Annotated in this window: 117 protein-coding genes, 1 tRNA gene, 1 other RNA gene and 3 pseudogenes (1 of these 122 only partly in view); 71 read left to right on the forward strand and 51 right to left on the reverse strand. The window is 68.7% G+C overall.

Going from position 1 to position 111,696, the window contains the following annotated elements; genetic code table 11:
* On the forward strand, positions 1-224 hold a 224-nt coding region (locus ACIA5H_RS23365; protein ID WP_397077339.1), incomplete at its 5' end, for a hypothetical protein.
* Positions 225-398: 174 nt separating this feature from the next.
* On the opposite strand, the gene ACIA5H_RS23370 is transcribed toward ACIA5H_RS23365, so the two are convergent.
* From ACIA5H_RS23370 to ACIA5H_RS23400, 7 genes and pseudogenes are all read right to left on the reverse strand, one after another.
* Positions 399-471: transfer RNA gene (locus ACIA5H_RS23370), tRNA-Ala, on the reverse strand.
* 650 nt (positions 472-1,121) lie between these two features.
* Positions 1,122-1,823 (reverse strand): DsbA family protein, encoded by a 702-nt coding sequence (locus tag ACIA5H_RS23375; RefSeq protein WP_379253383.1) that lies wholly within the window; start codon positions 1,821-1,823, stop codon positions 1,122-1,124.
* Between the two features lie 929 nt (positions 1,824-2,752).
* Positions 2,753-3,932 (reverse strand): annotated as a pseudogene (locus tag ACIA5H_RS23380) (MFS transporter); the annotation flags it as partial.
* Complete coding sequence (gene pgm, locus ACIA5H_RS23385) at positions 3,922-5,565, reverse strand: phosphoglucomutase (alpha-D-glucose-1,6-bisphosphate-dependent) (RefSeq protein ID WP_397077340.1); 1,644 nt, start codon at positions 5,563-5,565, stop codon at positions 3,922-3,924. The pseudogene ACIA5H_RS23380 and the gene pgm, both read right to left, overlap by 11 nt.
* Before the next feature lie 47 nt (positions 5,566-5,612).
* Complete coding sequence (locus ACIA5H_RS23390) at positions 5,613-5,912, reverse strand: hypothetical protein (protein ID WP_364431692.1); 300 nt, start codon at positions 5,910-5,912, stop codon at positions 5,613-5,615.
* Positions 5,909-6,271, reverse strand: a complete 363-nt coding sequence (locus ACIA5H_RS23395) for a DUF190 domain-containing protein (RefSeq protein WP_355077832.1) — start codon at positions 6,269-6,271, stop codon at positions 5,909-5,911. Before ACIA5H_RS23395 ends, ACIA5H_RS23390 begins: the two co-directional genes overlap by 4 nt.
* 740 nt (positions 6,272-7,011) lie before the next feature.
* Positions 7,012-8,511 carry an MFS transporter gene (locus tag ACIA5H_RS23400; protein WP_379253245.1) on the reverse strand — a complete coding sequence of 500 codons (1,500 nt, stop codon included), beginning with the start codon at positions 8,509-8,511 and terminating at the stop codon, positions 7,012-7,014.
* Between the two features lie 117 nt (positions 8,512-8,628).
* Here ACIA5H_RS23400 and ACIA5H_RS23405 point away from each other — a divergent pair, with 117 nt between their 5' ends.
* Both ACIA5H_RS23405 and ACIA5H_RS23410 read left to right on the forward strand, forming a co-directional pair.
* Complete coding sequence (locus tag ACIA5H_RS23405; RefSeq protein ID WP_355077834.1) at positions 8,629-9,309, forward strand: TetR/AcrR family transcriptional regulator; 681 nt, start codon at positions 8,629-8,631, stop codon at positions 9,307-9,309.
* A 54-nt stretch (positions 9,310-9,363) separates the two neighbouring features.
* Complete coding sequence (locus tag ACIA5H_RS23410) at positions 9,364-10,662, forward strand: D-arabinono-1,4-lactone oxidase (RefSeq protein WP_397077341.1); 1,299 nt, start codon at positions 9,364-9,366, stop codon at positions 10,660-10,662.
* A 19-nt stretch (positions 10,663-10,681) separates the two neighbouring features.
* Here ACIA5H_RS23410 and ACIA5H_RS23415 read toward each other — a convergent pair whose 3' ends face one another.
* A complete protein-coding gene (locus ACIA5H_RS23415) occupies positions 10,682-11,437 on the reverse strand; it encodes an SIR2 family NAD-dependent protein deacylase (protein ID WP_397077342.1) in 756 nt (251 codons plus the stop codon).
* Between the two features lie 107 nt (positions 11,438-11,544).
* Between ACIA5H_RS23415 and ACIA5H_RS23420 the strand changes: the two genes are divergently transcribed.
* From ACIA5H_RS23420 to ACIA5H_RS23430, 3 genes are all read left to right on the forward strand, one after another.
* Positions 11,545-12,456 carry an oxygenase MpaB family protein gene (locus ACIA5H_RS23420; RefSeq protein ID WP_379253243.1) on the forward strand — a complete coding sequence of 304 codons (912 nt, stop codon included), beginning with the start codon at positions 11,545-11,547 and terminating at the stop codon, positions 12,454-12,456.
* Positions 12,457-13,054: 598 nt separating this feature from the next.
* Positions 13,055-13,468 carry an arsenate reductase ArsC gene (locus tag ACIA5H_RS23425; protein WP_355077838.1) on the forward strand — a complete coding sequence of 138 codons (414 nt, stop codon included), beginning with the start codon at positions 13,055-13,057 and terminating at the stop codon, positions 13,466-13,468.
* 54 nt (positions 13,469-13,522) lie between these two features.
* Positions 13,523-13,912 carry a VOC family protein gene (locus ACIA5H_RS23430; RefSeq protein WP_379253242.1) on the forward strand — a complete coding sequence of 130 codons (390 nt, stop codon included), beginning with the start codon at positions 13,523-13,525 and terminating at the stop codon, positions 13,910-13,912.
* Here ACIA5H_RS23430 and ACIA5H_RS23435 read toward each other — a convergent pair.
* Entirely contained in the window at positions 13,909-14,613 is a 705-nt protein-coding gene (locus ACIA5H_RS23435; protein ID WP_397077343.1) for a helix-turn-helix domain-containing protein, read from the reverse strand. The two genes, ACIA5H_RS23430 and ACIA5H_RS23435, sit on opposite strands and share 4 nt — an antisense overlap.
* A 73-nt stretch (positions 14,614-14,686) precedes the next feature.
* Positions 14,687-15,388, reverse strand: coding sequence for a TetR family transcriptional regulator (locus ACIA5H_RS23440; RefSeq protein ID WP_397077344.1), 702 nt, complete (start codon positions 15,386-15,388; stop codon positions 14,687-14,689).
* An 85-nt stretch (positions 15,389-15,473) separates the two neighbouring features.
* On the opposite strand from ACIA5H_RS23440, the gene ACIA5H_RS23445 reads away from it, so the two are divergent.
* A complete protein-coding gene (locus ACIA5H_RS23445) occupies positions 15,474-16,643 on the forward strand; it encodes an FAD-dependent monooxygenase (protein ID WP_379253237.1) in 1,170 nt (389 codons plus the stop codon).
* 25 nt (positions 16,644-16,668) lie between these two features.
* Here the strand turns inward: ACIA5H_RS23445 and ACIA5H_RS23450 are convergent, their stop codons facing one another.
* Entirely contained in the window at positions 16,669-17,163 is a 495-nt protein-coding gene (locus ACIA5H_RS23450) for a hypothetical protein (RefSeq protein WP_397077345.1), read from the reverse strand.
* A 708-nt stretch (positions 17,164-17,871) separates the two neighbouring features.
* Between ACIA5H_RS23450 and ACIA5H_RS23455 the strand changes: the two genes are divergently transcribed.
* The 3 genes from ACIA5H_RS23455 to ACIA5H_RS23465 all read left to right on the forward strand — a co-directional run bounded on the left by ACIA5H_RS23455 (position 17,872) and on the right by ACIA5H_RS23465 (position 20,882).
* Positions 17,872-19,266: a phosphatidylglycerol lysyltransferase domain-containing protein gene (locus ACIA5H_RS23455; RefSeq protein ID WP_355077844.1), complete on the forward strand. Its 1,395-nt coding sequence runs from the start codon at positions 17,872-17,874 to the stop codon at positions 19,264-19,266.
* Positions 19,267-19,289: 23 nt separating this feature from the next.
* Positions 19,290-20,228 carry a threonine/serine dehydratase gene (locus ACIA5H_RS23460; protein WP_397077346.1) on the forward strand — a complete coding sequence of 313 codons (939 nt, stop codon included), beginning with the start codon at positions 19,290-19,292 and terminating at the stop codon, positions 20,226-20,228.
* A 105-nt stretch (positions 20,229-20,333) separates the two neighbouring features.
* On the forward strand, positions 20,334-20,882 hold the full coding sequence (locus ACIA5H_RS23465) for a thioredoxin family protein (RefSeq protein WP_355077846.1): 549 nt from the start codon (positions 20,334-20,336) through the stop codon (positions 20,880-20,882).
* 147 nt (positions 20,883-21,029) lie between these two features.
* Here the strand turns inward: ACIA5H_RS23465 and ACIA5H_RS23470 are convergent.
* A pseudogene (locus ACIA5H_RS23470) lies at positions 21,030-21,326 on the reverse strand (DJ-1/PfpI family protein); the annotation flags it as partial.
* 40 nt (positions 21,327-21,366) lie between these two features.
* On the opposite strand from ACIA5H_RS23470, the gene ACIA5H_RS23475 reads away from it, so the two are divergent.
* Positions 21,367-21,882, forward strand: coding sequence for an ester cyclase (locus ACIA5H_RS23475; protein ID WP_397077347.1), 516 nt, complete (start codon positions 21,367-21,369; stop codon positions 21,880-21,882).
* Positions 21,883-21,952: 70 nt separating this feature from the next.
* Positions 21,953-22,879 (forward strand): hypothetical protein, encoded by a 927-nt coding sequence (locus ACIA5H_RS23480; RefSeq protein WP_379253233.1) that lies wholly within the window; start codon positions 21,953-21,955, stop codon positions 22,877-22,879.
* 93 nt (positions 22,880-22,972) lie between these two features.
* On the opposite strand, the gene ACIA5H_RS23485 is transcribed toward ACIA5H_RS23480, so the two are convergent.
* Positions 22,973-23,587 (reverse strand): dihydrofolate reductase family protein, encoded by a 615-nt coding sequence (locus ACIA5H_RS23485; RefSeq protein ID WP_379253232.1) that lies wholly within the window; start codon positions 23,585-23,587, stop codon positions 22,973-22,975.
* 66 nt (positions 23,588-23,653) lie between these two features.
* Positions 23,654-24,601, reverse strand: a complete 948-nt coding sequence (locus tag ACIA5H_RS23490; protein WP_379253231.1) for a GlxA family transcriptional regulator — start codon at positions 24,599-24,601, stop codon at positions 23,654-23,656.
* A 153-nt stretch (positions 24,602-24,754) separates the two neighbouring features.
* On the opposite strand from ACIA5H_RS23490, the gene ACIA5H_RS23495 reads away from it, so the two are divergent.
* Positions 24,755-25,210: a hypothetical protein gene (locus ACIA5H_RS23495; protein WP_397077348.1), complete on the forward strand. Its 456-nt coding sequence runs from the start codon at positions 24,755-24,757 to the stop codon at positions 25,208-25,210.
* A 3-nt stretch (positions 25,211-25,213) separates the two neighbouring features.
* Here the strand turns inward: ACIA5H_RS23495 and ACIA5H_RS23500 are convergent, their stop codons facing one another.
* Together ACIA5H_RS23500 and ACIA5H_RS23505 are read right to left on the reverse strand one after the other, a co-directional pair.
* A complete protein-coding gene (locus ACIA5H_RS23500; protein WP_397077349.1) occupies positions 25,214-26,119 on the reverse strand; it encodes a universal stress protein in 906 nt (301 codons plus the stop codon).
* Positions 26,120-26,192: 73 nt separating this feature from the next.
* Complete coding sequence (locus ACIA5H_RS23505; RefSeq protein WP_355077854.1) at positions 26,193-26,591, reverse strand: hypothetical protein; 399 nt, start codon at positions 26,589-26,591, stop codon at positions 26,193-26,195.
* 207 nt (positions 26,592-26,798) lie between these two features.
* On the opposite strand from ACIA5H_RS23505, the gene ACIA5H_RS23510 reads away from it, so the two are divergent.
* Positions 26,799-27,704: an EamA family transporter gene (locus ACIA5H_RS23510; RefSeq protein ID WP_364431646.1), complete on the forward strand. Its 906-nt coding sequence runs from the start codon at positions 26,799-26,801 to the stop codon at positions 27,702-27,704.
* A 13-nt stretch (positions 27,705-27,717) separates the two neighbouring features.
* Here the strand turns inward: ACIA5H_RS23510 and ACIA5H_RS23515 are convergent, their stop codons facing one another.
* Positions 27,718-28,605, reverse strand: coding sequence for a helix-turn-helix transcriptional regulator (locus ACIA5H_RS23515; protein ID WP_397077350.1), 888 nt, complete (start codon positions 28,603-28,605; stop codon positions 27,718-27,720).
* A gap of 101 nt (positions 28,606-28,706) precedes the next feature.
* Here ACIA5H_RS23515 and ACIA5H_RS23520 point away from each other — a divergent pair, with 101 nt between their 5' ends.
* Complete coding sequence (locus ACIA5H_RS23520; RefSeq protein ID WP_397077351.1) at positions 28,707-29,459, forward strand: SDR family oxidoreductase; 753 nt, start codon at positions 28,707-28,709, stop codon at positions 29,457-29,459.
* Between the two features lie 43 nt (positions 29,460-29,502).
* Positions 29,503-29,850, forward strand: a complete 348-nt coding sequence (locus ACIA5H_RS23525; protein WP_397077352.1) for a hypothetical protein — start codon at positions 29,503-29,505, stop codon at positions 29,848-29,850.
* Here the strand turns inward: ACIA5H_RS23525 and ACIA5H_RS23530 are convergent.
* Entirely contained in the window at positions 29,847-30,731 is an 885-nt protein-coding gene (locus ACIA5H_RS23530) for a phosphotransferase (protein ID WP_397077353.1), read from the reverse strand. The genes ACIA5H_RS23525 and ACIA5H_RS23530 overlap by 4 nt on opposite strands.
* Before the next feature lie 382 nt (positions 30,732-31,113).
* Here ACIA5H_RS23530 and ACIA5H_RS23535 point away from each other — a divergent pair, with 382 nt between their 5' ends.
* The 4 genes from ACIA5H_RS23535 (at position 31,114) to ACIA5H_RS23550 (ending at position 32,484) form a co-directional block, all read left to right on the forward strand.
* Positions 31,114-31,356 carry a hypothetical protein gene (locus ACIA5H_RS23535; RefSeq protein ID WP_397077449.1) on the forward strand — a complete coding sequence of 81 codons (243 nt, stop codon included), beginning with the start codon at positions 31,114-31,116 and terminating at the stop codon, positions 31,354-31,356.
* The gene (locus tag ACIA5H_RS23540) at positions 31,293-31,496 is read left to right on the forward strand and encodes a hypothetical protein (protein WP_397077439.1); all 204 of its coding nucleotides are present in this window, start codon (positions 31,293-31,295) and stop codon (positions 31,494-31,496) included. Before ACIA5H_RS23535 ends, ACIA5H_RS23540 begins: the two co-directional genes overlap by 64 nt.
* Positions 31,493-31,834: a helix-turn-helix domain-containing protein gene (locus tag ACIA5H_RS23545; RefSeq protein ID WP_379253226.1), complete on the forward strand. Its 342-nt coding sequence runs from the start codon at positions 31,493-31,495 to the stop codon at positions 31,832-31,834. The genes ACIA5H_RS23540 and ACIA5H_RS23545 overlap by 4 nt, the downstream gene beginning before the upstream one ends.
* Before the next feature lie 485 nt (positions 31,835-32,319).
* Positions 32,320-32,484, forward strand: a complete 165-nt coding sequence (locus tag ACIA5H_RS23550) for a tyrosine-type recombinase/integrase (protein ID WP_379253225.1) — start codon at positions 32,320-32,322, stop codon at positions 32,482-32,484.
* Positions 32,485-32,602: 118 nt separating this feature from the next.
* Here the strand turns inward: ACIA5H_RS23550 and ssrA are convergent.
* Positions 32,603-32,973, reverse strand: a transfer-messenger RNA (tmRNA) gene (gene ssrA, locus ACIA5H_RS23555).
* A gap of 331 nt (positions 32,974-33,304) precedes the next feature.
* Here ssrA and ACIA5H_RS23560 point away from each other — a divergent pair.
* Positions 33,305-34,618, forward strand: coding sequence for an ABC transporter substrate-binding protein (locus tag ACIA5H_RS23560; RefSeq protein WP_379253224.1), 1,314 nt, complete (start codon positions 33,305-33,307; stop codon positions 34,616-34,618).
* A 51-nt stretch (positions 34,619-34,669) separates the two neighbouring features.
* Complete coding sequence (locus ACIA5H_RS23565; RefSeq protein WP_397077354.1) at positions 34,670-35,929, forward strand: ABC transporter substrate-binding protein; 1,260 nt, start codon at positions 34,670-34,672, stop codon at positions 35,927-35,929.
* A gap of 142 nt (positions 35,930-36,071) precedes the next feature.
* Here ACIA5H_RS23565 and ACIA5H_RS23570 read toward each other — a convergent pair whose 3' ends face one another.
* The 5 genes from ACIA5H_RS23570 to recQ all read right to left on the reverse strand — a co-directional run bounded on the left by ACIA5H_RS23570 (position 36,072) and on the right by recQ (position 40,802).
* Positions 36,072-36,935: an EamA family transporter gene (locus tag ACIA5H_RS23570; protein ID WP_397077355.1), complete on the reverse strand. Its 864-nt coding sequence runs from the start codon at positions 36,933-36,935 to the stop codon at positions 36,072-36,074.
* Entirely contained in the window at positions 36,932-37,405 is a 474-nt protein-coding gene (gene smpB, locus ACIA5H_RS23575) for an SsrA-binding protein SmpB (RefSeq protein ID WP_174186417.1), read from the reverse strand. The genes ACIA5H_RS23570 and smpB overlap by 4 nt, the downstream gene beginning before the upstream one ends.
* Before the next feature lie 56 nt (positions 37,406-37,461).
* On the reverse strand, positions 37,462-37,704 hold the full coding sequence (locus ACIA5H_RS23580; protein ID WP_356960909.1) for a hypothetical protein: 243 nt from the start codon (positions 37,702-37,704) through the stop codon (positions 37,462-37,464).
* Between the two features lie 67 nt (positions 37,705-37,771).
* Entirely contained in the window at positions 37,772-38,851 is a 1,080-nt protein-coding gene (locus ACIA5H_RS23585; RefSeq protein WP_397077356.1) for a metallophosphoesterase, read from the reverse strand.
* Between the two features lie 76 nt (positions 38,852-38,927).
* The gene (recQ, locus tag ACIA5H_RS23590; RefSeq protein WP_397077357.1) at positions 38,928-40,802 is read right to left on the reverse strand and encodes a DNA helicase RecQ; all 1,875 of its coding nucleotides are present in this window, start codon (positions 40,800-40,802) and stop codon (positions 38,928-38,930) included.
* 196 nt (positions 40,803-40,998) lie between these two features.
* Here recQ and ACIA5H_RS23595 point away from each other — a divergent pair, with 196 nt between their 5' ends.
* Complete coding sequence (locus ACIA5H_RS23595; protein ID WP_397077358.1) at positions 40,999-41,970, forward strand: hypothetical protein; 972 nt, start codon at positions 40,999-41,001, stop codon at positions 41,968-41,970.
* Positions 41,971-41,991: 21 nt separating this feature from the next.
* Here ACIA5H_RS23595 and hisN read toward each other — a convergent pair whose 3' ends face one another.
* Both hisN and ACIA5H_RS23605 read right to left on the reverse strand, forming a co-directional pair.
* Positions 41,992-42,777: a histidinol-phosphatase gene (gene hisN / locus ACIA5H_RS23600; protein ID WP_379253219.1), complete on the reverse strand. Its 786-nt coding sequence runs from the start codon at positions 42,775-42,777 to the stop codon at positions 41,992-41,994.
* A gap of 25 nt (positions 42,778-42,802) precedes the next feature.
* The gene (locus tag ACIA5H_RS23605) at positions 42,803-43,399 is read right to left on the reverse strand and encodes an NADPH-dependent FMN reductase (protein WP_397077359.1); all 597 of its coding nucleotides are present in this window, start codon (positions 43,397-43,399) and stop codon (positions 42,803-42,805) included.
* Positions 43,400-43,541: 142 nt separating this feature from the next.
* Here ACIA5H_RS23605 and ACIA5H_RS23610 point away from each other — a divergent pair, with 142 nt between their 5' ends.
* The 6 genes from ACIA5H_RS23610 (at position 43,542) to ftsX (ending at position 48,927) form a co-directional block, all read left to right on the forward strand.
* Positions 43,542-44,402: a helix-turn-helix transcriptional regulator gene (locus ACIA5H_RS23610; RefSeq protein WP_379253217.1), complete on the forward strand. Its 861-nt coding sequence runs from the start codon at positions 43,542-43,544 to the stop codon at positions 44,400-44,402.
* A 727-nt stretch (positions 44,403-45,129) separates the two neighbouring features.
* Positions 45,130-46,245 (forward strand): peptide chain release factor 2, encoded by a 1,116-nt coding sequence (gene prfB, locus ACIA5H_RS23615; protein ID WP_355077869.1) that lies wholly within the window; start codon positions 45,130-45,132, stop codon positions 46,243-46,245.
* On the forward strand, positions 46,246-47,106 hold the full coding sequence (locus ACIA5H_RS23620; RefSeq protein WP_355077870.1) for a mechanosensitive ion channel family protein: 861 nt from the start codon (positions 46,246-46,248) through the stop codon (positions 47,104-47,106).
* A 16-nt stretch (positions 47,107-47,122) separates the two neighbouring features.
* Entirely contained in the window at positions 47,123-47,248 is a 126-nt protein-coding gene (locus ACIA5H_RS23625) for a hypothetical protein (RefSeq protein WP_355077871.1), read from the forward strand.
* Between the two features lie 84 nt (positions 47,249-47,332).
* Positions 47,333-48,022 (forward strand): cell division ATP-binding protein FtsE, encoded by a 690-nt coding sequence (ftsE, locus tag ACIA5H_RS23630; RefSeq protein ID WP_039800068.1) that lies wholly within the window; start codon positions 47,333-47,335, stop codon positions 48,020-48,022.
* Positions 48,022-48,927 carry a permease-like cell division protein FtsX gene (gene ftsX / locus ACIA5H_RS23635; RefSeq protein ID WP_355077872.1) on the forward strand — a complete coding sequence of 302 codons (906 nt, stop codon included), beginning with the start codon at positions 48,022-48,024 and terminating at the stop codon, positions 48,925-48,927. The genes ftsE and ftsX overlap by 1 nt, the downstream gene beginning before the upstream one ends.
* Positions 48,928-49,021: 94 nt before the next feature.
* Here ftsX and ACIA5H_RS23640 read toward each other — a convergent pair whose 3' ends face one another.
* Complete coding sequence (locus ACIA5H_RS23640) at positions 49,022-49,354, reverse strand: Uma2 family endonuclease (RefSeq protein WP_397077360.1); 333 nt, start codon at positions 49,352-49,354, stop codon at positions 49,022-49,024.
* A complete protein-coding gene (locus ACIA5H_RS23645; RefSeq protein ID WP_397077451.1) occupies positions 49,261-49,617 on the reverse strand; it encodes a hypothetical protein in 357 nt (118 codons plus the stop codon). The genes ACIA5H_RS23640 and ACIA5H_RS23645 overlap by 94 nt, the downstream gene beginning before the upstream one ends.
* Between ACIA5H_RS23645 and ACIA5H_RS23650 the strand changes: the two genes are divergently transcribed.
* From ACIA5H_RS23650 to ACIA5H_RS23660, 3 genes are all read left to right on the forward strand, one after another.
* Positions 49,553-50,014 (forward strand): hypothetical protein, encoded by a 462-nt coding sequence (locus tag ACIA5H_RS23650; protein WP_397077361.1) that lies wholly within the window; start codon positions 49,553-49,555, stop codon positions 50,012-50,014. The genes ACIA5H_RS23645 and ACIA5H_RS23650 overlap by 65 nt on opposite strands.
* A gap of 62 nt (positions 50,015-50,076) precedes the next feature.
* Positions 50,077-51,471: an acyl-CoA dehydrogenase family protein gene (locus tag ACIA5H_RS23655; protein WP_379253215.1), complete on the forward strand. Its 1,395-nt coding sequence runs from the start codon at positions 50,077-50,079 to the stop codon at positions 51,469-51,471.
* Between the two features lie 34 nt (positions 51,472-51,505).
* Complete coding sequence (locus ACIA5H_RS23660; protein ID WP_355077874.1) at positions 51,506-52,735, forward strand: acyl-CoA dehydrogenase family protein; 1,230 nt, start codon at positions 51,506-51,508, stop codon at positions 52,733-52,735.
* A gap of 298 nt (positions 52,736-53,033) precedes the next feature.
* Here the strand turns inward: ACIA5H_RS23660 and ACIA5H_RS23665 are convergent, their stop codons facing one another.
* On the reverse strand, positions 53,034-53,936 hold the full coding sequence (locus tag ACIA5H_RS23665; protein ID WP_379253214.1) for a phosphatidylinositol mannoside acyltransferase: 903 nt from the start codon (positions 53,934-53,936) through the stop codon (positions 53,034-53,036).
* A 595-nt stretch (positions 53,937-54,531) separates the two neighbouring features.
* Between ACIA5H_RS23665 and ACIA5H_RS23670 the strand changes: the two genes are divergently transcribed.
* Together ACIA5H_RS23670 and ACIA5H_RS23675 are read left to right on the forward strand one after the other, a co-directional pair.
* Entirely contained in the window at positions 54,532-55,164 is a 633-nt protein-coding gene (locus tag ACIA5H_RS23670; RefSeq protein ID WP_397077362.1) for a hypothetical protein, read from the forward strand.
* Positions 55,165-55,248: 84 nt separating this feature from the next.
* Positions 55,249-55,749 (forward strand): winged helix-turn-helix domain-containing protein, encoded by a 501-nt coding sequence (locus tag ACIA5H_RS23675; protein ID WP_355077877.1) that lies wholly within the window; start codon positions 55,249-55,251, stop codon positions 55,747-55,749.
* On the opposite strand, the gene ACIA5H_RS23680 is transcribed toward ACIA5H_RS23675, so the two are convergent.
* The gene (locus ACIA5H_RS23680; RefSeq protein ID WP_379253212.1) at positions 55,717-56,319 is read right to left on the reverse strand and encodes a carboxymuconolactone decarboxylase family protein; all 603 of its coding nucleotides are present in this window, start codon (positions 56,317-56,319) and stop codon (positions 55,717-55,719) included. The genes ACIA5H_RS23675 and ACIA5H_RS23680 overlap by 33 nt on opposite strands.
* Before the next feature lie 250 nt (positions 56,320-56,569).
* Between ACIA5H_RS23680 and ACIA5H_RS23685 the strand changes: the two genes are divergently transcribed.
* The 5 genes from ACIA5H_RS23685 (at position 56,570) to ACIA5H_RS23705 (ending at position 63,333) form a co-directional block, all read left to right on the forward strand.
* Positions 56,570-58,195 carry an acyl-CoA synthetase gene (locus ACIA5H_RS23685; RefSeq protein ID WP_355077879.1) on the forward strand — a complete coding sequence of 542 codons (1,626 nt, stop codon included), beginning with the start codon at positions 56,570-56,572 and terminating at the stop codon, positions 58,193-58,195.
* Between the two features lie 176 nt (positions 58,196-58,371).
* Positions 58,372-60,030 (forward strand): acyl-CoA synthetase, encoded by a 1,659-nt coding sequence (locus ACIA5H_RS23690; protein WP_355077880.1) that lies wholly within the window; start codon positions 58,372-58,374, stop codon positions 60,028-60,030.
* 118 nt (positions 60,031-60,148) lie between these two features.
* Complete coding sequence (locus tag ACIA5H_RS23695) at positions 60,149-60,712, forward strand: hypothetical protein (protein ID WP_379253209.1); 564 nt, start codon at positions 60,149-60,151, stop codon at positions 60,710-60,712.
* A 301-nt stretch (positions 60,713-61,013) separates the two neighbouring features.
* A complete protein-coding gene (locus tag ACIA5H_RS23700; protein WP_379253208.1) occupies positions 61,014-62,483 on the forward strand; it encodes a PepSY-associated TM helix domain-containing protein in 1,470 nt (489 codons plus the stop codon).
* 100 nt (positions 62,484-62,583) lie between these two features.
* Positions 62,584-63,333, forward strand: coding sequence for a hypothetical protein (locus ACIA5H_RS23705; RefSeq protein WP_397077363.1), 750 nt, complete (start codon positions 62,584-62,586; stop codon positions 63,331-63,333).
* 25 nt (positions 63,334-63,358) lie between these two features.
* Here the strand turns inward: ACIA5H_RS23705 and ACIA5H_RS23710 are convergent, their stop codons facing one another.
* The 4 genes from ACIA5H_RS23710 to ACIA5H_RS23725 all read right to left on the reverse strand — a co-directional run bounded on the left by ACIA5H_RS23710 (position 63,359) and on the right by ACIA5H_RS23725 (position 65,496).
* A complete protein-coding gene (locus ACIA5H_RS23710; RefSeq protein WP_379253205.1) occupies positions 63,359-63,793 on the reverse strand; it encodes an arsenate reductase ArsC in 435 nt (144 codons plus the stop codon).
* Positions 63,794-63,802: 9 nt separating this feature from the next.
* Complete coding sequence (locus ACIA5H_RS23715) at positions 63,803-64,531, reverse strand: aquaporin (RefSeq protein WP_397077364.1); 729 nt, start codon at positions 64,529-64,531, stop codon at positions 63,803-63,805.
* Positions 64,528-64,902: an ArsR/SmtB family transcription factor gene (locus ACIA5H_RS23720; protein WP_397077365.1), complete on the reverse strand. Its 375-nt coding sequence runs from the start codon at positions 64,900-64,902 to the stop codon at positions 64,528-64,530. The genes ACIA5H_RS23715 and ACIA5H_RS23720 overlap by 4 nt, the downstream gene beginning before the upstream one ends.
* Before the next feature lie 63 nt (positions 64,903-64,965).
* On the reverse strand, positions 64,966-65,496 hold the full coding sequence (locus tag ACIA5H_RS23725; protein ID WP_397077366.1) for an ArsI/CadI family heavy metal resistance metalloenzyme: 531 nt from the start codon (positions 65,494-65,496) through the stop codon (positions 64,966-64,968).
* Positions 65,497-65,594: 98 nt separating this feature from the next.
* Between ACIA5H_RS23725 and ACIA5H_RS23730 the strand changes: the two genes are divergently transcribed.
* Entirely contained in the window at positions 65,595-65,954 is a 360-nt protein-coding gene (locus ACIA5H_RS23730; RefSeq protein ID WP_039800120.1) for an Rv2640c family ArsR-like transcriptional regulator, read from the forward strand.
* Between the two features lie 87 nt (positions 65,955-66,041).
* Here ACIA5H_RS23730 and ACIA5H_RS23735 read toward each other — a convergent pair whose 3' ends face one another.
* Positions 66,042-66,716, reverse strand: coding sequence for a hypothetical protein (locus tag ACIA5H_RS23735; protein WP_379253201.1), 675 nt, complete (start codon positions 66,714-66,716; stop codon positions 66,042-66,044).
* A 247-nt stretch (positions 66,717-66,963) separates the two neighbouring features.
* Between ACIA5H_RS23735 and ACIA5H_RS23740 the strand changes: the two genes are divergently transcribed.
* Both ACIA5H_RS23740 and ACIA5H_RS23745 read left to right on the forward strand, forming a co-directional pair.
* The gene (locus tag ACIA5H_RS23740; RefSeq protein ID WP_397077367.1) at positions 66,964-67,368 is read left to right on the forward strand and encodes a hypothetical protein; all 405 of its coding nucleotides are present in this window, start codon (positions 66,964-66,966) and stop codon (positions 67,366-67,368) included.
* Between the two features lie 180 nt (positions 67,369-67,548).
* Positions 67,549-68,004 (forward strand): annotated as a pseudogene (locus ACIA5H_RS23745) (SRPBCC family protein); the annotation flags it as partial.
* 226 nt (positions 68,005-68,230) lie between these two features.
* On the opposite strand, the gene ACIA5H_RS23750 reads toward ACIA5H_RS23745, so the two are convergent.
* The 3 genes from ACIA5H_RS23750 to galK form a co-directional block, all read right to left on the reverse strand.
* A complete protein-coding gene (locus tag ACIA5H_RS23750) occupies positions 68,231-68,482 on the reverse strand; it encodes a hypothetical protein (RefSeq protein ID WP_364431513.1) in 252 nt (83 codons plus the stop codon).
* Between the two features lie 12 nt (positions 68,483-68,494).
* Entirely contained in the window at positions 68,495-70,213 is a 1,719-nt protein-coding gene (locus ACIA5H_RS23755) for a sodium:solute symporter family protein (protein WP_355077926.1), read from the reverse strand.
* A 228-nt stretch (positions 70,214-70,441) separates the two neighbouring features.
* On the reverse strand, positions 70,442-71,563 hold the full coding sequence (gene galK, locus ACIA5H_RS23760) for a galactokinase (protein ID WP_397077368.1): 1,122 nt from the start codon (positions 71,561-71,563) through the stop codon (positions 70,442-70,444).
* 163 nt (positions 71,564-71,726) lie between these two features.
* On the opposite strand from galK, the gene ACIA5H_RS23765 reads away from it, so the two are divergent.
* From ACIA5H_RS23765 to ACIA5H_RS23775, 3 genes are read left to right on the forward strand one after another with little or no spacing between them, the layout of a single operon-like run.
* Positions 71,727-72,296, forward strand: a complete 570-nt coding sequence (locus ACIA5H_RS23765) for a pyruvoyl-dependent arginine decarboxylase (protein WP_397077369.1) — start codon at positions 71,727-71,729, stop codon at positions 72,294-72,296.
* On the forward strand, positions 72,293-72,859 hold the full coding sequence (locus ACIA5H_RS23770) for a hypothetical protein (protein ID WP_379253196.1): 567 nt from the start codon (positions 72,293-72,295) through the stop codon (positions 72,857-72,859). The genes ACIA5H_RS23765 and ACIA5H_RS23770 overlap by 4 nt, the downstream gene beginning before the upstream one ends.
* On the forward strand, positions 72,859-74,391 hold the full coding sequence (locus tag ACIA5H_RS23775; RefSeq protein WP_397077370.1) for a diguanylate cyclase domain-containing protein: 1,533 nt from the start codon (positions 72,859-72,861) through the stop codon (positions 74,389-74,391). Before ACIA5H_RS23770 ends, ACIA5H_RS23775 begins: the two co-directional genes overlap by 1 nt.
* A gap of 1 nt (position 74,392) precedes the next feature.
* On the opposite strand, the gene ACIA5H_RS23780 is transcribed toward ACIA5H_RS23775, so the two are convergent.
* Complete coding sequence (locus ACIA5H_RS23780; protein ID WP_379253194.1) at positions 74,393-75,142, reverse strand: DUF6319 family protein; 750 nt, start codon at positions 75,140-75,142, stop codon at positions 74,393-74,395.
* A 305-nt stretch (positions 75,143-75,447) separates the two neighbouring features.
* Positions 75,448-76,068, reverse strand: coding sequence for a TetR/AcrR family transcriptional regulator (locus ACIA5H_RS23785; protein ID WP_379253192.1), 621 nt, complete (start codon positions 76,066-76,068; stop codon positions 75,448-75,450).
* Between the two features lie 212 nt (positions 76,069-76,280).
* Between ACIA5H_RS23785 and ACIA5H_RS23790 the strand changes: the two genes are divergently transcribed.
* From ACIA5H_RS23790 to ACIA5H_RS23815, 6 genes are all read left to right on the forward strand, one after another.
* Complete coding sequence (locus ACIA5H_RS23790; RefSeq protein WP_364431499.1) at positions 76,281-77,648, forward strand: NAD(P)-binding domain-containing protein; 1,368 nt, start codon at positions 76,281-76,283, stop codon at positions 77,646-77,648.
* A 7-nt stretch (positions 77,649-77,655) separates the two neighbouring features.
* Positions 77,656-78,813: a serine hydrolase domain-containing protein gene (locus ACIA5H_RS23795; protein WP_397077371.1), complete on the forward strand. Its 1,158-nt coding sequence runs from the start codon at positions 77,656-77,658 to the stop codon at positions 78,811-78,813.
* Positions 78,813-79,859, forward strand: a complete 1,047-nt coding sequence (locus ACIA5H_RS23800) for an NAD(P)-dependent alcohol dehydrogenase (protein ID WP_379253379.1) — start codon at positions 78,813-78,815, stop codon at positions 79,857-79,859. Before ACIA5H_RS23795 ends, ACIA5H_RS23800 begins: the two co-directional genes overlap by 1 nt.
* 38 nt (positions 79,860-79,897) lie before the next feature.
* Positions 79,898-81,547, forward strand: a complete 1,650-nt coding sequence (locus ACIA5H_RS23805; RefSeq protein WP_397077372.1) for a class I adenylate-forming enzyme family protein — start codon at positions 79,898-79,900, stop codon at positions 81,545-81,547.
* Between the two features lie 4 nt (positions 81,548-81,551).
* Positions 81,552-83,303, forward strand: coding sequence for an amidohydrolase family protein (locus ACIA5H_RS23810; protein ID WP_397077373.1), 1,752 nt, complete (start codon positions 81,552-81,554; stop codon positions 83,301-83,303).
* Positions 83,304-83,388: 85 nt separating this feature from the next.
* The gene (locus ACIA5H_RS23815; RefSeq protein WP_379253186.1) at positions 83,389-84,243 is read left to right on the forward strand and encodes an alpha/beta fold hydrolase; all 855 of its coding nucleotides are present in this window, start codon (positions 83,389-83,391) and stop codon (positions 84,241-84,243) included.
* A 7-nt stretch (positions 84,244-84,250) separates the two neighbouring features.
* Here ACIA5H_RS23815 and ACIA5H_RS23820 read toward each other — a convergent pair whose 3' ends face one another.
* Positions 84,251-84,535, reverse strand: a complete 285-nt coding sequence (locus ACIA5H_RS23820) for a hypothetical protein (protein WP_397077374.1) — start codon at positions 84,533-84,535, stop codon at positions 84,251-84,253.
* 192 nt (positions 84,536-84,727) lie between these two features.
* On the opposite strand from ACIA5H_RS23820, the gene ACIA5H_RS23825 reads away from it, so the two are divergent.
* On the forward strand, positions 84,728-85,759 hold the full coding sequence (locus ACIA5H_RS23825) for a DoxX family membrane protein (RefSeq protein ID WP_379253184.1): 1,032 nt from the start codon (positions 84,728-84,730) through the stop codon (positions 85,757-85,759).
* 94 nt (positions 85,760-85,853) lie between these two features.
* Here ACIA5H_RS23825 and ACIA5H_RS23830 read toward each other — a convergent pair whose 3' ends face one another.
* On the reverse strand, positions 85,854-86,183 hold the full coding sequence (locus ACIA5H_RS23830; RefSeq protein ID WP_397077375.1) for a hypothetical protein: 330 nt from the start codon (positions 86,181-86,183) through the stop codon (positions 85,854-85,856).
* Between the two features lie 42 nt (positions 86,184-86,225).
* Positions 86,226-87,056, reverse strand: a complete 831-nt coding sequence (locus tag ACIA5H_RS23835) for a mycofactocin-coupled SDR family oxidoreductase (RefSeq protein WP_397077376.1) — start codon at positions 87,054-87,056, stop codon at positions 86,226-86,228.
* Between the two features lie 459 nt (positions 87,057-87,515).
* Here ACIA5H_RS23835 and ACIA5H_RS23840 point away from each other — a divergent pair, with 459 nt between their 5' ends.
* From ACIA5H_RS23840 to ACIA5H_RS23850, 3 genes are all read left to right on the forward strand, one after another.
* A complete protein-coding gene (locus ACIA5H_RS23840) occupies positions 87,516-87,719 on the forward strand; it encodes a hypothetical protein (protein ID WP_355077905.1) in 204 nt (67 codons plus the stop codon).
* 108 nt (positions 87,720-87,827) lie between these two features.
* Positions 87,828-88,487, forward strand: coding sequence for a class I SAM-dependent methyltransferase (locus ACIA5H_RS23845; RefSeq protein WP_379253182.1), 660 nt, complete (start codon positions 87,828-87,830; stop codon positions 88,485-88,487).
* Positions 88,488-88,687: 200 nt separating this feature from the next.
* Positions 88,688-89,554: a BTAD domain-containing putative transcriptional regulator gene (locus ACIA5H_RS23850; RefSeq protein WP_379253181.1), complete on the forward strand. Its 867-nt coding sequence runs from the start codon at positions 88,688-88,690 to the stop codon at positions 89,552-89,554.
* 50 nt (positions 89,555-89,604) lie between these two features.
* On the opposite strand, the gene ACIA5H_RS23855 is transcribed toward ACIA5H_RS23850, so the two are convergent.
* Complete coding sequence (locus tag ACIA5H_RS23855; RefSeq protein WP_397077377.1) at positions 89,605-90,954, reverse strand: acetyl/propionyl/methylcrotonyl-CoA carboxylase subunit alpha; 1,350 nt, start codon at positions 90,952-90,954, stop codon at positions 89,605-89,607.
* 10 nt (positions 90,955-90,964) lie between these two features.
* Entirely contained in the window at positions 90,965-92,653 is a 1,689-nt protein-coding gene (gene accA / locus ACIA5H_RS23860; RefSeq protein WP_397077441.1) for an acetyl-CoA carboxylase carboxyl transferase subunit alpha, read from the reverse strand.
* Positions 92,654-92,851: 198 nt separating this feature from the next.
* Here accA and ACIA5H_RS23865 point away from each other — a divergent pair, with 198 nt between their 5' ends.
* From ACIA5H_RS23865 to ACIA5H_RS23895, 7 genes are read left to right on the forward strand one after another with little or no spacing between them, the layout of a single operon-like run.
* A complete protein-coding gene (locus ACIA5H_RS23865; RefSeq protein WP_379253179.1) occupies positions 92,852-94,120 on the forward strand; it encodes a beta-ketoacyl-[acyl-carrier-protein] synthase family protein in 1,269 nt (422 codons plus the stop codon).
* Entirely contained in the window at positions 94,117-95,355 is a 1,239-nt protein-coding gene (locus ACIA5H_RS23870; RefSeq protein WP_379253178.1) for a ketosynthase chain-length factor, read from the forward strand. Before ACIA5H_RS23865 ends, ACIA5H_RS23870 begins: the two co-directional genes overlap by 4 nt.
* Positions 95,352-95,606 (forward strand): phosphopantetheine-binding protein, encoded by a 255-nt coding sequence (locus ACIA5H_RS23875; protein WP_355077911.1) that lies wholly within the window; start codon positions 95,352-95,354, stop codon positions 95,604-95,606. Before ACIA5H_RS23870 ends, ACIA5H_RS23875 begins: the two co-directional genes overlap by 4 nt.
* The gene (locus ACIA5H_RS23880) at positions 95,603-96,541 is read left to right on the forward strand and encodes an aromatase/cyclase (RefSeq protein ID WP_397077378.1); all 939 of its coding nucleotides are present in this window, start codon (positions 95,603-95,605) and stop codon (positions 96,539-96,541) included. Before ACIA5H_RS23875 ends, ACIA5H_RS23880 begins: the two co-directional genes overlap by 4 nt.
* The gene (locus ACIA5H_RS23885) at positions 96,538-97,464 is read left to right on the forward strand and encodes an MBL fold metallo-hydrolase (RefSeq protein ID WP_397077379.1); all 927 of its coding nucleotides are present in this window, start codon (positions 96,538-96,540) and stop codon (positions 97,462-97,464) included. The genes ACIA5H_RS23880 and ACIA5H_RS23885 overlap by 4 nt, the downstream gene beginning before the upstream one ends.
* The gene (locus tag ACIA5H_RS23890) at positions 97,452-98,705 is read left to right on the forward strand and encodes an FAD-dependent oxidoreductase (protein WP_397077380.1); all 1,254 of its coding nucleotides are present in this window, start codon (positions 97,452-97,454) and stop codon (positions 98,703-98,705) included. The genes ACIA5H_RS23885 and ACIA5H_RS23890 overlap by 13 nt, the downstream gene beginning before the upstream one ends.
* 2 nt (positions 98,706-98,707) lie before the next feature.
* On the forward strand, positions 98,708-99,469 hold the full coding sequence (locus tag ACIA5H_RS23895; RefSeq protein WP_379253174.1) for an alpha/beta fold hydrolase: 762 nt from the start codon (positions 98,708-98,710) through the stop codon (positions 99,467-99,469).
* Positions 99,470-99,560: 91 nt separating this feature from the next.
* Here the strand turns inward: ACIA5H_RS23895 and ACIA5H_RS23900 are convergent, their stop codons facing one another.
* The gene (locus ACIA5H_RS23900) at positions 99,561-99,926 is read right to left on the reverse strand and encodes a winged helix-turn-helix transcriptional regulator (protein WP_379253173.1); all 366 of its coding nucleotides are present in this window, start codon (positions 99,924-99,926) and stop codon (positions 99,561-99,563) included.
* 103 nt (positions 99,927-100,029) lie between these two features.
* On the opposite strand from ACIA5H_RS23900, the gene ACIA5H_RS23905 reads away from it, so the two are divergent.
* Both ACIA5H_RS23905 and ACIA5H_RS23910 read left to right on the forward strand, forming a co-directional pair.
* A complete protein-coding gene (locus ACIA5H_RS23905) occupies positions 100,030-100,524 on the forward strand; it encodes a luciferase family protein (protein ID WP_397077381.1) in 495 nt (164 codons plus the stop codon).
* Between the two features lie 29 nt (positions 100,525-100,553).
* Entirely contained in the window at positions 100,554-100,988 is a 435-nt protein-coding gene (locus ACIA5H_RS23910; protein ID WP_379253170.1) for a lipocalin-like domain-containing protein, read from the forward strand.
* Here the strand turns inward: ACIA5H_RS23910 and ACIA5H_RS23915 are convergent.
* Positions 100,949-101,416 (reverse strand): acetyl-CoA carboxylase biotin carboxyl carrier protein, encoded by a 468-nt coding sequence (locus ACIA5H_RS23915; RefSeq protein WP_379253169.1) that lies wholly within the window; start codon positions 101,414-101,416, stop codon positions 100,949-100,951. The two genes, ACIA5H_RS23910 and ACIA5H_RS23915, sit on opposite strands and share 40 nt — an antisense overlap.
* A gap of 15 nt (positions 101,417-101,431) precedes the next feature.
* Positions 101,432-102,214 (reverse strand): SDR family NAD(P)-dependent oxidoreductase, encoded by a 783-nt coding sequence (locus ACIA5H_RS23920; protein WP_355077920.1) that lies wholly within the window; start codon positions 102,212-102,214, stop codon positions 101,432-101,434.
* Positions 102,215-102,387: 173 nt separating this feature from the next.
* Between ACIA5H_RS23920 and ACIA5H_RS23925 the strand changes: the two genes are divergently transcribed.
* From ACIA5H_RS23925 to ACIA5H_RS23945, 5 genes are all read left to right on the forward strand, one after another.
* A complete protein-coding gene (locus ACIA5H_RS23925; RefSeq protein WP_355077921.1) occupies positions 102,388-102,807 on the forward strand; it encodes a nuclear transport factor 2 family protein in 420 nt (139 codons plus the stop codon).
* A 26-nt stretch (positions 102,808-102,833) separates the two neighbouring features.
* Complete coding sequence (locus ACIA5H_RS23930; RefSeq protein WP_355077922.1) at positions 102,834-103,442, forward strand: malonic semialdehyde reductase; 609 nt, start codon at positions 102,834-102,836, stop codon at positions 103,440-103,442.
* Between the two features lie 123 nt (positions 103,443-103,565).
* Positions 103,566-105,728: an ArnT family glycosyltransferase gene (locus tag ACIA5H_RS23935; RefSeq protein ID WP_397077382.1), complete on the forward strand. Its 2,163-nt coding sequence runs from the start codon at positions 103,566-103,568 to the stop codon at positions 105,726-105,728.
* 142 nt (positions 105,729-105,870) lie between these two features.
* The gene (locus ACIA5H_RS23940; protein WP_397077383.1) at positions 105,871-106,587 is read left to right on the forward strand and encodes a response regulator transcription factor; all 717 of its coding nucleotides are present in this window, start codon (positions 105,871-105,873) and stop codon (positions 106,585-106,587) included.
* Entirely contained in the window at positions 106,584-108,122 is a 1,539-nt protein-coding gene (locus ACIA5H_RS23945; RefSeq protein WP_397077384.1) for a sensor histidine kinase, read from the forward strand. Before ACIA5H_RS23940 ends, ACIA5H_RS23945 begins: the two co-directional genes overlap by 4 nt.
* A 297-nt stretch (positions 108,123-108,419) precedes the next feature.
* Here the strand turns inward: ACIA5H_RS23945 and ACIA5H_RS23950 are convergent, their stop codons facing one another.
* From ACIA5H_RS23950 to ACIA5H_RS23960, 3 genes are all read right to left on the reverse strand, one after another.
* Positions 108,420-109,220: a PIG-L deacetylase family protein gene (locus ACIA5H_RS23950; protein ID WP_379253165.1), complete on the reverse strand. Its 801-nt coding sequence runs from the start codon at positions 109,218-109,220 to the stop codon at positions 108,420-108,422.
* A 22-nt stretch (positions 109,221-109,242) separates the two neighbouring features.
* Positions 109,243-109,638: a hypothetical protein gene (locus ACIA5H_RS23955; protein ID WP_379253164.1), complete on the reverse strand. Its 396-nt coding sequence runs from the start codon at positions 109,636-109,638 to the stop codon at positions 109,243-109,245.
* A gap of 79 nt (positions 109,639-109,717) precedes the next feature.
* On the reverse strand, positions 109,718-109,921 hold the full coding sequence (locus ACIA5H_RS23960; RefSeq protein ID WP_379253377.1) for a hypothetical protein: 204 nt from the start codon (positions 109,919-109,921) through the stop codon (positions 109,718-109,720).
* 277 nt (positions 109,922-110,198) lie between these two features.
* Between ACIA5H_RS23960 and galE the strand changes: the two genes are divergently transcribed.
* Entirely contained in the window at positions 110,199-111,176 is a 978-nt protein-coding gene (galE, locus tag ACIA5H_RS23965; RefSeq protein ID WP_397077385.1) for a UDP-glucose 4-epimerase GalE, read from the forward strand.
* Between the two features lie 374 nt (positions 111,177-111,550).
* Positions 111,551-111,696 carry the 5' portion of a hypothetical protein gene (locus ACIA5H_RS23970; protein ID WP_379253162.1) on the forward strand. 415 nt of this gene lie beyond the right edge of the window, so 146 of the gene's 561 nt are visible here — the first part of the coding sequence; its start codon is at positions 111,551-111,553; its stop codon lies off the right edge, out of view.

Genomic DNA, 111,696 nt, shown 5'->3' on the forward strand with positions numbered 1-111,696 from the left:
AGGACCCGGATCGATGGCCGGTCGCGGTGTACTCCCGCATGAACCACGAGTGGTCGGTGTATCCGTGCGGAATGGCCGAGTTCCTGCTGAAACTCGTGCGCAATGAGTGGCATCCAGGACCGATCAGCGACACCTCGCTCGAGGGCGTAGTGGACCCGCGTTTCCTGCACGACAAGGACGAGGCAGCCGCATACGAGGCGGGGCTCGATCCCTGGGAGTACTGATCCGCACGACCTGCTCAATCCCGCTCGCAGAACTTCGTGTGGTAGCGATGAATGGCGACAGGGCGGTCCGCAGGTGGCACCCATCAAACACAACCAAAACGGGGGTTTAAGGGGGCCAGGACCAGAAAAACGGGTCAGGCCCGGTCTCAGACCGGGCCTGACCTGCTATTTCTGTGGAGCTAAGGGGACTCGAACCCCTGACCCCCACACTGCCAGTGTGGTGCGCTACCAGCTGCGCCATAGCCCCTGGTTGTTGCGCTCCGGGTGTCCCCGCCGCGCTTGAATGAAGTTACACCAACGGTGTGTCGGCGACCAAATCGCCTCGATTCGGGGGTGACAGGAGGCGGCGGTTGAGGTTAGTATCGAACATGTGTTCGAAGTGATTTCGATCGTGAGGGGTGTGGGGAGGTAGGCGGTTGGACGCTCGGGTTGGGCAGAGCAGATGGGGTTGCTGGTTTGTTCGTTCCCGAGTGTCCAGCGGTCGTCCGGTGCGAGTCGGATGTGCGTGAGGGTGTGGGCGGTTGCAGTGCCGGACAGGGATGTGCCGATCGGTCGGCACGTTCGCGGGTCGGGACGAATGCCGAAACAGCCAGCGGTACAGCCGGTCTCGTAAATGGACATGAAGACATCTCGAGGCGCGGTCCAGGACAGGGGGCCGGATCGCGCTGTCGAGTGCGCGGGCCGGGTGGCGGCAGGTGGAGCCGTTGCCCGGCCCCAGGCCAACTGAAAGCTCGGCGATGGCGATCTCGGGGGCTGGGGATGTCGGGTCGCGCCGTCGAGTGGGCCGGGGCGTCGATTTGGTGGAGTCGGCGTTCCGGCCCTTCCGTTCGCCGCGAGACCGCATCGCCTTGCCGAGTCCGTGGCGGATCGGCGCGGAACAGCGCAGGCGTCTGCTGCTCAACGGGTGAGCGAGACCACCCAGTTCTCGTCGTTGGTGTCGACCTTGGTCGTACCGTCGAAGACCGCGGGTGTGGCCGCGGAGCCACCCAGTGCCGCGCCGAGCGCCGCCGTCTGTGCCATGGCGCTGCTGCGGGCGGACTCGACCTTGGCGCCGGTGGCGATGCATTGCCGCACGGACTCGGCGGCCCCGGCGTCGCCCGCTATAGCGGCGAGTTCCTCGTTGCTCAGGTCGGCGCCGCCTTCGCTGGGGCGCTTGGTAGTGAACAGTTCGGTGTGGAACTTGGAGTAGACCGGGCCCGAACCCGCCTCGGCCACACACTGGTTCGCCGCGACGGCGCGGGTGGAGTAGTCCTTGCTCCGCGAGCGGGCATCGAGGAAGTTCACCAGGCGATAACGGACCGCCAGCGCGCCCTCATCGATCTGCTGCGCGATCTCTTGACCGTAGATGCGCTCCAAGCTGCCGCAGCCGGGGCACAGCGGGTCCTCGAAAATGTCGATGGTCTTCTTCGCGTCCGGGCGGCCGAGCAGGATCGAACCGTTCTGCTCGAGCACCGAGTGCACCGCCTCGTTCCGCACCGAACCGTAGCCGTCGTTGCGGACGGCCGCGTCGTCCCGCCCCCAGCGAATCGCCGCGATGACGATCACCACGATCAACACGAGAGCGACCGCACCGAGCGCATAGGTGGTCGCACTGGACATCGGCCGGGGTGTGTACTTCGAACGCGATTCGCTCACATTGACACTTTGCCGCAACGAACCGTCATCCCCGCCGCCGGGCCACCGATCAGACCTCCGCTGACCACCCGTGCGCGCCGGACCTGGCCAGCGGCAAACGGCACCGCCACGCGTTCGGTTCTGTCCTCGCATGGGCTTCGCACTTCGATCGCTCGACAGCGGATGGAATGCGACCGCCGTCGCCGACCTTGTACCGGCTCGGCAGCGATGGTTCCGGCGGCCGGGCTTCGGTGCTCAGCGGCGCGGCACTCGTCGCGACCCTGCGAGCTTCGTCTACGTCCCGACCGTGGCGGGTTCGCCGATGACATCGGCCGCTGCGTGGGTGAGAGCTGGGCGACCTGCGCGCGACTGCGCTGGTGACCGCATGTCACCGACCGGACGCTCGCCTCCCAGCGCCTGGCGACGCGACGCGGTCCCGCCTCGACAGGCGCTGTGCCGCAGGTGGCGGCTTCAGCGCCTGCGGCGGGTTCGCCGCACCGGCCGCGGACGTTTGCCACGGGACATCGGTCGCCCCAGGGTGCTCGGGTACGGGGCTCCGTCCGAGTCGACGACCGCCGTACCCGGCGCGGTCCGCGACGGTCCGGTATCGGCCGCCGTACCACGACGATCACCGCTCACCACCGACGGAGGGCTCCCCGTTCCATCGGATTCAGCAGCCGTCCCGACGCCATTCGCCGTCGATCGGCGACGACCAGCCACCGCACGGACGTCTTCGACGCCCGCTGCGCGATCACCCGGAAGCTCGGCAGACTCGGCCACCGCCGGCACCGGGCTGTCGGCGACCGGCGCGCCGGACACCTCGTTCAGCGCACGCTCGATACGAGCAGCGCGCCGCTCGGTGTCGTCCGCTCCGCCGGAACGTTCGGACGGGATCTCCGAGGGAACCGAACTTCCCCGCCGCAACGGCTCGGGCACCACAGCCCAGACGAGCGCGGCGACAGCGAGCAAAGCGCCGGTCACACCGAGCGCGAGTTCGTAGGACACCTGCTGCGCCAGGGCGCCCACGGCGACCGGGCCGATGACGGTGCCGAGGTCGGCGGCCATCTGGAAACCGGCGAGCACCGGGCCGCCGCGCGCCTTGGGCCCGATGATGTCGGCGACGGCCGCCTGCTGGGTCGGCGTGAACATGCCGGACCCGAGCCCGGCCAGGAACGAGGTGGCGAGCAGCCACGGGAGGTCGGTCGCCAGGCCGAGCCCCGCCGTTCCCGCTGCACACACCAGCGAGCCGACGATCACGAACGGTTTGCGCCCCCACCGGTCGGACAGCCGCCCCGAGGCGAACAGCACCGTGACGTTCCCCGCGGCGAACACCGTCAACGCGACACCGGCCATACCCGGCGCCTGGTGCAGGACCTCGACGACGAGCAGCGGCACCAACGCCATCCGGACACCGAACACGGCGGCCCCGTTGGCGAAATTCGACAGCAACACCGCCCGGTACTCCGGCCGCGCCAACCCCTCCCGGAAGGACATCATGCGAACACCGCCGACGGGCTCCGGCGCGGCCAGTTCCGAATGCCGCAAGCTCAGGTACACCACCACGCTCACGGCGAGCAACGCGATGGCGTAGATGACGAACGGCCAGCGCAGCCCGAGTCCGGACAACCCGCCACCGACCAGCGGCCCGCTCACCGAGCCGACCAGGAAGCTGGTGGACCACAACCCGGAGACCCGGCCGCGCTGCTCGGGCGGGGAGATGCGGATGACGAGCGCCAGCGACGACACGGTGAACATGGTCGATCCGATGCCGCCGAGCGACCGCAACAGCATGAGCTGCCAATAGCTCTGCGCCAACGCGCTGGCGCCGGTGGACACAGCGACGATCAGCAGCCCGCCGAGATAGACCGAGCGCTCCCCCAGCCGCTGCACCAGCCGTCCGCTGAGCGGCGCGAACAGCAACCGCATCAGCGCGAACGCGGACACGATCGCCGAGGCGGCCGCCACGCCGACGCCGAAGCCGCGCGCGAACTGCGGCAGCACCGGGGCGACCAGACCGAACCCGATGGCGATGACGAACGCGCCACCGACCAGCACCCAGATCTCGGTGGGCAGGGGCTTGGATCTAACGGTCACCGGACAGCGCCTGCCCCACCAATTCCTCCGCGGCCGTCTGCACCTCGGCGAGGTGCTCCGGACCGTGGAACGATTCCGCGTAGATCTTGTACTTGTCCTCGGTGCCGGACGGGCGAGCGGCGAACCACGCGTTCTCGGTGGTCACCTTGAGACCGCCCAGCGGCGCTCCGTTGCCCCGCGCCCTGGTGAGCACGGCGGTGACCGGCTCCCCGGCGACCTCCTTCGTGGTGATCATGTCCGGAGTCAACTTCGCGAGCAGCTCTTTCTGTTCCGCAGTGGCCGGTGCGTCGATCCGCGCGTAGGCGGGGCTGCCGTAGCGGCGTTCGAGTTCGACGTAGCGCGCCGACGGGCTCTGCCCGGTGACCGCGGCGATCTCGCCCGCGAGCAGGGCGAGCAGGATGCCGTCCTTGTCGGTGGTCCAGACCGTGCCGTCCATCCGCAGGAACGACGCTCCCGCGCTCTCCTCGCCGCCGAAGGCCAGGCTGCCGCTGAACAATCCGGGAACGAAGAACTTGAACCCCACGGGCACCTCGTGCACGTCGCGCCCGAGCACGGAGACCACCCGGTCGATCATCGACGACGTCACCGCGGTCTTGCCGATCTTGGTCAGCGCGTCCCACCCCATCCGGTTGGCGACCAGGTATTCGATGGCCACCGCGAGGAAGTGGTTCGGATTCATCAAACCGCCGTCGGGCGTGACGATGCCGTGGCGGTCGGCGTCGGCGTCGTTGCCGGTGGAGATGTCGTAGTCGTCCTTGATCGCGATCAGCGAGGCCATCGCGTAACGGGAGGACGGGTCCATCCGGATCTTGCCGTCGCTGTCGAGCGTCATGAACCGCCAGGTGGGGTCCACGAAGGGATTGACCACTTCGAGCTCGAGGTCGTAGCGCTGGCCGATCTCCTCCCAATAGTCGACGCTGGCGCCGCCCATCGGGTCGGCGCCGAGGCGGATGCCCGCGCCGCGGACCGCGTCCAGGTTCAGCACGTTGGGCAGGTCGTCGATGTAGTGGTCGAGGTAGTCGTAGCGTTCCACGCCGGTGGCCAGCGCGCGCTCCAGCGTGGTGCGCTTGACCCCGGTGAGCCCGTCGCGCAGCAGTTCGTTCGCGCGTGCGGCGATGGCGTCGGTGGCCGTGTTGTCGGCCGGGCCGCCGTGCGGCGGGTTGTATTTGAAGCCGCCGTCGCGGGGCGGGTTGTGCGACGGGGTGACCACGATGCCGTCGGCCTGATGCTTGGCGCCGCCCCGATTGTGGCGCAGCACAGCGTGACTCAGCGCCGGCGTGGGGGTGTAGCGGTCGCGCGCGTCGATCACCGCGGTGACGTCGTTGGCGGCGAGCACCTCCAGCGCTGTGGTCCAGGCGGGCTCGGACAGCGCGTGCGTGTCCCTGGCCAGGTAGACCGGCCCGGTGATGCCGCGGGTGGCGCGATACTCCACGATCGACTGGGTGATCGCGAGGATGTGCGCCTCGTTGAAGGCGCCGTCCAGGCTGGAGCCGCGATGTCCCGATGTGCCGAACGTCACCCGCTGGGCCGGATCGTCCGTATCCGGAACACGGCTGTAGTACGCCGTCACCAGGTGTGCGATGTCTTCCAGATCGGTGGGACGTGCGGCACGCCCGGCTCGATCGTGGGCCATGCTCGGGTCTCCCTTCCGTATCGGCTGCGCCCGGCTCGTCATCAGGATCATGTCCACGACCGCCCGGTCACCGCCGACCCCACGGCCACGTCGTTCATGTCGGCCGCCGGCCGGAACGACTCGCAGCCCTCCATGCTGAACGTGGTCGGCACGGTGCGGAAGCCCGCTTCCGCGGCGGCGAGCGGTCGGTCACCCGCCGGCGCGCCGCTCAGATCGCCGAGCCGCGCCGAACCGACAATGGTAACGGCCGAGGTGCCCGGCGGCATCGGCGAGGCGAAATCCGCTGGTGCCGCGAGGGCTACGGGAGAACCGGCCGGGGCATCGGGCTTGCCGCGGGGTCTGGTCATCGCTCACCTTCCTGCCACTGGTCCACCGGTGCCAATGTGACGTTGACCGAGGTGAACAGTTCGGCGTTCCGCTCGACGAAGGCGCGCAGGCGTTCGAAATCGTCGACCAGCACCAGCATCAGCGGAAGGTGGTCGGCGATATCCAGGATCCGGGTGGTGTGCACATGCGAGGACGCGCCGTATCCCTCGATGCCGCGCCACACGCTGGCGCCCGCCAGGCCGCTGTCCCTGGCCCGGCGCACGATCTCGTGATACAGGGGCGTGTGCCGCCATTTGTCGTCCTCGTCGAGCAGCACGGTGAGCCGTGCCGCGGGCCGCCACCGTCCCGCCGCGGCGGCATCCGCTTGCGAACCACTCATGCCTGCCCCCTTCCGTCGTGCCGTTCCCGTCGATCGCCGAGCCGAACCAGGTACTCACCGTGCCATGCCCGCGCCGGGCTCCGACGCCCCGGCTACGCCACCGCCACCCCCGAGGCGGACGAGCGCGGGAAGTGCCGCGCCCGGTCCGAGGAGTCTACGAACCTCGCGGGTGGGGTGGAGAAGGTGGTGCGACCGCCGGGTGCGCTGATACCGAGAAGGGTGCACAGCAGCCCCTTGGCTACCCACACCGAAGCGGTCGAAATCATCGGGTTTCCGATTGCAAAGCATCCCATGACATCTACCGCGTACGCCGGGTAGAGGACCGCCCACCTCTGCACGAGACCGGATCGAGCACAATGCCGATGGCGTTCAGCAAAGCCCGCCACATCTACTTACCTCGTATTTTGCACGAATAATGGTGATTCGGGAGCGCTTTGCCGTGTGCGGCGGACGAGCACCGCGTGTCGTGCGCGATGCTCGGCGACGCGCTCCGCGATCCGGATCATTGCCGCGGCCCATGGCGGAAGATTCGTCCCCACACCGGAGTAGACCGCCAGGAGTGGCCGATCGGGCAATCGCCGAGCACAGTCCCGCCTCCCCTCCTCGCGATGGCACCGCCGCGCTCGCTGACGAACCCGATCGCCCGGCTCGGACAGCGACGACGGCCGCCGTCCCCGCGACGGAATCGCGGGGACGGCGGCCGCTGTGCCGGAAACCGGATCGGCGGTGCCGCACTCGGTTCAGTGGGCGAGCACCGGCTCTCCCTCGGCGGGCACCGGCGCCGTGCTCGGCATGAGCACCGCGGTGAGGATGCCGCCCACCACGAAGATCGCCGTGGCCCACCAGAAACTGGTGGTGTAGCTCTCGATCGCGGACTGGGCGATGGTGAGCGGGTCCGGGGTGCGGGCGGACAGGTAGTCCGTGGCCGCGGACGCCGCGATGGTGCTCAGCAGCGCGGTGCCGATCGATCCACCGACCTGCTGGCTGGTGTTGATCATGGCCGAGGCCACGCCGGCGTCCTCGTGCTGTACGCCCGAGGTGGCGCCCTGGAAGGCGGTCGACATCGAAGCGCCGAGGCCGAGCCCGAGCAGGATCAGGGCGGGCAGGATGTGGGTGGCGTAGCCGGTGTCCAAACCGATCCGGGTCAGCCACGCCATGCCCGCCGCCGCGATCAGGAAGCCGCCGCTGACCACGACTTTCGGGCCGAGTTTCGGCAGCAACAGCGACGGGCCGGTGGTCGAGGAGGCCACCATGGCGGCGACCATCGGCAGGAACGCCACGCCGGTCATGATCGGCGAGTAGCCCAGGGTCAGCTGCATGTAGTAGGTGAGGAACAGGAAGATCGCGAACATCCCGATGCCCATCACGAAGACCGTCAGGTAGGAGGTGCCGCGCATCGGGTCGAGCACGATCCGCACCGGAAGCAGCGGGTGCGCGACCCGGGTCTCCAACCAGGCGAACACCGCGATCAGCGCCGCACCGCCGAGCAGGAACGCCAGGGTGACGCCGTTGGTCCACCCGTCCGATTCCGCGTGCGAGAACCCGTAGACGATGCCGAACAGGCCCGCGGTGACCACCACCGTGCCGGGGATGTCGAGCTTGGGCCGCTCGGTGCTCGTGTGCTTGGCCAGCAGCAGCACGGCCCCCACCAGGGCGACGGCGGCGAAGGCGAGGTTCACGAACATCACCCAGCGCCACGAGGCCCATTCGGTCAGTGCGCCGCCGAGCAGCAGCCCGATCGCGCCGCCGGTGCCAGCGACGGCGCCGAAGATGCCGAACGCCTTCGCCCGCTCGGACGGTTCGGTGAAGGTCACAGTGAGCAGCGAGAGCGCGGCGGGCGCCAGCAGTGCGCCGAAGACACCCTGTCCGACACGAGCCGCGACGAGCATCTCGAAACTGGCGGCCGCGCCACCGACGGCGGAGGCGACCGCGAAGCCGACCAGACCGATGATGAAGGTGGTGCGCCTGCCGAACAGGTCGCTGAGGCGTCCGCCGAGCAGCAGTAGGCTGCCGAACGCCAGTGCGTAGCCGGTGACCACCCAGGAGCGGTCGCCGTCACTGAAGCCGAGGTCCTGCTGGGCAGCGGGCAGGGCGATGTTCACCACGGTCGCGTCCAGCACCACCATGAGCTGAGCGACGCCGAGGACGGCCAGCACCCACCAGCGCAGGGCGTGCGAGCCGCGCCGCCCACTTCCCGTTCGCTCCGGGGCCGGGGCCCCGCGGTCGATCGCGGTAGTCATGTGTACCCTTTGTCTCGAGCATTGATACGGAGGATGCTCCTCCGCTTACTCGAAGAAGCTATCACGATAACGGAGACAACACCTCCGGTTAATCCCCGATGTTGATAGAATGGCGGTGTGAATCACGCCACGGTCGCCTCTCCACCCCGGCGCCTGCGGGCCGATGCCGCGCGCAATCAGCAGCGGATCATCGCCGCGGCGCGGGAACTGTTCGCCGATCACGGACTCGAGATCACTCTCGATGACGTGGCCGAGCGCGCCGGTGTGGGTGTCGGCACGGTGTACCGCCGCTTCGCGAACAAGAAGGAACTGATCGTCGAAGTCTTCGACCAGAACCTGAACGATTTCGCCGACGCGGCCGACGCCGCCTACCGGCATCCCGATCCCTGGTTCGGACTCGTCGAGTTCTTCGAATACGCGTGTCGGCACATGGCCACGAATCGCGGATTCAGCGAAGTCATGCTGGAACTCGAAGACGACGAGACCGACCGATTCGCGGTCGTACGCGATCGCATCAAGCCGAAGGTGCACGCCATCTGCGCACGCGCCCGCGACGCGGGCGTGCTCGCCGACGGCATCGAGCCCTCGGATTTCTTCGCGCTGGTGCACATGGTCGACGGTCTCGCCGAGTTCGCCAGGCCGGTCAACCCCGATGTCTGGCAGCGGTATATGGCCATCATGTTGAACGGCGTGCGCGGCGACAAGACGCCGCGTCAGCATCTCGTCGTCCCCCCGCTGAGCGACGACGAGGTCGAGCACGCCAAGCAACAGCTGACCTGCAGCTGGCGCAAGAGGTAGCGAAAACGAACCGTAAGTAGCGCGGGTCACACATACTCCCGTAGAGTTGGACACATGACCAATTCGTGGGTGAACTGGGCCGGCGATCAACGCTGCGCACCCGCACTCCTCGCCACGCCGCGCTCCGTCGACGAACTGGCCGGCCTGCTCGCCGACGCCGAAGCCGACGACCGGACCGTGCGCGTCGCGGGCAGCGGGCATTCGTTCACCGACGCCGTCCTGACCGACGGCACCTTGCTGAGCCTGGCGAACCTGAACCGCGTGCTCGACGTCGACCGGGCGAGCGGCCTGGTCCGGGTGGAGGCGGGCATCAGCCTGAACGCCGCAAGCACCGCCCTGCACGAGCACGGCCTCGCCTTCCCGAATCTGGGCGACGTCGACGTGCAGACCGTCGCGGGCGCCATCGCCACCGCTACCCACGGCACCGGCGCGACTTTGCAGAACCTCTCCGCCGCGGTGCATTCGGTGGAACTGATGCAGGCCGACGGAACCCTGGCGGAACTGAACGAGCAGACCGATCCCGACGGTTGGCGCGCGGCGCGCGTCGGCATCGGCGCACTGGGCGTCGTCACCGCTCTGACGCTGCGGATGGCGCCGTCCTTCGTGCTGGAGGGCATCGAGCGACCGATCCCGGTGGAGGACGTGCTCGCCGACCTGGATTCGTTCGTCGACGGCAACGAGCATTTCGAGTTCTACATGTTCGCGCACAGCCCGCTGGCCATGACCAAGCGCAACAACCGCGTGCTCCTGCCCGAACAGCCGCGCCCCAGAGCGGTGGACTGGTTCACCGACATCTTGTTGTCCAACTACCTGTTCGACGCGCTGTGCGGCCTGAGCCGCAGGCAGCCGCGCCTGCTCCCGTTGATCCAGCGCAGCGCCGCCTACGCGGGCAGCTACCGGCGTCAGGTGGACCGCTCCTACCGGGTGTTCGCGTCGCCGCGCCTGATCCGCTTCACCGAGATGGAGTACGCGATCCCGCGCGAGCACTCCGTCGACGCGATCCGCGAGATCAAGGAACTGTCCACTCGATTCGACACCCCGATGCCCATCGAGGTGCGGTGGGTCGCGCCCGACGACGCGTTCCTGTCCCCGGCGGCAGGCCGCGACACCTGCTACATCGCGGTACACCAGTACCGGGGCATGGACTTCGAGCCATACTTCCGCGCCTGCGAAGCGGTTTTCGACCGCTTCCACGGCCGCCCGCACTGGGGTAAACGCCACTTCCAGACCGCCGCGACGCTGCGCGGCCGCTATCCCGACTGGGATCGGTTCGCCGAGGTGCGCCGCCGCTTCGACCCGAAAGGGCGTTTCGCCAATCCCTACCTCGACCGGGTACTCGGCCCGGTCGGCTGAACCCGGCGCACCGCAGGCTTCACTCCGGTCGATCGGCGAGGAGCTCCGCGACCAGACGGGGCACGGCCGTGCCGATGGGCTCGCGGATGATCTCGGTGGCCATGGCGTCGTACGGCGTCGGCTCGGCGTTCACGATCACCAGGTCCGCGCCGCTGCGCACGGCGATGGAGCACATCGACGCGGCGGGCTCGACCTGCAACGACGATCCGATGGCCAGGAAGATGTCGCTCGTCTCCGCGGTGAGCGCGGCCTTGGTCATGGTGCGGCGGTCCATCTGCTGGCCGAACATCACGGTGGCGGACTTGAGGATGCCACCGCAGTCCGGACACGGCGGGTCGGATTCTCCCGCGGCCACTCGCTCCAAGGTGGCGGACATCGAGGTCTGGTAATCGCATTCGATGCAGACCACCTCGAACATGTTGCCGTGGATCTCGATCACCCGATCCGGCGATGACCCCGCCCGCTGATGGAGGCGATCGATGTTCTGGGTGATGATGGTGACCGCTCGCCCGGCCCGCTCCAAGTCGGCGAGCGCGTTGTGCGCGGCGTTCGGGACGGCCTGCCAAGCCGGATTGTCCCGCCGCGCGAGCCAGGCGCGTTCCCGCAAGCCTCCGTCGGCCACGTAGTTCTGATAGGTCGACAGCAATTCGGCGATCGGATCCTTCGTCCACACCCCGCGCGGGCCGCGGAAATCGGGGATGCCGGAATCGGTGGAGATGCCCGCGCCCGTGAGTACTCCGATCCGGCCGGTACGACTGCGCCACTCGGTCGTCATATCTGCACAGCCTAGGGGCAGCGACAAGATCGGACACGGATAGACGATGAGAGAATGTTAGGGTTATCATCTCATTGTATGAGTTCGGCCGATCAAGGGAGATCACGATGACCGCGTCCGTCGCACGCGAATCCACCGGCGCGCGCACGCTGCCGCCCCGCCGCCCGATCGAACCGGGAACCCGCATGTGGGAACAGACCGGTCTGATCACGTTCTCCCTCACCGCGGGCTCGGCCTTCCTGTTGCAAACGATGGAACCGACCATCTCCGCGGTGGTGGACGAGTACTCCACCTTCCGCACCGATCCGATGGGACGTGCCACGCGCAGCCTGGCTTCGGTGATGATGTGGGTCTACGGCGGCGACGAGGCGCTCGCCGAGGCCGACCGCCTGCGGGAGCTGCACGCGTCACTGAACACCACCGACGCCAACGGCGTGCGCCACACCGCGCTGTCCAGCGCCCCGTGGGCCTGGGTGCTGCACACCGGGACGTTCGCCTTCACCGAAAGCGCCAAGTACTTCGCCAAGCGCCCGCTCACCGCGGCGGACAAGGAAGCGTACTTCCAGGAGACGCTGCAGCTGTTGCGCAATTTCTCGGTGGCGCCCAAGGAGATCCCGGCGAACTACACCGAATTCGAGAAGTTCTTCGACGACACCGTCGCGAACCATCTGGTCGCCACCGACACCGCGCGCGATTACCTGCGGGTGATCCGCTCCGTCGCGCCGCCGAAGCAACTGCCGCGCGTGCTGCGTCCGGCCTGGAAAGCGGCGGTCGCGCCGATCGGCTGGCTGCAGTACTTCGTGACGGTCGGCACCACGCCCGAGGTGGCGCGCCAGAAACTCGGCCTGACCTGGACCGCGGCCGACGAGCGCAAGCTCCGGGTGCTCGGCCGGCTGATCGCGCGACTGGTGCCACTGCTGCCGGAGCGGTTGCGTTACTTCCCGATCGCCTATGAAGCCCGCCGCCTCGAGCGCGATCGTCAGCGGCTGCGCAAGATGATCGACCTGCGTCCGATCTGATCCGCCTTCGGGAATAATCCCTTCCGGTGGACATGGGCGGCGGGCGAGACGATTCGATCCCGCCGCCATGACATTCCGCTGATTCGCGCGTGTACCCCGGTCGACCTCGCATCGACCGGGGTACACGTATCGGCGGTGCAAGAGACCGAAGCGCGTTCGGCGATATGATATCGCGCGTTGCGTAGTGATCCGCATGACAGCGGCTACCGGGTGATGCCCGCACGTCCTGAGCCTGTGCGCTTGCCGGATCGAAACGCGTGTCGTCCCGCGCTGCCGAAACCCTGCGAACCGCAACGTCTCTGGATGCCGCGGCCTTCCTCGTGCCTTCCGGTGCGCCCCTTCGGGCGAACACTCCCGCGTTACCGTCCAGTCCCCTCCGGCATGCGAGTACCGCGGCGGGGGCGCGATCTCGGATTCGGGCTCTGACCTGCGATCGCCGTACGCGCGCGCACGCGAAGGCACGGCGCGCCGTAACGATTCACGGCTCGCTGGTATACGTATCTCATACGCTCCGAAAGCGTTTCGGCTGACCCAGCCGGGCGGCCGGTCCGCCAGCCAGCACACTTATGCTCCACCTTGCACATCGAAAGGCGTTCCCATGTCCCACAAGCCCAGTGTGCTGTTCGTCTGCGAACACAACGCGGGCCGTTCGCAAATGGCCGCCGGGTTCCTCACCGCCCTCGCGGGCGACCGGTTCGATGTGCGGTCGGCGGGCAGCGCACCGGCCGACACCCTGAACGCCACGGTGGTGGACGCCATGGCCGAGATCGGCATCGATATCTCAGGACACACCCCGAAGCCGCTCACGATGGACGCGATCGGCATCTCCGACGTGGTGGTCACCATGGGCGCGGGCGACGCCTGCCCGTTCTTCCCCGGCATCAGCTACCGCGACTGGATGCTGCCGGATCCCGCCGACCAGACCATCGATGTGGTGCGCACGATCCGCGACCACATTCGCATCCTGGTGGAGAATCTCATCGCCGAACTGGTCCCCGCACCGGCGCGGTAGGCGCTGTCCGATTCGTTCAAGACGCGCCCCCGCGGCACTGCCTACGCTGCCTGCATGACACCACAACTGGACGTGATCGGCATCGTCGTCCGCGATATGGCCGCCGCGGTGACCTTCTACCGCCGCCTCGGTCTCGACTTCCCGGACGGCTCGGAACACGAAGGGCATGCCGAGGCGGCTCTGCCCAACGGTCTGCGGCTCACGCTGGACACCGAAACCGTCATCCGCTCCTTCCATGCCGACTGGACGCCGTCGACCGGAGCGGGCCGTCTCGGAATCGCCTTTCGCTGCGCCGATCCCGCTGAAGTCGACGCCGTCTACGCCGAACTCGTGGACGCCGGATACCACGGCGAACTGAAGCCGTGGGACGCCTTCTGGGGGCAGCGCTACGCGGTGGTGCAGGACCCGGACGGCAACGGCGTCGACCTGTACGCCGCTCTCTAGGACTGGGCGAGGAGCCTTCCCAGCGGGATCCCGGCCAGCGCGCGCACCTCGCGCGACAGGTGCGCCTGGTCGGCGAAACCGGCCCGCGTCGCGGTTTCGGCGAGCGGTACGCCCTGGCGTGCCGTGCCCAGCGCACGTTGCAAGCGCAGCACCCGCGCAAGGGTTTTCGGGCCGTAGCCGAAGGCATCCAGGCAGCGGCGGCGCAGAGTCCGCTCGCCGAGCCCGGCCGCGTCGGCGACCGCCGCGACCGGCCACCCGGCGTCGAGCGCGCCGACCAGCTTCCGCAGGAGCGGATCTGCCGGTTCGACCTCGGCCGCGCGCCAGCGCACGATGTGTTCCAGCGCTGCCGCCTGATCTCCGGCACCCGCGATCCGGTCGACCAGCGGCCGGACCATCGCCGACGGCCACAGCTGAGCCAGATCGACTCGCCGGTCACGCAACTCGCACGCCGGGACGCCGAGCAACGCGGGCGCGGTTCCCGGGAAGAACCGGACGCCGACATACCGATCGCCGGACGTTCCACCGGGAGGGTGGGCACGGGTGTCCGGTCCCGCGACGACCAATCGGCCGTTCATCCAGATCAGATCCATGCAGCCGTCGGGCAGCACCGGCAGCGCGGAGCCACTGCCGTCGACGGTCTTGGTCCACAACACGGCGCCCGCGTACCGCGACGGCCGCTCGCGGTAGGCGGCATCGTCCATGCCGCCGACGCTACTCCGGGCCTCCGACGAACACGAGCGACTTGTCTCGAAAATATCGTCTCAATAAGACTCGTTATTTGAGATATCGGTACAGCGTCGCCCGGGAGACACCCAACTCCCGGGCGATGTCCGGGACGCTGCGGCGCTCCGTGTCACGCATCCGCCGGGCGAGTTCGATCCGCTCCTCGGTCATCGCCGCCGGCCTTCCCCTGGACGCCGACGCGGGCGGCGTCCGGTCCGCGGGCGCCAACAGCAGGCGCACTCCTTCCAGCACCTCAGCACGCAACTGTTCGACCGGAGCCTCGGCGTACAGCACCACCGGGTCACTGAGCCCCGCCACCGCCTGGGTGGCCCGAACGCGCTGCGCGAACGTGGCGTCCGGGCCCGCCACCAGGATGTTCGCCTGCATCATGGTCTTGCTGAACCGCTCGAAAATGGTTCCCGGAGCGGCCAATGCCAGGTCTCGGACATTGAGCCGGAGCAGGTAGCGATGCGTGAGGAACACGTCGAGCAACCCTTCGATCACGCGACGTTGCGCCTCGCACGGATCGGGATCGGCCGCCTCGGCGACGACCCGTTCCATGGTGACGAGCAACGGTTCGGCCAAACCGGCGAGGATGTCGTACTTGCTCGGGTAGTGGTACAGCACGCCCGCCTTGGAGATGCCCAGCTGCTCGGCGATCGCGCGCACCGAAGTGCGGTGGTAACCATGCGTTCCGAACAGGTCCATGGCCACCTCGAGGATGCGCGCGCGGGTGGTCGTCTCGTCGCTCACGGTGCAGATCCTACCCGTTGACTGACCGATGGTCAGTGTCCTACATTCATGACTGACCAACGGTCAGTCGATGAAGGAGGCACTCATGGCCCACGAACCCCGCATTCTCATCTCCGGCGCGAGCATCGCCGGACCGACGCTCGCGTACTGGCTGGTGCGCAACGGCTTCCGGCCCACGGTGGTCGAGCGCAGCCCCGCACTGCGCCCGGGCGGCAACGGCGTCGACATCCGCGCCAATTCGGTGCGGATCGCGGAGCGCATGGGCGTGCTGCCGCGGCTGCGCGAACGAGCCACCGACATCCGCGAGCTGACCTTCGTCGACGCCGCCGACCGCCGCGTCGCGGGCATGAGCACCAGCACCTTCAACGGGGACGGCGACCTCGAGATCATGCGCGGCGACCTGGCCCAGGTGCTGCACGACGCGACCGCCGACGACGTCGAGTTCACCTTCGGCGATTCGATCGCCGCGATCGACCAGCACGAAGGCGGCGTCGAGGTGACCTTCGACAGCGGCAAGCAGGCCGAATTCGACTTGGTTCTCGGCGCCGACGGATTGCATTCGCGGACAAGGAATCTCGCCGTGACACCCGAGGCGGACGCGCTGCACCACCTCGGTGTGTACTTCGCCACCGCGCGTATCGACACCGAGCTCGGACGTCCGCACTCGGTGACGCTCTACAACACGCCGGGGAAGGTGGCCGGCGTCTACCGCTCGGGGGCCCACGACACCGCGACGGCGTTCTTCGCCTTCCGCGAGCACCGCGTGCTCGAGGTCGACCACCGCGACCAGGATGCCCAGAAAGCCCTGCTGCGCGAGTATTTCGACGACCAGGCCTGGCAGGTGCCCACCCTGCTCGACCAGGCCGCCGCCGACGACGGCTTCTATTTCGACGCGGTGAGCCAGGTCCGCATACCGGCCTGGTCGAAGGGGCGGGTCGCGCTGGTCGGCGACGCCGGTTACTGCGCGACGCTGCTGTCGGGCGCGGGCGCGGCGCTGGCCATCGAGGGCGCGCACCTGCTCGCGACCGAGCTGGCCGCAGCGGGCGGTGACCATCGAATCGCCTTCCGCCGCTATGAGCAAGCCCTGCGTCCGACCGTGCTGCGGGCACAGCGTTCGGTGCGGGCGAGCAGTTCCATGCTGATTCCGGCCACCGGCGGCCGCATCTGGTTGCGCAACCAACTGACTCGCCTGATGGTGTTGCAGTCCCTCGCGTCTCGCGTCTACCGGCCGGTCGAGGTGCGCGCCGCCGCCTGAACAGCCGGGCACCGCGCCGGTGGGATCAGCGCTGCGGCGGCGCGATCGGGACGATCTCGCGCGGCACGACGCGCAGATACGGATCACGATGAGCGGCAGCGATCTTCGACTCCGCGTCCCGGCAACCCACGGTGACGTCGCTGTTCGGGGCGGAGGAGAACGTCCACACCGTCACCCATTCCGTCCCGCCGAACGTCTCGGTCTTCTTCGCGTCCGACGAGCGCAGATCTTCATTCCGGCCGGAACTATCGGTGACTGTGCAGCGAATACCGCCGACGGCTTGCCCCCAAGCGGCGGGAGCCCGAATATCGAGCACCGCATCGGCGGGCACCGGAACTTTCTTTACTTCACCCAGCAATATCCGGAGCCCGCCGTCCGCCGCCTCGTCGTCGCGCGCTCCGGCCGTCGTGGCCGGAGCGCTCGAGGCGGCACCGACGGTGGTCGAGGTCGCCGCCGCCCCCTCCGAAGGATCGTCGGAACACCCGGACGCAGCAGCGACTACCAGCGCGGCAATCGCCATCCAGCTCAGTTTCACAGTCGGACCTCTCGTCGCGCCCACTCCTCAGGCGGTTGGTTCGGATCAGCCAGGCACTGAGCATGACAACGGGACAGCGGAAAATCGCGGATACACGCCGAGGAATCGGCAACTGGACCGCAATCGCCCGAATCAGTCCTAAGGGGAAAGAAATAGGGTTGAATTGTCGATTTGCTTCGATCTTGCTCCGCGCACATTCGGGCAATCGGTCTGCAGCCGAGGGTTCTCCCATGTCGTCGCGCGGGCCGCACATCGCCCGGCCGGCATCGCACCGGTTGTCCGCCGAAATCCGACCTCGGAGCCCCGATGATTTCGCCCGTGACGTCGGCGGCGACCTTCGGCGATCGGATCGCGGCCCGCCCGGACAGCCCGCGCCACCACGCGGCGGGCATCACGGCGGAACTGCTGGTCGCTCGCGCCGATCAGGACGGGTCCATGCCACCCGATCAGATGCGCGACTGGAAGCGGCCCTGGCGAAGGAATAAAACGGGATTCATCCGATGTTTGCCCCTGGGGCGGCACGTGCCCTGCGTCCGGCCCGGTTCGTGCCTCCGGGCTACCCGACGGTTTCGGAAAGGCATTTCCCCTGGAGTGTCGGGTGCGCATAGTGTGTTCGGTAGGCGATCATCTGGAGGGCCACCATGGCGAAACTGTCGTGGGTAGCGAAGCGCGCGGGCAGAGCGGAGCCCGCTCGTGCCTGACGGTCAGGGAACCTCCAGCTCGCGCACACTGCGCGCCACCACCCTCAGCGGCTACCGGGAAGCCGCTTTCACCACCACGCCCGCCGCGCGCGCCACGCTGATCACCCTGGCGCTGCTGATCGCGGTGATCCTGGCCTACGAGGCCAACGCCACCTCGAACGAGACCGTCGACCACGGCTGGTTCGTCGCACTCGCGCTGTCCGGCGTCTTCGTCGCGCGAGGGCTGCACCTGCGCAGGCCGATCACGCTTCCACACCTCACCGCCGCGGTGCTGGTGCTGGCCGTCGCGCATCTGGCCTACCGCGCCGAGCATCCCGGCGCCGGGTTCGTGCTGCTGGCCGCCACCGGCTTCGTTCTGGTGCTGCCGATAGCCAGCAAACCGCAGCCCGACCAGCTGTACCGGGTGGCCGAACTGGTCGGCCGCACCGAGGGCGATGCGCTGGCGCCGTTCGCCTTGCACTCGTCGAAGACCTACTTCTTCAACGCGTCGTCGACCGCCGCGATCGGCTATCGCGCTCGCTTCGGCATCGCCGCCGTGGCGGGCGACCCGATCGGTGATCGCGCGGCCTTCCCCGAACTGGTCGCCGCGTTCTCCGACTTCGCGGTCAACCAGGGCTGGCGCGTCGCCGTGCTGGGCGCGAGCCCGGAACTAGCGGACCTGTGGCAGGTGTGGGCGCTGGAGCATCGCGGGCTGCACGCGGTACCGATCGGCCGCGACGTGGTGCTCGATGTGGACGAGTTCGACCTCGTCGGCCGCAAGTTCCGCAACCTGCGCCAAGCCGTGAGCCGGACCAAGAATTTCGGCGTCACCACCGAGGTGGTGTACGAGTCGGCCCTCACCGAACAACGACGCGAGGAACTGCTGGCCATCGTCGACGAATGGCGGCGCGGCAGGCAGACCCGTGGCTTCTCGATGATCCTGGACCACCTGCTCGACGGACGGAATCCCAACATGCTGGTGGTCATCGCCAGCGACGCCGACGGCAATCCCGTTGGCTTCCAGCGCTACGGCATCTCGGACCGGGGCAGGGAACTGAGCCTCGACGTGCCGTGGCGGCGCAAGGACGCACCCAACGGCCTGGACGAACGCATGATCGTCGATCTGGTCGACTACGCCGCCGCGCACGATATCCACCGTATCTCGCTGGCTTTCGCCCCCTTCCCGGAACTGTTCGCCGAGAAGGACAAATCGCGCACGGCCACGCTGCTCTACGTGCTGGTGCACCTCGCCGATCCACTGATCCGGCTGGAATCGCTCTACCGCTTCCTGCGGAAATTCCACGCGCTGTCGGATCAGCGCTACGCCTTGATCCGCTGGCGCGAAGTGGTCATCGCCGCCGCCGCCCTGCTCACCCTGGAGTTCGCCCCGCACCGCCGCGAGTACTGAGCGGCACGGTACCGAGGAGTTCGATGGAACTGACCCACAGCGACGTGAAGGCCGCTGCCGAACGGGTGGCCGGGCTGGTCAGACCGGTGGCCGTGGCGCAGGCCGACCACTCGGGCGAGCTGTGGTTCGCATTGGAGTTCCTGCAGCACACCGGCAGCTTCAAAGCCCGGGGTGCGCTGAACTTCTTGCTCACGCATCGCGAGAACGGGACGCTACCCCGGGTAGGCGTGACGATCGCCTCGGGCGGCAACGCCGGACTCGCGTGCGCGTGGGCAGCGCGCAGCCAGGGGATTCCCGCCACGGTGTTCCTGCCGACCACCGCGCCGCGGGTCAAAGTGGACCGGTTGACCTCCTATGGCGCCGACGTCCGCCTGGTGGGGACGCAATACGCGCACGCGCTCGCGGCCAGTCGCGAATTCGCCGACGCCACCGGCGCCCTGCTCTCCCACGCCTACGACAACCCGCTGATCGCCGCGGGTGCGGGCACGCTCATGACCGAGATCCACGAGCGTATCCCCGATCTCGGCGCCGTCGTGGTCGCGGTCGGCGGCGGCGGGCTGTTCGCGGGTGTGGCCACCGCCGCCGATCACTACGGCGCCCGGACCGTCGCCGTCGAACCGGTTCATTGCCGCGCGCTGCACGCCGCGATCGAGGCCGAGCAGGTCGTGGACGTGGAGGTCGACTCGATCGCCGCCGACTCGCTCGGCGCCCCGCGCGCCTCGCAGCTGGCGCTGACGGCCGCACAGCGCTACGACGTGGCCTCGGTGCTGGTCGACGACGACGCGATCGTGGCCGCGCGCCGCGAGCTGTGGGCGCAGCGCCGCCTCGCCGTCGAGCACGCCGCGGCGACCGCCCTGGCGGCGATACGCGGCGCGGAGCCGGCGTTCCGGCCCAGGCCCGGCGAGCGGGTGTGCGTGGTGCTGTGCGGAGCGAACACCGATCCGGCCGATCTGACCTGCTGAGAAGCCCGCCACGCCGACTGACCGTTCATCGGCGTATTTCCGACGAATCGGACGACACGGGGTTAGGCTCCCGCTGTCCTCTGCGATCCCGACGGAAGGCACACCATGGCGCATACCTCACACATGGTTCCCATCGGCACACCGCTACCCGACTTCGCTCTACCCGATCTCGACCAGCGGATCTACTCCCGCGACGACTTCGCGGACGGACCCGGTCTGCTGGTCGTCTTCGCGTGCAATCACTGCCCCTACGTCAAGCACATCGAGGCCGCGCTCGGCGAACTGGTCGACTCGCTGCCGTCCATGCCGACCGTGGCCATCTGTACCAACGACGCGACCGCCTACCCGGACGACGCCCCGCTGCGGCTGCGCGACCAAGCGATCCGCGCGGGCTGGACGTTTCCCTATCTCGTCGACGAGGAGCAGCACGTGGGGCGGGCCTTCCGCGCCGCATGCACTCCCGATTTCTTCCTCTACGACGCCGACCTCCGACTCGCCTACCGCGGCGCATTCGACGAATCGACGCCCGGGAACGGCAAACCGCTGACCGGGGACGACTTGCGCACGGCCGTCGAGGCCGTGCTCGCGGGCGAGCCCGCGCCCGAACCACACCGGCCGAGCATGGGTTGCTCGATCAAATGGCGGGACGCCTGAAGATTTTCCACTGGGCGGTGGCGGCCCGCCGCACGAGGCCTTGCCGACGTGACCGGCGTCGTACGGCGGCTGCGGGTCGTACTCGATGATCAACTTAGCGATCTGTGCCCGCTCCGCGCCGAAGACGTCCCCGACCAGCCACAGCGCCAGATCGACGCCTGCGGAGACTCCTGCGGCCGTGGCTGTCCTCCCGTCGCGCACCACCCGTTCCTCCGGGCGAACGTCCGCGCCGAGTGCGCGCAATGCCGACTGCGTCGTGGCAGGCCGTCCGTCCAGCAGTCCGGCCGCGGCCAGTACCAGCGAACCCGTGCACACCGAGGTCGCCCACCGGGTGCTCCGGTGCGCTCGCCGCAGCCAGGCCGGCAGCGCGTCGTCGACCGCGGCCGCCGTCGAACCGGGCCCGCCGGGGACGAGCAGGATGTCGGGCGTGGGGAGCGCGGTCATCCCCGAATAGGTCACTATCGCGATGACGAAAGGATTACCGTTGACGAACTCAGGCGACCCTGGCTCGGTGGCGCGTCGTTACGTCGAGGCCATCGGCGAGCAGGACTGGCAAACCGTCTCCGACTGCTGGCGGCCGGGTGCGATCGACGTGTTCGTCGGCGTCGCCGATCTGCGCGCTCCGGGCGAGGTCGTGGCCTTCTTCCGTGACGTGCACGCCGCGGTCCCCGACCTGACGGTGGAGATCCTCTCGGTCACGGCGCAAGACGAGCGTGCCGTGGTGCACTGGCGCATGCACGGCCGGTTCGACGGCACCGCGCCGCTGGTCGGGTTGGCCCCCAACGGAAGACACCTCGATCTGCTGGGCACCGACGTGTTCGTCGTGCGCGAGGGGCTGATCGAGTCGAACACGGCGATCGTCAACGGGCTGGAACTCGCCCGCCAACTCGCCGTCCTGCCCCCGCAGCACTCGATCGCCGAGCGGGTGCTGTTCGGACTCGCCAATTCGATTGCCCCACTGGGCAAAGCGATTCGCACACGCAACCGTTCCGGACGATGAGTCACGCTGCCGATCCCGCCTCCGATGAGGGACACTGTTCCCGACACCGGGGATCGAAAGGGGTGGGACGTTGGCGACGATCGTCCTCGTGCACGGCATCGCGCAGGAACAGGAATCGGCCGACACGCTGGAGGCGCGCTGGTTGCCCGGACTCGCCGGAGGCGTACGCAACTACGGCGCACCCGAATTGGCGGACCGATTGTGGCGCAACGGTACTCCCGGCGACTTGTCGACCCGCATGGCGTTCTACGGCAATCGGTTCCTGGTCGAGGGCGCCCAGGGCGCGGGGACCGAACTCGACGACGAGCGACTCGACCTGATGGAGCAACTCGCGGCCACGTGGCTCGCGACAGCCGTGGAGCACGCCGGTGACCAGCGCGATCGTGCGACGGCCCGCCGACTCGGCACTCCCCCGCCGCCGGACGCGGTGGCGCAGGGAGCGAACGCGAGGCTGCGGCCCGCTTTGAACGCGCTGATGCGCTTGCGCTGGTTCGCGCCGTTCGGATTCGGGCTGGCCCAGAAGTTCGTCATAGCGGCACTGTCCCAGGTCGCCCGGTACTTCACCGACGACGAGGTGCGGGAGTACGCCCAGCGGCAGGTGCTCGACCAGATCGGCCCCGAAACGCGCCTGGTGATCGCGCACTCGCTCGGCAGCGTGGTGGCCTACGAGGCGCTGCACCGCACCGACCACCCGGTGTCCCTGCTGACCATGGGCTCGCCACTGGGCCTGCGCACGGTCGTGTACGAGCGGCTGCGCCCGCAGCCGAGCACCGTGCCGATGGCGGTGACGAACTGGCACAACCTGGTGGACGAGGACGATCTCGTCGCGGCGCACCTCGATCTCACCTCGTTCTTTCCGCCGTATCCCGGCGGCACCGTCGCTCCGGTCACCGAGCCGCACTTCGACAACGGCGCGTCACCGCACGACTCCACGAGCTACCTCGTCAAATCGGTCACCGGCGGCATCGTCACGAAAGCGCTCGGACACTCCATATAGTTCGCACGGGAACTTGGCGCTGTCCGAGTTTCGAAATGGCTAGCGCTGGACCGAAACTCAGCGGCAACCCCCTGCGCGATCCGGAGCCGACGCTTACCGAACGCTCTGGGACAGGTGCACTTTCGCGTCTTCGTACGTTCCGGCGAGCGCGGCCTCGTCGCGGGTGTAGACCAGGTGCAGCACCCCGGTGTCGAAGGTCTCCGAGGACAGCAGGCGCAGCGGAACAGTGGTTGCGCCGTCCTGGAACAGGCGCTCGCCTTTGCCGACCGCGATCGGATGCACCAGCAGGTGCAGTTCGTCCAGCAGCCCGGCGGCCAGCAACTGACGGACGACCGAGACCGAGCCGCTCATGCCGATGTCCCCGCCCGGCTCGCCCTTCAATGCCGTCACCGCCTCGATCAGGTCGCCGTCGATCACTTCGGAGTTGCGCCAGGTGAATTCGAGGTTCTGCCGCGTCACCACGAGTTTGCGCGCATCGCCCAGTTTCTTCCCGAACGCCGCGTCCGGGCCGCCCGCCGCTTCGCGCTCCGGCCACGCGCCCGCGAAGCTCTCGTAGGTCTTGCGGCCGAGCAACAGGGTGTCGGCGGCGCCGAGCTGGGCGTCGACAGCCGCCCCCATGGCGTCGTCGAAATACGGGAAGTGCCAGTCCTGCGGATCTTCGATGACGCCGTCGAGGGCGATGAACAGGCCTGCGGTGATTTTCCTCATGCGCGTTGCTCCTGGATCGGTGTTGCGAACTCGGTCGCTTGATCCGACGGGGTGACGCGCGAGAACTCATCGGTCGGCGTGAAAGGCTGCCCGGTAGTTGTGCGGGCTCGTCCCGACCACTCGCTTGAAGCGGTCGCGGAACGCGGTAGGCGACCCGAAACCGACCTGGCCCGCGATCCGGTCCACCGGGTGACTGGTGACTTCGAGCAGATGCTGCGCCTGCCGGATGCGCGCACGCAACAGCCATTGCAGGGGCGTCGTTCCGGTGTGCTCGCGAAACCGCCGGTTGAGCGTGCGGGTGCTCATTCCGGCTTGTACGGCGATCTCGTCGAGGGAGAGGTCGCGCGCGGAGTTGTCCTGGATCCACCGCAGCACCGGCTCCAGCACCGAGCCGCGCGGCGTCGGTGGCTGGTCGTGCACGATGAACTGCGCCTGTCCCCCTTCCCGCTCCAGCGGCACGACGGATTTCCTGGCCGCGTCCGCCGCCACCGCCGAGCCGTAGTCGCGGCGGACCATGTGCAGGCACAGATCGATTCCGGCCGCGGCGCCCGCCGAGGTGAGCAACGAACCGTTGTCCACGTACAGCACGCCGGGGTCCACCTCTATCTCCGGGTAGCGGGCCGCTAGTTCCGCGGTGGCGAGCCAGTGCGTGGTCGCGCGATGGCCGTTCAGCAATCCGGTCGCCGCCAAGATGAAGGCGCCGGAACAGATCGACGCGATACGGGTACCCGCGGCGGCGGCCCGGCGTAGCGCGTCGATCACCTCGTCCGGCACCGGCAGGCCCGGATCGGCGCAACCGGGCAGCACGATCGTGTCGGCCTCGGCCAGCGCGTCGAGCCCTCGGGACGCACACAGCGTGAACACGCCCGCGTCGACCGTCGGCGCGGGCGCGCAGACCAGCACGCGATAGGCGGGGCGTCCGTCGGGCAGGCAGGTTCGCCCGAACACCTCCACGGGCGTGGCCAGATCGAACGAGATCACTCCGTCCAGCGCGAGTACGACCACGGTGTGCATGGCAATAGCGTAGTTATCCGGTCGATTTCAGCCAATGCCGATCTGGTGCGCCCTGGGAGGAGTGGGCAGTTCAAGGCTATTGGCGAGAATCAATCGCTATATGGCACTTTCGCCAATTTCTCGTACGCGCCGCGCTTACTAGTGTCGACCGCCGTGACGAAGTTCCTGCTCTCGGTCCACGTGCTCGCCGTGATCATCGCCGTCGGACCCGTGACGGTGGCTGCCAGCATGTTTCCCGCCACCACCCGCCGCGCCCTCGCCCCATCCGGAGCCGAGTACAGCCCCGCCGTCCTCGGCACGTGGCATCGCATCTGCCGGGTCTACGCACTGCTCGGCCTGCTCGTCCCGGCCTTCGGTCTGCTCACCGCGCTGAGTCTCGGCGTGCTCAGCGACGCATGGCTGATGGTGTCGATCGGGTTGACGGCCGCCGCGGCGGGTGTGCTCGCACTGCTCGTGCTGCCGGGACAGCACAAGATCCTGGCCGACCTCACCGGGACGACACCGACGCTGATCCGCCGTCTCGCCATGGACACCGGGGTGTTCAACCTGCTGTGGGCGGCGGTCACCGTTCTGATGATCGTCCGGCCGGGTTCGACGACCGGAGCGTAACGCTCAGTCGGGCAGGTGGCGGACCACCATCGACAGGTCGCGGACGATCATGATCGGGCACGCCACCGACAGCAGCAGCGCCTGACTGGTCGAGCCGAGCAGCATGCCTGCGAACCCACCTCGGCCCCGGCTGCCGACCACGAGCAACTGGGCTCGCTCGGAGCGTTCGAGCAGACAGCGCTCGGGCCGATCGGTCACGATCTCGCGGCGGATCTCGACGTCCGGAAAGCGCTCCTGCCATCCGGCGAGGCTCTCCGCGAGCACGATCTGCTTTTCGGTGTCACCCGCGAGCTCCGCCCTCGCCGACGGCAATTCGACGCCGGTCCACACGTGCAGTGCCAGCAGCGGCACATCCCGCGCCGAGGCCTCGTGCAGTGCCGCTTCGATGGCGGGTTCACTGACCTCCGTACCGTCCACCCCGACCACGATCAGCTGCTTCCTGGCCTCCGGGCTGAGCGGCGCGCCCTCCCGGACCACGATCAGCGGGCAGCGCGCCCGGCGGGCCAGCGCCGCGCTCACCGAGCCGAGCAGAGCGCGCCGGACGGTCCCGCGTTCCCGGGTTCCGACCACCATCATCCGCGCTCCGCGGGTACGATCCAGCAGCGCCGGACCGACCGGCTCGTACACCAACTCGGTGGTGATCTCGATGTCGTGCAACGCCCGGACCGCGATGAGCGCCTCCTCGGTCGCGGTGTCCAGCACCCAGCGACCGTGCCCCTCCAATCGGGCGTAGTCGGTGCTGGTGAGCGGTTCGGTGACGCCGGGCCCGTAGTCGGCGACCGGATCCAGCACGTGCACCAGACACAGTGGCGCCCGATGCTGCGCGGCCGACTGCGCTCCCCACGCGACCGCCGCCGCCGATCCGGCGGACCCGTCCACACCGACCACGATCGGCCCGTTGCTTCGCATGCTCACTTCCTTTCCCGACGAAAAGATCGAGCTCAGCACCGCCGATTTCGACACTACCGGCGCGGCGGACCCGTCAACCGCCGAGGACGACGCACGCGTACCCCAGGTGGACGCCTTCACCGACCCGCAGGTCGATTCCCGCCACATACGGTGCGTACGGCTCTTGTACCGCGCTGACGGTGTGCGGCCCCGGTGTCGCGGGCACCCAGTCGATCAGTGCGACGCCGCCCGACGGGCGGACCACGCCGAACGGGATGCCGTTGTCGTAGAACGTCACCGGTGTGACGATGTCGGTCACCGTCGCTCGCGCGGTGTAGGTGCAGCCTGTTCCGTAGTTCGTCGCCAAGCCGAAATTGATGCCGGGATACATCCCCACCTGGGTCACCGTGGCTCCGGCCAGGGGTGGGCAAGCCAGCGCGACTGCCGCGCCGGTTCCGATCGCCGCCGCTATCGCGGCAACTCCTTTTCGCATGCGGAGTGGTCCTATCGGTCGTGAGTCGCTCTTCGTCGAACGGACGCCGGCCGCGCACCGGCGCGATAACTAGATACTCACTCCCCCACGGCTTCGACGGGGGGCAAACCGCGGAATCTCGGTGGGGCCCGCACCGCCTGACGGTCGTGTCGCCCCGGCGTGGTTGGGTGTCCGGAGGTCTTCCCGAGACAACGGAGGTGCGGCGTGGTGGCGATCGACTTCGAGCGGAGGGCGCGCGGGGCGAGGACGGTCTCGGTCCGGCGTTCGGTCGCCGCTCAGGGGCTCGGTGGCGTACCGCCGACGGCGCTGGTGCTGGCGGGCATCGTCAGCGTGCAAGTGGGCGCGGCGGTGGCGAAGCAATTGTTCGCGGCGACCGGAGCGGCCGGTGCGGTCACGCTGCGGCTGGTCTTCGCCGGGATCGTCCTGCTGGTGATCTGGCGCTCGTCGCTGCGGGTGGCACGCGGCGCGCTGCCGGTCGTCCTCGGCTACGGCGCGGTGCTCGCGCTGATGAACCTCTCGTTCTACGAAGCGATCGATAGGATTCCGCTCGGCATGGCGGTGACCATCGAGTTCCTCGGACCGCTGAGCGTCGCGCTGGCCGGATCGCGGCGCTGGATCGACCCGCTGTGGGCGATGCTCGCCGGGGCGGGAGTGCTGCTGCTGACCCGGGCCGACGGCGACGTGAACTGGGCCGGAGTGCTGTTCGCGCTGGCCGCGGCGGCGTGCTGGGCAGGCTACATCCTGCTGAGCGCCGCACTCGGCGAACAGACCAGCGGCGGCGGCGGTCTGGCACTGGCCATGGCGTTCGGCGGCCTGGTCATGCTGCCGGTCGGCGTGATCGACGCGGGCGCCGCGCTGTTGCAGCCCGGCGTGCTCGCCGCCGGATTCGCGGTGGCGTTGCTGTCGTCGGTGCTTCCGTATTCGGTGGAGCTGGAAGCGCTGCGGCGGATCCCGCCCCGCGTCTTCGGTGTGCTGATGAGTCTGGAGCCAGCGGTCGCGGCGATCGCGGGTTTGGTCGTCCTCGGTCAGATCATGAATCTCGGACAGTGGGCGGGCGTCGCGTGTGTGGTGGCTGCGTCGGCGGGGGCGACGCGGACCGAAGCGAAGGATTGACGGCTCCGACCGCTCAGCGCGCTTGCCGCGTCACGTCCGGCCGACCGGCGGGACGCTGCGCATCATCTGCCGCCCCCGGGTTGTCGGCGATCAAACTGCCGAGCAGTGCCAGAGATCGCTCCGAGGGCGATCCCGGCTCCGCGTGGTAGGCGATGAGTATCTGGCCCGGCGCGCCGTTCACGCTGAACGTCTCGTAGGACAAGGTCAGGTCCCCGACCATGGGGTTGCGAAACTCCTTGACGCCCCCGGTCTTCGCCCGGACGTCATGGCGGGCCCACAGCCGCCGGAACTCCTCGCTCTTCAGCGACAACTCGCCGACCAGCTCGGTCAATCGCGGGTCGTCCAGGTCCGCGCCCGCGGTCGCCCGCAGGCTGGCGACGGTGTCGGCCGCGATGGTCGGCCAATCCAGGTAGACGTCGCGCGCCTCCGGATCGAGGAAGACCATGCGCACCTGATTCACTCCCGGAACCGAACACGAGTTGACGGCCGCGGCCAAGGGATTTGCCGCCAGGACGTCCAGGTACCTGCCCAGCACCAGCGCCGGCGTGTGCGGCCACGCGTTCATCAGGCGCAGCAAGCCGGGCGCCACACGTTCGGGCCGCCGCGGGGCTCTTGGACGTCTGGCCGTCGGCCTGGCCAGTTCCCGCAGGTGCGCCGTGCCCTCCTCGTCCAGCGCGAACACCCGCGCGAGCGACGCGATGACCTGTTCGGAAGGATGCCGGTCGCGCCCTTGCTCCAGTCGCACGTAATAGTCGGCGCTCACCCCGGCGAGCAGCGCGATCTCCTCCCGGCGCAGACCGGCGACCCGCCGCTGGCCGCCGCCCGGCAACCCGAAATCCTCCGGTCGCACCAATTCGCGGCGCGCGCGCAGGAAGGCGCCCAGTCGATTGTCGGAGTCCATGACCCGAGCGTAGGTCAGGGGCGCCGCTCCTGGGTGGCCCCGCGACTACCAGGAAGTCCGCAGCCTGTCAGGCGCACGCGAGGGGCCGGAAAGTAGTGGACATGACAAACGACAACCTCACCGGCCGCGTCGCGGTCGTCACCGGAGCATCGAGTGGAATCGGCGCCGCCACCGCACGGCGGCTCGCGCGGAGCGGCGCCAAGGTCGCCCTGCTGGGCAGGCGCAAGGATCGCATCGAAGAACTCGCCGCCGAACTCGGCGCGGACGCCCTCGCGGTCGTCGCCGACGTCGGCGATCAGCAGTCCGTGCGCGACGCCGCCGCCGCGGTGCGTGCGGCGTTCGGGCCCGTGGACCTCGTCGTCGCGAACGCGGGCGTCATGCTCGCCGCGCCGTTCGAGTCCGCGCTCACCGACGAGTGGGACCAGATGGTCGGCACCAACGTCACCGGGCTGCTCTACACCGGACGGGCGTTCATCGATGACCTGCTCGCGGCCGCGACCGACGGAAAGCGCGCCGATCTGGTGCTGGTCGGCTCGATCGGCGGGCACACGGTCTTCCCCAACTACGCCGTCTACACCGCCACCAAGGCGGCGGTCGCACACCTGACCCGCAACCTGCGCGCCGAGTTCGGGCCGCGCGGCGTCCGGATCAAGAACATCGAACCTGGCTTCGTCGGCACCGAACTCGGCGACGGGATGCAGGACGAGCAACAGCGCTCCGGCCTGGCGCAGTGGCGCACGGCGATCGAGATCCTGGAACCCGCCGATATCGCGGACGCGATCGCCTACGCCGTCGACGTACCCCGGCACGTCAACATCGCCGAGATTGTCGTCGTCCCGACCCAGCAAGGCTGATCGCCGACGCGTTCGCCGCTACCGCCCTGGCGGATGACCGACAGTGCCCCGGCGCCGCGCCAGGCCCGAGGACGCCTCGGCGGGCGCCGAGATGGGATACCTCGGCTGGCGCGACGCGTATCGGAACGTCCCCGACATCCCGGCCGTGCGTCCGCGCGACTCGTTCGAGTCCGCGGCCGAGCGCGTCGGCGACACCCGCGCCGGCCGCCTTCCCTACGAACCAGGGCTGCTGGACCGGCGAAGGCGTCTTCACCCACGCGGCTCCTGGCGCCACCGATCCGGTCCTGGTTCCCGCCCACCGCTATACGAAGCAGCCCTGACCGCTCTCGCGATTGCTGCGGACGACGCGCTGTCGTACCGGCAGGCGCACCGGAATGTCGCGGCAGACTAGTCGGCGTCCGCCCACTCGGGCCACGGTCGCATGCCCTCGTCACCGCGGATGTAAGCGAGGCGGCGCAGCGCCAACCGCTGCTGGCTCGGGTCGACGGCGGCGGCCCGCAACGACTGCAAGGCGATCCGGAACTCCTGGATGTCGCGCAGCAGGTAGAAGCCGTCCCACCGCATCACATCCCGGCCGTATCCGGTACAGAACTCGGCGTACTCCGAGGCGGTGATCTTTTTGGCGGTCCAGCACTCGATCGCCATGTGCACCAGGTCCCACTCCGGCGGGCCGATCACAGCCCGTTCCAATCCGACCAGGATCGCGTCGCCGTCGTCACCGACCACCACGCCGTCGCCCGAGCCCCGCACCACCGACCACGGCAGACCCCGCGGCAGCGCCTTCCAGCGGCCGCGCAACTCGTCCAGATGTTTGCACAACCAGCGCCGGTCGTCCTCGGTCACCGTCTGGGCGGCGGCGATGTCCTCCTCCACCCGAGCCAGGGGCGCCATCCGGCGCAGCTCGAAACCGGGCAGCGGCAGCCGATGCAACTCTCCCAGCGCCTTGCCGACCTCGCCGGGCGTGCCGGAGTGATGCGGCGGCAACTCCTGCCAGAAAGTCACCGGTCTGCCGTCGACCACGACCGGCTGCGGGATATCCGGGACGACCCGCGTCGCCGACACTCCACAGGTCTCCAGCCATCGAGACACGGCGACTTCCCGCGAAGTCGCCAGCTTCTGTTCCCGCCCGCCGATCCGCACGACGATTCCGTCGCGCAACCGATAGACCCCCTGCGCGCCCACGGGCTCGGCATCGCTCGCATCGATACCGACGCTCACACAGGCGGCACGCAGAATCGACCGCATGCCGTTGCCCGCGACATCCGCGGTCATGTCGACCCCCCGCAACCGCCCCGGGGGGAGTAGCACCGCATCTCGATCTCGAGCCTCATGGCAGCCATCCAGATACCGGGGGGCAAACACCCCATTTTCCCTGGTCAATGGACATTACCCGAGAGATTCCACCGCACTCAGCAACCAAACAGAATCCGACCGATTCGCCCGAATTACCCCGTTCGGCAGCTCCCACATCCCGCCCATGCACCGAAAACGGTCCCCGCGCCCCCGCAGCACGATGCCGCCGCCCAACGGCCGCGACTTACGCCAGAAGGTGAAGCGATGTGCGAGCACCGCGAAGTGGCGAAGGCGAGAACGCGTCCGTTCGAGCAGGCCAACACCTTGTCGCATGTCGTCAGCGACATATACAGTGTTCATCGTGGGCAAACTGTTCACTATCGAGATCGAACCCGAGGTGCGGGACTGGCTGCAGGCACTACCAGCCAGGCACTTCCTCAAGATCGACGAATACGTTGGCCTGCTCGCCGAGCAAGCAGAGTCGCTTGGCGAACCCTCGCGCGACACCTTGGCGACGGGGTCCGAGAACTGCGTCCGACGCTGGATGGAGCTGCAATCCGTATCACCTACTGGCTTGCTCCAGGGCGGCGAGCGATCCTACTGACTGTGTTCCGCAAGACCCGGATGCGAGAAGATACCGAGGTCAAACGCGCGAAGCTCGCCCAACAGACCTGCCACGCAGAACACGAACCCGCGCACCAAGAATTCATCCGCACAGTAGAGAGAGGAGAACTGGACCGATGAGCCACGCACGCTGGAAGACCCTCCGAGAACGCAAGCTCGCCGAGGGCCACACCGAACCCGCCGACGTCACCGACGCCCGCCGCGAAATCCGCCTCTCCATGGCACTGGCCAAAGCCGTCTATGACCGCCGGACTGAACTGGGGCTCACACAAGTCGACCTCGCCGAACGCGCAGGCCTCACCCAAGCAAAAATCTCCCGCATCGAGGGCTCCGACACCGTGCCAACCCTCCCCCTCCTCGCCAAACTCGCCGACGCCCTCGACGCCACCCTCAACATTGCCCTCGACGCCGACGACACCCGAGTCAACTTCACCAGCCACCACACCGACGCAGCCTGAACCCGGCTGCATCCGAGCTTCAGCGGCGCTGGATTGCTCCAGTCGTAAACCACTGAACGAGAGTCACAGCGAGCATGGATGCCATCTCGGCAGCCTCCGGCGTGATCGGAACCGCGCGTGTCACGCCTTCGTGCCGATCTGTGTGCCCTTCCCACAACAGCCGAATCATCGCGACTACTGCAGATGCCGGCACTGACACACCAGACCTGTCGTTGATGCCGATCCGATACAGATGCCCCTGCCGATCGAGCTGACCAAGTACATGCCCCAACGTCGCACCCGCCTGATGGGGCACGACCACCGGAATCGCGGCTGCCTCGACAGCAAGAACTGCTTCCCGGTATGCCGTAGATGGATCAGGATGAAGCCGGTGTGCAGCGTCCCACCCGACTTGCAAGTGAGCTGCGGCCGCGTTGCGATCGGCTGCGACAGCGATACCGCACGACGACGACGGCAACCCGACCGGCCCGGCGACGTTCCCCCGAGTGACTGCGCATCAGCTCAGGCACACCGCCGCGTCGCTGATGATCGCCAGCGGCGCGCACGTGAAGACGGTGCAACGGCAGCTCGGGCACAAGACAGCCACGATGACGCTCGACAGCACGGGCACCTGTTCGAGGACGATCTCGACGACGTGGCCGATCGGATGAGCGAAGGTCTACGCGCTGCCGCCCAGAAGTGTGGGCAAATTGTGGGCACGGCCCCGGAAGACACCAGCGTAGCGGCATGAAAAAGGCCCCTCACCTGCGGTGCAAGTGAGGGGCCTTATCGTGGAGCTGCCGGGAATCGAACCCGGGTCCTCCGCCGCGTCTTCAGGGCTTCTCCGTGTGCAGTTCGCTGTGTCTCTACTCGGATCTCCGGGTCCCGCGAACAAGCCCGGATGACGATCCCAGCCGCTGTTCGATGTCCCGCCCTACTCCGCGACCGAGTAGGACGGTTAGCCCTCTAGCTGATGCCGGCACCGGAGCCGAGGGCATGCCCCGGGCCGACAGAGACGCTCTGCTGATCAGGCAGCGAGAGCGTACTCGCGCTGATTGGAATCGGCGCTTAATTGGTTGCAACGACGCTTACGGTGGTCTCTTGCCTGCACCGACACGCTTCCCCTAAATCTACGTACGCAGTCGAAACCGTTCAGCCCCGTACGCCCCAGCACCTTGCCGGGCTGTTCATGTTAACACCGGGGAAAGCGCGGATCATCCCGATATCCGGCGGTGGCGGTCGCCACACCCGAAGGCGATCTACGGACGCGGCCCGGAGGTGGACGCCGACCCACGAGGGCGCGCCGCGAGCATATGCGCCGAGCGCCCCGCGACCGGATCTCGAGTCACCCGCTCCGGCGAGCACCTCGCCTCGCCCTTCCCGGATGCTGGTAGTCGATTCTCGAGGTCCGACGACGAACCCGACTTACACTGCACGAGCCGTACGATCGGCTCTGAGCAGCGGATCTCGATTTCAGACTAAGGAAACACTTTGGCAGTTCGCACCATTCGGGACAGGTTGCTGCGCCTGTCCGCCCTCACCGTCATCGCCGGGCTCGTCCTGACCGGATGTTCCGTCCTGCGTGGCGAGTCGACCGGAGCCATCGAACCCGGAGTCACCGCCGACCCGTGTCCGAACGCGGTCGACTCCCGCAAAGGGTGTATCTATCTCGGCGTGCTGTCCGACCTGACGAGTGGGCCGTTCGCCGCGCTGGGCAAGGACATCAACAACGGCCAGTTGGCGTTCTGGAAGGCGGTGAACGAAGCGGGCGGGATCGGCGGCAAGTACGAGGTGGACATCGCCACGTACACCGAGGATACGAACTACGATCTGCAGAAACATGCCGAGGCCTACCGGCGGATCGAGCCGCATGTCCTCGCGCTCTCGATGAGTTTGGGCACGGTGCAGACGCAGAAGGTACTTCCCGAGATGGACGCGGCGAACATGGTCGCCATTGCCGGAACCCTGTGGTCGGGTTGGCAATTCGAGAACAGCGACAAGGGTCTGCTGCTGGAGTCCGGCTACTCCTACTGCTCCGAGGCGATCATCGCCCTCGACTGGATCGCCGAGCACGAAGCCAAGCCGAGTTCGATCGCCACCGTCAGCTACCAGGGCGACTACGGCGGCGACTACGCCACCGGCGCCAAGAAATGGGCGTCGGCCAATCGGGTCGACCTGGTGGCGCAGATAGACACCGAGCCGAACACCCAGATCGGCAACCAAGACGCGGCGGTCGCGAAAATCCTCAATACCAGAGCGGATCTCGTGCTCCTGGCCACGGGGCCCGCGGAAGCGGGCGAGATCATGGGAAAGGCGGCACTGGCCGGTTTCCCTGGCAGGTTCCTCGGCTCCGGCCCGACGTGGAACGGCGGCCTGCTGAAAAGCCCTGCGGCCTCGGCGATCACCTCTCGCTACAACATGACCTCACCCCTGGACGGCTGGGACGGAACCAGCGCGGGCGCCAAGAAGGCCAGGGCCTCGGCGACCCGAGAACCCTCCACCTGGGGTTACAGCGCGGGCTGGATGTTCTCCTATCCGATGAAGGCGCTGCTCACCCGGGCGGTCAACGAAGGCAAGCTGACCCGCAAGGGTGTCCGTCAAGCCGTGCACGGCCTGCGCGTCGACTACGAGGGCGCGATCCCGGAACACACCTACGGCGCGGTCAAGCCGGACCTCACCCGGCAGCGCGCCGTGATCGAAGCGCCTGATCAGACCGCGCCGCTGGGCGCGAGGACCCTGGCGACCGACTATCACGGCCCGACTCAGGACCGCATCACCCTCAACGAGCCCTGCGTGCAGCCGTAAGCGAGCAAGAAAATGCCTTTTCCTCATACTTTTCGTCGGCTACTTCGTCTCGTGGCCGCTCCCCTCACGCTCGGGCTCGTCCTGACCGGCGGCTGTTCGGCCTCGTCGCCCGCCGCCGCACCCGGCGTCACCCGCGAAGCCTGCCCCCACGCGATCCAGCGTGACAACGGCTGTATCTATCTCGGCGTTCTGTCGGACCTGAACAACGGCCCCTTCGCTCCGCTCGGAAAGTCCTTGCAGGACGGGCAAGTCGCGTTCTGGAACGAGGTGAACAAGCAGGGCGGCATCGGCGGCTACGAGATCGACATCACCACCTACACGCGCGACACGGCCTACGATCCGCGCAGGCACGTCACGGAATTCGAGAACATTGCGCCGCATGTGCTGGCGCTCGCGATGAGTTTCGGGACCGCGCAGACGCTCGCCGTGCTGCACGAGATGGACGAGGCGGACCTGGTGACCGGGGCCGGCACACTCTGGTCGGGTTGGCAGTACCGCGACACCGACCGCGATCTGGTGCTCGACGACGGTTTCTCGTACTGCACGGAAGCCGTGCTCGGCCTGGATTGGTTCGCGCAGAACTTCTATCAGCCACGCACGCTCGGCGTGGTCGCCTACCGCGGCAACTACGGCGGCGACTACGCCAGCGGGGCGCTGAAGTGGGCATTGGACAACGGCGCGACGATCACCGAGCGGATCGACACCGGACCCAACACCGAAGTCGGCACACAGGACTACCCGGTCGCCGAACTGTTGGCCGACCCGCCGGATGTGGTCCTCTTGGCCACCGGCCCGGCCGAAACCGCCGAAATCGTCGGCAAGCTGGCGAAATCCGGTTACACGGGCCGATTCCTCGGGTCCACCCCGACCTGGAACAGCGCGCTGCTCAAGACACCGGCCGCACCCGCGCTCACGGCGCTGTACAACTACACCTCTCCGTTCGACGGCTGGGACGGCGCGAGCACCGGAGCCCAGCGCGCCAGGAACGCCGCGCCGAGCGAACCGACGAACTTCGGCTACAACCTGGGCTGGGCTATCTCATATCCGCTGAAGGCGCTGCTCACCAAGGCCGCCGAGACCGGCGGCATGAACCGGCCGACCCTGCGCAAGGCCCTCGCCGGGCTCACGGTCGACTCCGAGGGAATGGCGGCGCCGCAGACCTACGGGCGTGACGAACCCGATGTCGCGGCGCAGCGCGCGGTGGTCAACGTGCCCGACCCGTCCACGGCGCTCGGGTCGCGCACCGTGGTGGCCGACTATCGCAGTCCCACGCTGAAGCGGATATCGATCCACGAACCGTGCACGCGGTGATCCGCGCGATCGGCGTGCGTCGATGACACCCCGGCCCGGGTGCGCGCTCGGTTTGCGCACTCGGGCCGCGTCTTCGGCGCTCGGGCGGCGGACCCGTCACCGAGTGCCCGGCCCGCATCGCGTCCGAGCGGGCGCGTGACCTTCAGGCCGCGGCGATGAGCGCGACCGCGGCCAGCGCGAGGATCAAACCGATCAGCTGCTGCCGGTGCACCCGTTCGCCGAGCAGAACCATCGCCAGCAGCACGGTCACCGCCGGATACAGCGAGCCGATCACGCTCACCAGCGACAACAGCGATCCGTGGAAGGCGTACAGCAGCGCCGCGTTGCTGATCACGTCCAGCACGCTGATATAGCAGGCCAGCCGCAGCGGTTCGCCGCGTAACCGCCCGAAGTCCCTCGCGGCCAGCGCCGTCAGCCAGACCACCGCGGTGGCGGCGATCCGCTGCATGAGCAGGGGCCACAGTCCGGAGTCCGCGGAGGTCTCATGGAAGAACACGAAGGCAAGACCGTACGCGGCGCCGGACCCGATGGTCAGCGCGGCGACCTTGCGGGTGAACCGTAGTTCGCGGCCGCCGGTGATCTCCTCGGTCACGTCGTCCGGCGACTCCCGGCTCACCAAGAGCACGGCGACCAGGGCGAATATGATGCCGGCGAAGGCGAGCGGGCCTGGACGCTCGCCGGTCGCCAGACCGGCGAGTACCGGAATGCCCGCGACCAGCACCGCCGTCAGCGGTGACACAACCGCCATCGGACCGTCGGCCAGCGCGGCATAGAACCACCACACCGCGACGCCGCTCGCAAGGCCCGCCGCCGCGCCCCACCACAACGACGCCGCGTCCGGGCTCCCGGGCACGAACGGGAGCGCTACGAGGACCAGCAGCACCGAGAACGGATAGGAATAGATGACCACACGCAGCGCGGTCACCCGCCGCGACGCCACACCGCCGTAGAAATCGCTCACGCCGTAGCCCACCGCGGCCGCCAGCGCGAGCAGGACGGCGGTCACCTCATGCCTTTGACCCGCCGTCCGAGTTCACGGGTGACCTCTCGCTCGGCGGTGCGCCGGGCCAGGTCCTGCCGCTTGTCGTAGTCCTGCTTGCCCTTGGCCAGCGCCAGCTCGACCTTCACCTTGCCGTCGGAGAAATACATCGACAGCGGCACCAGCGTCTGGTTGCCCTCCCGCGACTTACCGACCAGCCGCTCGATCTCCCGCTTGTGCAGCAGCAGCTTGCGCACCCGGCGCGGCGCGTGGTTCGTCCAGGTGCCGTGGCTGAACTCGGGGATGTGCAGCCCACGCAGCCACACCTCGCCGTTGTCCACCGTCGCGAAGGCGTCCACCAGTGAAGCCTTGCCCTCACGCAGGCTCTTCACCTCGGTGCCGACCAGCGCGATCCCGGCCTCGTAGACGTCCAGGATCGTGTAGTTGTGCCGCGCCCGGCGGTTGGTCGCGATGACCTTGCGCCCCTTCTCCTTCATAACGGTCCACTTTAAGTGACCCGGCAACCGGATTATTCCCGCAGGTCGCGGACGCGCTAACCGCCCTGATGCAGCACCACGTAGAGCGTGAGCACGGCGAGGAACGCGACGAGCAGCGCCACCGTCGACATCCGCGGTACGCCAGGGCGCGGCGGCGGCGGACTGCGGCGCAACCATACGTTCTCGACCGCCGGATCGGTCCGGCCGCGCACATACGGCGGCGTGTCCGGCGTCTCACCCCCCACCGAGCTGATGGAAATGTCATCGCCCGCGTCACTGGAACCATCACCCGGTGCCATAGCCAGAACGGTAGCCGCCGAGCGAGCGGCGCGCCGCAATTCTCGCACGCCGCAACATAGTTGGAACTCAGGCCAGACGCCGCCGGAACACCTCGACGGACGCGCCGGTCGCCAGGTCGGCCGTGTGCACGCCCAGGTCGACTCCGCCCTCGGTGAGCTCGAGCACCATGAAGCCCAGCTCCTGGTAGTTCTCGTACAGCGCGCCGTGGCCCGCGCTCGCGGCGAGCCGCGGCTCCGCGCCGACCGTCTTCGCGGCCGCGCCGGAAACGACCTGCCTGGTTCCCTTCGACGCCACCGTGGGCTCGAGCACCTGTAGCGAGTGGTCGTGCCCGGACAGGATGAACTGACACCGTCCGATCACGTGGTCTTCGAAGAAGCGTTTCACGTGCACGCCGTTGATCGGCTCCAGCGACAGACCCTCGTAGCGGCCCGCGTCCCCGTGCGGGCCGTTGTTCAGATACGGGTGGTGGGTGCAGGCGATCTTCCACGTGGCGGGCGAGTCGGCGAGGGCGCGATCGAGCCAGTCGCGCTGCTCGTTCATGAACTGGCCGTCGACCGCCCAGTACGGCGAGAAGACCGGCGGCACGTAGGCCGCCAGCGGGTTGACGTCGAGGACGAAGAACTCGACGACGGGGTTGCGCTCCGGAATCCGCACCGAGTAGTAGCGGCTCGGCATCCACCAGCGCCGGGAGTTCGCGTGGTACTCCACCTCGGCGTTGCCGCGCAGCAGCCAGCCGCCGTCACCGCCGAGAACCGAGCTGTTGTCGTGGTTGCCCAGCACCATCAACCAGGGGAAATCCAGTCCGGCATTGGGATTTTCGAACTTGTCGGCGAACTGGACGTCGGCCGCACCGTCGGGCCCGTGCTCGTAGATGTTGTCGCCGAGACCCAATGCCAGCGAGACGGGTTCGCGGCCGTGCAGCGCCCGCATGGCGTCGGCGACCGCCCACTGAGCGCGGGTGCCGGTGCCCGCGTCGCCGGTCACCAGCACCCGCACCCGGCGCTCGTCCGGGAAGGGGAACTTGGTGACACCCTCGGCGACGGGTACCGCATGAGCCGGCGTGCGCCCGACCAACGTGGTCCCGGCCGCGAGGGTGGCCGCACCGGCCAGAAACGCCCTGCGCCCGATCGTCTCGCTCCGGCTCACGCTGTCCTCCATAGTTTTCGGCGGCCTTGCCCGGCAACCGTCCCCGCCCATCGGTGACCCGCGTGACGGTAGCGGTTCATCCGGTGGCCAGCACCTCGAGCACCTGTTCGCCGTATTTCGCCAGTTTGTTCTCGCCGACACCGCTGACGCCGCCGAGCTGGGCGAGGCTCGCGGGCTTGCGCGCCGCGATCTCGCGCAGCGTGGCGTCGTGGAAGACGACATAGGCGGGAACACCCTGTTCCTTCGCGGTGGCCGCGCGCCATTCGCGCAACTTCTCGAACAGCGACAGGTCGGTGGGCGTCAGGTCGACGGAGGCCGCCTTGGCGGCCTTCGCGGTCCGGGCGGGCTTGGCCTGGCGTTCGGGCTCGCGGCGCAGCGCTACCTGTCGTCCGTCGAACAGCACCTCACTGCTGGCCTCGGTGAGCGTCAGCACGCCGTAGTCGCCGTGAACGGCCAGCAGCCCGTGCGCGAGCAGTTGCCGCACCACGCCACGCCACTCCACGTCACGCAGGTCGGTGCCGACCCCGAAGACCTTCAACTCGTGGTGGTCGTATTGCAGGACTTTGGGACTCTTCTTACCGAGCAGGATGTCCACGATGTGCCCCGCGCCGAAGCTCTGGCCGCGTTCCCGCTTCAGCCGCAGCACGGTGGACAGCAACTTCTGCGCGGCCACGGTGCCGTCCCAGGATTGTGGTGGCGACAGGCAGGTGTCGCAGTTGCCGCAAGGCAGACCGGGCTCGCCGAAGTAGGCGAGCAGCTGCGTGCGCCGGCAGGCGACCGTCTCGCACAGCGCGAGCATCGCGTCCAGGTGCAATTGGAGCTGGCGCCGGTGGGCGGCGTCGCCCTCGGAGGAGTCGATCAATTTGCGCTGCTGCACCACGTCGCTGAGGCCGTAGACCATCCACGCGGTAGAAGGCAGCCCGTCGCGGCCCGCGCGCCCGGTCTCCTGGTAGTAGCCCTCGACCGACTTCGGCAGGTCGAGATGGGCGACGAAGCGCACGTCGGGCTTGTCGATGCCCATGCCGAAGGCGATGGTCGCCACGACGACCAACCCGTCTTCGCGCAGGAAACGCGCCTGGTTCTCCGCGCGGGTGCGATTGTCCAAGCCCGCGTGGTAGGGCACGGCGGTGACGCCGTTCTCGGTGAGGAACGCCGCGGTCTTCTCCACCGAGTTGCGCGACAGGCAGTAGACGATCCCCGCGTCCCCGGCATGCTCGGTGCGGATGAATTCCAGCAGCTGACGCTCGGGACGATTCTTCGGCTCGATCCGGTACTGGATATTGGGGCGGTCGAAGCTGGACACGAACCTGCGGGCGGCGCCGAGGTCGAGGCGCTGGATGATCTCGTCACGGGTCTTCTCGGTGGCGGTCGCGGTCAGCGCGATCCGCGGTACGTCCGGCCAGCGCTCGTGCAGCAGCGAAAGGCCCAGGTAGTCGGGCCGGAAGTCGTGACCCCACTGGGAGACGCAGTGCGCCTCGTCGATGGCGAACAGCGCGACCTTGCCGCGATCGAGCAGCTGCGCGGTGGAGTCGAGGCGCAACCGTTCCGGGGCCAGGTACAGCAGATCGAGTTCGCCGGCGACGAATTGCGCTTCGACAGCCCGGCGCTCGTCGGGGTACTGGGTGGAGTTGAGGAAGCCCGCGCGCACGCCGAGCGCACTGAGCGCGTCCACCTGGTCCTGCATGAGGGCGATCAGCGGGGAGATCACCACACCGACGCCGGGACGCACCAGCGCGGGGATCTGATAGCAGAGCGACTTGCCGCCGCCGGTCGGCATGAGCACGAGCGCGTCGCCGCCGTCGATCACGCGCTGCACGATCGTCTGCTGCTCACCGCGGAAGCTGTCGTAACCGAAGACTCGGCGTAGAACCTCTTGCGCCGCAAGGGATCCGGCGTCCGATCCGGACGCGGCTTCGGTCGCTACCGCAGCGAAATCATCGGGGGGAGTCACCCGGCCCATCCTACGAGCGCACGGGCGGGGCGGTACCCGCACCGTTCGGCGTTCGCCCTGTTGGGCCGCCGAGTTGTCCACATGTGGACAACCGAGACCCTCGCTGTCCGTCACAGCGCGCCGACCTCGCGTTTTCTCCACTCGAGCGAAGTTCGCCGGCCTGCTCGCGTGATCCGGCGCTGTTATGTTGTCGCTCATGGCAAAACGGATAGGGATTCGGGCGTGCGCCGCGGTGCTGAGCGCCGTCGCGGTGACTGCCGGAGTCACCGCGGCGATACCGACGGCGCGGGCGGAGACATTCCCCGCCAGGTGCTCGGACGGCTGGGACACCACGACGGTGGTCGAAGGGGTCGGCAATCTGGAGAATCTCGATTCCGACGGGCGGGGCGGCTTCTACGTCACCGGTCTGATGGATGGCTATTTGGCGCACGTCGACCGGGCCGGACGATTGGAGAAGCTGGTCACGGACCTGTACCGCCCGGCGGGCGTGCGCGTCGCCGGACGCTACGTCTACTTCCTCACCGGAGACGGGCTCAGCGAACCGCCGGGCACACTCCAGCGCTACGACACCGAGACCGGCGCCGTGCAGGTTCTGCTCACCGGGCTGAACGGGCCCAACGGCCTGCTGTTGCTGCCCGATGGCAGCCTGCTGTTCACCACGATCGGCCTCGGCGGGTCGAACGGAATCTCCCGCTACTGGCCGGCGACCAGCGAGTACGAACGGGATTGGTCGGTGCTGCCGCCCGCCAACGGCCTCGCGCTGGCCGCGGACGGCGAATCGGTCTACGTCGACACCATGACGTTGCAGATCCTCCGCGTCCGGCTGGACGATCCGGCTCATCCCACCACCGTCTCCGGTATCCCGGACCTGGTAGCTCTGCCCGACGATATGGAAGCCACCAAGGCGGGGGCGCTGTTCGTGGCCGATCACATACTCGGCGCCGTCTATCGGGTGGATACGGCGACCGGCGCAACGTGCGCGATCATCACGGGCCTGATCAAACCCGCTCCGGTGCGCAACCCACCGGACGGCGCCACGTCGGTGCGCATCGACCGTGACGGGGACTCCTGGGCGCTGTTCGTCACCAGCATGGACGGCACGCTGCGCCGCCTGCGTCCTCCGGCGGGGATCGACCTCACGCCGGCGACCCCGTGGCGGGCCGGCTAGCTCCGAACATCGCGAGTGCGGTCAGCCGCGCAGGCGGTCGAGGACCTCATCGTGCAGCAGGCCGTTGGTGGCGATGGCGTCGCCACCGTGCGGGCCGGGTGCACCGTTCAGCGAGGAGAAACGCCCGCCCGCTTCGCGGACGAGGATGTCCAGCGCGGCCAGGTCCCACAGGGAGACCTCCGGTTCGGTGGCGATGTCGACGGCGCCCTCGGCGAGCAGGCAGTAATTGAAGAAATCGCCGTAACCGCGCACACGCCACACATCGTCGGTCAGGGTGATGAACTGCTCGCGCAGGCCGCGGTCGCGCCAGCCGGACAGACTGGACAATGCCAGGCTGGCCGAACCCAGCTCACCCACGGCGGAAACCGAGATCGCTCGAGCCGCACGCCCTTCGAAACTCGACCATGCCCCCGATCCCGCCGCTGCCCACCAGCGCCGTGCCAGAGCGGGCGCGCTCACCACGCCCACGACCGGCTCACCGTTTTCCAGCAGAGCGATCAGCGTCGCCCAGATGGGCACTCCGCGCACGAAGTTCTTCGTGCCGTCGATCGGGTCGACCACCCATTGCCTCCCGCTGAATTCGGCGGCGCCACCGAATTCCTCACCCAGCACCGCGTCGTCCGGCCGCGCCTCGGACAACACCTGCCGGATCGCCTGCTCGACGGCCAGATCGGCATCCGACACCGGCGTCAGGTCCGGCTTCGCGTCGACCTTCAAATCGAGCGCACCGAAGCGAGCCCGCGTGATCTCGTCGGCGGTATCGGCCAGCCGCAGGGCGAGTTCGAGGTCGGAGGAGTACACAGCCACGCCCCGCACCCTATCGGCCCGGCGCTCACCCCACGGGTTCCAGGGATCGCGCCGCCGTCAACGCGCTCGCCCACCAGTGCAACTGATCCAGCATCGCCGTCGCGGCGGCCGCGGGCTCCCGCGGCTCCCTCGGCTTGCCCTCGTCGTCGAAGAGCAGGTAGTAGCGCGGGAACGACACGTAGTTGCGCACAGTGTGCGCGTTGAGCTCGTTGAAGATCTGCCGCAGGTGCTCGATGGCGAGGAGGCCGCCGGACGCCCCGCTGTAGCCGACGAAACCGATCGCTTTCGCGTTCCACTGGGTGAAGTGCCAGTCGATGACGGCCTTCAGGGACGCGGGGATGCTGCGGTTGTAGTCGGGCGTGACGATGACGAAGGCGTCGGCCGCCGTGAGCCTGCGCGTGAGGTCGGTCATCCCTTCGGGTCGCTGCGGGTCCGGATCCATCGCAGGCGGCACCGCGGGCAGTTCCCAGGGGATGTCCGCCTCGGCCAAGTCGATGACGTCCACGTCGAACGAACCGTGCCGCCGCGCCTGCTCGGTGAACCATGTCGCCACGACCGGCCCGAAACGTCCCTCGCGGACGCTGCCGATGATCACCGCGAGCTTCAGTGGGGCGTTGGACATGCTGTTTCCTCCTCGGATCACAGAACGGCCCGGCCGGGCCGCCCACTCAATCTGCTGCCGGGCGCGGGGAACAGGGAGACCGCCGTAAGAGTGGTAGTGGCAGGGACACCCTCCGAGCGTTTCGCCTTGTTAGGTTCGACAGGTGAGCGACAACGAGCTGGGGCTGTTCCTGCGCACCCGCCGCGAGGCGGTGACGCCCGCCCAAGTCGGCCTGCCCACCGGTGCGCGGCGGCGCACCCCTGGGTTGCGCCGCGCCGAACTGGCCACCTTGGCCGGTGTGAGCGTGGAGTACGTCACGCGCCTGGAGCAGGGGCGCGACCGGCGTCCCTCCCCTCCGGTGCTTTCCGCGTTGGCGGACGCGTTGCGTTTGAGCCCCGCCGAACGCGTGCACCTGCACCGGTTGACCAAGTCGGTGGACAGCGGCTTCACCTGCATGGGGGACGCGCAGCCGCTGCGCGAGGTGCGGCCGACGGTGCGCACGATCCTGGATCGGCTCGAGCCGACGCCCGCCGTGGTGGTCAACCGCCTCACCGAGGTTCTCGCCTACACCGACGCCTACCACCGGCTGATGGCGCCGACCGGACTCTTCGACGGGCCGCATACCCCACCCAACCTGGCACGTTTTGTCTTCTGCGTCCCCGGATCCCGCGATGTCTACGCGGACTGGGAGCACGTCGCCGACGAGACGGTCGCCATGTTGAAGCAGGGCCCGTTTCGCGCCGACTCGCACATCGCCGCGCTCGCCGACGAGCTCACCGTCACCGTGGGCCCGGCGTTCGCCGACCGGGTCGACACCGTGCCGAGCTTGGCCGCCGCCACCGGCATAACCCGTCTCGCCCACCCAGAAGCCGGGTCGCTGCGCCTGGCCTACGAGTTCCTGGAGCTCTCCGCCGACGACGACCAGCGGGTGATCGTCTATCTACCGGCCGACGACGCCACCGCCGCGGCCCTCGACGCACTCGCCGGACGCCGCCCGGGCGGACTGCGGGCCGTCTCGGGCTGAGCGGGCCACTCACGGCACAGCCGGATCGATCGCGGTAAATCGAGTACGCCCGCGCGCGGCCGGAGCCGACCAGGCATATTGATCGCTGACCCGGTGGGGTGAGGAAGCCGGAAGCGGCGCGGTGCTTCCGCAACCCTGCGCTCGCCGTCGGGGTCCCGGTGACCGCACCCCCGATATCGGCTGTGACCAGCCGGAACGTCGAAACGCTCTGCCGTGCCAAGTCCCCCGGGCGAACCCTCCTCGGCCACGGGGTTTCGGCTGCCGAGCACGCCGATCGCCGCTTCGGCCGGAATCGCCTCGGCCGGAATCGGCACGGCCGAATCGCTTGGCGAGAGTCGCCGAGCAGTTGCGTGAACTCCGAGCGGCGGCGATCCGCGGCCGCAGGAGTGGAGTTCGCCACACCGCTCCCCTCGCGCACGAACCGTCCGCCCGGCAGGACGACTGATCAGGCACGACCGGCATCCCGTCGCGTGGCCGGAGCAGCATCTCCGCCGCGAATTCCAAACACCAACTGCGCCAAGCGCGGTCGCCGTTTAGGGTAGAAACCCATGAGGCGTCCGTCACAGCTCACCCGTCCGGCGCGGGCTGTCGAGCCAGCGCGCGACGTCCCGGCGATCCGCCTGCTCGGCCCGCGCCGGGCGCGAGCCACCCGCGCAGTGGCCGTCCCCCGTCACACCGCGCGCACTCGTGTGCTGCGGCCGAAGAGGGGCAGCTAGGCTTGACGATCGTGCATCCTGACGTTTCCGCTGATCTCGCCGAACTCGACGCCACTCTCAAGACGGTCGAATCGGTCCTCGACATCGACGAGCTGCGTCGTCGTATCGACGAGCTCGAGCATCAGGCCGCCGACCCCGAGCTGTGGAACGACCAGGACCACGCCCAGCGGGTCACCAGTGAGCTGTCGCACGCCCAGGGCGAGTTGCGCCGGGTGGAGGAGCTGCGTCAGCGGCTCGACGATCTGCCGGTGCTCTACGAACTGGCCGAAGAGGAAGAGGGCGAGGCCAAGACCAACGCGCTCGCCGAGGCCGACGCCGAGCGCGCCGCGCTGCACAGCGACGTGGAGGCCATGGAGGTCCGCACGCTGTTGTCCGGCGAGTACGACAAGCGCGACGCGCTGGTGAACATCCGCTCCGGCGCCGGTGGCGTGGACGCCGCCGACTGGGCCGAGATGCTCATGCGCATGTACATCCGCTGGGCCGACCGGCACAAGTACGGGGTCGAGGTCTACGACACCTCGTATGCCGAAGAAGCGGGCATCAAGAGCGCCACCTTCGCGGTGAAGACGCCCTACGCCTACGGCACGCTCTCGGTCGAGATGGGCACGCACCGGCTGGTGCGGATCAGCCCGTTCGACAACCAGGGCCGCCGCCAGACCTCCTTCGCCGAGGTCGAGGTGCTTCCCGTGGTGGAGACCACCGACCACATCGAGGTGCCGGAGACGGAGATCCGCGTCGACGTGTACCGCTCGTCGGGCCCCGGCGGCCAGAGCGTCAACACCACCGACTCCGCGGTCCGGATCACCCACTTGCCCACCGGCATCGTGGTCACCTGTCAGAACGAGAAATCGCAGCTGCAGAACAAGATCTCGGCCATGCGGGTGCTGCAGGCCAAGCTGCTGGAACGCAAGCGGCAGGAAGAGCGCGCCGAGATGGACGCGCTGAAGACCAACGAGGGCGCGTCCTGGGGCAATCAGATGCGCTCCTACGTGCTGCACCCGTACCAGATGGTCAAGGACCTGCGGACGAACTACGAGGTGAACAACCCGTCGGCGGTGCTCGACGGCGACATCGACGGGTTCATCGAGTCGGGGATCCGCTGGCGGATGCGAGAGCAGGCGAGCTAGATGAATGTCGCGGGCATCCAGGCTATCGCTTCCACCGGTTTCACCACGTGGCTACGCGGTTCGGGCCTGGAGATCGTGCTGCTCATCCTCGGCGCCATCCTGTTCAGCCGGCTCGCCACCTACCTGCGGGACCGGGTCACCCGCAGGATCGACGCGGGATTCCGCAGCAGCGACGCGCTGGTGCGCACCGAGGCGGCCAAGCATCGGCACGCGCTCGCCCAGGTGATCACCTGGGTGGTGCTGACCATCGTGTACGTGCTGATCACCATGGAGGTGCTGCGGCGACTCGGCTTCGCCGTCACCGGGTTGGTCGCGCCCGCCGCGGTGCTCGGCGCCGCGCTGGGTTTCGGCGCGCAGCGCATCGTGCAGGACATCCTCGCCGGATTCTTCCTGATCACGGAGCGGCAGTACGGGTTCGGCGATGTGGTCCGCATCGCCGTGACCGGAGCCGCGGAGCAGGCCGAAGGTACGGTCGAGGACGTCACGCTGCGGATCACCACATTGCGCAACGCCGACGGTGAAGTGATCACCGTGCCCAACGGCCAGATCGTGAAGGTCACGAACCTGTCGAAGGATTGGGCGCGCGCCGCGATCGACGTTCCGGTGTCCGCCAGCGCCGACATCACCAGGGTCAACGAGATCCTGCACGAGGTGGGCGCGAAGGCGTACGAGGACGCTCGCCTGAAGCCGTTGCTGCTGGACGAGCCCACCGTCATGGGTGTGGAAGACCTGACCGTCGACCAGATGAACATCCGAATGGTTGCCCGGACGTTGCCGGGTAAACAGTTCGACGTCGGACGCGAGCTGCGGGTACGAGTCGCCGCGGCGCTGCGCCGGGAGGGAATCAGTGAGACCACGTAGATCCACGGCGATCCTGATGGCAACTTGGGTCGCCACGTTCGTGCTGTACGTATTCGTCAAACCCGAGGAGACCACCACCGCTCCGGCCACCCTGGTCAACGCTGTTCCGGCAGCGGTGTTCAACGAACAGCCGGGCCACTGAGCCGAGTGGGACCGACCGCCGCCGCACTGTCTCCCACGGTTGACAACGCAGGCCGCGAACGGTTGCTGGTTACACTGGCTCCCCGTGATCACCATGCGGAACGTGACCAAGTCGTACAAGACCTCGACGCGACCCGCGCTGGACAACATCACCGTCGATGTGGGCAAGGGCGAGTTCGTCTTCATCATCGGACCGTCCGGCTCGGGAAAGTCGACCTTCATGCGCTTGCTGTTGAAGGAGGAGACTCCGACGGCGGGCGAGATCAGAGTGGCCGATTTCCGGGTCGACCGCTTACCCGGCCGCAAGGTGCCCAAGTTGCGCCAGCGGATCGGGTGCGTCTTCCAGGATTTCCGGCTGCTGCAGCAGAAGACCGTGTACCAGAACGTCGCCTTCGCGCTGGAGGTCATCGGCAAGCGACGCCAGGTCATCGACCGCACGGTCCCCGAGGTGCTCGACATGGTCGGCCTCGGCGGCAAGGCCGACCGGCTGCCGACCGAGTTGTCCGGTGGTGAACAGCAGCGCGTCGCGATCGCGCGCGCCTTCGTGAACCGGCCGCTGGTGCTGCTGGCCGACGAACCGACCGGCAACCTCGATCCCGACACCAGCGCCGACATCATGATGCTGCTGGAGCGGATCAACCGCATCGGCACCACGGTGGTGATGGCCACCCATGACAACCACATCGTCGACGCGATGCGCAGGCGGGTGGTCGAACTCGACCACGGACGCCTGGTGCGGGACGAGGCGACGGGCGTGTACGGGGTGGGCCGGTAATGCGCGCGAGCTTCCTGTTCGGCGAGGTCTTCGCGGGCCTGCGCCGCAATGTCACGATGACCATCGCGATGATCCTGACCACCGCGGTCTCGCTCACCATGCTCGGTGGCGGTCTGCTGGCGGTGCGCATCGCGGACAAGACCGAGCAGTACTTCCTGGACCGGCTCGAGGTGCGGCTGTACCTGACCGAAGACGTGTCGGCCAACGACCCGGACTGCTCGCTGGACCCGTGCCGCTCGCTCATGGCGGATCTGAAGGCGACCAGCGGCGTGGAATCGGTCCAGTTCCTCAACCGGGAAGAGGCGGTCCGCGAGGCCAAGGAGAAGACGTTCAAGGACCAGCCCGAGCTGGCCAAGTACGTCAGCGAGACGCCGTTGCCCGCGTCGCTGCGAGTCAAGATGGACAACGCGGAGCTCTATCCGACGATCTACGAGAAGTTCTACGACCGCCCCGGCGTCGGCATGGTGCGCAACGACAAGGACATCGTGGACCGGCTGGTCAGCCTGTTCGACGGGTTGCGCAACGCGGCGTTCGGCCTGGCCGTGCTGCAAGCGCTGGCCGCGGTGATGCTGATCGCGAACATGGTGCAGATCGCCGCGTTCACCCGGCGCACCGAGGTCGGCATCATGCGATTGGTCGGCGCGACCCGCTGGTACACCCAGCTGCCCTTCCTGCTCGAAGCCGTGGTCGCCGCGCTGGCCGGCTCCCTGCTCGCCATGTTCGGCCTGCTCATCGCCCGCCCGCTGGTGATCGACCGCGCCCTCGGCGACCTGTTCGCCAGCAAGGTCTTCCCCCGCATCACCGGCGACGACATCGCGATGACCGCGCTCGTCATCGCCCCGGTCGGCATCGTCTTCGCGGGGATCACGGCCTACGCGACGCTGCGGTACTACGTGCGCGAGTGATCCTTCGGGCCGGTGGCCGCAGCGCCACCGGCCCGTTCGGACCGGGTACGAGTCGGCTCCGGCCCCGCTACAACACGAGATCGGCGCGCTGGTCTCAGTCGAGCTGGATGCGGATCGGCAGGTCGACGGCGAACGCGGTCTGCGGCTTCAACACGCGGGCGAGCCGGTAGTGACCGACGCTGTGGTCGAGGCCGTAGGTCTCGATCGCGGTCACCTCGGTGTCCGACACGCTGACCAGCCAGTACCACGGAATTCCGGCAGCGGCGTATTCGCCCATTTTCTCGAGTCGGTCCGTTTTGACATGGCTGGGCGAGATGATCTCGACGGCGATCTTCAGATGGCGTGCAGCATCGGTGGCACATCCGCTGGCACGCACTCGAAGAGTGCGATGTCGGGACGCCGAATCGTCGCCCGGGGCACCTCCCACAGCACCACATCGAAGTCATGGTTGGCGTCCAAGCATGCCGAAGGATCTTCGGCCATGTATTCACGAGCCGCCGATTCCAGCATCGCCAGGAGCCGGTGGACGGCTTTCTGATGTGCCCTACTCGGTGATTCGCAACGGACCGCGTCCCCGTTCACCACTTCGACCAAGCGGCAGAACTCTTCGGGAAGCTCGCGCCAGATGTCGACCGTGATCGGCTCCGGCTGCACATTGTCCGGCCGGGCCCAGTCGAAGATCGCTGACATGCGTCGGATTGTAATCACGGCACCACGGTCGACCGCCTACGTCGACCTCACCCGCCATTGGATGCGTTTCGCCGTTGCCGACCGCACCACCGCAAGGTTCGAGACAGCTCCGCCGATCGCTCCACTCGGCCCACATGTCACCTGTCGACGAAATAACGAGTCAGCATCGATCGCCGCTATGGCCTTGGATCGCGGCGAACCGGCGGCGGTCGATCCGGCTATCCGGCTCGGAGTGTGCGCGTGTGTTCCGAAGCCGCAGCTCATCGCGCTGCGCGGCCTAGCACGACGCGCGCAGGGGGCGACGGCCGACCCCGGGACGCAACTTCGGGCACTTGTCCAGCAAGGCGCGGATTCACCGCGTATGCTGCACCTCGACGCACTTCTTACTCAGCAGTAAGATAGCCTTACTCTGGAGTAAGATAGCTGGGAAAGACCGCACCAACCCATCCGAGAAAACAGGTGATGATGAGCACTCGAGACAGCGCAACGAAGCGACGTCCAGACACGTCCGCGGTCGGCCTGAACCATCCCAAGCGGGATTGGATGGGCGCGGCGATGCGGGTCATGACGAGCATTACCGGGTCGGAACTGGCCGAGAAATACAACCTGCGCAAGCCGATCGAGCGCGTCACCTACGAGGGCACCAAGACCGGCTTCCGCACGCTCGGCGCGGCGACCCGCGCCTTCGCCAAGGTCGCGGGCGGCGGTGCGCCGAAGCGCCTGGCCACCAACGAGGCGAAGAACAAGGACTTCTTCGACCTGACGCCCAGCGACGAGCAGCAGATGATCGTCGAGACGGTGCAGGAGTTCGCCGCCGAGATCCTGCGCCCGGCCGCCTACGAGGCCGACAACGCCGCCAAGGCGCCGCGCGACCTGCTCGAGCGCGCCGCCGAGCTCGGCATCACCCTGATCAACGTCCCCGAGGAACTCGAGGGTGCGGCCTCCGAGCGCGGCGCGGTGACCAACTCGCTGGTCGCCGAGGCGCTGGCGCACGGTGACATGGGCTTGGCCCTGCCGATCCTCGCTCCCAGCGGTGTCGCGGTCGCGCTCGCGCAGTGGGGCAGCGACGCGCAGCAGAAGACCTATCTGCCCTCCTTCACCGGCGAGAACGTGCCGCAGGCTTCGGTGGTGATCAGCGAGCCCCGCGCCCTGTTCGACCCGTTCGCCCTGGACACCAAGGCCGTGCGCTCGCCGAGCGGCTACCGCATCTCGGGCGTGAAGAGCCTGGTGCCCGCCGCGGCCGACGCCGAACTGTTCCTGATCGCCGCCGAGCTCGACGGCCGTCCCGCGCTGTTCATCGTCGAATCGGACGCGCCCGGTCTGGTGGTCGAGGCCGATCCGAGCATGGGTCTGCGCGCCGCGGGCCTGGGCCGTCTGATCCTGGACAACGTCGCGGTCGGCGCCGACGCCATCCTGGGTGACGGTGACGCCGCGACCCGCGCCGAGGAGTACGCCGACGCCGTGCGCCTGGCCCGCCTCGGCTGGGCTTCGCTCGCCGCGGGCACCGGCCGGGCCGTGCTGGACTACGTGATCCCGTACGTCAACGAGCGCGAAGCGTTCGGCGAGCCGATCTCGCACCGGCAGGCGGTCGCCTTCATGGTCGCCAACATCGCGATCGAACTCGACGGCCTGCGGCTGGTCACCCTGCGCGGCGCGTCCCGCGCGGAGCAGGGCCTGTCCTTCGGCCGCGAGGCGGCGCTGGCCCGCAAGCTCGCCACCGACAAGGGCATGCAGATCGGCCTCGACGGCGTGCAGCTGCTCGGCGGCCACGGCTTCACCAAGGAACACCCGGTCGAGCGCTGGTACCGCGATCTGCGTGCCATCGGCGTCGCCGAAGGTGTCGTGCTCATCTGACCGGCCCGTTCCGTTTTCCAGGAGACCTCACAACATGATCAACCTCGAACTCCCCAAGAAGCTGCGGGCCAGCGCGAACCAGGCGCACCAGGTCGCCCAGGAGATCTTCCGCCCGATCTCGCGCAAGTACGACCTCGCCGAGCACGACTACCCGGTCGAGCTGGACACCATGGCCGCCATGGTCGAGGGCTTGGCCGACTCTGGCACCCAGAAGATCGGCGGCGCCGCCGGTGGCCGCTCGGATGACAGCGAGGGCGACCGCCACGCCACCGAGCTGCTCGGTAACACCAACGGCGGCAACATGTCCGCGCTGTTGAACGCGCTGGAGACCTCGTGGGGCGACGTCGGCCTCATGCTGTCGATCCCCTACCAGGGCCTGGGCAACGCGGCCATCGCCGCCGTCGCCACCGACGAGCAGCTGAAGCGCTTCGGCAAGGTGTGGGCCTCGATGGCGATCACCGAGCCGTCCTTCGGCTCCGATTCCGCCGCCGTGTCCACCACCGCCGTACTCGACGGCGACGAGTGGGTGCTCAACGGCGAGAAGATCTTCGTCACCGCGGGTCAGCGCTCGACCCACATCGTGGTGTGGGCGACGGTGGACAAAAGCCTCGGCCGCGCGGCGATCAAGTCGTTCGTCGTGCCGCGCGACGCTCCCGGCCTGTCGGTGGCGCGGCTCGAGCACAAGCTCGGCATCAAGGCCTCCGACACCGCCGTGCTGCTGTTGCAGGACTGCCGGATCCCGAAGGACAACATCCTCGGCAGCCCGGAAGTCAACGTGGAGAAGGGTTTCGCCGGGGTCATGCAGACCTTCGACAACACCCGTCCGCTCGTCGCCGCGATGGCGATCGGCGTGGCCCGCGCCGCGCTGGAAGAACTGCGCTCGATCCTGACCGCGGCGGGTGTGGAGATCTCCTACGACACCCCCGCGAACAACCAGCACGCCGCAGCGGCCGAGTTCCTGCGGATGGAAGCCGATTACGAGTCCGCCTACCTGCTCGCCCTGCGCGCCGCGTGGATGGCCGACAACAAGAAGCCCAACTCGCTCGAGGCGTCCATGTCCAAGGCGAAGGCGGGCCGCACCGGCACCGACGTCACCCTCAAAGCCGTCGAACTGGCCGGCGCCATCGGCTACTCGCAGCGCACGCTGTTGGAGAAGTGGGGCCGCGACTCGAAGATCCTGGACATCTTCGAAGGCACCCAGCAGATCCAGCAGCTCATCGTCGCCCGCCGGGTGCTGGGCAAGACCAGCGCCGAGCTGAAGTGACGCCGCGCTAGACGGTCGACAACGAAATCCGGTGCGAGCTTCTCGGACTCGCACCGGATTTTTCGTTCTCTCCGCCGTCGGTAGGCGAATGACGTGTCCCCGAACACTTTCAGTGATGCGTAGCTATGGATTTCGCCCCGCGGGTTCCGTACTCTTCGCCCCCATGTGGAGCATCGTTCTCATTTCGATCGTCAGTTGTTTCGTGATAGCCGCTGGATTCGCGTGGGGGCTGCCCGGCGACTGAGACGCCCCCTCGTATCAGCGCGTTCGCTCGCCGACTTGGGCACCGCCGAGCGTTTCAGTCCGGGTTTCGGCGAGCGAGCCGGGCGGCGGTGACGTCGGCTGTCCAGAGGGGCTGGAGCATGTGCCAGTCGGCGGGGTGTGCGGTGATGCCCGCCGCGAATCGATCGGCCAGCGCCTGGGTGGTCTCACGCACTCCACGGCTGGTGTCGATAGGTGGATCCACGCGGAATCCCCAGCCATCGGGGGTGTACCAGCAGTGCACGGGGAGAAGTGGCGCGCCGGTGTCGATGGCCAGCCGAGCCGGACCGGCCGGCAGCCGAGCCTGCTCACCGAAGAAAGTGACCGGTACGCCCGTACCGGACAAGTCGCGTTCCCCGAGTAACCCGACTATCCGCCCCTGCCGGATCCGGGCGAGCAACTGCGGGAACGGCGGCGTCGCGGAGCCGGTGAGGGGGATGATCTCGAAGCCCAAGCGTTCACGGAAACGAACGAAGCGCCGGAACAACGATTCCGGCGCGAGCCGCTCCGCGACCACCGTCGGCGAGCCGACGCGCTGCACCAGCCAGACCCCCGCCAGGTCCCAATTACCGCTGTGCGGCAGGGCGAGCACGGCTCCGGTGCCGCGCTCGACCGCCCGGTGGATGTGTTCGAGTCCGGTCGCCGAGGATTCGATGGCGTCGGCCAGGCTCAGCGGGTCCATCGACGGCAGCCGGAAGGCTTCGCGCCAGTACCGGGCATAGGAGCGCAGGCTCGCCAGGACCAGCGGCTGCGGCACCTCCTCCGGCGCGGTGCCCAGGACCCGAGAAAGGTTCCGGCGCAATTGGTTCGGTCCGCCGTTCTGAGCCGCGCGTTCGGCTCCCACATCGAAGAGGCGGACGGCCAGTGGTTCCGGCATGGCACGCACCAAGCGCCAACCCGCGGCGTAACCGAGATCCCATGCCCTGGCCGCCGGATGCATCGGTCACCCGCCTGCGGCCTGCGTCGTTTCGTCGGTCGCCATGGCAGGAGTTGCGGCGATAGCGTCGCTGAATACGGGCAGATCGACCGCGCCCGGCATCGGCGCGCTGGTATCGACCGGCTCGCTCCGATGGCTGAACAGGTCAGATGAGGGTCGGTTACTTCGATACATTCCGGGGTTCTCCGCTCACTCGCGATCGATGGCACCCGACTGGGTGGCGTACCGCGAAGACACGATCGCCGCCGCCGCGAATTCGGCGGTCACCTCGAGAACTCCACACTACGCCTGCGCAGATCAAACGGAATGGTTTTATCGGAAGTGCGCCGAACCGCTCCTTGGAAGAGATCCGCGATAATGGCGACGACCGCGGCCGGTTCCCTTCGCGATGTCCGACGACGAGGACAACCACCGCGGCTGCTGTCGACGGGCAGGCCGCTGCATCGATGTGTCAATGACACGATCACGCCAATCCACGTTCATCCCTGGACAGACGCGCCCCGGCCGAGGCAGCCTATCGCCCTGAGTCGCTGGATCGACGAATCAGCGGACGTCTCTTCACTCGAGCAGTACCAGCAAACTTCAAGGAGAACTGGTTATGCAACGATTGAGTTTCACGCGTCGCCTCGCCACCGCTTTGGCCGCCTCGGCAGTGTTGGCAGCGCCCTTCGCCGGACACGCCGCCGCCCAACCCGCTACGGTCGATTGGTCCGCCGCCGCGCAGCAACTGCGGACCGCCGCGGCCGGTAATCCGGCGGCGGAGCAGGCGGTGGATCGGCTGATCGCCTCCGGACAGCTCGCGAAGGCAGGTCAGGTCGCCTTGCCCGCCCAGCCGTTCCAGGTTCCGGCGCAGTCGGATATCGGACGCGGTGAGGGGCCGGGCGTGTACGGATCGGGGATCGCCCTCGGGATGGACGGATTCCGCATCGGGTTCTTCGGCGGGCCCGGCACCATCTCGCCGAACCAGGGCGGCGCGAAGCTCGAGGCGCTGTGGATCAATCTCGCGAACGGACGCAGCGGCACCGAGTTGCTCTACGAACACAACGACGTTCCGGTGGACACCACCATCCGCAGCCGCGCCCTGGACACCGGCGCGGGCCCGGTGGTCGCCGCGGTGTACGGATCGCTGTGGCATCGTTGGTCGGTGCCCGTCAGCGACATGAACCCGGATGGGTACGCCTACCGGTTGGGCACCATCTCGGTCCCGTCGTTCGGCGCCGTCTACAACTGAGTACGAAAGCCCCGGCTCCCGCCGCCACGGGAGCCGGGGCCATCGGTTTGTCGGAAGTTATGGAATTCCGTAGCTTTTGGGTTCGTGAGCCTGGAAGACCGAGTCGCCGAGTTGGAACGGCGGCTCAGCGCGCTGGAAGAAAGAATTCGCCCCGAAGATCTCCCGCCGGGCGCCGAGCAGTGGGCGGTGGCTCGTCTGCGGGACGAGTTCGCCGCGGCCGACGAGCCCGACGGCGGCGTGGTCTTCGCCGGGTCGGTCCGTCTGCCCAACGACCAGCAGCGCGAGTGGCAGGCCCGGTTCACCACCGGCGACCTCATCGAGGACGACTGGGCCGAGACGGCGGAATGCCTTGCGGCGCTGGGCAGCCCGGTGCGGCTGCGGCTGCTGCGCGAGATCATGGGCGGGCGGCGAACCGCGGCCGAACTGGCCGGAGTCGACGGTGTCGGCGACTCCGGCCAGATCTATCAGCACTTGCGGCAACTGGCCGCCGTCGGCTGGCTGCACACCGCGGGGCGCGGGCGATTCGAGGTGCCCACCGCCCGGGTGGTGCCCTTACTCGTCGCCCTGGCCAGCGCTCGCCGCTGATTCCGGCGGCACTCCGGCGGCCACGTATCCGGCGGTGGCGAGCATCCCACCGATCTGCTCGTAGGTCGCCCGCTCCTTGGGCGCGACCGTCGCCAGGCCGTCCACATAGCGGTTGAACATGCAGAACGCCGAAGCGATGAGGACCGCGTCGTGGATGTCCTCGTCCTTGGCGCCCGCGGCGCGCGCGTTCTCGACGTCCTCCGCGGTCACCTCGAGTCCCGACCGGCGCACCTTGTCCGCGATGCGCAGCAGCGCACGCAGTTTCGGATCGATCGGGGCGGAGTCCGCGTCTTCGATGACGGCGTCGATCAGCTCGCGACCGCCGTCGACCAGCGCCGCCGCGGTCGCCGCGTGCGACTGGGTGCAGAAGTAGGTCTGGTTGCGCGACGACACGTACGCGGCGATGGTTTCGCGCTCCCCCGGCGTCAGCGGGGACGACCCACGCAACAGGGTCTGCGCGAATTCGCTGAGCGCCGTTCCGGTTTCGGGCTTGAAAGCGAACAGGCCGCGGATGCCGGGCAGATCGCCGGGAATGTCGATGAACGGTGCACGGTCCTTCGGATCGGACATTGGCCGCGTCTCCCTTCGAGCGGTCTCGAGACGTTGCGAGGGTAGCGCTACCGGCCGGTAACGGCGGGCGAAAAGACCGAAATCGGACCGGCGACCGCTCTCACCTGCGGTGGCCGCGACCGAACCGAGACGGGTTTGTCCGTTTCTGTTGTGACCTGTCACACTCCGCACTGCTACGGTGTCAAGTCACACGCCGTACCGGTTCGCTAGGTCGAGGACCGACGCGAGGGTTTTGTGGAGGTTGTTCGACATGAATTTGGCCCACACGCTGGAGGCCGTGAAGGCGCTGGGTGTGCTGCGCAGCCGGGGTGTCACCGATCCCCGGAAGCCGCTGGAGACACTGCGGACCATGAAGGAGTCGCGCATCCTCGGCCCGCAGGCCACGCTGATCCGGCACTCCGCGCGGGTGGCGCCGGACGCTCCGGGCATCGTGGACGAGGCGGGCGCCCTGACCTACCGCGAACTGGACGACCGGTCGACGGCCGTCGCGCGCGGCCTGCAAGCGGCGGGCATCTCCGAAGGCCAGGTGATCGGCGTGCTCGCGCGCGACCACCGCGGGCTCATCATCGCCATGGCCGCCGCGGGCAAGCTCGGCGTGCGAGTCGCGTTGATGAACACCGGATTCGCGAAGCCGCAGTTCGCCGAGGTGTGCGCCCGCGAGAAGGTCAAGGCGGTGCTGCACGACAGCGAGTTCCTCGGCCTGCTCGACGCGTTGCCCGCCGACTTGCCGCGCTACATCACCTGGGTCGACGAGGGCGCCACGCTCCCCGAGGGTGCGCAGACGCTCGACGACCTGGTGGCCGCCAACTCCGCCGAGCCGCTGCCCGCGCCGAGCAAGCCCGGTGGCTTCATCATCCTCACCAGCGGCACCACCGGCCTGCCGAAGGGCGCTCCGCGCACCAAGGTCACTCCGCTGTCGACGGCGCAGATGGTCGACCGCATCCCGTTCCCGCAGCGCGGCACTCAGGTGATCGTCTCGCCGATCTTCCACAGCACCGGCCTGGCCACCTGGCTGGTCGGCGCGGCGCTGGCCAACAAGGTCGTGGTGCGCCGCAGGTTCGACGCCGAGGCCACGCTCGCCCTGGTCGCCGAGCACAAGGCCGACATGCTGGTGGCGGTGCCGACGATGCTGCACCGGATGGTCGAACTCGATCCGGCGATCCGGGCGAAATACGACACGTCCTCGCTGAAGTCGATCGTGCTGGCCGGTTCGGCGCTGTCGCCGGAACTGACGATCAAGGCCACCGAGGCGTTCGGTCCGGTGCTCTACAACCTTTACGGCTCCACCGAGTGCGCCGTGGCGACGGTGGCCAACCCGGAGGATCTCGCCCTCGCGCCCGGCACCGTCGGTCGCGCGCCGATCACCTGCGAGGTTCGGCTCTACGACGACAACGACCAGCGCGTCACCGCCACCAACACCACCGGCCGCATCTTCATCCGCAGCGGCGCTCCGTTCGAGGGCTACACCGACGGCAGGCACAAGCAGATCATCGACGGCTACATGTCCAGCGGCGACGTCGGCCACTTCGACGAGAACGGCCTGCTCATGGTGGACGGCCGCGACGACGACATGATCGTGTCCGGCGGCGAGAACGTCTTCCCGCAGGAGGTGGAGAACCTGCTGCTGGAACGGCCCGACATCTTCGACGTGGCCGTGGTCGGCGTGGACGACGTGGAGTTCGGCAAGCGCCTGCGCGCCTTCGTCGTTCCCGAGCCGGGCTCCTCGCCCGACGGCGAGGAGATCAAGGCGTACGTGAAGAACAACCTGGCGCGCTACAAGGTGCCGCGCGAGGTGGTCTTCCTCGATGACCTGCCGCGGAACGCGACCGGCAAGTTGCTGCGCCGCGTGCTGGTCGAGTACGAGGTCAAGGCCTGATGAACAGCGGGCCGGGCCACCGTGCCCGGCCCGTTACCAGCGGGTAGCGTCCGCTGAGATACATGACACAACCGGTTACACAAGCTTGCTAGTGTTAGCACCAGCACTGGGTATCGAAATTGCGGTCCGCACCACCCGGAGGATCACCGGGTGATACCGCCGGAAGGTTGTCGTCGATGTCTCTTTCCCTCCCCGCGTTGGGCGGCGCCGCCCGCAAGGCGGGCGATCTGGCCCTTGGCGTGAACGTGATGGTCAAGCGGCGGCTGTTCAATCCGCTGCGCCCCGACCATGCCGCTCGGTCGGCGTTCAACATCTTGAAGTTCGGGCCGTTCGCGGGTGTCGTCATGCATGCCGCGCAGACGAGGCCGCACGCCGTCGCGATCGTCGACGAGCGCGGGGAGCTGACTTTCGGCGGTCTCAACGAACAGTCGAACGCCTTGGCCCGCGGCTTGCAGAGCAAAGGCATCAATCCCGGTGACGTGGTGGCGATCCTGGCGCGCGACCACCGCGGCATGGTGCTGAGCCTGCTGGCCACCGGCAAGCTCGGCGTGCGCGGCGTGCTGATGAACACCGGGTTCGCCAAGCCGCAGTTCGCCGACGTCGCCGAGCGCGAGAACGTCAAGGCCGTGCTGCACGACAGCGAGTTCATCGACCTGATGAGCGCCATCCCCGCCGCGATCCCGCGCATCCTCACCTGGGTGGACGAGAAGGACAACGCCGACCCGGCGATCCCGACCGTCGATTCGCTGATCAGCGGGCAGTCCGGCGCATCGCTGCCCGCCCCGGCCAAGCCCGGCGGCATCGTCATCCTGACCAGCGGCACCACCGGCACCCCGAAGGGCGCCCCGCGCGACCGGGTCAGCCCGTTCGCCTCGGCTCAGTTCGTCGACCGGGTGCCGCTGCCCGCCAACGGCACCATGATCATGGCGGCGCCGATCTTCCACGGCACCGGCTTGTCCCAGTTCACCCTCGGTCTCGCGTTGGGCAACCGGGTGGTCTTCCAGCAGCGCCGCTTCAATCCCGAGCAGACCTTGGCGAACATCGAGAAGTACCGGGCGGATTCGCTGGTCGTGGTGCCCACCATGCTGCAACGCATCCTGGACCTGGATGCGGACGTGTTGGCGAAGTACGACGTCAGCAGCATCAAGGTGATCTTCGCGGCGGGCTCGGCCATCGCGCCGGACGTGGTGACCCGCACGCTGGACCACTTCGGCGACAGCCTCTACAACCTCTACGGCTCCACCGAGTGCGCCGTCATGACCGTCGCGACGCCCGAGGACCTGCGCAAGGCGCCGACCACCGCCGGTAAGGCTCCGGTCGGCATCCGGATCGTGCTGCTCGACGAGAAGCGCAAGCCGATCACCGAGCCGAACGTGACCGGAACCATCTTCGTGGACAACGGCTTCGCCTTCACCGGCTACACCGACGGTCGCGGCAAGGAGATGGTCGACGGCATGATGTCCAGCGGCGACGTCGGGCACTTCGACGCCGACGGCCTGCTCTACATCGACGGCCGCGACGACGACATGATCGTCTCCGGCGGCGAGAACGTCTTCCCGCTCGAGGTGGAGAACCTCATCGCCGGTCGCGACGACATCTTCGAAGCCGCGGTCGTCGGCGTCGAGGACCGCGAGTTCGGCAAGCGGCTGCGCGCGTTCGTCGTTCCCGGTCCCGATTGCAAGCGCGATCCGCAGGAGATCAAGGACTACGTCAAGGCGAATCTCGCCCGCTACAAGGTGCCGCGCGAGGTGGTCTTCCTCGACGAGCTGCCCCGCAACGCGACCGGCAAGCTGCTGCGCAAGCCGCTCATCGAGATGGAGGTCGACGCGGGCTGAGCGGCGCGCGTCCACGGTCTTCCTGGCGGTGCGCCTGCCGACCACCCTGGAGGCCTGAGTATTTTCGGGGCCTGCCGATGCGGTCGGACGCGTGCAATCGGTCCGCTATCATCAGCGGGTGAGTTACGAGTTCGACCGGTCTGCCGCGGGACGTCGCGGCGCCGTCGCGCGGGTGCGCGGTGGCTCGGCCGGTGCGATCTCGGGGGCCATTTCCGTCGCGGCGCACGGCTGGGCTTCCGGCGGCATGCTGCCGGACACCACCGCGCTGGCCCTGCTCGCCGCCGCGTCCGCCGTGATCGGCGCGCTGGTCGCCGGCCTGGCGCCGCTGCGCGAGACGTCGTCCGGGCTGGTCGCGGCGCTGGTCGCCGGGCAGCTGCTCGGGCACTTCACCATGGGGATCAGCTCGGGACACCTGCATCACGGTGATGCCCAGCTGACTCCGGCCATGCTGGCCGCGCACGTGTGCGCGGCATTCGCGGCGGCCATCGTGATCCGGGGTGCGGAGGCCGCCTACCGGATCGGCACAGCGGTGCTGCGCCAGGTGCTGCCGGTGCGGCACACCCCGCCCGTCGTCGCGGACCGCGCTCCTTTGCGTACGGCCCATCGTGACCGGGTCGTCCTGCGTGTTTTCGCCGCCGAGGCGCTGCGCACACGCGCTCCGCCGCTCGCGGTCGTTCTCTGAATTCTTTCCACACCCGGTGCACGCGTGGCGTGAGTATCGCTCATCGTCACGGTCTTTCCTCGTGCAGCGCAGCGTCGCCGCGCACTCTCGTGCCCACGCCTGAGCGTGCCGACGCGACGCCGTCCACCGGGTCGCACACCTTCCTTCCGTGCGGTGCCGAGATCGCGCTTCCGTCGAATGAGCGCGTACGCAGGTGATTCCGCGACGGCTATCCGCGCAGGACGGTCGCCGCGGCGGTCGCGTGCCCACGGTCGTCAGGAAAAGGGTTGCGTCCCACCCGGGTTCCGCCGTCAGAAACGAAATGATCGTGAGCACAACAGAAACTATTTCCGACGCCGACTTATCGGAGCCGTCGGATTCCTCCGGCCCACGCCGGGCCACCGCGCGTAACAGTTTGTACGCGCTGGCCATGCGGCTGCACTTCTACGCGGGAGTGTTCGTCGGGCCGTTCATCCTCATCGCCGCCGTCACCGGTGCGCTCTACGCGATATCGCCGACGCTCGAGTCGATCGGGTCGCGCGACCTGCTGACGGTCACCGCGACCGGAACGCCGAAGCCGCTGTCGGAGCAGGTCGGCGCGGCCGTCGCCACGCGGCCGGATCTCCAGCTCGTCGCCGTCGCCCCGGCGGGGGGCGCCGAAGACACCACCCGGGTGCTGTTCAGCGACCCGTCGCTGGGGGAATCCGAGCGGCGGGCGGTGTTCGTGAACCCGTACACCGCGCAGCCGGTGGGTGATTCCGTCGTATACGGCAGCTCGGGTGCGCTGCCGATGCGCACCTGGATCGATCGGTTGCACCGGGACCTGCACCTCGGCGAACCCGGTCGGCTCTACAGCGAGCTCGCCGCGTCCTGGCTGTGGATCGTCGCGCTGGCCGGGCTGGTCATCTGGGTGCGCCGGGTGCGCAGCCGACGGGCCCGCAACGGCTGGGGCTGGCTGTTCGCGGCCGATCGGTCGCAGCGCGCGCGAGGCCGCACCCTGAACTGGCACGGTGCGGTCGGCATGTGGGTGCTTCCACTGGCGCTGCTGCTGTCGGCGACCGGCATGACCTGGTCGACCTACGCGGGTGCGAACGTCACAGAACTGCGTGAGCAGCTCAGCTGGACCACACCCGCGGTCAGCACCGCGCTGCCCGGAACCGCTGCTTCGAGTCATGATTCGGGTTCCGAGCACCACGGCGGCGGACATGCCGGGCACGCGCCCACCGCCCCGGCCGAGCGGATCGCCCAGCTCGACCGGGTCTACGCGACCGCCCGCGCCGAAGGCATCACGCAGCCGGCCGAGATCGCCGTACCGGCCGCGCCGGGCAAGGCGTTCGCGGTGAAGGAACGCCGGATGCCCGGCACCTACACCGTCGACTCCGTGGCCGTCGACGGCGCGACCGGCGCGGTCACCGACCGTCTGCCGTACGCCGACTGGCCGCTGATGGCCAAGCTCACCAACTGGGGCATCCAGTTCCACATGGGGCTGATGTTCGGGTTGTTCAATCAGTTGTTGCTGCTCGCGGCGATGATCGGCCTGATCACCGTGATCGTGCGCGGCTACCTGATGTGGTGGCGGAGGCGGCCGACCCGCGATACGGGGCGGTTCGTGCTGGGCCGAGCCCCGCGACGCGGCGGGTTGCGCAAGACCTCGCTCTGGCTGGTCGTGCCGCTGGTGGCCGCCGTGCTGGTGGTCGGCTGGTTCATCCCGCTGGTCGGGTTGAGCCTGCTCGCCTTCCTCGCGATCGACGTGCTGCTCGGCCTCGCCGGGCGGATGCGCGCCGCCGCTTAACCACACATTCGCGGGCGAAGGCCCGTCACCCTCAACGACCTACCGAAACGTCACAGGTATGGCCGTCGCTTCGCCATGCCTTCGAAACCAAGGATTCCCCATGCAGATCACGAAACTAGCCCTGGCCGCCGCGTTCACCACCGCTGCCGTGAGCATCGCCGCTGGCACGAGTTCCGCCGCCCCCGAGGTCGCTGCGGTGGACAGCGCTTCCGTCGAAGACACATCCACGGAGGCCGCCGAGGCCGTCGGTTTCACCGCCCACGCCACCGAGACCGCCAGCATCATCAGCGTCGATTCCGGCTCGCTTGTGGTCGAGGACCAGATGCTGAAGGTGAAGGCCGCCGACGGCACCGTCGTCGCGGGCACGCCGTTGACCTTCCTGGTCGACGAGTTCGAATTCCCCATCGCCGCGGAGATCTCCGGCCGCACCGCGACGCTGACCCCGCAGTTCGACATGGCGCACGCGGTCTACAAGCCGGTCGCCCTGCCGTTCGAGGACAAGGCGCCGTGGAAGACGGAGTACGACCGTGAGCAGGCGGCCTGGTCCCGGATGACCAGCACCATCTCCATGGGCGCCACCATCGGCACCCTGGTCGGCGGCATCGGCGGCGCGGCGGTGGGCTGCGTGCTCGGCGGCATCGCCGGAGCGACCGTCGCCGCCGCCACCATCGTCGGCATGTTCGGCCCGTTCATCCCGGCCGCCGCCGTCGGCTGCCTCGGCGGCATCGTCGCCGTCGGCGCGCTCGGCACGGTCGCGGGCCAGATCCTGGTGACGGCCCCCGTCGCCATCGGCGCGGCGATCATGTACTTCTCCACGATCAACGCACCCATGCCCGCTCCGCTGAAGTGATCTCCGGCCCGGCATCGAGAGCGAGTCACTCGGTGCCGGGCCCCGCTTCATCCGTAATCCGAAGACCGATTTCGGCGAGCAGGTCGCGGACGTGTCGTTCTATCTCGGTGCGGATCGCGCGCACGGTGGCGCGGTCTTGTCCGGCGGGGTCGTCGAGCTTCCAATCGAGATAGCGTTTTCCGGGGTAGTAGGGGCATGCGTCGCCGCAGCCCATGGTGATGACGACGTCGGATGCTTCGACAGCTTCGGGCGTCAGGATCTTCGGCTTCCGGTCGGTGATGTCTATGCCGATCTCGTTCATGACTTCGGCGACGACAGGGTTGATCTCGTCGGCGGGGGCCGAGCCCGCGGAGCGGACCTCGATTTCGTCTCGAGCGAGGTGGGCGAGCAGGGCAGCGGCCATTTGGGAGCGTCCGGCGTTGTGGACGCAGACGAACAGCACGCTCGGTGTGGCTGACATCGCGGCCTCTCAGTGCGTGTCGATGGTGTCGCGAGGGATGACGGCGTTGTCAGCAGCGGCGGCGGTGGCCGGGTAGAGGATGGCGACGAGGGCAAGGCCGGTCAGTGCGCCGAGGAGTTGGGCGGCGAGGTAGCCGGGCACGGAGGCGGGGGCGATTCCGGCGAAGGTGTCGGAGAAGACGCGGCCGATGGTGACGGCTGGGTTGGCGAACGAGGTGGAACTGGTGAACCAGTACGCCGCTCCGATGTAGGCGCCGACCGCTGCCGCAGACAGGGCCGCTCGCCCGCTGCGGGCCAGGCCGAAGACGACGGCGATCAGTCCGGCCGTGGCGACGACTTCCGCGATCACATGACCGGTGGTGATGCGATGGTGGGTGGAGATCTGCATCGCGGATCGATCGAACATGACGTTGGCGAGAATCGCTCCGACGACGGCTCCGATCGTTTGGGCGACGATGTAGCCAGGGAGGTCTCGGCCGGAAAGGCCGGTGCCTTGGCGTCGCCCGAGTAGCCAGCACACCACGGAGACAACGGGATTGAAGTGTGCGCCCGACACCGGCCCGAAGACCAGGATCAGCACCGCGAGTCCGAGAACGGTGGCGGTGGAGTTCTCCAGTAGCTGCACGCCGACGTCATCGGGCGACAGTTGCTCGGCTGAGATGCCGGAGCCGACGACGACCGCGACGAGTAGAGCGGTGCCGAGGAATTCGGCCAGTAGCCGCCGCGTCAGGTCGGTCATCGCGCCGCTTCCGGAACGGTGATGTCGAGCAGGCGGGACAACTGCCGAAGCGCGGCGGGTTCGATGCGGTAGTACACCCACGACCCGCGCCGCTCGCTGCTGAGCAGTCCGGCTTCGCGCAACACCTTCAGGTGATGGGAAATGGTCGGCTGGCTGACGTCGAAGCCGTCCGACAGGTCGCACACGCACGCCTCCCGCCCTGCATGGCCGGCGACCACCGACAGCAGCCGCAAACGGACCGGGTCCGACAGCGCTTTGAAGACGCTGGCCAGCTCGATGGCGGCGTCGGCGGTCAGCGGTTGGCGGATCATCGGCGTGACCTCACACGATGGCGCGGCCACGCCGACGAGCGGTAACTCCTGTTTCGACACGGATCGATATTGATATATATCGAATCCACAGGCAAGCGAACACCTGGTGAACGCCGCCCGGGGTCAGTGGCAGCAGGTGACGCCCGAGTCGATTGCCTCCTTCTTGGCGGCCGAGCCGCAGCACGCACCTTCGGCGGCGGCTTCCTCGGCCGTGCCGCAGCAGGCCTGAACCGCCTCGGCGTCGGAAGGCATGGCCGCACCGGCGAGTTCGGGTGCCGTACCGAAGGTTTCGCTGTCGGCCAGCACGGTGTAGACCTCCCAGCGTTCGGCGTCCGGCGCGGTGACCCAGACCTTGTCCTGCGTGGCGAAGCAACAGGTGGTGGCGATCTGCTCTTCGGTGAACAACCCGGCTTCCGACAGGCGGGCGATCTCGGCGTGCACCTGGTCGGAGGTTTCGACCTCGACGCCGAGGTGGTTGACGCTGCCGCCGTGGCCGGGGTTCTCGATCAGCACGAGTTTCAGCGGTGGTTCGGTGACGGCGAAGTTGGCGTAGCCGGGCTTGCGCTTGGCGGGCTCGGCGCCGAACAGGGTCGAGTAGAACCGCACGGCTTGGTCGATGTCGTCGACGTTGAGGGCGAGTTGGATGCGGGACATGACTACCTCCACTTGTGTTACATATATCGAAGAACCGGTTCGATGCCGAGTCTGCCACCTTTTCGACATATGTCAACAAAGTAGGTAGAGTCGATCGCATGCCCAAGACGCTGCCCGTGATCGACATGTCCGCCCCGGTCTGCTGCACGCCGGTCGCGGCCGGGCCGATCGACGACGACGCCGCGCTCGCGGTGGCGCTGCGGTTGAAAGCGATCGCCGACCCGGCGCGAGTGAAACTGCTGTCACTGCTGTTGACCAGCACTTCCGACGAGGAGAACGGCGGCGATCTCGCCGCGGCGGTCGGATTGTCGGAGTCGACGGTGAGCCATCACCTCGGCCAGCTCCGTAAAGCCGGGCTGGTGGAATCCGAACGGCGCGGCATGAACACCTTCCACCGCGCCCGCCGGGACGCCCTAGCGGCACTGTGCTTCGTCCTCGACCCCAACTGCTGCCGCTGACCCTGTTCTGAACAACAAGATCAACGGCACATGGTGGAGCGGCTCCACCTCGCGAAATGCCGCAGTCATGCGCCGTTGATCTTGAACTTACTTGGGAAGCGCGGTGACGCATTCGTACATGTGGCCGTCGAAGGAGCCGAGCGGGGCCACGCTCCAGAGCATTCCGGTCTCTTCCATGCTGGGGGTGTAGATTTCGCTGCCCGCGCTGTTGAAGTAGCCGAAGGACGTTCCGGGGAACTTCTTGCCGGAGGAATTCAGGTATTCCGTCATCGAGTCGACGAAGGCGGAGAAGCGCGCGGAGTCGCTGGATTCCTCTTCCGCTACCGCGGCGGCGTTCTGCGACCAGTCGTCATATTGCTCCATCAGCGAACCGGAGGGCGCGGGTGTGCCGGACGGGAAGGCGATGGCCTCGTAGATTCGGGAGCGGTCGCGGAACCCCGACAACGTCCAATAGATCGACGACGCGTCGCCACGATCGACGCCCGCGTTGTCCGACATGTGGCACACGCCGTACGCATGGACGTCAAGTTTCAAGCCGAGGCGGCTCAGCCAGCCGGGGAGCGCGTCTTCGAATTGGCTCAGACACGCCTCGTCGTCGCTGCCGTCCTCTTCCGCCTCGGTGGCAGCCATCAGGCAGGCGAGCTGGTACGCGCCGTAGGCGTCGTCCCGGCCGCCGTTGGAGCCCTGAATGCGCTTCTTCAGTGCCTCGGGATCGCGCCTCTCACTGCGGGTGGGCATGTCGAAGATCTCGACCTTCTTCATTGGAACCCTCCTTCACTCGATCATCCGGCATCTGTTCGTCCTCAACCCTGACCACACGCGGGCCTGCCGTCCTCGCACATTCCGGGTGGTTCTCACGCTCGGGATGTGTGGCGCGTCGGTTCCGGAGACGCCCGGGGCGGGCTGGTTGGGCCGGTGGCGGGAACGGCGGAGCATGGCGAGACCGCCATGCTTCCCGACGCCAGGCGGCAATACCGCTGAAACGATCGCGCGAGCCCTCGATTGTGTTGTGCCAGAAGGATTGTCTGAACCAGGGGGCATCTCGATGACGTCGAAGTCCGTACTCGCTGGAACAGTCGTCCTGTGCGTGCTGGCTGCCTGCGGTAACGACAGCCGATCCGATTCGAGCCCCGAGGATCAGAGCAACCCAGGAACCTCCGACACAAAGCTGGCAGTGCCCGGGCTGTACGACGCGAACAAGGGCTGGCGGATAGAAGTACGCGAGGAACCGGCCATCTTGCCCCACTCGAAGGCCGTCGCGGTCTGGCGCGGCGAGCGGCTGGACGAAGGCGCTTTCGCCGTGCTGGACGCGACCACCGGGAAGGCGCGCTGGAGCCGACAGCGGTACGCGCGCTGGACGCGTTGGCCGCCGACGTCCTCGTCTGAATTGATTCGGGAAGAAAACATGGCCTGATCGGGCCGGAGACCTGGTCCGACGGCGCTGGGCGGCACGTGTGACGAGGGTTCCGCTCTGTTTGCCCCCCAACGACCCGGGTAAGCGACCAATGTCCCGAGTCGCCCCACAAGGGAGCGCTTGTCAACCGAGAGACGCCGACCCGCGAAAGACGCGGGTGGGCGAGGAAAGGGGTAGCAAGTGAGCACAATGGCCGCCACGGTGGACGTCGAGGTTCCGGTTCGCACCGCCTACAACCAGTGGACGCAGTTCGAGTCGTTTCCGCAGTTCATGGAGGGTGTCGAAGCGGTACAGCAGATCGATGACCGGCATATGCACTGGCGTGTCCATGTCGGCCCGTCGACGCGGGAGTTCGACGCGACCATCACCGAGCAGCATCCCGACGAACGCATCGCCTGGAAGTCCGACAGCGGACCCAAGCACGCGGGCGTCGTCACGTTCCATCGGCTCGACGACACCCACACCAGGGTGACCACGCAGATGGACGTCGACCCGGAAGGGTTCGTGGAGAACGTCGCCGACAAGCTCGGTGTGCTGAAGCACCGGGTGAACAGTGACCTGGAGCGCTTCAAGCACTTCATCGAGCATCAGGGCAGCGAGACCGGCGCGTGGCGCGGCGACATCCCGCGTCCGGACGCCGGCGGCACCGCGACCGAACGCGGCACGGCTCCCCGGCCCGGCGTCGGCGGAACCGGCATGCCGGGCGCAGGCGGAACCGGGACCCCGGGAACGGGCGGAACCGGCAGCCCGGGTGTCGGTGGGACCGGCACACCCGGCACGTGGCCCGGCGGAACCGGTAGCCCGGGCGTCTGACCAGTGCGATGACGACGCCCCCTGGGTCTCCCAGGGGGCGTCGTTCGCGTCAGGCTGAGTCGCGCTCCTCATCGGTATCCGCCGGATGCGCTTCCGGTGGCACCTGGACCGGGCGCAGCAGCGCCCAGGCCACGAAGGCCACCGCCACCACGCCCATGCCGAGCCCGGCCCACAGGTTCACGTTCACCCCGCCGGTCTTGGCCTGCTCGGCGGCGGTGTCGTGCACCAGTCCGGTGACCACGAGAACGATCGCGTAGCAGCCGAGCAACCCGCCGACGATGGTACGGATATCGAAAAACATTGCGGCGATTCCTTATCCGACGAAGATGTTGAGCGCGATCACGAGCACGAGCGCGATGCCTGCCAGCAGGACCGGGCGCTGGTACCAGGGCAGCGTGTCGGCCTCCGGGTCGGTGCGCACTTCCTTCGGCGTCTCCGAGTACACCAGCCCGATCAGTTCCGCCGCCGGTTTCGGCTGCGTCACCTGGGTGACCAGGACACTGACGAGGATGTCGACCACGAACGCGACACCGGCGGCGACGAAGCTCGCCCCTTGGCCGGACAGCTCGAAGACCTTCGTCTCGTGCAGGATGAAAACGACTATGGCGGAGGCTGTTCCGCAGACCAGACCGGTCCAGCCCGCGGTCGGCGTCATCCGTTTCCAGAACATGCCGAGGATGAACGTGGCGAACAGCGGCGCGTTGAAGAAGCTGAACAAGGTTTGCAGGTAGTCCATCATGTTGCTGAATCCGGAGGCGATGAACGCGGTGAAGATCGCGGCCACGGTCGCGCCGATCGTGGCCAGCCTGCCCACGCCGAGGTAGTAGCCGTCCGCCCGGTCGCGCCGCACGTACTGCTGCCACAGGTCGTAGCTGAACACCGTGTTGAACGCGGAGACGTTGGCCGCCATGCCCGCCATGAACGCCGCGAGCAGGCCGGCCAGCCCCACACCCAGCAGGCCGTTGGGCAGCACGTCCTTCATCAGGTACAGCAGCGCCTGGTTGTAGGTGGTGTCGCTCTCGAAGTCGGGATTCGCGGTCACCGCCGCCTTGTACTCCGCCATCTGCGGCACCAGCACCGCGCTGATCATGCCGGGGATCACCACGATCAGCGGGATGAACATCTTCGGATACGCGCCGATGATCGGCGTGCGCCGCGCCGCGGAGATGGAGTGCGTCGCCATCGCGCGCTGTACCTCGACGAAGTTCGTGGTCCAGTACCCGAACGACAGCACGAATCCGAGGCCGAACACGATGCCGAGGATCGACAGGAAATCGTTGGAGAATCCGCTGAGCGCGTTACCGGGCCACGATTCCAGCTGCGCCGCGCCGCCCGGCGAGGCGGTCACTTTGTCGCGCAGCCCGTCCCATCCCCCGACCCGGTGCAACCCGACCAGGGTGAGCGGCAGCAACGCGGCCACGATGACGAAGAACTGGAGCACTTCGTTGTAGATCGCCGCGGACAGACCGCCGAGGGTGATGTAGGACAGCACGATCACCGCGGCCACGATCACCGAGACCCACAGCGGCCAGCCCAGCAGCACGTTCACGATCGAGCCGAGCAGGTACAGGTTGACCCCGGCGATGAGGATCTGCGCGACGGCGAAACTCAGCGCGTTCACCAGATGGGCTCCGGTGCCGAAGCGGCGGCGCATGAATTCCGGCACGCTGCGGACCTTGGAGCCGTAGTAGAACGGCATCATCACCACGCCGAGGAACAGCATGGCGGGCACCGCCCCGATCCAGAAGTAGTGGAAGGTCGGGAAGCCGTACTCCGCGCCGTTGGCGGACATGCCCATGATCTCCACCGCGCCGAGGTTGGCGGAGATGAACGCCAGGCCGGTCACCCAGGCAGGCAGCGAGCGCCCGGACAAGAAGAAGTCGATGCTGGATGACACCCGTTGCCTGGCCAGAAGGCCGATGCCGAGCACGAACACGAAATACAGGGCGACCAGCGCGTAGTCGACGGGCTGCGCGTCCAGGCGGAGGGTCTCGGCGGCTTCGAGGTGCGGTGGCGAAGCGGCCGAGTGCAGGCCGGGCACGGCGGCGAGAACGGACGAATCGACGAGCGGCACAGCGTTCCTCCTGGCGGTGAAACCGGGGCGGCGAGCGAGGTCGTTCGTCGTGCGAGAGCCGCGTCGTGCTGGTCCTGCCCGGCGCGCGCGACCTCCTCGTCGCCCGCCGAATGGTGTCGGCAGACACCACTGTGCGCGATCATGCCCAACGGCGTGGCACATTCGCGCACAAATCCGGTCGGTCGCTCAGTCGACCCGGTGGGCTCCAGAAGCGGGGACCACCACGAAAGTGCGCGGATCGGGCAGATCCGCGTCGGCGAAACGCTGCCGCACCGACTCCGCCACCGCCGCGGTGCGGTCCCGGTCGACGAGCGCGATGACGCTGCCGCCGAATCCGCCGCCGACCATCCGCGCGCCGTGCGACCCGGCCGCCAGCGCGGCGCCGACCGCCGCGTCGAGGGTCGGAGTGGACACCTCGAAGTCGTCCCGCAGCGAGACGTGTCCTGCGGTGAGCACCGGGCCGATTCCACGCGGGTCGAGCCCTTCCCGCAATTTTTCGGCAACTGCGACCACTCTGGCGTTCTCCGTCACCACATGCCGGGCGCGCCGACGCAGCACGTCGTCGGCGATCCGGGTGGTGTCCGTCGCCGACGCCACGTCGCGCAAGGTCTCGACGCCGAGCGCCTCGGCCGCCGCAGCGCATTCCGCGCGGCGCTCGGCGTAGCGGCCGTCGGCCAGTTCGTGCGGCTGGCCGGTGTCGATGACAAAAAGTTCCAGCCCGAAAGCGCCGAGATCGAAAGGGATCTGCTCGACGCCGCGCGGCGCGGCGGTGTCGGCGGCGAATGCCCGCACGTCCAGCAGCAGCGCGTGCCCGGCGGTGCACAACATCGCGGCCGATTGGTCGAGCAAGCCGGTCGGCGCGCCGACGTAGTCGTTCTCGGCGGCGCGGGCCATGTCGATCAGCGTGCGATCGGTCAGGCCCGGCGCGAACAGATCACGCAGCGCGATGGCCACCGCGCAGGACAGCGCCGCCGAGGACGACAGGCCCGCACCGATCGGCACCGCGCCGTCGAGGTCGAGATCCACGCCGGGGATACGGTGTCCGCGCCGGGTGAACTCGGCGACCACGCCGAGCGGATAGCGCGACCAACCAGGCACCCGCGCCCGCACGCCTTCGATGTCGGACACCGCGACGAGCACCGGCTCGCCGGGACGCTGCCGCGAGCCGACCCGCACCAGCCCGTCCGTGCGCGGCGCCGCCGTACACCGCGCCACCAGCGGCAACGCGATCGGCAGGACGTAGCCGTCGTTGTAGTCGGTGTGCTCACCGATGATGTTGACCCGCCCCGGCGCCACCCATGTCCGCACACTCGCTCCTCGCTGTCCCGGTCGGTGCCAGGGTACGAGACACGCCGCCCGGACATCGTTTTCGACCCGGTTGGCTGCGGGATCGGCGTTCGTGCCGCAGAGTCGAATTCGACGCAAGTCCGGCCTGCGAAATCTGGTGGCCGCGGCGGATCGGGAGGGCACCATGATTCACGACACCTCACGCGGCGACCTACGCGCGCGGCCTCGCCCGGATCGGCTGCGGCCGCCGCTGGAGCGGACGTTCCCGGCTTCGCTGACGATCGAGATCGGCGCGGCGACCGGCGTGGGACCGACCGCCATGTCGGCGTTCGACGCGGCGCTGCGCGATCTCGGGGTGGGTGAGGCGAACCTGATCCGGTTGTCGTCGGTCATCCCGCCGCGCGCCACCGTCGAACGGATCGGCCGGGTACGCAAGCCGATACCGTGGGGTGACCGGCTGTACTGCGTCTACGCGGTGCGGCACGCCTGCGAACGCGGCGCGACCGCCGCGGCGGGCATCGGCTGGGCGCTGCGCGACGACGGCTCCGGCGCGGGATTGTTCGTCGAGCACGAGGCCGACACCAGCGACGAAGTCGCCGCCCTGATCCGCGCCAGCCTGGCGGACATGACCCGCCACCGCGGCGGCGGCTTCGGCCCCGTCCAGTTGTGCACCGTGGACGCCACCTCCGACGGTGACCCGGCGTGCGCGCTGGTCCTCGCCGCGTATCACACCATTCCGTGGGGTCCGCGATGAGCGAGATCACCGTGACCGTCGAGGCGGCGATTCCGGAGGAACGGATCGCGATGTTCCATCGCCTGTACGAGGAGGCGTTCGGCCCGTTGCGCGCGAAGGCCATCGCACGGCAGGTGCTGCACCCGGAGGAGTTCCGGGAGGAGATGGTGGATCCCCGCGTGCAGAAGTACGTGGCGCACGCCGACGGCGAGCCGATCGGCGTCACCACGCTGACCAGGCATCTGGAGACCGTGCCGTGGATCAGCCCGGACTATTTCGCGGCCCGCTATCCCGAACACGCGGCGCGCGACGCGATCTACTACGCGGGTTTCACCCTTGTTGCGCCAAGTGCCCGCCAAGGGGCGGCGTTCCATGCCATGATCAAATCAGTTGTCCAGATATTGGTTGCCGAGCGCGCTGCGGTCGGTTGGGACATCTGCTCGTACAACAACACTCGGTTCTCGTTCGCCGACAGCATCAGGGCGGTGCTCGACGAACAGGCGAACGTCGAAGTCGCGGTGGAGGATTCACAGACCTATTACGCGGCCCGGTTCACCGGGGATGGAGCGACCAAGGGGGGCTGATGACACCAAGTGAACAGCCACAGACCAGCCGTCCGCGCGGCATCGGATCGGGCTGGTACGCGGTACTTCTGGGGGGAAGCGCGGCCGCGATCGCGGTCCATCTGGCGCTGGACTCGCACGTGGCGGCGTTCGTGACGATGACGATCATCGTCGGCGCGACCCTCGCCATGATCGCGGTCGGCGTGCGCACGCACCGGCCCGCGCACCCGTTGCCGTGGTATCTGCTGTCCGGCTCGGCGATGCTGTTCGCCACCGGCACCACGCTGCGCGACATCGGCGACCACGCGGTCCATCCGCTCGACGACGCGTTCACTCTGCTGGGTTATCTCGGCGTCGGGCTCGCGGCGCTGATCTGGTTGTGGCCGCGCCAAGTGCACGGCGACTACGACCTGCTCCTGGACTCGGCCCTGATCGGGCTCGGCGCGCTGCTCGCCTCCTGGACCTTCCTCATCTCCCCGATCCTGCAATCCACCGCGACCGGGCTGGACGCGCTGTTGGCGGCGACCTACCCGGTACTCGACGCGCTGCTGCTGACCTTGGTGGCGCACTCCATGGCGACCTCCACGCGCGCGGAGACCTCGCTGTGGTTGCTGCACGCCGGACTCGTCGCGGTGCTGCTCGGCGACTTGGGCTACAGCCTGGAGACCGCGGGCGCGACCGTGTTCGGGCGTGAAGTGCTGCTGGCTCCCCTGCTCGCCGCCTACGCCACCGTGGGCGCCGCGGCGCTGCACCCGACCATGACCGCGCTCGGCACGCCACGGCGCATCCACCCACACCACTCCAGGCAGCGCGCCAGCCTCATCGCGATCGCGCTGATCGTGGCCTCACTGGTGCCGGTGGTCGGGTCGAGCCTGCGCCCGCTCGATCGCGTGGTGGTGTCGTCGCTGTTCGGGTTACTGCTGATCGGCATGCTGGTGCGCAGCGAGCGCGCCATCGTGCGCAGCGCCCGCAGCGAGCGGCGCGCGCAGTACCAGGCCGACCACGACATACTCACCGGATTGCTGAATCGAGCCGCACTGCTGCGCGCGCTGCGGCAGCGCGGCGAACAGTGGGCCGAGCAACCGATCTCGCTGCTGTTCATCGACCTCGACGGCTTCAAGCGGGTCAACGACAGCTACGGGCACGCCGTCGGCGACGAACTCATCTCGACGGCGGCCGGCCGGATCCGGCGGGTCGCGCGCCACGAGGACGTGGTGACCCGCTACGGCGGCGACGAATTCGTCGTACTCGCCCGGCTCGCCCGGCCGGAGGCCGCCGTGCTGGCCGAACGGCTGCTCGGCGCGTTCGTCCGGCCGTTCGGGCTGAGCGCCGGGGAGATACCGATCACCGCGAGCGTCGGCGTGGCGTGCGTCGGTCCGCGCAGCTCGGACACCGACGTGCACGGCCTGCTCCGGGACGCGGACGCGGCCATGTACCACGCGAAGCAGTACTCGCTCGGTTACGCGTTCCACGAGGACGTGCGGCACACGCCTCCCGGCACCGAGCGACGGATCTGGCGCACGGCTGCCCGATCCGCCAGTCCCGCGGTGTGACTCAGTCGCTCAGCTCGTTCAGCAGGCGCTTGGCCTCCTCGAGCTCGGCCTGTAACTGCTGCACCTTGGCCTCCTGCACCCCGCGCAACGCGTCCAGGACGCCCGCGACCACCTCGGCGACCTCCGGATGCAGGATCTTCGCCGCCTGTGCCACCGTGGAACCGGCCACCGGAAGACCGCGCAGGGTGCGCTTCTTCCCGCTGACCACGTCGATGGACCACTCGCCGTCGGCGGTGCCGGTGAGCGTCACGGTGACCTCGGGCGCCTTGGCCTTGCGGGCGGCGGCCGCTTTGGCCGGTTTGGGCGCCGCGGCCTGCTTGGCCGCGCTGTCGGCTCGACTCGCTTCCGCGGCCGCCGCGGGCTTCGGGGTGGCCGCGGGCGCGGGTGCGCTCGGCCGCGCGGGCTCGGTCGTGGTGCTCGTCGTGGTCGACGACTGCGTCACAGGGGATTCCTTCCGTGTTGTCGACTTCTGCTGGGCGGTGGCGCCCGCCGCCCCTCGCGGCGGCTTGGTCAAGGTCACCTCGGTGGGAGAGAAGGACAGTACATCCTTCGATCCGGTCGGCCGGACCTGGAGGAAGTCACCGTCGGCAGGGTCGCCGAGCGCGATCACCTTGCCAGAGCGCCCCTCCGGCACGCCGACCGCGGCGGAGGTGAACCACACCATGGGCGGGCTGCCACCGGCTATCTCCGCGGCGATCTGTTGAATCTCGCTGTCCGACAAGGGCTGCGGCTTGGTTCGTGGGGACGACATGGGTAACTCCGAGCGATTTCGTGGTTGGCTGCGTGCACAGATGATGCCGCACGACGCCGACAGATTCGCGAGCCACCGTCGAATAGGGGCGGCGGAGGGCATCGTTCACGCATCCAGCGAATAGTGGGCAACACATGCCGTCACCCTGCGGACAGCCCACAGACCACAACGCTTCGGCGTCCTTTGCGAGAAAACCAGTGCTGGAGGCCTTCTCGCACCAGTGCTGGAGGCCTTCTCGCACCTCAACCGGCCCGACGTCACCGACTGGCCTGCCCAGGTAGGTCGACTGCGCCGAACAAGCCCGCTCAACTCGCGTCCGTCGGCGCGCGCAGCGCCGGAAACCAGATGTCGGTGAGTACTTCGACGGCTTGCTCCACCGAGACGTCGATGGTGCCCTGCATCGCCCATCGGGTGAAGAACCGCTCCAGTTGCGCGACGAGCAATTCCACGCGCAACCGCGCCTCGTCACGCCGGTCGGCGGGCCACGCCGCGAGGTAGGCGGTCATCGCGTTGGGCAATGCGAGGATGCCGTCGCGGGCGATCTCGCGAAACTCCGGTTCCAGCGCGGTCGCCTCGTCCCAGGCGGGCAGCAGGTCTTTGTACTCCTGGAACCACTCGATGGCGCGGGCCATCCAACGGGCGAACTCGGCGCGCGAACCGGTCTCCAGCACCCGATCGAGGTCCTGATAGGAATGCAGCACGGTAGACAGGGTGCCCTGCTGGGCGATCGCACGCAGGATCTCCTGCTTCCCCGCGAAGTGCAGATAGAACGTGGCGCGGCTGCAACCGACGGCGGCGACGATGTCGTCCACCCGCACCGCCGCGTAGCCGCGGGTGGCGAACAGCTCCTTGGCGCCCTCCATCAGCCGGACCCTGGTCTGCTGCTTCTGCTCGTCCCGCAGGTTCGCGCTCGCGTTCGTACGCATGGTGAACAGGTACCCCGTATCCGTGAAAAGAGGGACTGACGTGCGGTTGACGCCGCCCGAGTCTACGCGGGAACAGGAGCGATGGACAGTGCGTCACTCACTAGACACAGTGTCTAGCGAGTGTTACTTTGTTGCCTACGTCACTCCGGCGCGTGAGCCGCACCGGACGGTTCGGCCGTCACCGACGACGGCCTCCAGCACGAGGACAGTGAATGACGTCAACCGCACTCCCCCGCGTCTGCGTGATCGGGGCGGGTCCCTCCGGGATCACCGCCGCCAAACGCCTGAACGATTACGGCATACCGTTCGACTGCTACGAAGCGTCCGACGAAGTCGGGGGCAACTGGTACTTCAAGAACCCCAACGGCATGTCGGCGTGCTACCAGAGCCTGCACATCGACACGTCCAAGTTCCGCCTGGCCTTCGAGGACTATCCCGCGCCCGACGAGTGGCCGGACTTTCCCCACCATTCGCAGCTGTTCCAGTACTTCCGCGACTACGTAGACCATTTCGGCATCCGCGACCGGATCGTGTTCGACACCAGGGTGACCGCCGCCGAGCGCGGGACGGACGGCCGCTGGCTGATCAGCACGAGCGACGGGAGCACCAAGGACTACGACGCGCTCATCGTCTGCAACGGGCACCACTGGGATCCCCGCCTTCCGGACTACCCGGGCGAATTCGACGGCACGCTGCTGCACAGCCACGCCTACAACGACCCGTTCGACCCGGTCGACATGCGCGGCAAGCGCGTCGTGGTGGTCGGCATGGGCAACTCGGGCCTGGACATCGCCTCCGAGCTGTCGCAGCGGTTCATCGCGACGAAGCTCTACGTCTCCGCCCGGCGCGGAGTCTGGGTACTGCCGAAGTACGTCAACGGCAAGGTCGGCGACAAGCGCTCGATGCCACGGTGGATGCCGCCGAAGCTGGGCCTGAAACTCAAGCAGCGTTTCGTCCGCAAATTCCGCGGCAACATGGAGGACTACGGCCTGCCCAAGCCCGACCACCTGCCCTTCGAGGCGCATCCATCGGCGAGCGAGGAGTTCCTGCACCGCGCGGGCTGCGGCGACGTCACGTTCAAGCCCGCGATCACCGCGCTGGAAGGTTCGCGGGTGCGCTTCGCCGACGGCAGCGCCGAGGAGGTGGACGTGATCGTCTGCGCCACCGGTTACCGCATCTCCTTCCCGTTCTTCTCCGATCCGGAACTGCTGCCCGACAGCGACAATCGCTTCCCGCTGTTCAAGCAGATGGTGAAGCCCGGCATCGACAACCTGTTCTTCCTCGGGCTGGCCCAGCCGCTGCCCACGCTCGTGAACTTCGCCGAGCAGCAGAGCAAACTGGTCGCCGCCTATCTGACCGGCCGTTACCACCTGCCGCCCGCGGAGGAGATGCGGGCGGCCATGCGGTCCGCGGAGTCGGCCAGGTCGGGGCGCTACTACGACTCGCCCCGGCACACCATCCAGATCGAATTCGAACCGTACGTGCGGGACATGCGGCGGGAGCTGGCGCGCGGCGCGAAACGCGCCACCGCCGCGGGAAACGCGCTGCCGGTTCCCGGCCGCACGCCCGAACACGTGTGAGGCGGCGATGACCACTACCACGGGCACCGAAACCTCGGGATTCTGCGCCGAACGATTCGCACGGGTCCGCACGGAACTGGAGTTCCGGCTCGCCTCCGGCGACGAGCTGGGCGCATCGATCTGCGTCACCGTCGACGGCGAAACGGTCGTCGACCTCTGGGGCGGCTACCGCGACCGGGAACGCACGCAGCCGTGGACCGAGGACACCTTGGTCAACGTCTTCTCCATCACCAAGACCATGACCGCGCTGTGCGCCCTGCTGCTGGTCGAGCGCGGCGAACTGGACGTGCACGCGAAGGTGGCCAGGTACTGGCCGGAATTCGCGGCGAACGGCAAGGGCGACATCGAGATTCGTCATCTGCTCGCGCACACCTCCGGCGTCTCCGGGTGGCAGCCGCCGATCGAGCTCGCCGATATCTACGACGCGGAAGCCTCCGCCGCCCGTCTCGCGAGCCAGCCGCCGTGGTGGGAGCCCGGCACCGCCTCCGGCTACCACGCGCTGGCCTACGGCCACCTGATCGGCGCGGTGATCCGCCGCGTCACCGGACGCTCGCTGGGCGAGTTCTTCGCCGAGGAGCTCGCCGGGCCGCTGGGCGCGGACTTCCACATCGGCACCGCGCCCGAGCACCACGGGCGGATCGCGACCTTGATCCCGCCCGCCATGCCGGAATTCGACATGGCCGCGCTCGACCAGGAAAGCGTGCTGGTCAAGACGCTCACCAGCCCGCTGCTCGACATCGTCGAGACGGCGAGCGCCGGGTGGCGGCAAGCCGAGATCGGCGCGGTGAACGGCCACGGCAACGCCCGTTCGGTGGCGCGGGTGCAATCGCTGGTGTCCTGCGGCGGCGAACTGGCCGGACGGCGGCTGCTGTCGGAGCGGACGATCGAGCTGATCTTCCAGCAGCAGTCCGACGGCGTGGATCTCGCGCTTGCGGTGCCGCTGCGATTCGGCATCGGCTACGGTCTGCCGCAGCGGCAGACCGCCCCGGAGGTTCCCGACGGCCGGGTGTGCTGGTGGGCCGGGTACGGAGGCGCGATGGTGGTCAACGACCTCGAGCACCGCACCACGTTCGCCTACGCCATGAACCGGATGGCGCCGGGGCTGATCGGCTCCGACCGCGGCGATGCCTATCTGCGCGCGACGTTCGCGGCGGTGCGCGGATGATGCGGGCACTGCAGCTCACCGAGCCCGGTGTGCTGGAACTGCGCGAGGTACCGATTCCGGAGATCGGTCCCACCGATCTGCTGCTGCGGGTGGGCGCGGCGGGCATCTGCCATTCGGATCTGCACGTGCTGCACATCCCCTTCCGGATGCGCGAGGAACCGTTGACCCTCGGCCACGAGATCGCGGGCACCATCGAAGCCGTCGGCGCCGGGGTCGGCGGCCGCCGGGCGGGCGAGCGCGGCATCGTGTATCTGTGCTGGTCGTGCGGGGTCTGCCGGGAGTGCGTCGGCGGCAACGAGAACGTCTGCCTCGCCGCGGGCCGCACCGCCATGCCGCCGTGCCCCGGACTCGGGCCGGACGGCGGGATGGCCGACTACGTCCGGGTGCCCGCGAGTTCGTTCGTGCCGATCGGCGACCTCGATTTCGCCGAGGCCGCGCCGCTGGCCGACGCCGCGCTGTCGAGCTACCACGCCATCCGCGGCGCCCGTGATCGGCTGCGGCCGGGGTCGGTGGCGGTGGTCGTCGGGATCGGCGGCCTGGGCCACCTCGCGGTGCAGATCCTCGCCGCGACCACGGCGGCCAGGGTGCTGGCCGTGGACGTGAGCGCCGACAAGCTCGAACTCGCCGCGCGGTGCGGTGCGGCCGAAGGACTTCTCGCGGGCGACGACACGGCGAAGGAGATCCTCGACCGGACCGCAGGTCGCGGCGCGGACGCGGTGTTCGACTTCGTCGGCGTCGACGCCACCGCGCGGCTCGCGGTGGAATCGGTGGCGCCCGATGGGGCCTACCGCATGGTCGGCCTCGGCGGTGGCGCGCCGGAGATCACGGCGGCGCCCGCCACCGGCATGGGCTGGCCGTGGGGCGCCACGGTCCGGAAATCCTACGGCGGCACCAGGTCCGACTTGATCGACTCCGTGGCGTTGGCCGCGGCGGGCAAGCTGCGCGCCGAAGTGGAGCGCTATCCGCTGGCCGACGGCCGCGCGGCCCTCGACCGGCTGGAGCACGGGCTGATCACCGGCCGCGCCGTGCTGATCCCAGAGCCGTGACGAATCAACCCTTGCGCAGTGACGAGGAAGTATCCGATATGACAAAAGCAATCGACCCGCAGACGTTCGTGGCACAGGCCGCGAGCAGGCTCACCGGACCCGGCGGTCGATTCGAGATGGTGGTCGAGGACGTGCTCGGCGCGCCGCTGCCGGTGGTGCGCCATCGCAAGTCCTCGCTGCGGGAAGTGCTCGTCGCCGCGGCCGCGCACGGCGACCGGGACTATCTGGTCACCGCGGACCGCAGGATGTCGTTCACCGAGCACGCCGCCGCGGTCGCGGCGCTGGCCACGGCCCTGCGCGACCGCTTCGGCGTCGGCAAGGGCGACCGCGTGGGCATTCTCGCCGCGAACACCCCCGAGTGGGTGCTCACCTTCTGGGCGGCCCAAGCGCTCGGCGCGATCGCGGTGGGTTACAACGCGTGGTGGGCCCCGCGCGAGATCGCCTACGGCGTCGAGCACACCAGCCCCACCGTGCTCGTGGTCGACGCGAAGCGCGCGGCGCTGGTGGCGGAACTGGATATCCCGGTCCCGGTGCTCACCATGGAACACGACATACCCGCGCTGCTGGCCGAATACCGCACCGACGACCTGCCCGACACCGAGATCGACGAAGACGATCCCGCGGTGATCCTGTACACCAGCGGCACCAGCGGACGACCCAAAGGGGCGGTGCACTCGCACCGAAACCTGGTGGCGGTCACCGACTATCACGTCTTCAACGACGCGCTGGCCGCCGCGCTCACCGGGGCGGGCGAACTGCCGAGCGGGCGGCGCTTCCTGCTCACCTCGCCGCTGTTCCACATCGCCAGCCTGCACAACCTGGTGGTTCCCCGGCTGGTCACCGGCGACGCGGCGGTGATCCACCAGGGCTCGTTCGACGCCGACCGGGTGCTGCGGCTGATCGAGGCGCAGCGGGTCACCAACTGGGGCGCCATGCCGACCATGGCGACCAGGATGCTCGAACTCGACCTGTCCGACTACGACCTGTCCTCGCTCGCTTCCTTCTCGCTGAACTCCGCGCCGTCCTCGGCCGCGTTGCAGGAGAAGCTGCGCGATCAGCTGCCCGTCGCCCGCAACGCGCTGGTGACCAGCTACGGGCTCACCGAATGCAGCACCGCCGCGACGCTGGCGAGCCCGGCCGAGCTGGCGGCGTTCCCGGACACCGTCGGTCGTCCGGTCGTCGGGGTCGCGCTGGAGATCCGCGACAGCGCGGGCAACGTGGTCCCCGACGGCACCGAAGGCGAGATCTGCGTGCGCAGCCCTTACGTGATGCTGGGCTACTGGCAGAACGAGGCGGCGACCGCCGCGGCGATCACCGCCGACCGCTGGTTGCGCACCGGCGATATCGGGGTGCTGGAGGACGGCAGGCTGCGCTTGTCCGGGCGTCGTTCGGATCTCATCCTGCGCGGCGGGGAGAACGTCTATCCCACGGAGATCGAGCAGTGCCTCGAGGAGCATCCCGCGGTGCGCGAGTGCGCGGTGCTCGGGGTACCCGACGCCGACCTCGGACAGCAGGTCGCCGCCGTGGTCGTGGTCGAAACCGCCACGGCGGCCAGCGAAGAGGAGCTGCGCGCGTTCGCCGCCGAGCGGCTCGCCTACTACAAGGTGCCCGCCCGCTGGCGGCTCACCACCACCGCACTACCGCGCAACGCGACCGGCAAGGTCATACGCGCCGATCTCGAGGTGTAAAGCCATGTACGACATCATCATCGCGAACGGCCAGTGGTTCGACGGCACCGGCGCGCCCTCGGCGATCCGGCACCTCGGCATCCGCGACGGGCGCGTCGCGACCGTCTCGGCCGACCCGATCGAGGACCCCGACTGTCCGAACATCGTGGACGCCACCGGGAAATGGGTGATCCCGGGCATGCTCGACATCCACACCCACTACGACGTGGAGGTGCTCCAGCATCCCGCGCTGACCGAATCGCTGCGCCACGGCATCACCACGGTCCTGCTGGGCTCGTGCTCGCTGTCGACCGTCCACGTCGACGCCTCCGACGCGGGCGACCTGTTCGCGCGGGTCGAGGCGATTCCGCGCAAGCACGTCCTCGCCGCGGTCGGCGAGCACAAGACCTGGCGCTCGGCGCACGAATACGCGGCCGCCCTGGAACAACTGCCGCTGGGCCCGAATGTCGCCGCGTTCATCGGGCATTCGGACATCCGCGCCGCGGAAATGGGTCTGGAGCGCGCGACCCGCAAGGACGTCCGACCCGATGCCGCCGAACTGGCGGGGATGGCGGCGAAGCTGACCGAGGCGCTGGACGCCGGGTTCGTCGGCATGTCCTCCCAGCAGCTGCTGTTCGACAAACTCGACGGCGCGGTGTGCCGATCGCGCACCCTGCCGTCCACCTACGCGACCACCCGGGAACGGCGCAGGCTCAACGCCATCCTGCGCCGGCGCGGGCGGGCACTACAGGGCGGACCCGACGTGTCCCGCCCGCAGAGCCTGGTGACGATGGCGGCCGGTAGCCTCGGCCTGTTCCGCAAGCCGCTGAAGGTCAGCCTGCTCTCGGCCGCCGACCTCAAGGCCATTCCCGGCATCGCGTACCTTTTCCCGCTGATCGCGCGAGTGCTCAACGCGCTGGGCGGCGATTTCCGCTGGCAACACCTTCCGGTGCCGTTCGAGGTCTACGCCGACGGCATCGACCTGGTGGTGTTCGAGGAGTTCGGTTCCGGCGCCGAAGCGCTGCACCTCGCCGACCGAGTGGACAAGCGCCGGGAACTGTTGCGCGACCAGCAGTACCGGCGCCGCTTCCGCAAGGACTACGACAAGAAATTCGGTCCACGGGTGTGGCACCGTGATTTCTTCGATGCGCGGATCGTGGAATGCCCGGACGCGAGCGTGATCGGCAAGACCTTCGGCGAGGTGGGCGCGGAGCGCGGCGGCACGCACCCGGTGGACGCGTTCCTCGACCTCGTGGTGGAACACGGCGGCAAGGTCCGCTGGCGTACGACGATCTCCAACCACCGACCGGAAGTGCTCGATCGGCTCGCCGCCGACCCCGGCGTGCAATTGGGCTTCTCCGACGCGGGAGCGCATCTGCGCAACATGGCGTTCTACAACTTCGGGCTCCGCTTCCTGCGCCGGGTGCGCGACGCCGCGAACGCGGGCCGTCCGTTCCTGTCGATGGAACAGGCGGTGCACCGGCTCACGGGCGAACTCGCGGACTGGTACGGCCTGGACGCCGGACATCTGCGGGTGGGCGACCGAGCGGACGTCGTCGTGCTCGATCCGGCTTGCCTGGACGATTCGCTGGACGCCTACCACGAATCCCCCATCGCCCCCTTCGACAACCTGTCGCGCATGGTCAACCGCAACGACGAGGCGGTCACCGCGGTCTTGGTCGGCGGCGTGCCGGTGTTCGGCGGCGGCGCGCCCGCCGCGGAGCTCGGCGCCCGGCGGACCGGCCGTTTCCTGCGCGCGGCGACCGCCACCGGATAGTCCAACCGCCCGCTCGGTCCGGTTCGTCCACGTAAAATCGCTGGTACCCGGCGGTTCGCTCGCCGGTGGTTCGTAGGGAGTCAGCGTGGACGTATTCGAACATCGGGGCAGGTCCGTGGTCTTCGACCGCACGGGCAGCGGGTCTCCGGTCGTGTTCCTGCACAACGCGGGCACGCAACGCCGCATCTGGGACGACCAAGTCGCGGCACTGCGGGACTCGCATGAGGTCTTCGCGCTCGACCTGCCCGGCTACGGGCAGTCCGACCAGCCCGCGACCGGCTACCGCCTCACCGATTACGTCGACATGCTCACGGCGTTCCTCGACGCCCAACGCGTCACCGACGTGGTGCTGATCGGCAACTGTCTCGGCAGCGCCACCTCGCTGCGCTACGCCATGGGTCATCCCGACCGGGTGCGCGCGCTCGTCCTGATCAATCCGCTCACCTTGGACACCGTGAGTTCGGGGCAGTCGGCGGGCCTGGCCTGGCTGGACGCGCGGCTGCCGCTGGCGCCGCTGGCCCGCCGGATCAGCCTGCCGAACCCGGTGGTCTCGCTGATCGTCGGCAATCAACTCGGCCCCCGCGGCCGGCGCCTGCGCACTCAGCACGAGCCGCGCGTGCGGGCGTACTGGACCGATCGGGGCAGGCTGCGAGCTCTGCACGGCTTGGTGCAGGATTTTCCGTCCTACCGCGCGTTGGACACCTTCGAGCCGCCCGCCGGTTTCCCGCCGATCTGCACGATCTGGGGGCGACGTAACCGCATCCTGTCGGCGAAGGCGGGCGGACGGCTGAACGGCAAGCTGCGCCCGCACACGGCGGTGGAACTACCGGACTGCGGTCATCTTCCGATGGTGGAGGCTCCGGAGCGAGTCGCTTCGATCATCACCGGCTTCCTGGCCGCGACCGACGTCCCCGCGCGCGAGCGGTCCGGCGGCCGCTGAGCCACACTCACAGCGGTGCCACGGTCGGGCACAGTTCGGCGAAACTGGCCGAGTGCACCCCGCATCCGGCGCATTCGAACACCATGCCCATGTCCAGCATCCAGTGGATGCGGGTATGGCAGGTCTCGCAGAGGAAATCCACACCCGCCGGATGGCAGCAAGACCGTTTACGGATGAACCATTCCGCGCGATGACGGCAGGGCACGGAATCGAAGCGGAACGTGCACTTCGGCGCGGCGGGCAACTCGGCGACGACGGCATCGAAAGCCGTTGTGGCCGTACGGGTGTTCACAGCGGATACCTTCCGGCGGAGCAGGGGCGGGAGAACGAGCGGTGCGGCGGCGCCTTCTACCCCCTGGATCGATCTCTCTCGATCAGCTGTTACCCGGATGAGTCCGCTTTCACACGGCGGCGGACCGGCTTGTTTGGTCACGAATCGCGCGGGAATCCGAATTGTGACGCCATCGAGGGAAGGGGTTCTATCATGTTGTTGCGCCGACTCGCCCGGCCGCTACTGGCCACCGTGTTCGTGGTCGACGGGGTCGATACGCTGCGGCACCCGGACGAGCGGGTGAAGTCCGCGAACGCACTGCTGGAGCGGGGGCAACGACAGCTGCCCGCGGAGGTCGCCGCGAAATTGCCATCGAATCCGTCGACCGTCGTGCAGGTCAACGCCTTCGCTCAGGTGGGCGGCGGCGTTTTGCTGGCCCTCGGCAAGGCACCGCGACTGGCCGCCTTGGTGCTCGCCGCGACCGTCGTGCCCGCGGCCGTCACCGAGCAGGACTTCTGGAACGAACAGGATCCCGCCCGCAAGTCGGCGAAGCGCAACGCGTTCCTCAAGGATCTCGGGCTGCTCGGCGGACTGATGATCACCGCCGCCGATACCGAGGGCAAGCCTTCGCTGGGCTGGCGCGGCCGCAGGGCCGCACGCGATGCCGCCGCCGCGGTGACCGCGGCGTTGCCGTTCGGCGCGGCCTCTGACACCGCCACCGGCGCGGCACTGCGCAAGCACGCGCACGAGGCCGCGGACAAGGCGCGGGCAGTGGGCGCGGTGGCCGCGAGCAAGGGGGCGGAACTCGCCGAATCGGCCCAGCGGCACCGGCCCGGGTGGGCGGAATCGGCGAAAGAGCACGGCAGCGACTGGGCCGAGACCGCCAAGACGCACGGGCAGGAGTGGGCCGAGATCGCCAAAGAACACGGTGCCGACTGGGCGGAGATCGCCAAAGAACGCGGCGCGGACTGGGCCGAAATCGCGAAAGAGCGCGGCGCGGAATGGGCCGAGATCGCCAAGGAGCGCGGCGCCGAATGGGCGGAGGTCGCCAAGGAGCAGAGCGTTCACCTCGCGGATCTGGCGAAGCAGCGCGGCGCCGAATGGGCGGAGATCGCGAAAGAGCGCGGACCTGAGCTCGCCGACGCGGCCAAGGAACGCGGTGTGCACGCGGCACACCTGGCGCGCGAGCGTGGAGCCCAGACCGCGCACGCGGCCCGCGACGCGATCGAGTCACGTCGCCACTGACGCTTCGCGACAGGCTTCGCCTCGGCCCGGCCGCGAGGGACGTGCCCGGCGAGCCAGTCGTGCACAAGCGGGCCAGCTGGGGCCCGGCTCGGCCTCATGAGCGTTCGGTAGCGGGCGTCGCGCGACGCCCGCTACTTCGCGGACGAGCATCCGTTTCTTCGCTCACGCCTTCGAGCGACTTGCGGTTGCGCGCCGGTCGGGCGGTCTCGCCGTAATCGTGCGCGAGGTCGATGAGTGCCGCGCCGAGCGAGGAGACCCGCTGGAACCGGTCGGCCAGGCCGGTGATCTCGATCGCCCGGTAACCGGCCGCACGATGGTGGTCAGCATCATCCGGCCGCGCGAGCGCGCCGCCTCGGTCTGCGCCTCGACCAGGACGCTCAGTCCAGCCGCCGCAAGGAAGGCGACCGGCGAGAGTCAGCGCCACCGCGCGAACTTCGTGGCGGGAAGCACTTTTGCGGCCGGAGCCCTAAGAGGTGCTCGCGCTCCCGCCGCAGGAGATGGTGACGGCTTCGCCGTTGAAGTGGCGGCCGTGCTCGGAGACCAGCAGCAGCATCGCCTCGGCCACCTCGGCGGGCTGGATCAGATCACCGTTGGGCGGCCCGGATTCGATGATCGCCATCCAGTCCTCCTTGGTGGGATTCTCCTTGTCCGGCATCATGAGCCGCCAGGTCGCCGGATTCTGGATCATGTCGGTGTCCACGCCGGAGGGCAGCAGCGCGTTCACCGTGATGCCGTACTCCGCCACTTCCAACGACAGTGACTTCACCAAGCCGAGCACGCCCCATTTGCTCGCGGCGTAGTGCGCCGCGTTGCGCACGCCCATCTTCGCCACGATGGAGGAGGTGGCCACCACGCGACCCCAGCGGCGCTCGATCATGTGCGGGACGACCGCGCGGAAGCTGTGGAACACGCCCGTCAGGTTCGTGTCGATCATGTCCCGCCACAACCGCTCGTCCATCTCGGCTACGGGCGAGTTGGACGCGATGCCCGCATTGGCGACGAGGATGTCGATGCGGTCGAACTCCTCGAGCGCGCGCTCGGCGACCGTCCGCATCTGTTCCAGGCTGCGCACGTCGGCTCGGACGGCGACACAGCGGCGGCCGGTCCGCTCGACCAGCGCGGCGGTCTCGGCCAGGTCGCCGGGGGTGCTCAGCTCGTAGGGCAGGCCGGGCACCGGTGCGGCGATATCGCACACCACGATGTCCGCGCCCGCGTTCGCCAGCGCCAAGGCGTGCGCGCGCCCCTGTCCGCGGGCGCCGCCGGTGATCACCGCCACCCGGTCGTCGAGGTTGCCCATGACTGGCCCTTCGTCGGTCGGTACCTGCTTCGGCCGCCCCCATCGTGTCATGGGCGAACGAGCTGAACTCCCGGTTTTCCGCCGGCCGCGTCGCCAAGGCGATTTTCCCAGAGTTGGGAACCGGGCCGCACCCGCTGCCGGGCACGACGTGCGCTTCTGCGTGCCGCAGCACGTCCGCAACCTGCGTAGACGGGGTCGCTGCGCCGAATTGTCCAGGGAGAGTGGAACAATGGGCACGATCTCGGCGCCGGAGCGGGCACGGCCATGGCACGGACGAGCCGACCCGACTGCGGCACGGAGACCACATGCACCCATTTCGACCCGGTCCAGCGACCGACCGTCCGCGATGTACGCTGCGCCCCGGAACGATCTCGCCCGTGCCCACGCGTCGTTCCAGGCACGAGCGTCGCATTGACATGGTTTCCTGGGGGCCCGATGACCGATTGTGAGTACCTTCCCGTGAATCTCGACCGACAGCTCGACGCCGAACCGACCGAGCACGACAACACCCTCGCCGACCGGCTCGCCAGCCCGCGGCTGCGCAGGCTGCTGCACACGGCCATCGGCCTGTCCGAGGACTCCGTCGACCTGCTGACGACCATGACCACGCGCCTGCGCGCGGCCGAGGGCATGATCCTGCGCGACCCGCTCGAGGACTACTGACCCACGGGCGGTCGCGGCCGGGGACACCGGGCGGGCAGCCGGCGGGGCGGGTTGCCGAACCGGCAACGATATTTGCCGTTCCGGTCGGCCCGATGGATGGTGGGACGCATGAGTGCGACACCCCATCACCACGCCGACCGGACGACGCCGACGACTGTCGAGTACTGGGAGGCCTTCTACCAGGAGCGCGACCAGATCTGGTCCGGACGGCCGAACTTCTTGCTGGTGCGTGAGCTCGAAGCCGTCCCCCCTGGCACCGCACTGGACCTGGGCTGCGCCGAGGGCGCCGACGCGATCTGGCTGGCCGGGCGCGGCTGGCGGGTCACGGCGGTCGACGTGTCGGAGACCGCGCTGGCCCGAGCCAGGACGAACGCGGCCCGCCAGGGAATCGACGGCGAAATACATTGGCAGCGGCACGATCTGGACCACACCTTCCCCGCGGGAAGTTTCGACCTCGTCACGGCGCAGTATCTGCACTCACCGGCGGCGAAGGACGGCGAACGGACGCGCATCCTGAGCCGGGCGGCCGATGCGGTGGCTCCCGGCGGGCTGTTGCTGATCGTCGGTCACGCGCAATGGCCCTCCTGGGTACTGGAACCACCCGCCGACGTGCATTTCCCGACCACTGCCGAAGTACGGGCCGGTCTCGCGCTGGATCCGGCCGAATGGCACGTGGAAGTGGACGAGGAGGTCGAGCGCGAACACGCGAGCCCCGAGGGCAGGCCGGGCACGCGAAAAGACAACATCCTACGAATTCGCCGCAGCTGACGGGGAAGAGCAAATAACGGGCCAATCTCCTTGCAGCCGAGGAGAATTCGCGGAGCCCGCGCACGGAATTAACTCCGATATTACTCAGGATTCATGGTGCCGAGACGGATTTCTCGCTACTGTGGACGAAGCCTACAGTGCGGTGGGAATCGAGAATCTCACGTCGGTCGGGGGGAAATTCGCCCGTAGGAGAGTTCCCAGTGAAGTATCCCGTATGCGCTCGCGTGCTAGGCCCGTTGACGCTTGCCCTGAACAATCACAATGCGACGCCGACCGCGCAGAAGCAGCGGCAGTTGCTGGCATTACTTTTGGTCCGGCACGACACCGTTGTCCCGGTGACGACCCTGATCGAAGAACTGTGGAACGACGATCCGCCGCGCAGCGCGGTGACGGTCGTGCAAACATATGTGCTCGGCATCCGCAAGAAGATGGCGGAGCAACTCGGAGTCGGACAGGCGGAGGTGGCCGAACGCTATCTGCGCACGCGCAGCAAAGGCTATTCCTTCGACGTGCGGGACTGTGTGTTCGACCTGCGTGACTATCAGTCCATGTCCGACGCAGCCCGATGCGCCGCCAAGACCGGCGACGACGAGCGCGCGGTGGACCTGTTCAGCGCCGCGGAAGCGCTGTGGAGCGGTCCCGCGCTGGTGGACGTGGAGGGTGGCATCCCGCTCGCCGCCGAGATCTCGCATCTGGATCACCTGCGGCTGACCAACATCGAGTTGCGCGTGGAGGCGGAATTGCGACTGGGCAGGCATCGTGAGGTCTGTCCCGACCTGGCGCGGCTGACCATGCAGCATCCGCTGCACGAGCGGCTCCAGGCGTACTACATGTTCGCCCTGTGCCGGTCGGGCCAGCGCGCTCGCGCCCTGGCCTCCTACCAGCGATTCAGCCGTTCCATGCAGGACGAACTGGGGCTCGACCCCTGCCAGAAGCTGCAGAAGTTGCACCGGGACATCCTGACCGCCTCCGACGACTCGGTGAGCGCGATGCTCAACAGCCGCCACGCCGGTTACCTGATCGGGTGGTACTCCCCCGAGCACCGCGCCGCCGCCGAGACCGCCTGACGCCGACGCCCGGCCGCGATCGCCGCGGGCCGGGCGAACCTCCGGCGCGCTCATCCCCGCCCGAGGAGCTCGTCCACCAGCCCGGTGGTGTGCGTTGCGGCGCGCATGGCTGGATGGTCGAGCACCTCGTACAGGAAATCCCGGGTGGTCGCGACGCGGGCGCCGGAAATCCGGAATTCCGCCAGCGCCCGCCGCATCCGGGCCAGCGCCCGGTCCCGGTCCGGCGCCCATACCACCAGTTTGGCCAGCAGCGAATCATAGTGCGGAGGTATCGAATATCCGGCGTGCGCATGGGTGTCGACGCGGACGAAGGGGCCGCCGGGCGGGGTGAATTCCGCCAGGATTCCCGGAGCGGGCGCGAATTCCGCGGCAGGGTCTTCGGCATTGATCCGGCATTCGATCGCCGCGCCGCGCAGGACGATATCTTCCTGATCGATGCCGAGCGGTTGCCCCGCCGCGACTCGAATCTGCTCGGCGATGAGATCTATACCTGTCACCATTTCAGTGACCGGATGTTCGACCTGAATTCGGCAGTTCACTTCCATGAAATAGTAATTGCCGTCCCGATCGACCAGGAATTCCACGGTTCCCGCGCCGGTATACCCTGCCTCGAGCACACCGTGCACGGCGGATGCGCCCATTCGCTCGGCCAGACCGTCCGGCAGCAGCGGGGCAGGCGATTCCTCGATCAATTTCTGGTGCCTGCGCTGCACCGAGCAGTCGCGTTCACCCAGGTGCACGCCATTGCCGTAGGCATCGCACAGCACCTGGATCTCGACGTGCCTGGCGGCGGCGAGGTACTTCTCCAGGTACACCCGGCTGTCGCCGAACAGCATCCGCGCCGTCGCCCTGGTCTCCTGATATGCGCGCGGGAACGCCGCACTCTCGTGCACCACCTGCATGCCGCGCCCGCCTCCGCCCGCGGCCGCCTTGACGATCACCGGGTAGCCGATCGAATCCGCGAGCGCGTGCGCCTCGTCGAGTTCGAGCGGATCGAGGCTGCCCGGCAGCAGCGGCAGTCCCGCCTTCGCCATCAGCGTGCGCGCCGACTGCTTGTCGCCGAGCTGGGCCATCACGTCGGCGGGCGGCCCGATCAACGTGACGCCCGCCGCCCGGCACGCGTCGGCGAAATCCGGTGACTCGGAGAGGAATCCGTATCCGGGATGGATCGCGTCCGCGCCGGTGAGCTCGGCGGCGGCCAGGATCGCCGCGGCGTTCAGATAACTGCGCTTGGCCGCGGACGGGCCGATCTGCACCGCCTCGTCGGCGAAACCCACCACCGCCGACTCGGCGTCGGCGACCGAGTGCACCGCGACGGTGCGCACGCCGAGTTCGCGGCAGGTGCGCGCGACGCGCAGCGCGATCTCACCACGGTTGGCGATCAGGATCTTCTCGAACATTGCGCCACTCCTACGCGACCGACCGGACCAGGACCTGCCGCCGCGCGCCGAAGCGCCGGAACCGGGCGCGGCGCTCGTCGGCCAGCTCCGCACCGCTGCGACCGGACAGTTCGCCGAGGGTCGCGGTCAGGGCCCGGTGCAGCTGTTCGGCCGCGGCCACGGGGGCCGCGCCCACGTCGTCGCCCGGCTCGGGCAGCACCGCGTCGACGACACCGAGACGCAGCAGGTCCCGCGCGGTCAGCGACAGCGCGGCCGCGGCCTCCGGTGCGGCGGCGGGATCGTTCCACACGATCGCCGCGCAGCCTTCCGGGCTGATCACCGAGTACGTGCCGTTCGCGAACATCAGCACCCGGTTGGCGACGCCGAGCGCCAGGGCCCCGCCGCTGCCGCCCTCGCCGATCACCACGCTGATCACCGGCACCCGCAGCGCGGACATCAACCGGATGTTCTCCGCGATGACGATCGCCTGCCCCTGCTCCTCGGCGGTCGCGCCCGGATACGCGCCGGGCGTGTCGATCAAGGTGACCACGGGCAGCCCGAGCTTCTCGGCCAGGCGCATCAGACGAGCCGCTTTGCGATAGCCGGCCGGAGTCGGCATGCCGAAGTTGCGTTCCATCAGCTCCTTGGGGTCGTGTCCTTTCTGGTGGCCGATCACCATGACCGGCCGCCCGCCGAGCCACGCCGTTCCGCCGACCACCGCGGCGCAATCGCCGGAGATCCGGTCGCCGCGCAACTCGCGGAACTCGTCGAAGGCGAGTGCGAAGTAGTCCAGCGCGGTCGGCCGCTGCGGAGACCGCGCCCGGCGCACTTGTGTCCAGGGATCGGTCGCGGGAACGCGGGCCGGATCGGTGATCACGCCCGCGTCGGCGGGGACGAAGGTCTCGGCGGAATCGACCGGTCCCGCGGCCCGCAGCAGTGCGCCGAGCGCCTGGCGCAGGCCCGCGCGCGGCACGATCATGTCGACGAGCCCGCGTTCCAGCAGGAATTCGGCGGTCTGGAACTTCGGCGGCAATTCCTGCCGGATGGTCTGCTCGATCACTCGCCGTCCGGCGAACCCGAGCCGGGCGCCCGGTTCGGCGATCAGCACGTCGGAGAGAGTGGCGAAGGAAGCCGCGACGCCGCCGTAGGTGGGATCGGTGATCAGGGTGACGGTGAGGATGCCCGCCCGGTCCAGTTGCTCCAGCGCCGCGCTGGTCTTGGCCATTTGCATCAGCGACAGCGGGCCCTCCTGCATCCGGGCGCCTCCGGAGGCGGTGACAATGATCAGCGGAACACGTTGGGCCAGCGCGGTTTCGGCAGCGGCGGTGATCATTTCGCCGACCGCGGTGCCGAGGCTGCCGCCCAGGAATCGGAAGTCCATGGCGGCGATCACCACCGGCCTGCCCTCGATCGCGGCCAGCGCGCACAGCACCGCGTCGTGCATGCCGGTGCGGGAGCGCGCGGCGGCCAGCCGGTCCGGGTAGGGCTTGGTGTCGGTGAAGGTCAGCGGGTCTTCGTCGGTGGCGGCGACCGGCAGCGGCTCGAAGCGTCCCTCGTCGGCGAGCTGCTCGATGCGCTGCCGCGCGGTGATCGGCGTGTGCCTGCCGCATTCGCCACAGACGCCGAGGTCGCGGGCGAACCGCTTGCCGTACAGCGGGATCAGGCATGCCGGGCAGAGCACCCAGTCCGCGGCGCCGTGCTGGCCGTGTGCTGACTTCATCACGCGTGTCTCCTGTGCTCGGGAACAGGTGATCGGTCCGGGCGGCGCCGGCCGGGCGATCACAGCGACAGCCTGCGCCCCACCGCTCGAGAACAACTCGACTCGCTCGCTCGAGCGAGGTTCGAGGACCGTCCCCGATGCTCGATCGCACCATCGAAGGGAGAACGCCATGAACACCAATGCATCCGGTGGTGTGCGATGAGCCGCCGCGTTGTCGTCACCGGGCTCGGCGTCCGCGCGCCCGGCGGGTCGGGCAAGGACGAGTTCTGGAAGCTGCTGTCCGAGGGCCGCACGGCGACGCGCCGGATCTCGTTCTTCGACGCCTCGCCGTACCGGTCCCAGGTGGCCGGTGAAGCGGACTTCGACGCGGCGCTGGAAGGGCTGTCTCCCAGGGAGATTCGTCGCATGGACCGGGCTGTGCAGTTCGCCGTGGTCTGCGCGCGGGAGGCGGTGTCCGACAGCGGGCTCGACCTCGCGACGGTCGATCCGCACCGGCTCGGCGTGAGCCTCGGCAGTGCGGTCGCCGCGGCCACCAGCCTGGAGCGCGAATACCTGGTGCTGTCGGACTCCGGGAAGAACTGGCTGGTCGACGAGACGTATCTCTCTCCGCACATGTTCGACTACATGATCCCCAGCGTGATGCCCGCCGAAGTGGCCTGGAGCGTGGGCGCCGAGGGACCGGTGGCGATGGTCTCCAACGGATGCACCTCGGGACTGGACTCGGTGGGCCACGCGGTGCAGCTGATCCGCGAGGGCTCCGCCGACGTCATGGTTGCGGGCGCGTCGGACACCCCCATCACACCGATCGTGGTGGCCTGCTTCGACGCGATCAAGGCGACCACCCCGCGCAACGACGAGGCGGAGGTGGCCTCGCGGCCGTTCGACAACTCGCGCAACGGGTTCGTACTCGCCGAAGGCGCCGCGATGTTCGTGCTGGAGGAGTACGAGAGCGCGCGCAAGCGTGGCGCGCACATCTACGCCGAGATATCCGGGTACGCGACCAGGTGCAACGCCTACCACATGACGGGCCTCAAGGCCGACGGCCGCGAGATGGCCGAGGCGATCCGGGTCGCGCTCGACGAATCCAGGATCGACCCGACCGGTGTGCACTACATCAACGCGCACGGCTCCGGCACCAGGCAGAACGACCGGCACGAGACCGCAGCGGTGAAGCGCAGTCTCGGCGCGCACGCTTACGCCACGCCGATGAGCTCGATCAAGTCGATGGTCGGGCATTCGCTCGGCGCGATCGGCTCGGTCGAGATCGCCGCCTCGCTGCTGGCGCTGGAATACCAGGTGGTGCCGCCGACGGCGAACCTGCACGAACCCGATCCCGAATGCGATCTGGACTACGTGCCGCTGGTCGCCCGCGACCATCGGATGGACACCGTGCTCACCGTGGGCAGCGGGTTCGGCGGCTTCCAGAGCGCGATGGTGCTGCGTAAGGCGGAGGCGGTGGCGGCATGATCCTCGTGACCGGAATGGGAGTGCTCGCGCCGAACGGCATGGGCGTGGAGCGTTTCTGGGACGCCGTGCTGGCCGGGCGCGGCGGGATCGCGCCGCTCACCCGGTTCGACACCAGCGGTTCGTCGGCGCGACTGGCCGGACAGGTGGCCGATTTCGACGCCGGTGAGCACCTGCCGAGCAGGCTGCTGCCACAGACGGACGTCTCGACCCGGATGGCGCTGGTCGCCGCGCAGTGGGCGCTGGACGACGCGAAGGTCGACACGGCGACGATGACCGACTACGACATGGGCGTGGTGACCGGAAACGCTTCCGGCGGTTTCGAATTCACCCATCGCGAATTCAACAAGCTGTGGTCGCTCGGCTCCGAGCACGTAAGCGTGTACGAGTCCTTCGCGTGGTTCTACGCGGTCAACACCGGCCAGATCTCCATCCGGCACGGCATGCGCGGGCCGAGCAGCGCCTTGGTCGCCGAGCAGGCGGGCGGACTGGACGCGATCGGCCACGCGCGGCGCACCGTGCGGCGCGGGACCCCGCTGGTGGTCACCGGCGGCGTCGACTCGGCGCTGGACCCGTGGGGCTGGGCTTCGCATCTGTCCAGCGGCGGGGTGAGCGCCGCGACCGACCCCGACCGCGCCTATCTGCCTTTCGACGCCCGCGCCGCCGGCTACGTGCCCGGTGAAGGCGGCGCGATGCTGGTCGTGGAGGACGCCACCGCCGCGCGTGCCCGTGGGGTGCCCAAAGTGCACGGTGAAATCGCCGGCTACGCCTCGACCTTCGACCCGCCGCCCGGCTCCGGCCGTCCGTCGGGCCTGCGCCGCGCCGCCGAACTCGCGCTGGCCGACGCCGGGATGACGCCAGGTGACATCGACGTGGTGTTCGCCGACGCCTCCGGCATACCCGATCGCGACCGCGACGAGGCCGCCGCCATCGAGGCGCTGTTCGGGCCGGGCGGCGTTCCGGTCACCGCGTCGAAACCGCTGACCGGACGCCTGTTCTCCGGTGCGGGTCCGCTCGACGTCGTCACCGCGCTGCTGGCCATGCGCGACTCGGTGATCCCGCCGACCGCCCGCACCTCCACGCTCGCCGAGGACTACCGGATCGATCTGGTTCTCGGCGCCCCGCGCTCCGCCACCGTCGGCGGCGCGCTCGTCCTGGCACGCGGGCGCTGGGGTTTCAACTCCGCGGTCGTCGTGCGCGCCGTGTCCGATCGAGATCTGCCGAGGAGCGAATCATGACCATGACCATCACCGAACTACGCCGCATTCTGGTGGACTGCGCGGGCGGCGAGGACCTCGCCGAACTCGGCGGCGACATCGCCGCCGTGGAATTCGAGGAGCTGGGCTACGACTCGCTCGCGCTCATCGAGACCGCGGCGCGGATCCAGCGCGATTTCGGCGTGACGATCCCGGAGGAAGAACTCGTCGAGGTCAAGACGCCGCAAGAGCTGGTCGACATCGTGAACGCCCAACTGCGCGGTGCGGCATGAGCGGCGAAGTGATGTCCCACAGCAGGGTGGTGCAGGCCGCCCCGGACGTCGTCTACGGTCTGGTCGCCGACGTGACCAGATGGCCGGTGATCTTCGAGCCGAGCGTGCTGGTGCGCCACCTGCACCAGGGGCCGGACGAGGAGCGCTTCCGGCTGTGGGCGACCGTCGGCGGCGCGGTGAAGAACTGGACGTCGCGGCGGGTGCTGGACGCCGAGCAGCGCCGCATCGTGTTCGAGCAGGAACGCAGCCAGGCGCCGTTCGCGTCGATGGGCGGCGGCTGGTCGTTCCGCGAGATCGGTCCCGGCGCGACGAAGGTCACCTTGGACCACCACTTCGCGGTGGTGGACGGGGCCGATGCCGCGCAGGTCGCCGCGTCGGTCGATCGCAACAGCGTGGTCGAGCTCGCGGCGCTGGCCCGCGTCGCCGAGCTCGGCCACCCGGTGGACGAGGTGATCCACGCCTTCGAGGACACCGTGACGCTGGAATGCTCGTCCTCCGAGGCGTATGACTTCGTCTACCACAGCGAACGCTGGCCCGAGCAGGTGCCGCACGTCGGCCGCATCGAGCTCACCGAGGATGCCGAGGGCGTGCAGCTGATGGAGATGGACACGGTGACGGCGGGCGGTATCCCGCACACCACGAAGTCGATCCGGGTGTGTGTGCCCGGCGAGCGAATCGATTACAAACAGCTGGTGCCGCCCGCGATCCTGTTCGGCCACAGCGGTGCGTGGGAATTCGCCGAGGGTCCGGACGGCGCGGTGGTGACCGCGCGGCACACGGTCGCGATCAATCCCGAGGCCGCGCGCGAGATCCTCGGCGCGAACACCGATCTCGCCGACGCCCGCGCGTACCTCACCGAAGCGCTGTCCGCCAACAGTCGCAACACGCTGCGGTGCGCGGAACGCTGTGCCGCGACGACGAAGTCACCGACATGACCGCCACCGAGACGACCGCGACGCCGCGCGTACAGGAGATCGCCGACGGCGTCCACGCCTACACGCACAGCCGCGGCGGCTGGTGCGTCAGCAACGCCGGCGTGCTGACCGGGCCGGACGGCGCGGTGGTGATCGACACGCTGGCGACGGAAGGGCGCACCCGGGCACTCGTCGAGTTCGTCGACGGGCTGGGTACCGGCCCGGCCCGCGTCATCGTGAACACTCATCACCACGGCGACCACAACTTCGGCAATCATCTGTTCGGCCCGGCCGCCGTCGTCGTCGGCCACGACCGGATCCGGCCGGAGATGATCGAGACCGGCCTGGCGCTGACGAAGCTGTGGCCGGATGTCGAATGGGGCGATGTGCGGGTCACGTTGCCGAGCATCACGTTCAGCTATCACCTGACCTTGCACCAGGGCGAGCGCCGGGTGGAGCTCATTCACTTCGGCACCGCCGCGCACACCACCAACGACGTGGTGGCGTGGCTGCCCGAGGAGCGCGTGCTGTTCGCCGGAGACCTGGTGATGGCGGGCGCTGCGCCGTTCTGCCTGATGGGGTCGGTCAGGGGTTCCGTCAACGCGATCCGGCGGCTGGCCGCGCTGGGCGCCGAGACGGTCGTCGCCGGACACGGCCCCGTCACCGGACCTGAGATCTTCGACCAGACGCTGCGTTATCTGCGCTGGGTGCAGGACCTGGCCGTGGAGGGACGCGCACTCGGGCTGACGCCGCTGGCGATCGCGCTGGAGGCCGACCACGGTGAGTTCGCCGACCTGGTCGACCAGGAGCGGTTGGTCGGCAACCTGTATCGCGCCGATGCGGAACTGTCCGGCGGCGAACTCGGCGAGCCGCTGGACGTGCTGGCGATTTTCGACGAGATGGTGCTCTACAACGGCGGGCAGGTCCCCACATGCCTGGCGTGAGCACCGAATCCGTGCGGGTCTGCGTGATCGGCGGCGGCCCCGCCGGACTGATGACCGGCCTGCTGCTGGCGCGTTCCGGCGTGGAAGTGCTGGTGCTGGAGAAGCATCCGGACTTCCTGCGGGATTTCCGGGGCGACACCGTGCACACCTCGACACTGCTCGCGATGAACGAACTCGGCTTGGCCGAGGAATTCCTCGCGCTGCCGCACGTCGAGCTGCCTCAGCTGCCGATGGCGGCCGCCACCGGTCCGGTGGTGTTCGCCGACTTCAGCGCGCTGCCCGGGCCCTTCCCGTTCGTGGCGTTCATGCCGCAGTGGGATGTGCTGAATTTCCTCGCCGAGGCGGGCGGGCGCTACCCCGGCTTCCGGTTGGTGCAGGAAGCGGAGGTCACCGAGCTGATCCAGCGCGGCGGTGCGGTGACGGGCGTACGCGCCGAGACCGCTGACGGTCCGCTGGAGGTCAGCGCCGACCTGGTGATCGCCGCCGACGGGCGGCACTCGATCGTGCGCCGGTCGGGGCTGCTCGAGGTCGCCGCCAGCGCGGCGCCCATGGACGTGCTCTGGTTCCGCGTCGGCAAGCCGGAGGGCGAGCGCCTGCCCACCGTGCGCAGCGGGAAGGGATTCTTCATCGTCTGTATCGATCGCGGTGACTATCTCCAGGTCGCGTACATGATTCCGAAGGGCGGCTTCGCGACGATCCGGGCGGCGGGGCTGGCGCGGTTCCGTGCGGATCTGTCCGGCATCTATCCCGTGCTCGCGCCGCGTCTGGAGGCGGAGATCCAGGACTGGGACGACGTGAAACCCCTCGACGTCCGAGTGGATCGGCTGCGCCGCTGGTACCGTCCCGGCCTGCTGGCGATCGGGGACGCGGCGCACGCGATGTCCCCGGCGGGCGGGGTGGGCATCAATCTCGCGGTGCAGGACGCCATCGCGACCGCTCGCCTGCTGGCGCCGATCCTCGCCGCGGGCGCGACCGCGTCCACGACGCAGCTGCGCACCGTTCAGCGCCGCCGCGAATTCCCGATGCGCGTGGTGCAATTCGCGCAATTGCACTTGCTGTCGGACCTGTACCCCAGTGCGGGACGGCCCGGGACCGACAAGCCGCTGCTGGTGCGGCTGCTGCGCCGTTTCCCGCGCCTGCCCCGGCTGGTGGCCAGGGTGATCGGCCTCGGCATCCGCCCGGAGCCGGTGCCGCCCGCGACCGAAACCGTCGCGACCCTAACGAAACTCAGGGAGAACTGATCGTGTCGACCTACCTGCTCATTCACGGCGCCTTCCACGGCGGATGGGTCTGGCAGCGAGTGACTCCGCTGCTGGAAGACGCCGGTCACCGCGTGCTGGCCCCCTCGCTGGTCGGTCTGGGGGACCGCGCGCACCTGCTGACCCCGGATGTCGGGCTCGACACCCATGTTCAGGACCTGATCGAGCTGGTCACCGCAGAGGACGCGACCGAAGTCGTCCTGGTGGGTCACAGCTACGGCGGCATCGTCGTCACCGCGCTGGCCGACGCCGTGCCGGACCGCATCGCCGAACTCGTCTACATCGACACGTTCGTGCCGCGCGACGGCGAGGCGGTGGCCGACATCATGCCGGGCATGGTCGACGCCTTCGCCACCGCGGCGGCCGCCACCGGCGACGGCTGGCTGGTGCCGCCGCAGACCGAACCGACCGGCGACGGCGGCCTCTACGGCGTCACCGAGGAGCCCGATCTCGGCTGGCTGGCGTCCATGCAGACGCCGCAGTCGCTGAAGACCTTCCAGCAGCCGATGACACTGACGAATCCCGCGGCACTGGCGAAGATTCCGGTGACGCACGTCCACTGCGGCGAAGGCGGCGAGGACTTCAAGGCGATGCGCGCGGCCATGCCCCGCACCCTGCCACCGGCCGATCTGCCTCCCGCCCGCCTCCATGTACTCCCCACCGGGCACGACTGCATGATCACGATGCCGCGCGAGTTGGCCGGATGCCTGCTCGAACTCGCCGCTCGACCAGCGCCCGCACCGTAGCGCCACCGCGCTCGGCGCTCGTCCGCGATGGCCGGCGCAGTGACAGCGGCCGCCCTGGACCACGGATCACTCGTGTCTTCGGTAGGGCGGATCAGCCCGGGGTCTCTCCCGCGTCATAGGCGGCGCGGGCCGCGAGGACCTCGCCGAGGTGTTCGGACGACCAGGTCACGATGCTGCTGAACACCGGGGTGAGCGTTCTGGCCAGTGGGGTCGCCTCGTATTCGACGCGCGGCGGGACCTCGGGGTGGTAGGTGCGCGCGACCAGGCCGTCGCGTTCGAGCTGGCGCAGGCGCTGGGTGAGGACCTTGGGTGTCAGACCGGGAATGCGCTGTTGCAGTTCGGTGAAGCGCAGCTTGCCGTCGTGGGTGAGCACCCAGAGCACCTGGGTGGACCAGCGGCCGAACACCAGGTCGATGACGGGTGTGATCGGACAAGGGTCGACCGGCGCGGTTGTCATACGTCCTCCCGGTAAGTCACTTTCCCCTTGGTTACTACTATACTTTGGAAAGTAATGTGTTTCCAGGGGTCGCGAATACGCGAAATCCGAAGGGAGCACAGTCATGACGACGACAACAGTGGACGGCCGCCTGGATCTGCCACGGCGCTCCGGTGACCGGCCGCGCACTCGTGCGCACAATCCGCACCAGCAACTCGACCAGATCGCTCCGCCGGAGTTGCAAGAGGAGCTGTGGTCGCGGATGACCACGCTCGACGGCGTTCTGCTCGGCCGCAGTGGAGTCTCCCTGCCCGACACCCGGGCCCTGCACCTGCGGCCGACGATCGCCCATGGACCCCGCGAGGCGTATCTCGCGGGCACCGAATTCGCCCACCTGCACGGGCACGGGGACGGCAGTCTGCACATGTGCCTGCCGAAAGACACTGTGGCGCAGTCGGTTCGGCTGGGCTGGGCGGAGGCGCATCCGATGGCCCGGCGGGGATACCTGCCCGGGACGCTGGTGATGGTGTACGGGCCGCGCGATCGCGAGGAGCTGGACGTCGTCTGGCAACTGGTGCGGGCCAGTCACCGCTTCGCCCGGCAACCGGCTACAGCGTGATTAGAGCGGCGGCCGCCATCGTCGGTGTCATGAACGCAACCGATCTTGTCGGCACCTGGGAACTGGTCTCCTACTACGACATCGACGAGCAGGACGTCACCAGCACGGGCCCGCTCGGCGACGCACCGCGCGGCCTGCTGATCTACGGCGCGCACGGTTACATGTCGGTGAGCATGATGCGCACCGACGGAGCCCAGGGAGCCACCCCGTTCATGGGGTACGCGGGCACCTGGCGGCGCACCGGCACGGAGGTGGTGCACGCGATCAGCGTCTGCTCCAACCCGGCATGGGCGCGGACCGAGCAGGTGCGGCAGATGTCGCTGAACGGCGACGTGCTGACGCTCATCGGCGCCGCACAGGTCGGCGGGCGGACACAACGCCGGGTGCTCACCTGGCGTCGCGGCCGCCCGCTCGAAACACACCGTCATTCCGGCGAATACGAGAACAGGGGCTCGTCGAATTGAACCGGTTCGCCGTCTTCCTTGAGGATCCCGGTGATCACGCCCGCCTGCGCCGTCACCGGGATCATCAACTTCATCGCCTCGACGATGCCGACCTGCTGCCCGGCGCTCACCCGTTCGCCGACCTCGACGAACGGGTCCGCGCCCGGCTCAGGGCATCGATAGAACACGCCGACACTGGGCGCGCGGACGACCGCGCCGAGCGCGGGAGCCTCCGGCGCGGCGACGGCTTCCACCGCGGCCGCCGCGATCGGTGCGGGCACGGCCGCCCACTCGGCCTCGACGGTCACCTCCCCCACCTGGAAGCGCAGTGCGCTCGGCTGCTGCGGAAAGCCCGCGAGCAACTGCAACGCGCCGGTCTGGATCGCCTCCAGCACCCGCAGATAGTCCTCGTGTCCGGTGGTGGGGACGTTCTCCTCCACTGCGGTCATTGCCGTCACTCCTTGTCAGTAATTACCCAGGCCGCCGCAGACGTTCAGCGCCTGCGCGGTGACGGCGCCCGCTCCGGGCCCGATCAGATAGTCGACCATCGCCGCCACCTCGAACGGCTGCACGTAGCGGCCGATCGGCACTCGCGCGCTGACCCGGGCGTGCACCTCGTCGGTGTCCACGCCCCACAGCCCCGAATACACCTCCCGCACCCGCTCGGCCATCGGCGTCTCCACGAATCCGGGGCACACGGCGTTGACGGTGATCCCGGTCTTGGCCAGCTCGAGGCCGAGCGCTTTGGTGAAGCCGACCACGCCGTGCTTGGACGCGGAATACGGGGCGCCGTGCACCACGCCCTGTTTACCGCCGGTGGAGGCGATGTTGACGATGCGGCCGCTGCCGCGCTCGAGCATGCCGCCCGCGTTCAGCACCGCCTTCGTCATCAGGAACACGCTGTTGAGATTGGTGTTGATCACGTCGAACCACAGTTCGTCGGTCACCTGCGCGGTGACGCCGCCGCCGCTGCGGCCCGCGTTGTTGATCAGGATGTCGATCGGGCCGTAGCGCCGCACACCCGCGTCGACGTACTCGCGGACCTGCGCGGCGTCGGCGACGTCGCAGACGGTGCCGTCCACCTCGTGACCGTCGTCCTGCAGACTCTTCACCGTGTCGGTCACCCGCTGCTGATCGCGAGCGCAGAGGAACACCGCGATCCCCTGGGCCGCCAGGCTTTTGGTGATCTCCAGGCCCATTCCGCTGGTCGCTCCGGTGACCAGCGCGACGCGCCGATTTTCCGCCATGACTCCTCCATCGGTCGAACTTACGAACTCGCCGGGCTTCTCGACCACCAGGGTCGACCCGCGTCCTATAGATCCGGTCAACCGCGGACGACGGAGGTCGGCTCAACCGAGGCTCTAGCGGCGTGGACCACGCTGGCGTGCAGCCGAGCCCCGCCGCGACCACAGGAGCAACCATGACCACCGTCGCCAGCCGCACCGAGTTGTACGCCGAGGTCCAGCAGTTCTACGCCGAACAGATGCAGCGGCTGGACAACCGCGACATCCCCGGCTACGCCGCGACTTTTACCGAGGACGCGGAATTCGAGCACACACCGGGCATTCCGCCGGCCCGGACCAGGGCCGGGATCATCGCCGACCTGGTCGAGTTCCACAAGCGCTTCGAAACCGACCCGATGCAGCGCAGGCATTGGTTCAACATGATCAACCTGCAGCCGCAGGACGACGGGACCATCGTGTCCACCGCCTACTGCCTGGTGGTGAAGATCCGCCCGAACAGCAAGCCGGAGATCGCGCCGAGCTGCGTCGTGCACGACGTGCTCGTCCGCGCCGACGGCGCCTTGCTGACCCGGTCGCGGCGCGTCGTCCACGACTGATCCGACCACTATCGAGGAGAAACCCTGTGAACTCCGTTCAGCCGGATTTGCTCACGCTCGCCGCCGACGCCGGGGACCTGCTGTTCCGGGAGGCCCGCACGGCGAACGCCTTCACCGACGAGCCGGTCACCGACGAGCAGATCCGCGCGATCTACGAGCTGGTCAAATACGGACCGACCTCGATGAATCAGCAACCGCTGCGGATCGTTCTGGTGCGCAGCCCCGAGGCCAGGGCCCGGCTGGTCACCCACATGATCGACAACAACAAGCCGAAGACGGCCGCCGCGCCGCTGTCGGCGATCCTCGCCGCCGACCTGAATTTCCACGAGCACCTGCCCACGGTGTTCCCGCACGCGCCGGAGGCCAAGGACTACTTCGCGGACGCCGACTACCGCGCGGAGTCCGCGCGCTTCAACGCCCTGATCCAGATCGGCTACTTCATCCTCGGCGTCCGTGCCGCCGGTCTGGCGGCGGGCCCGATGAACGGCTTCGACGGCGCGGGCCTGGACGAGGACTTCTTCCCTGGCGGCGAATACACCGGCCTCGTCGTGGTCAATATCGGCAAGCCGGGCCCGAACGCGTGGTTCCCGCGTTCGCCGCGACTGGCGTACGAGGAGGTGGTCAGCACGGTCTGATCCCGCCGAGCGAGTGACGAGGGCCGCTCGGCCGCACAGCGCACTCCCAGGTTTGCCCCAGCTTGCGGGCAGGCTGCCTTCCTAGCCTTCGAGCAGAGGTTCAGACGAAAGGAAGGCGAAATCATGGCGCTGATCACGAGCGTCCCGCCGGGCGTTGCGGCCGACGAGCGACTCGTCGGCGCCCATCGCGCACCGGCACGCCGGTCCCGGGCGGATCGCGTGTTCTTCGGGCCCGCGACCCAACCGCGATGGGCGCGCCCGGCGTTGTTCGCGCTGCTCGGCGCGACCGCGGTGCTGTATCTGTGGAATCTGACGGTATCCGGTTGGGCGAACGAGTATTACGCCGCCGCGGCGCAGGCGGGCACGCAGAGCTGGAAGGCACTGCTGTTCGGCGCGCACGACGCAGGCAACGCGATCACGGTGGACAAGCCGCCCGCGGCGCTATGGGTGATGGGGCTGTCGGGGCGGCTGTTCGGATTCGGCTCGTGGTCGCTGCTTGCGCCGCAAGCGTTGATGGGCGTCGGCTCGGTGGCCCTGCTGTACGCCGCGGTGCGGCGTTGGAGCGGGCCCGGCGCGGGCCTGCTGGCGGGTGCGGCGCTGGCGGCGACTCCCGTCGCCGCGTTGATGTTCCGCTTCGACAACCCGGACGCGCTGCTGACCCTGCTGTTGATCGCGGCGGCCTACTGCACGGTGCGGGCGATCGACTCGCACGACCCGCGCTGGCGTTCGGCGAGCACCGGCTGGCTCGCGCTGGCCGGTGTCGCCATCGGTTTCGCGTTCCTGACCAAGATGATGCAGGCGTTCCTGATCCTGCCCGCCCTGGGTTCGGTGTTCCTGGTCGCGGGAGCGGGCGGATTCTGGTCTCGCATCGGCAAATTGGTCACCGCGTGCGCGGCCATGGTGGTCGCGGGCGGCTGGTACGTGCTGCTGGTGGAGTTGTGGCCCGCGGATTCGCGCCCGTACATCGGCGGGTCGACCGACAACAGCCTGTGGGAACTGGCGCTCGGCTACAACGGCATGGGCCGGTTGCTCGGCGGCAGCGGCAATCCGAGCGGAGGGGGATCCGGCGGCCCCGGCGGCGGGGGCATGGGCGGCGCGTTCGGCGGCGATACCGGACTGGCCCGGCTGTTCAGCGGCACCATGGCGACCGAAGTCTCCTGGCTGCTTCCGGTCGCGCTGATCGGCTTGGTCGCCGGGCTATGGCTGAGTGGCCGCGCGCCGCGCACCGATCGGCTGCGGGCGGGGTTGATCCTCTGGGGCGGTTGGTTGCTCGGTACCGGCCTGGTCTTCAGCTACATGAGCGGCATCATCCACCCGTATTACACGGTGGCCCTGGCGCCGGGCGTCGCCGGTGTCGCCGCGATCGCGGTGACGCAACTGTGGCGGCGGCGCGGGCACGTGGCGGCCAGGATCACCTTGGCACTGCTGTCGGCGGTCACCGGCGCCTGGGCTTTCGTGTTGCTGAACCGCACGCCGGACTGGCTGCCGTGGCTGCGTTGGACCGTAGTGGCCGCGACGGCGATCGCCACGGTGGCGCTGCTGGTCGGCGCGCACCGCCGGATCGCCGTCGCGATCGCGGCCACGGCGTTGCTCGCCGGATTCGCCGGGTCGACGGCCTACGCGGTCGAAACGGTCACCCACGCGCACAGCGGCGGCATCCCCACCTCCGGGCCCGCGCAGGCGGGTTCCATGGGCGGGCCCGGTGCGGGCGGAGCCGGTGGTCCGGGCCCGGGAGCGGACGACGGCCGCGCCGAGGCCGCCGACGGAGCGTCCGCGGCCGGCCGCGCGGCTCCTCCCGGCACAAGCCGGCCGACCGGAGACGCGGCTCCCACCGGCGGCGAACTGCCCACCGGAGACATGGCGGCCGACGGCGGCATGCCGACCGGTGACGGGGCTCCCACGGGCGGTGCTCCCGGCGGCGGTGGACCGGGCGGCAGCGCCGACAACGCCGAGCTGAACGCCCTGCTGAAGAACACCGACAGCCGGTGGTCGGCGGCGAGCATCGGCTCCGGCACCGCGTCGAGCCTGGAATTGCGCACCGGCACGTCGGTGATCGCGATCGGCGGCTTCAGCGGCGGCGACGACGCGCCGACATTGGCTCGGTTCCAGCAGTACGTGGCCGATGGCGAGGTGCACTGGTTCATCGCGCAGGGGCAGGGCATGCGGCCCGGCTCCGGGGACGAGAAGTCGGCCGCGGACGAGATCACCGAGTGGGTGAAGGCGCACTACACCGCGAAGACGGTCGGCAACGTCACGGTCTACGACCTGACCGCACCCACCAGCTGACGATTCCGATCCCTGCCGACGGAGTATCGCCGCGTCCCGCGACGCGGCGATACTCCGTTCGCGTGTCCGCGCCCGCGTGGCTCCCAGGAAATACCCAGCTTGCTCGCAGGTCGCTCCGTGCCTGCGGCGCAATCATGGGATCATGACCGGCACCGAACCCGAAGCCCGCGTCCTCATCGTGGACGACGAACCGATGATCATCGAACTGCTCGCCGTGAGCCTGCGGTTCCAGGGCTTCGAGGTGGCCACCGCGCTCAGCGGAACCGAGGCGCTGGACCGCGTGCGCACCTTACGGCCGGACGCGCTCGTCGTCGACGTGATGATGCCGGGCATGGACGGGTTCGGGATGCTGCGGCGACTGCGCGCCGACGGGGTCGACGCCCCCGTGCTCTTCCTGACCGCGCGTGACGACGTCGACGACAAGCTCACCGGCCTCACCCTCGGCGCGGACGACTACGTGACCAAGCCGTTCAGCCTGGAGGAGGTCATCGCCCGGCTCCGAGTCATCTTGCGCCGCAGCGGAATACAGTCCGTCCAGGAGAACGCCAGCCGGATGTCGGTCGGCGACCTCGTGCTCGACGACGACAGCCACGAGGTGTGGAAAGCGGGCGCGCCGGTGTCGCTGTCGCCGACCGAGTTCACCCTGCTGCGGTACTTCATGGTCAACGCGGGCAAGGTGCTGAGCAAGCCGAAGATCCTCGACCACGTCTGGCGCTACGACTTCGGCGGCGACGCGGGCGTGGTCGAGTCGTATGTGTCGTACCTGCGGCGCAAGATCGACACCACCGAACCGAAGCTGCTGCACACGCTGCGTGGCGTGGGATACGTGCTACGCGAACCGCAGGTGAGCCGGACGTGAGCGTACGGGAGAAACTCGCGCGGCGAGTGTCGGCGGTCCCGCTGCGGATAGGGCTGGTGATCGTGCTGCTGCTGTTGACCGCGGCGGCGTTGTTCGCGTCGGGCGCGGCGGTGACCTCGGCGCTGAGCCGATCGCTCACCCAGCGCACCGACGAGCAGCTCTACGACGCGGCACGGCAGTGGGCGGAACCGCGTCCGATGCGCCAAGTGACGACCAGCGACGGTCGAGTGCAATGGCTTCCGGCCGATCTCCCGGCCCTGCCGGTACAGCCGAGATCGGCGGGCGAACAGCCGCGCCGGTTCTTCGAACTGCGTACCGGCGCCGACGGGCAGGTGTATCAGGACCTACCGGGCGCCAACAGCGCCGCGGGCAACCCGGATCTCAGCGGCGCGAAAGCCCACACCCCGCAGACGGTGGGTTCCGCGGACGGTTCCTCGGTGCGCTGGCGCGTACTGACCACCACCAACCAGTACGGCTCGACCACCATCGGCCTGCCGCTCACCGACAACCAGGAGACGGTATCGCGGCTGATCTTCTTCGAGATCGGCACGGGGGCGGCGGCACTGCTTGCCCTCGGCGCCGTCGGCTACCTGGTCATCCGGCGCAGCCTGCGGCCCCTGCGCGAGGTGGAGCAGACCGCGGCGGCGATCGCAGGCGGCGACCTGCACCGGCGGGTCCCGGTGCGCGGCGTCGACACCGAGGTCGACCATCTGGCGCGGTCGTTGAACGAGATGCTCGCGCAGATCCAGCACGGCGTGGCCGCGACCGAGGCCTCGGAGGAAGCGGCCCGCCGCTCGGAGACGCGGATGCGCCGCTTCGTCGCGGACGCCAGCCACGAACTGCGCACGCCGCTGACCACGATCCGCGGTTTCGCCGAGCTGTACCGTCAGGGCGCCAGCAGCGACGCGGGGATGGTGGTCGGCCGGATCGAGGCCGAGGCCGAGCGGATGGGTCTGCTGGTCGAAGATCTGCTGTTGCTGGCGCGACTGGATGAGAAACGCCCGCTGGAGCGCAAACCCGTCGACCTGCTCGCCCTCGCCGGCGACGCCGTGCACAACGCCAGGGCCATCGCCGCCCGCCAGAAACCCTCGCCCGACGCGCCGGATCGCCCGATCACACTGGCACTCGGCGACGGCGAGGGAACCATGGACGTCATCGGCGACGAGGCCCGCCTGCGCCAGGTACTGGGCAACTTGCTCGGCAACGCCCTGACCCACACCCCGCAGGAAACGCCGATCACGGTGCGGCTCACGGCCGCCCCCGATCGTGTCCGGGTCGACGTGATCGACGCGGGCCCCGGCCTGTCTCCCGAGGCCGCCGCCCGGGTGTTCGAACGCTTCTACCGCGCGGACGCCTCACGCACCCGCACCAGCGGCGGCGCCGGCCTCGGCCTGTCCATCGTCCAAGCCCTGGTGACGGCCCATGGCGGACGGGTGTCGGTCGACAGCGAACCGGGCCGCGGTGCGACCTTCACCGTGGTGTTGCCTCGGGAACCCGCCGATACGCGCTTCGCAGGTGACATGCCACCGCAGTAGGGCCGCCGCGAAGGAGGCCTCCGCACCGAACCTCACCGCTCACCTGGCGTAACCGTCGAACACCGGTCGGCTTCCCGTGGACGCGCGGGTAACCACCGGCCGTGCCCTATCGGCATCGACGCACCGGCTGGAAGCGCCCGGGTTCGGCGCGGTCCCAGCGGCGCTCGTCCGGATCCAGTCGGACCAGCCCGCGCATCACGACCCGCGCCGGAATCGAATGCTGCTTGCTTCGAGAAATCTCGTCGGCGCAATCGCACAAGTGACGCGGTGGGTCGCGAACCTGAGAGGGCACACCGCTCAGCGGGACGCGGGCCGGAAGATGTCGTCGAGCGGAGTTCCCGAGGTCGAGGTAGCGCCTTCTTCGGCGAACCACTCCCAGCGCATCACCCGGGCGAGCACCGGCGTCGGCATGCGGAGCAGCACCTTCGCGATGGCCGCGAAGCGGCTGGAGCCCTCGATGATCGACCGGTGGGCGGCCAGAGCGGTCTTGCGACGGGCGGCTTGGGCGGAGACGTCGATCCGGTGGGTGATCGCCGAACGCGGACTGTAGAACGAGTCGAGCACCGACAAGTCGTAGTGGAAAGGAAGTCCCAGCCGCGTCAGCGAACGCACGAGGCGTGCGTAACCATCGCGGGGCAGGGTGGCGTCCAGAACGCGCGGCACTTCAGCGAATTCGGCCGCGCGTTTGCCCACTTCGTGCACGCGGATGTGGTCGCGGTGGCCGTACCCTCCGTTGCGGTCGTAGCTGAGCAGGATCTCCGCGTTCTCCTCGCGCAGGATCGCGGCCAGCCGACGCGCCGCGTCCTCGGGGTCCGCGCGGGCGAATCGCATCCGGTCCGGCGGGTCGGCGTACAGCACCGGGCCGTGCCCGCTGTCGGCGTAGCCGAGGTGCGCTACGCGGTGCACGCCGAGGGCGGCGGCGCTCGCCTCCAACTCACCGAGCCGCAGCGCCTTCCGGCCGTCGAGATCGGCCATATGGCCGTCGGTGGCCACCACGATGACGGTCCGGTGCCCGGCGGCGGACAGTCCGGCCAGCGTCCCGCCGGTCAGCAGCGTCTCGTCGTCGGGGTGCGCGTGGAATGCCACAACGGTCGCCATCGCACCAGTGTGCCAAAGACATTCACAGCAGATCCCTGGCCAGCCTGGTCGCGCCGACGAGCATGTACCCGCCGGTCAGGGCGACCAGCGCGACCGCGGTCGGCCGGGGGACGTCGCCGCGCAGGACGCGCACCCCGCCGTGTGTCGTGTCGAGGATGTCCACCAGCAACGCCAGGCGCTGCCAGCGCGGCAGCTCCTCGGCGGGCGCGGTGAGATACCCGAGGCCGAGCGCGATCGCCCGCGCGCCGAAGATCCGGGCCATGTAGTCGAGCTCGGGCGTGGGCCGCACGCCGAGCGCCGTGGTCAGCGTCCGCGGGGCCACGAGCGCGGCCGAGCCCAGCGCGACCCGCCCGAGCGCCAAGCCGCGCAGCGCACCGGCCAGTGCGGAGCGGTTTCGCCGCCTGCTGTTCGTCACCATGATCCGAGCCTCGCCCACAATGCCGATCAGGTCGATTACCAGCGAGGTAATCGACCTGATCGGCGGCGTGTCGAAAGACTCAGGGCAACGGGACCCACTGGTTGAAGAACCAGAATCCGTGCGGGCTCGGCTGCGGGTCCTGGTGGTGCTGCTCGGGAACCGGGCCGCGGCCGTGGTCACGATCGTCGTGGCCCGGATCCGCGCTCGCGACGCCCGCGCCGACGCCGACCGCCGCCAGAGCGATGCCTCCGACGGCCGCGGCCTTCGCCACCTTGGACTTCAACGACTTCATACTCGTTCTCCTTGGTATCGGCCCGTGGGGCCATCGGCCGGACTTCGACCGCGAGAACGATCCTCGGCCCGGGATCTAGAGGGAGCCCGATACTGCGCTGGGAAATAGCTGGCAGCTGGATCGATATCTCCAGCGAATTCACAGCTTAGACAGCGTTCCCCGGCCGGGCTCGGACGCGATGATGGTTCGGAACCCGGCCCCGGCCGTCGACGCCCTCGTCACGGCCTACCCTGAGATCTTCCGCCAGCCACCCCAGGAGAGGACATCCGTGAAGCTTCTCGTCACCGGCGGCGCCGGCTACATCGGCAGCGTCGTCGCGCATCAACTCGTCGACGCGGGCCATGAAGTGGTGATTCTCGACGACCTGTCCACCGGCTTCCCGGCGAACCTCCCGCCGCGCGCGACGTTCCACGAGCTGTCGATCCACCGCGTCGCCGATGTGCTCACCCCGGCGGCGGGCTTCGACGGCGTGCTGCACTTCGCCGCCAAGATCGAGGTCGCCGAATCGGTCGCGAATCCGGAGAAGTACTGGTGGAACAACATCGAAGGCTCGCTCGCCCTGTTGCGCGCCGTTCGCGCCGCGGGCACCCCGCGCCTGATCTTCTCCAGCACCGGGTCGCTGTACACCGGCGACGGCAGCACACCCTTCGACGAAAGCGCCGAGGTGCGTCCGGCCAACCCGTACGCGGCGACCAAGGCGACGGTGGACCTGATGATCGCGGGCGAGTGCGGCGCGAGCGAACTCGGCGCGGCGTCGCTGCGCTACTTCAACGCCTCCGGCGCCGTCGCCACCGGTGACACGCACCTGGGCGAGCGGCACGAGCCGGAGTCGCACCTGATCCCGATCCTGCTGCAAGCCGCTGCGGGACAACGTGATTCGTTCACCCTCTACGGCACCGACTACCCGACGCCGGACGGCACCTGCATCCGCGACTATGTGCATGTGGCCGATCTGGCCGCCGCGCACCTGCTGGCGCTGGAGGCCATCCGTCCCGGCGAATACGAGGTGTACAACCTCGGCAACGGCAGCGGGTACTCCAACCGGCAGGTGCTCGACACGGTGCGCGAAGTCACCGGACGCGACTTCCCGGTCCACTACGGCCCGCGCAGGCCGGGTGACCCGGCCGTCTGCGTGGCCGCGAGCGGCAAAGCGGGGACCCGGCTCGGCTGGAAGCCACAGCGCCCCGACCTCGCCGACATCGTCTCCGACGCATGGGAATTCCACCGGTCGGTGCACGGCGACTGATCGACCGGGAGAACGATCCAGCGAATCTCCGTGATTCCCGGGCAACCTTCGTCGGCGGGCCCGGGAAACACGAGTCGCTCAGAGGATGAGCAGGATCAGCGCCTTCTGCAAGGTGTCCACGATGCGGCCGATGGTGATCGCGATTTCGACGGTGCCCATGACAGGCCCCTTTCCTCGGACATGGCAAATCCTCGACACATCAATTCAAACGCGCGCGAACGGGATTCGCCAAGCTCGCGCGGGAACGTAGGTGGTCGAGGCGGCTTGATCCGCGTGTCCTCGCTCTTCGAATCATCTGTGTCGCGGCACCGGTCGCGACCGCGGGGCGGAACGTCGCCGCGCGCAAACCTTTCGATCGACCGTCAGGAGCACCTGTGACATCGTCGCAACCGTTGGCCCGGAGACACTCGCACGACTGTTCTCGGCGGGCGGCGGATACGGTCGGGCGGGCCGCGGCGATGCTCGACATGCTTCCCGTCGTTCCCGACGCGGTACACGCTCGGCTCTCGGCACTCGCCGA

The organism is Nocardia sp. NPDC051900, assembly GCF_044452545.1.
Taxonomy (GTDB): Bacteria; Actinomycetota; Actinomycetes; order Mycobacteriales; family Mycobacteriaceae; genus Nocardia; species Nocardia sichangensis.

Bases quoted from the DNA above. Each gene is read 5' to 3' on its own strand.
- ACIA5H_RS23375 (WP_379253383.1), bottom strand. From the start codon at position 1,823: ATGTCCAGTGCGACCACCTATGCGCTCGGTGCGGTCGCTCTCGTGTTG.
- pgm (WP_397077340.1), bottom strand. From the start codon at position 5,565: ATGGCCCACGATCGAGCCGGGCGTGCCGCACGTCCCACCGATCTGGAA.
- ACIA5H_RS23390 (WP_364431692.1), bottom strand. From the start codon at position 5,912: ATGACCAGACCCCGCGGCAAGCCCGATGCCCCGGCCGGTTCTCCCGTA.
- ACIA5H_RS23395 (WP_355077832.1), bottom strand. From the start codon at position 6,271: ATGAGTGGTTCGCAAGCGGATGCCGCCGCGGCGGGACGGTGGCGGCCC.
- ACIA5H_RS23400 (WP_379253245.1), bottom strand. From the start codon at position 8,511: ATGACTACCGCGATCGACCGCGGGGCCCCGGCCCCGGAGCGAACGGGA.
- ACIA5H_RS23410 (WP_397077341.1), top strand. From the start codon at position 9,364: ATGACCAATTCGTGGGTGAACTGGGCCGGCGATCAACGCTGCGCACCC.
- ACIA5H_RS23415 (WP_397077342.1), bottom strand. From the start codon at position 11,437: ATGACGACCGAGTGGCGCAGTCGTACCGGCCGGATCGGAGTACTCACG.
- ACIA5H_RS23420 (WP_379253243.1), top strand. From the start codon at position 11,545: ATGACCGCGTCCGTCGCACGCGAATCCACCGGCGCGCGCACGCTGCCG.
- ACIA5H_RS23425 (WP_355077838.1), top strand. From the start codon at position 13,055: ATGTCCCACAAGCCCAGTGTGCTGTTCGTCTGCGAACACAACGCGGGC.
- ACIA5H_RS23430 (WP_379253242.1), top strand. From the start codon at position 13,523: ATGACACCACAACTGGACGTGATCGGCATCGTCGTCCGCGATATGGCC.
- ACIA5H_RS23435 (WP_397077343.1), bottom strand. From the start codon at position 14,613: ATGGACGATGCCGCCTACCGCGAGCGGCCGTCGCGGTACGCGGGCGCC.
- ACIA5H_RS23445 (WP_379253237.1), top strand. From the start codon at position 15,474: ATGGCCCACGAACCCCGCATTCTCATCTCCGGCGCGAGCATCGCCGGA.
- ACIA5H_RS23450 (WP_397077345.1), bottom strand. From the start codon at position 17,163: ATGGCGATTGCCGCGCTGGTAGTCGCTGCTGCGTCCGGGTGTTCCGAC.
- ACIA5H_RS23460 (WP_397077346.1), top strand. From the start codon at position 19,290: ATGGAACTGACCCACAGCGACGTGAAGGCCGCTGCCGAACGGGTGGCC.
- ACIA5H_RS23465 (WP_355077846.1), top strand. From the start codon at position 20,334: ATGGCGCATACCTCACACATGGTTCCCATCGGCACACCGCTACCCGAC.
- ACIA5H_RS23485 (WP_379253232.1), bottom strand. From the start codon at position 23,587: ATGAGGAAAATCACCGCAGGCCTGTTCATCGCCCTCGACGGCGTCATC.
- ACIA5H_RS23490 (WP_379253231.1), bottom strand. From the start codon at position 24,601: ATGCACACCGTGGTCGTACTCGCGCTGGACGGAGTGATCTCGTTCGAT.
- ACIA5H_RS23500 (WP_397077349.1), bottom strand. From the start codon at position 26,119: ATGCGAAGCAACGGGCCGATCGTGGTCGGTGTGGACGGGTCCGCCGGA.
- ACIA5H_RS23505 (WP_355077854.1), bottom strand. From the start codon at position 26,591: ATGCGAAAAGGAGTTGCCGCGATAGCGGCGGCGATCGGAACCGGCGCG.
- ACIA5H_RS23515 (WP_397077350.1), bottom strand. From the start codon at position 28,605: ATGGACTCCGACAATCGACTGGGCGCCTTCCTGCGCGCGCGCCGCGAA.
- ACIA5H_RS23520 (WP_397077351.1), top strand. From the start codon at position 28,707: ATGACAAACGACAACCTCACCGGCCGCGTCGCGGTCGTCACCGGAGCA.
- ACIA5H_RS23530 (WP_397077353.1), bottom strand. From the start codon at position 30,731: ATGACCGCGGATGTCGCGGGCAACGGCATGCGGTCGATTCTGCGTGCC.
- ACIA5H_RS23545 (WP_379253226.1), top strand. From the start codon at position 31,493: ATGAGCCACGCACGCTGGAAGACCCTCCGAGAACGCAAGCTCGCCGAG.
- smpB (WP_174186417.1), bottom strand. From the start codon at position 37,405: ATGAAGGAGAAGGGGCGCAAGGTCATCGCGACCAACCGCCGGGCGCGG.
- ACIA5H_RS23580 (WP_356960909.1), bottom strand. From the start codon at position 37,704: ATGGCACCGGGTGATGGTTCCAGTGACGCGGGCGATGACATTTCCATC.
- ACIA5H_RS23595 (WP_397077358.1), top strand. From the start codon at position 40,999: ATGGCAAAACGGATAGGGATTCGGGCGTGCGCCGCGGTGCTGAGCGCC.
- ACIA5H_RS23605 (WP_397077359.1), bottom strand. From the start codon at position 43,399: ATGTCCAACGCCCCACTGAAGCTCGCGGTGATCATCGGCAGCGTCCGC.
- ACIA5H_RS23620 (WP_355077870.1), top strand. From the start codon at position 46,246: ATGAATGTCGCGGGCATCCAGGCTATCGCTTCCACCGGTTTCACCACG.
- ACIA5H_RS23625 (WP_355077871.1), top strand. From the start codon at position 47,123: ATGGCAACTTGGGTCGCCACGTTCGTGCTGTACGTATTCGTCAAACCC.
- ftsX (WP_355077872.1), top strand. From the start codon at position 48,022: ATGCGCGCGAGCTTCCTGTTCGGCGAGGTCTTCGCGGGCCTGCGCCGC.
- ACIA5H_RS23650 (WP_397077361.1), top strand. From the start codon at position 49,553: ATGTCGACCGTGATCGGCTCCGGCTGCACATTGTCCGGCCGGGCCCAG.
- ACIA5H_RS23645 (WP_397077451.1), bottom strand. From the start codon at position 49,617: ATGTCAGCGATCTTCGACTGGGCCCGGCCGGACAATGTGCAGCCGGAG.
- ACIA5H_RS23660 (WP_355077874.1), top strand. From the start codon at position 51,506: ATGATCAACCTCGAACTCCCCAAGAAGCTGCGGGCCAGCGCGAACCAG.
- ACIA5H_RS23665 (WP_379253214.1), bottom strand. From the start codon at position 53,936: ATGCATCCGGCGGCCAGGGCATGGGATCTCGGTTACGCCGCGGGTTGG.
- ACIA5H_RS23670 (WP_397077362.1), top strand. From the start codon at position 54,532: ATGCAACGATTGAGTTTCACGCGTCGCCTCGCCACCGCTTTGGCCGCC.
- ACIA5H_RS23680 (WP_379253212.1), bottom strand. From the start codon at position 56,319: ATGTCCGATCCGAAGGACCGTGCACCGTTCATCGACATTCCCGGCGAT.
- ACIA5H_RS23685 (WP_355077879.1), top strand. From the start codon at position 56,570: ATGAATTTGGCCCACACGCTGGAGGCCGTGAAGGCGCTGGGTGTGCTG.
- ACIA5H_RS23690 (WP_355077880.1), top strand. From the start codon at position 58,372: ATGTCTCTTTCCCTCCCCGCGTTGGGCGGCGCCGCCCGCAAGGCGGGC.
- ACIA5H_RS23700 (WP_379253208.1), top strand. From the start codon at position 61,014: ATGATCGTGAGCACAACAGAAACTATTTCCGACGCCGACTTATCGGAG.
- ACIA5H_RS23705 (WP_397077363.1), top strand. From the start codon at position 62,584: ATGCAGATCACGAAACTAGCCCTGGCCGCCGCGTTCACCACCGCTGCC.
- ACIA5H_RS23710 (WP_379253205.1), bottom strand. From the start codon at position 63,793: ATGTCAGCCACACCGAGCGTGCTGTTCGTCTGCGTCCACAACGCCGGA.
- ACIA5H_RS23715 (WP_397077364.1), bottom strand. From the start codon at position 64,531: ATGACCGACCTGACGCGGCGGCTACTGGCCGAATTCCTCGGCACCGCT.
- ACIA5H_RS23725 (WP_397077366.1), bottom strand. From the start codon at position 65,496: ATGTCCCGCATCCAACTCGCCCTCAACGTCGACGACATCGACCAAGCC.
- ACIA5H_RS23730 (WP_039800120.1), top strand. From the start codon at position 65,595: ATGCCCAAGACGCTGCCCGTGATCGACATGTCCGCCCCGGTCTGCTGC.
- ACIA5H_RS23735 (WP_379253201.1), bottom strand. From the start codon at position 66,716: ATGAAGAAGGTCGAGATCTTCGACATGCCCACCCGCAGTGAGAGGCGC.
- ACIA5H_RS23750 (WP_364431513.1), bottom strand. From the start codon at position 68,482: ATGTTTTTCGATATCCGTACCATCGTCGGCGGGTTGCTCGGCTGCTAC.
- ACIA5H_RS23765 (WP_397077369.1), top strand. From the start codon at position 71,727: ATGATTCACGACACCTCACGCGGCGACCTACGCGCGCGGCCTCGCCCG.
- ACIA5H_RS23770 (WP_379253196.1), top strand. From the start codon at position 72,293: ATGAGCGAGATCACCGTGACCGTCGAGGCGGCGATTCCGGAGGAACGG.
- ACIA5H_RS23775 (WP_397077370.1), top strand. From the start codon at position 72,859: ATGACACCAAGTGAACAGCCACAGACCAGCCGTCCGCGCGGCATCGGA.
- ACIA5H_RS23780 (WP_379253194.1), bottom strand. From the start codon at position 75,142: ATGTCGTCCCCACGAACCAAGCCGCAGCCCTTGTCGGACAGCGAGATT.
- ACIA5H_RS23785 (WP_379253192.1), bottom strand. From the start codon at position 76,068: ATGCGTACGAACGCGAGCGCGAACCTGCGGGACGAGCAGAAGCAGCAG.
- ACIA5H_RS23790 (WP_364431499.1), top strand. From the start codon at position 76,281: ATGACGTCAACCGCACTCCCCCGCGTCTGCGTGATCGGGGCGGGTCCC.
- ACIA5H_RS23795 (WP_397077371.1), top strand. From the start codon at position 77,656: ATGACCACTACCACGGGCACCGAAACCTCGGGATTCTGCGCCGAACGA.
- ACIA5H_RS23800 (WP_379253379.1), top strand. From the start codon at position 78,813: ATGCGGGCACTGCAGCTCACCGAGCCCGGTGTGCTGGAACTGCGCGAG.
- ACIA5H_RS23805 (WP_397077372.1), top strand. From the start codon at position 79,898: ATGACAAAAGCAATCGACCCGCAGACGTTCGTGGCACAGGCCGCGAGC.
- ACIA5H_RS23810 (WP_397077373.1), top strand. From the start codon at position 81,552: ATGTACGACATCATCATCGCGAACGGCCAGTGGTTCGACGGCACCGGC.
- ACIA5H_RS23825 (WP_379253184.1), top strand. From the start codon at position 84,728: ATGTTGTTGCGCCGACTCGCCCGGCCGCTACTGGCCACCGTGTTCGTG.
- ACIA5H_RS23835 (WP_397077376.1), bottom strand. From the start codon at position 87,056: ATGGGCAACCTCGACGACCGGGTGGCGGTGATCACCGGCGGCGCCCGC.
- ACIA5H_RS23845 (WP_379253182.1), top strand. From the start codon at position 87,828: ATGAGTGCGACACCCCATCACCACGCCGACCGGACGACGCCGACGACT.
- ACIA5H_RS23855 (WP_397077377.1), bottom strand. From the start codon at position 90,954: ATGTTCGAGAAGATCCTGATCGCCAACCGTGGTGAGATCGCGCTGCGC.
- accA (WP_397077441.1), bottom strand. From the start codon at position 92,653: ATGAAGTCAGCACACGGCCAGCACGGCGCCGCGGACTGGGTGCTCTGC.
- ACIA5H_RS23865 (WP_379253179.1), top strand. From the start codon at position 92,852: ATGAGCCGCCGCGTTGTCGTCACCGGGCTCGGCGTCCGCGCGCCCGGC.
- ACIA5H_RS23870 (WP_379253178.1), top strand. From the start codon at position 94,117: ATGATCCTCGTGACCGGAATGGGAGTGCTCGCGCCGAACGGCATGGGC.
- ACIA5H_RS23875 (WP_355077911.1), top strand. From the start codon at position 95,352: ATGACCATGACCATCACCGAACTACGCCGCATTCTGGTGGACTGCGCG.
- ACIA5H_RS23880 (WP_397077378.1), top strand. From the start codon at position 95,603: ATGAGCGGCGAAGTGATGTCCCACAGCAGGGTGGTGCAGGCCGCCCCG.
- ACIA5H_RS23885 (WP_397077379.1), top strand. From the start codon at position 96,538: ATGACCGCCACCGAGACGACCGCGACGCCGCGCGTACAGGAGATCGCC.
- ACIA5H_RS23890 (WP_397077380.1), top strand. From the start codon at position 97,452: ATGCCTGGCGTGAGCACCGAATCCGTGCGGGTCTGCGTGATCGGCGGC.
- ACIA5H_RS23900 (WP_379253173.1), bottom strand. From the start codon at position 99,926: ATGACAACCGCGCCGGTCGACCCTTGTCCGATCACACCCGTCATCGAC.
- ACIA5H_RS23905 (WP_397077381.1), top strand. From the start codon at position 100,030: ATGACGACGACAACAGTGGACGGCCGCCTGGATCTGCCACGGCGCTCC.
- ACIA5H_RS23910 (WP_379253170.1), top strand. From the start codon at position 100,554: ATGAACGCAACCGATCTTGTCGGCACCTGGGAACTGGTCTCCTACTAC.
- ACIA5H_RS23915 (WP_379253169.1), bottom strand. From the start codon at position 101,416: ATGACCGCAGTGGAGGAGAACGTCCCCACCACCGGACACGAGGACTAT.
- ACIA5H_RS23920 (WP_355077920.1), bottom strand. From the start codon at position 102,214: ATGGCGGAAAATCGGCGCGTCGCGCTGGTCACCGGAGCGACCAGCGGA.
- ACIA5H_RS23925 (WP_355077921.1), top strand. From the start codon at position 102,388: ATGACCACCGTCGCCAGCCGCACCGAGTTGTACGCCGAGGTCCAGCAG.
- ACIA5H_RS23935 (WP_397077382.1), top strand. From the start codon at position 103,566: ATGGCGCTGATCACGAGCGTCCCGCCGGGCGTTGCGGCCGACGAGCGA.
- ACIA5H_RS23940 (WP_397077383.1), top strand. From the start codon at position 105,871: ATGACCGGCACCGAACCCGAAGCCCGCGTCCTCATCGTGGACGACGAA.
- ACIA5H_RS23950 (WP_379253165.1), bottom strand. From the start codon at position 109,220: ATGGCGACCGTTGTGGCATTCCACGCGCACCCCGACGACGAGACGCTG.
- ACIA5H_RS23955 (WP_379253164.1), bottom strand. From the start codon at position 109,638: ATGGTGACGAACAGCAGGCGGCGAAACCGCTCCGCACTGGCCGGTGCG.